Here is a 114,551-nt window from a genome sequence, read left to right on the forward strand (position 1 = left end):
ACGGCCAGCGGCCCGAGGCCGGAGGGGGTTCCGCCGAAGGTCAGGATGACGAAGACGAGCACGAAGGTGCCGATGATTTCGGTGACCAGGTTCCAGGGGGTGGAGCGGATGGCGGGACCGGTGGAGAAGACGCCGAGCTTGCTCGCGGCGGCTTCTTCGCTGTCGAAGTGCTGCTTGTAGGCCAGCCAGCAGACCACGGCACCGACGAAGGCACCGACCATTTCACCGGCGAAGTAGGTCAGCGTGGAAGCCACGTCCACGGGTACGTCGGGCGCGTACTCGGCCTTGCCGTTGACCAGCAGACCGAGGGTAACGGCAGGGTTCAGGTGTGCGCCGGATTTGGCGGCGACGAAGACACCCGCGAAGACAGCGATACCCCATCCCCAGGTGACCATGAGGAATCCGCCGCTGTTGCCTTTCGTTGCCCGCAGGGCCACGTTGGCAACGACGCCGCAGCCCAGCAGGGTCAGCATCGCTGTTCCGAACACTTCGGATAAGAAAACAATTCCAAGAGACATCTTTGACTCCTCTGTATTTTGTTGTTGGCCCTTCGCGGGTGAAGGGCCGTGAAGCCGGGGCGGGGTTTCCGCCCCGGCAGGCAGCCCGGCCTAGGCGACCAGGCTGTGCGTTTCCACCCTGTGCAGGCGTTCCAGGACCTCCTGCGCATGGCGTATTTCGGCGCTGCGGGCAGCGGCGTCCCAGTGCAGCGGGACGGCGAGGATTTCAGCGACTTCGTTCAACAGTTCGCCGGTAACCAGTCCGCGGAACGCCAGCGAGGTGCGGCGGATGAGGACATCCACTAGGTGGCCCACCTGTTCGTTGGCCGCCATGAACTCCAGTTCGCGGACGCTGAGCTCGCGGGTGGAGCGCAGCGGCCGGTCCTGTCCGGCGTCGAGGTACTTGATCACCGCTTCGGCGCGGGTGCCGTACCGGGTCAGGAGGCCGGCGGTGCGGTCGGCGTCCCTGCCCGCCCCCATGTGGGCTTTGATCCACTGCTGGATGCCGGCTTCGTCCGCGGGGAAGCCGGCGCCGCCGCCAATGGGCAGTTGGGCGGTGGATACCTTGCGGGCCTGTCCGGTTTCGGCCAGGACGTCGTTGGTGAGGTGTTCGGCCAGGGCGCGGAACGTGGTCCACTTGCCGCCCACCAGGCTGAGGACGACGGCGCCGCCGTCCCCGGGTGCCGGGCGCCGGCTTTCGATGCGGTAGTCGCGGGAAACGAAGCCGGGCTGGGTGGCGTCGTGCCGGGGCAGGGGCCGCACACCGGAGAAGGTGTAGACGATCTGGTCCCGGTTGACGGCGATGTTGGGGAAGACGTGGCCGACCAGGTCGAAGAAGTAGGCGATTTCCTCGTCGGTGCAGACGGCGTCCCTGGACATGTCGGCATCGACGTCGGTGGTGCCGACCAGCACGCGGTCCCCCATCGGGTAGATGAGGACAATCCGGCCGTCCGTGTGCTCGAAGAAGATCTCCCGGCCGCGGCAGGCAGCGAGCAGTTCCGGGTGGTCCAGGACGATGTGCGATCCCTTGGTGCCGCCCATGAACGACGACGCCGTGCCCATGGCCTCGTTGGTGAGGTCCACCCAGGCCCCCGTGGTGTTGACGATGACGTCGGCGGTGAAGTCGAACTCCTCGCCGGTCAGCTCATCGCGCAGGCGCACGGTTGCGCCCTTTCCGGTGCCCGGGTTGGGCCGGTTGTCCAGGGACTGCAGGGACACGTAGTTGCTGGCCCGTGCGGTGCTTCCCTGGCCGGCAGCGACCGCGCTGTTTGACCGGCCCGCCTTCTCCCCGTCCTGCAGGACGTCGAGGGTGAGGCGTTCGGGGTTGTGCACGGAGGCGTCAAAATAGGTGGCCGCGTATTTGACGTCGGGACGGAGATCGGGCAGCTCGGCCAGCGCACGGTCCCGGCCGCGGAACTGGTGGCGCGGAACCGTTCCGCCGTCGCGGGAGAAGGAATCGTAGAGGCTCAGTCCCAGTTTGATGAGGAAAGCGCCGCGCTCCTTGGGCTTGCCCTGCTGCTTGTGGGTCAGGAACCGCAGCGGCGCGGAGAGGATGCCGGAGAAGGTGCTGAAGATGGGGATGGTGGTTTGCAGCGGCTTGACGTAGTGCGGCGCGATCTTGAGCAGCCGGTTGCGTTCCACCACCGATTCGCGGACCAGGCGGAACTCGCCGTTTTCGAGGTAGCGGATGCCTCCGTGGATCATGTGCGAGGAGGCGCCGCTGGCTCCCTGGCAGTAGTCGCCGCGTTCCACCAGGGCAACATCGACACCCTGCAGCGCAAGGTCACGGAAGGTGCCGACGCCGTTGATGCCACCTCCCACCACCAGCACTTTCGCGTGCGGACGGAGCCGCAGGTGGTGGACGGAACTGCGCTCCGTACCTGGCCGGGGCGTGGTGGCTGATGGCTGGACAGTTGGATCCTTGGGTCCCAAAACGACTCCCTGGGGCTTGCGTGCATGGTCCGGCCGCACCGTGGGATGCGGGGCCGTTATCCACCATTGTTTGGAATAATGGAAAATGGAGTCAAGCACTATGCACAAACGTGCAGAACGGATCGATATTGGCTCCTTCACGGCACGCAGACGCCCTCCGCGCTGCACAAATGTATTACCTGCAGGACCTCACCATGGACGCCATCGCCCGCGAACTGCGGACGTCCCGGTCCACGGTTTCCCGGCTTCTCTCTGCCGCCAGGGAATCAGGCCTGGTGCAGGTCCAGATCCGCAATCCGTTGGACACAGGCCCTGAACTTGAGGGCATGATCCGATTCCGGTACGGCGTGGACGTCCATGTGGTCCCGGTGCTGGAAACACTGAACGAAGCAGAGACCCTGGACCGCGTGGCCATGCAGGCTGCCCGGACCATCGGGCCCCTGGTGGATTCGAATGCCATCATCGGGGTGGCCTGGGGCTCCACCCTGAGCGCCGTCAGCCGGCACCTCACCAGGAAGATCACCCATGACAGTGTGGTGGTGCAGCTGAACGGCGCCGGAAACATGCACACCACCGGCATTACGTATGCCAGTGACATCATGCGCCGGTTCGGCAGCGCCTACGGCGCCCGCGTGGAACAGTTTCCCGTGCCCGCGTTCTTCGACCACGCAGCCACCAAGACGGCCATGTGGAACGAACGGAGCGTGCAGCGCATCCTGGAACTCCAGGCGAAGATGAGCATCGCCATCTTCGGTGTGGGATCCGTCAATGCGGACTATCCCAGCCATGTCTACGCCGGCGGCTACCTGGACGAGGACGACCTCAACACGCTGGCGAACTCCGACGTGGTGGGCGATGTTGCCACCGTGTTCTTCCGCGGGGACGGCTCTTCCGACGGCATCACGCTGAACGAGCGCTCCACCGGGCCTGCACTGGCCCAGCTGCGGGAGGTGCGGCGGAGGATCTGTGTGGTGTCCGGCGTCTCCAAGATCAACGGGCTGCGCGGTGCGCTCGCCGCCAGCCTCGCCACCGACCTGATCCTGGATGAGGCCACCGCGCGCCGCCTGGTGGATTTCGAAGGCCTCGCCTCCCGCAATGGGTAGAGTCGGGGATATGAAGACCTCACCGCGGCTGAGCCTGAACAACGGCGTGCTGATCGACCAGCTTGGCTACGGGCTGTACAAGGTTCCGCCTTCCGACGCTGCCGGCCTGGTGCAGGCAGCAATCGCCGCCGGCTACCGGCACTTCGATACTGCAGCCATGTATGGGAATGAAACCGGCGTGGCCCGCGGCATCAGCGCGTACATCGGATCCGGCTCCTCGCCGGCGGCTGCCGGCGGCTCCGGCGAGTTCGCCCCGCCGCTGTCCCGGCAGGACATTTTTGTCACCACGAAGCTGTGGAACGACCACCACGGCTACGACGCCGCGCTGCGTGCCTTCGACGATTCCATGGTCAGCCTCGGCCTGGACTACGTGGACCTTTACCTGATCCATTGGCCCTGCCCGCGGAAGGGGCTCTTTCCCGAAACCTACCGTGCCCTCGAAACCCTCTACCGAGAAGGCCGGGTCCGCGCCATCGGCGTCAGCAACTTCCAGCCGGCCCACCTGGACCGGCTGCTGCAGACGGCCGAAGTAGTGCCCGCCGTCAACCAGGTTGAACTGCATCCGTGGCTGCAGCAGCACGAGCTCCAGCGGAAGCATACGGAACTGGGAATCCGCACCGAAGCGTGGAGCCCGCTGGGGCGCGGCCAGGTGCTGGCGGACCCGGTGGTCCAGGCGTGCGCTGCAGAACACCGGCGGACCCCTGCCCAGATCATCCTGCGCTGGCACATGCAGCTGGGCAATATTGCCATCCCCAAGGCCAGCACGGAGGCGCGGATCAGGGAGAACCTCGACGTCTTCGGTTTCGAGCTCTCTCCCCGCGACATGGAAGCCATGGCCGGGCTGGACCGTGGCCACCGCACCGGTTCGCACCCGGACAACGTCAACTAGGATTCCGGATGAAAACAACCAACGCCGGCTCCCCCGGCGCGCCCGCCTTTGTCAGCGCGGACCTGGCCGCCCGCAGCAGCGCGGCAACGCTTACCCTGGACGGCGGCACCGTGGCTTACTGGACGTATGAGCCGGTCCGGGCGACGCCTGACACCCGGACCATCCTCGTCATCCACGGCTTCCGCGGGGACCACCACGGCCTGCTGCGCGTGGCGGACCAGCTTCCCGAGATGCGGATCATCATGCCGGACCTGCCCGGCTTCGGCAGTTCGGCAGCGTTCGCTGCCGGCCCGCACTCGGTGGAGCGCTACGGGGCCTTCATCAGCGCGTTCATGCATGCCCTGGACCTCGGCCCGGACACCGTGCTGCTGGGGCACTCGTTCGGGTCCATCGTCGCCGCCCACTTTGTTGCCCGCCACCGGTCGGCCGTGCACCCGCTCGTCCTGGTCAATCCCATCGCCGCGCCCGCCCTCGAAGGGCCCAAGGGCCTGATGACGCGGCTGGCGGTCCTGTACTACCGCCTGGCCGCTCAGCTTCCGGACCGCGCCGGCCAGGCCTTGCTCCGCAACCCCCTGATTGTCCGGGTCATGAGCGAAACCATGGCCAAGACGAGGGACCGGGAACTGCGGGCCTTCATCCACGGCCAGCACCACGCTTACTTCAGTTCGTTCGCCGACAGGGACAGCCTGCTCGAATCGTTCACCGCTTCCGTCAGCCACCATGTCAGTGAAGTGGCGGGACAGTTGGACCTTCCCGTCCTGCTGGTCGCCGGCGAAAAGGACGAAATCGCCACCCTCGCCGACCAGCACAAGCTCGTGCGGCTCCTGCCGGACGGCGAACTCAAGGTGATTCCCGGCGCCGGGCACCTGATCCACTACGAGACGCCGGAACCTGCCGCCCGCCATATCCGCACCTTCCTGAAGGACCATCCCGCGTGAAGATCGTCATTGACGCCCGGTTCACCCGCACCGACCACCATGACGGGATCAGCCGCTACGGCGCGAGCCTCATTGCGGCGACGTCGAAAATCGCCGACGTCAGCATGCTGATCTCGGACAAGCGGCAACTTGCGCTCCTGCCGGACGTGCCCTACACGATGGTCAACAGCCCCCTGTCACCACTGGAGCTGCTGGTGGCGCGCAAGGTCAACGCCTTGGGGGCAGACGTGGTGGTGTGCCCCATGCAGACCATGGGGACCTGGGGCCGCAAGTACGGCCTCGTCCTGACCCTCCACGACCTGATCTACTACGAGCACCCGGAACCGCCAGGTTTCCTGCCAGCCCCGGTCCGCCTGCTGTGGCGGCTTTACCACAAGGCGTACTGGCCGCAGCGGCTGCTGCTCAACCGCGCCGACACGGTGGCCACCATCAGCCGCACCACCGAAGCCCTGATCGCCAAGTACCGGCTGACACGGCGGCCCGTCCGCATCATCGGAAACGCCCCGAAACCGGCGCAGGAACCGCGCCGGGCCGGGGACGGGGCTGACCCTTCCATCGTGTACATGGGTTCCTTCATGCCGTACAAGAACGTCGAGACCATGCTCGCCGGCATGGCTGACCTGCCCGGTTTCACCCTCCACCTGTTGAGCCGGATCACGCCGCAGCGCAGGGCCGAACTGGAGCGGCTGGTCCCCCAGGGTGCGTCAGTGGTGTTCCACAACGGGGTGACCGATGAGGAATACGATGCGCTCCTCCGCCGGGCCACGGCGCTGGTAAGCCTTTCCCGCGCCGAGGGATACGGCCTGCCCCTCGTCGAAGCCATGTCCGTGGGCACGCCGGTGGTGGCCAGCGACATTCCGATCTTCCGCGAGGTGGGCGGGGATGCCGCCACCTACGTGGATCCGGCGTCTCCCAGGGAGTTTTCCGAGGCCGTGTCCCGGCTCCAGGACCAAGACCGGTGGCAGGACACCTCCCGGCGTTCGGTTTCCCGGGCCGCGGAGTTCACCTGGGATGAGTCAGCACGCCAACTGGTGGAAGTGGCCCACGGAATCATGGCCCGCCGGGGACGCCGCTAGCCCCGGAGCCGGGAACCGCTGCGGACAGCCCTCCTAGAGGACGTCCACTCCGTCCAGGCGCAGCTGGAACGGTTCCACCAGGCGTTTGGCGGCAAGGGCCGCACGGGTGGCACGCAGGACGCGGACGACGGCGGCCGCCTGGCCGTAGGGGAAGAACAGCAGCGTGCGGACGTCCTCCCCTGCCCTGCCTGCCGCCGCGGGACCGGCCAGCAGCACCGGCGCCGGACCTGCTGCGCGCAGTTGGATTCCCGACGCGGCAAGTTCCGCCGTCACGGCGCCGGTGTAATGTTCGACGGCGGCGCGCGGCCCGGTGACGGATGCGATCCGGACAGCGGGCGGGAGCTGCAGTTCCGCACGGAGGGACAATTCGCGCCGGGCGTAGCCGGCAGGGTCCCAGCGCAACAACGCTCCGACGGCGGCGGTATCCGCCGCCGTGATGACGGCCATTCCCCCGTCCGACGCCGGACGCACGAGGGCGGCGGCGTTGAACCACCGCCGGACCGTATCTTCCCCGGCCCGGAGGCTCTCGCGGCGAAGGAGCGAATCACCGTCGAGGAGCAGCGCGGCAGCGTAGCCGCCGTCAGCCACCGGTTCCGCCCCCACGGTGGCCACCACCAGGGCTTTGCCGGTGCCCACCGCTGCCTTCACCTGGTCACCGGAGGACGTAATGACTGTCTTTCCCGGGAACGCCCTGCCCAGTTCCTCGGCGGTCCGCAACACTCCGGTGGCCCCTTTGCGCAGCCGGCGGCCGCCGCAGTGGGCGCACTGCCAGTCCTGCGACGGTGTGGAGCACCAGCGGCACTGCGGTATGGCACTGCCGGCCCCCACGGCCAGTGGTCCCTGGCACTTGGCGCAGCGGGCGGGCTCACGGCAGGTTTCGCATACCAGCGAGGGTGCATATCCGGCCCGGGCCACCTGGATCAGGACCGGTCCCCGTTCGAGTCCGTCTTTGGCGGCACGCCAGGCCGCACCGGGCAGGCGCGCGATCCCTGCCAGGGGATCGCGCGCCTGCTCGAAACTGTCGGCGGTATTGACCACCCGCGGGACGGTGCGCCTCACGACGTTCCGGTCAGTCTCCACCGGCTGCGCCCACCCCGCTTCCACGAGCCGCTGGGCTTCCGTGCTGCGGGTGTGCCCGGCCAGGAGGCAGGCGCAATCCTCCTGCCCGGCGCGAAGGAGGAGGACTTCGCGGGTGTGGGCGTACGGGGCGCGCTGGTCGATGTGGAGGTCGTCGCCGTCGTCCCAGCAGGCCACGAGTCCAAGGTTGCTGACGGGTGCGAAGGCCGCAGAGCGGGTGCCGATGGCAATCCGGGCGCTGCCGGCCAGGAGCCGCAGGAAGTTCCGGTACCTGGGAGTGGGGCCGTCGTCCGCGGTGAGCCTGGCCACCGCTTCTTCCGGCAGCAGCGCCAGCAGCGCCTGCTCCAACCGGTCAAGGTCGCGGTAGTCGGGGACCACCACCACCGCGCCCTTGCCGGAGGCGTAGGTGGCGGCGACGGCGGTGGCCAGCAGCTGCGGCCACCCGGATTCACCGTAGCCTTGGAGGGAATTGACCACGGCCCGGGGGTTTCCTCCCGCTGCAAGATGGCGGAGGAACGCCGGACCGTTGCGGTAGTCCTCCCACGGACCAGCCGCCGCCGGCTTCGCGGCCTCCGGCGGCGGGGAGGAACCGGACTTTGGTTCCGCGGCGTATTCCTTGTCGAGCCGGGCTACGCGCGGGGGTATGGCGAGGCGCAGGACGTCGCTGACGGTGCCGGCGTAGCGGGCGGCCACGGCGCTGGCCAGCCGGGACACGGCAGGAGTCAGGACCGGCACGGGCGAGACCGTTTTGGCCAGCGGGACCAGGGTGTGCCCGGCGTCCGACGATGCCATCCGCTCCAGCAGGAAACCATTGAGCTGCTGGCCGTTGAAGGAAACCTTGACCCGGACACCCGGCTGCGCGTCGCTGTCCATCCCTGCAGGTACGGCGTAGTCAAAGGGCCGGTCGAGGTGCGGCAGCGGTGACTCCACCAGGACCCGGGCCACGGGAAGGTGCGTGGCCAGTGCCGGGCCGGCCGGCGCCGCGGGTGCCGGGAATCCCTGAAGGAGCGAGGGCTGGACGGCGCCGTTCACATCGCCCGAAAGGCCCGGCTGCGACTGGACGGGGTTGTCAGCCATGGTGGCGGCTACCTCCGTTCAGTCTGCGGGTGGACAGGCCAAGCACACCACGGGGCACAGACATTCACGCTGTTCCCGGCGCGCCGGAACAGGCGGCGGTTGCCCGGCGGAACGTCCTAGGCGTTGAAGTAGGCCTTCAGGTCATCAACGCGGTCCAGGCGTTCCCAGGTGAAGTCAGGCTCGTCCCGGCCGAAGTGGCCATGGGCGGCCGTTTTCGCGTAGATGGGGCGCTTGAGGTCCAGCGCATCGATGATGGCGCGCGGCCGGAGGTCGAAGACCTCGGCAATGGCGGCACTGATCTGTGCCGGGTCAACGGTTTCCGTGCCGAAGGTCTCCACGTAGGTGCCGACCGGGCGGGCCTGGCCGATGGCGTAGGCAATCTGGATTTCGGCGCGCTTGGCGAGCCCGGCTGCGACGACGTTCTTGGCCACCCAGCGCATGGCGTAGGCGGCGGAACGGTCCACCTTGGAAGGGTCCTTGCCGGAGAAGGCGCCACCGCCGTGGCGGGCCATGCCGCCATAGGTGTCCACGATGATTTTGCGGCCGGTCAGGCCCGCGTCACCCACGGGACCGCCAATGACGAACTCGCCGGCAGGGTTGAGGATGTTCGCGGCGCGGGACACGTCCAGGTTGGCGGCTGCCAGCACCGGCTTGATGACCACGGAGGCGAGGTCGGCGCGGAGCTGCTCCAGGCTGGCGCCTTCAGCGTGCTGGCTGGAGATCACGACGGTTTCGACGGAGACCGGCCGGTCACGGTCGTAGCCCACGGTGACCTGGGTCTTGCCGTCGGGGCGCAGGTACGCCAGTTCGCCGGACTTGCGGACCTCCGTGAGGCGCTCCGACAGGCGGTGGGCGAGCCAGATCGGCGTCGGCATGTAGGACGGGGTTTCGTCGCTGGCGTAGCCGAACATGATGCCCTGGTCGCCGGCGCCCTGGAGGTCGTAATCGTCCTCCTGGCGGCCCTCGCGGGCCTCGAGGGAGTTGAAGACTCCCCCGGCGATGTCATTGGACTGCTGCCCGATGGACACGGACACGCCGCAGCGGGCGCCGTCAAAACCATTGGCGGAGGAGTCGTAGCCGATGCCCAGGATGGTTTCGCGGACGATCTGCGGAATTTCGACGTAGGCGTCGGTGGTGACTTCGCCGGCCACGTGCACCAGTCCGGTGGTGGCCATGGTTTCGACCGCTACGCGGGACTCGGGATCAGCGGCCAGCAGGGCATCCAGGATGGCGTCGCTGATCTGGTCGCAGATCTTGTCCGGGTGGCCTTCCGTGACGGACTCGGAGGTGAAGAGCCGGAGGGACGAGGGCGTGGCCCCGGAGGTCTGGTGGTGGTGCAGCGGTAAAGTCACTCAACTACCTTACTGGTTGGTTTCCGCCCGGCTGCCAGCAGGGGCCGGGAGATGTCACGGTGCTCAACGAACGTGGCGATAAACACGTCAGGCGCGCGGCAGGACGTGGTTCAGTTCGTAGCTAATCCGATTGATGATGGCCGCCGAGACGTCTGCCTTGCTTCCGGCTGCCTCTTGCGGTTCGGAGCCGGAGCGGGCAAGGATGACTACCGCATTGGTGTCCTGGCCGAAGACCTTATCGGTGCCGACGTGGTTGACCACCAGCAGGTCGCAGCCCTTGCGCCGGAGCTTCGCTTCGGCGTAGGCGAGGACGTCACCGTCGCTGTCGCCGGTTTCGGCGGCGAATCCCACAATGAGCTGGGAAGCCGGTCCTGCGTCGCCCGCGTTTCGGCGTTCCACCAGTTCGTGCAGGATGTCCGGGTTGCGGACCAGGGTGATGACGGGGTCGGCGGAGTCGTCGCGCTTCTTGATCTTGGTGTCCGAAACCTCCGCAGGGCGGAAATCGGCGACTGCAGCAGACATGATGACGACATCGGAGTCCGCGGCCGCAGCCAGGGCAGCCTCGCGCAGCTGCAGGGCGGTTTCGACGCGGACCACCTCCACGCCCGCCGGCGGGGGAACCTCCATGTGGGCAGCGAGCAGCCGCACGGTGGCGCCGGCGTCGCGGGCGGCCAGGGCGAGGGCGACGCCCTGCTTCCCGGACGAGCGGTTGCCGAGGAACCGGACGGGGTCCAGGGGTTCGCGGGTGCCGCCGGCGCTGATGGTGACCGTCCTGCCGGCCAGCGGCAACTGGTAGTCACCCTGCCCCTGGACCAGGGCCATGGCGGCGTCGTAGATGGCTTCCGGTTCGGGGAGCCGTCCGGGCCCGGAGTCTGCTCCCGTGAGCCGGCCGGATGCGGGCTCGAGCACCGCCGCTCCCCTGCTCCGGAGAGTTTCGACATTGGCCTGGGTGGCGGGGTGCTGCCACATTTCGGTGTGCATGGCCGGGGCGAAGAGGACCGGCCCGTGCGCCATCAGCAGCGTGTTGGTGAGGAGGTCACCGGCCTGGCCGGTGGCCGCTTTGGCCAGGAGGTCGGCCGTGGCAGGGGCGATGACCACCAGGTCGGCCTCGTGTCCGAGCCGGACGTGGTTGACCTGGTGGACGTCGTCGAAGACGCTGTTGCTGACCGGGTTTCCGGACAGCGCCTCCCAGGTGGCGGTCCCGACGAAGCGGGTGGCAGCCTCCGTGGGAATCACCGTGACGTGATGGCCGGCTTCAGTAAAAAGCCGGAGGAGCGATGCCACCTTGTAGGCGGCGATCCCTCCCCCGACTCCGAGGACTATGCGCACGTGACCTCCGTCAGCAGCACGTCATGCGGCAGATTACTCTGCTGCTTCGATGGGCGTGGAGACCAGCTTGCCTTCGTTGATCTCGCGCAGGGCGATGGACAGCGACTTCTCGTTCAGCTTGGTGTCTACCAGCGGGCCGACGTACTCGAAGAGTCCCTCGTGCAGCTGCGCGTAGTAGGCGTTGATCTGACGAGCACGCTTGGCACCGAAGATCACCAGGCCGTACTTGGAATCGGCAGCCTCAAGCAGCGAATCGATCGGCGGGTTGATGATGCCTTCAAGGTTCGTGGACACGAATTCTCCAAATTTCTAGCGGGCTGACGGTTCCTGCAGGTGTGCATGAGGGGTCAGCCCCATGAGTGAAACAAGCTCGTCCGCTGCCCGGCGGACGTCGTCATTGATGACGGTATGGTCGAACTCCGGTTCAGCAGCAAGTTCCAGTTTAGCGGTTTCCAGCCGGCGCTGCTGTTCCTCAGGGGTTTCGGTGCCGCGGCCCACCAGCCGGCGCACCATTTCGTCCCAGGTTGGCGGTGCCAGGAACACGAACTGCGCGTCCGGAACGGCGGCCTTGACCTGGCGCGCCCCCTGGAGGTCTATTTCGAGGAGCACGGACCGTCCCTCGGCGATGGCCTGGTTCACCGTGCTCTTCAGGGTGCCGTAGGTGTTCTGCCCGTGCACCACTGCCCACTCGAGGAGTTCCCCGTCGGCGATCAGCTGTTCGAACTCTTCTGTGGTTTTGAAGAAGTAGTGGACGCCGTCCACTTCCCCGGGGCGGGGGGCACGGGTGGTGGCTGAGACGGAAAGCCAGACCTCGGGATAGTTGTCGCGGATGTAGGTGGATACGGTGCCTTTGCCAACAGCCGTCGGACCTGCGAGGACTGTCAGTCCGGGTTTCTTGCTCACGTATTCCTTTGCCGGGGTTGGTATGGGGGTTCGGGCGTGCGCGGCCCGCTGGTGGGCAGCCCTAGTGTTCGTCTATAAAATCTACCAGCGCACGGCGCTGGTGGATTCCCAGGCCGCGCACCCGGCGTGAGGCGGCGATACCCAGTTGCTCCATGATGGCTGCGGCGCGGACCTTGCCGATGCCGGGCAGCGCTTCCAGGAGCTCGGAAACCCGCATCCTTGCCAAGGCATCATCCTTGGCTGCCGATTCGATGATGTCCGCCGCGGATCTCTTCCCTGTTTTGAGGCTTTCCTTGGCTTCCGCCCTGGCGGACCTCGCGGCCGCTGCCTTGTTCAGGGCCTCAGCCCGTTCAGTCGCTGACAACGGTCGCAGCACCATGACGCACACCCCCGGAATCGGCGGAAGTTATCCAAGGGCGGCCGCCCTTGGACCTTTCCTGAAACTACCCTCTGGTGCTGCGCGAATCAATGGATGGGGCGAAAGGGAAAACTATTATCCGCGCAGGCCCTCGAGGGTCCGCAGGGCAGCATCCCGCAAACGGACGGACTCCGGTCCGGCAGCGAGGATGTCGCGGCTGGACGTGCCCAGGACCAGCGGGTAGGCCGCGCCGAAGGTGGCCAACAGGTCCGCTCCCGTGGCGCCCTGGGCACCCAGGCCCGGGGCGAGGATGGGGCCGCGGACGGCAGCGAGGTCCAGCCCGAGGTCGTCCAGGGCGTTTCCGACGGTGGCTCCCACCACCAGGCCCACCGAGCCGAGGCTGCCCTCGTAGCGGTCATTCTCGGCAGCGGCGGCGGTGGTGATCCGCCGCGCCACGGAGTCCGAGCCTCCGGCGTGCTGTACGGAGGCGCCCTCGGGGTTGGAGGTGAGGGCCAGTACGAACACGCCGCGGCCGGTTTCCGCCGCCAGGTCCAGGGCAGGGCGCAGCGACTCAAATCCCAGGTACGGGCTGAGAGTTACCGAATCGGCGGCCAGGGGCGATCCGTCACGAAGCCATGCATCGGCATAGGCGGCCATGGTGGAGCCGATGTCGCCGCGTTTGGCGTCCGCGATGGTCAGGACCTTCTGGTCGCGGGCCTCGGCCAGGACCTCCTCGAGGACGGCCATGCCCGCCGAGCCGTGGCGCTCGTAAAGCGCCACCTGCGGCTTGACCGCGGCAGCGAGCTGGCTGACCGCCTCCAGCGCCGTCAGCGAAAACCGCCGGAGCCCTGCGGCGTCGTCGTCCAGTCCCCAGCCCTTCAGCAGCGCGGGGTGCGGGTCGATGCCCACGCACAGCGGGCCGCGGGCGGTCATGGCCGCCGCAAGCCGGGAGCCGAACGGCTCCCGGCGGGCGGTGGTTGCGTGATCAGGCATTCTGCAGGGCTGCCTTCTGCGATTCGCCCAGCGCGGCGGCGTGTTCCTGCAGGCTGGTGACCGACCATTCGTAGGTGCGCATGGCTTCTATGGCCTGGACCGCGGCGTTGAACTCCGCGACCGTGGTGATGCAGGGGATGCCGATCGATGTGGCGGCGGCGCGGAGTTCGTACCCGTCGCTGCGGGCTTCGCCGCCGGAGGGGGTGTTGAACACCATGTCGATGTCACCGGCAACCACGAGGTCGGCGATGGTGCCTTCGCCTTCGGCGCTGCTGCCCTCGGCAACCTTGCGGACGGGCGTGGCGGCGATGCCGTTGCGACGCAGGACGTCCGCCGTTCCGCCCGTGGAGACGATCTCGAAGCCGAGGTCCGAGAGCCGCTTGACGCCCATGATCACCGAGCGCTTGTCCCGGTTGGCCACGGAGACGAACACCTTGCCCTCGGTGGGCAGGGCGTTGTTGGCGCCGGCCTGGCTCTTGGCGAAGGCGGTGTCGAAGTGCTTGTCGATGCCCATGACCTCGCCGGTGGAGCGCATTTCCGGTCCGAGCAGCGAATCGACGACCTTGCCTTCGAGGGTGCGGAACCGGCTGAAGGGCAGCACGGCTTCCTTCACGGCAACCGGGGCGTCCAGCGGAAGGGTGGAGCCGTCACCAACCTCGGGCAGCATCTTGTAGGCGGTGCGGAGCTGGTTGATGGTGACGCCGGTACCGATCAGGGCGGCGGCCTTGGCCATCTGCACGCCGGTGGCCTTCGACACGAACGGCACGGTGCGGGAGGCCCGCGGGTTCGCTTCCAGGACGTACAGGACGTCCGAGGCCAGGGCGAACTGGATGTTGATCAGGCCGCGCACGCCGACGCCTTCAGCGATGGCGCGGGTTGCGGTCCGGACGCGTTCGACGACGTTGCTCCCCAGGGTGATCGGCGGCAGGACACAGGCGGAGTCGCCGGAGTGGATGCCGGCTTCCTCGATGTGCTCCATGATGCCGCCCAGGTACATGTCGGTGCCGTCAAAGAGGGCGTCGACGTCGATTTCCACGGCGTCCTCAAGGAACCGGTCGATCAGGACGGGGTGGTCCGGGGTGATCTCCGTGGCGTTGGCGATGTAGCGGGACAGGTTGGGCTCGTCGTAGACGATTTCCATGCCGCGGCCGCCCAGGACGTAGGACGGGCGGACCAGGACGGGGTAGCCGATTTCGTCCGCGATCTTCTTGGCGTCCTCGAAGGACACCGCGGTGCCGTTCTTCGGGGAGACCAGGCCGGCCTTGTCCAGCACGCGGGAGAACGCGCCGCGGTGCTCGGCGAGGTCGATCGCCTCCGGGGAGGTGCCGAGGATGGGCACCCCGGCGTCGGCCAGCTGCTGGGCGAGCTTCAGCGGGGTCTGGCCGCCAAGCTGCACGAACACGCCCATCACGCCGCCGGTGCGTTCCTCGGCCGCGATGACCTCCAGGACGTCCTCAAGCGTGAGCGGCTCGAAGTACAGGCGGGTGGAAATGTCGTAGTCGGTGGACACCGTTTCCGGGTTGCAGTTGACCATGACCGTCTCGTAGCCGGCTTTGCGCAAGGCCATCGAGGCGTGGACGCAGGAGTAGTCGAACTCGATGCCCTGGCCGATCCGGTTCGGGCCGGAACCGAGGATGAGGATGGAGGGCTTGGAGTGCAGCGCCACCTCGTCCTCCTCGTCGTACGCCGAGTAGTGGTACGGGGTGTAGGCGGCGAACTCCGCGGCGCAGGTGTCCACGGTCTTGTATACCGGCCGGATTCCGAGTGCCTGGCGGACACCGCGGACCACTGCCTCGGAGTTGTGCGTCAGGGCGCCGATCTGTTCGTCGGAGAAGCCGTGGCGCTTGGCGCGCTGCAGCATCTCCTTGGTGAGGGACCCGGCCTGGCGGATTTCGCGGGACACTTCGTTGAGGAGTTCCAGCTGGTCCAGGAACCAGGGGTCGATCTTGGTGGCGTCGAAGAGCTGCTCCACGGTGGCGCCGCCCAGCAGGGCCCGCTGGACCTGGTAGAGGCGGTCCGTGGTGGGGCGCTTGGCCTTCTCGATCAGCTCAGCGACCTCGTATTCGGGAACGGAGCTGAAGTCCAGCTGCGAGCCCTTCTGCTCGAGGGAGCGCAGGGCCTTCTGGAGCGCCTCGGTGAAGTTCCGGCCCATGGCCATGGCCTCGCCCACCGACTTCATGGTGGTGGTCAGGGTGTTGTCCGCTGCCGGGAACTTCTCGAAGGCGAACCGCGGCACCTTGACCACGACGTAGTCGAGGGTCGGCTCGAAGGAGGCGGGGGTCTTCTGGGTGATGTCGTTGGGGATTTCATCCAGGGTGTAGCCGAGCGAGAGCTTGGTGGCGATCTTGGCGATGGCGAAGCCGGTGGCCTTGGACGCCAGCGCCGAGGAGCGGGAAACACGCGGGTTCATCTCGATGACCACGACGCGGCCGGTCTTGGGGTCGATGGCGAACTGGATGTTGCAGCCGCCGGTGTCGACGCCGACTTCGCGGATCACGGCGATGGCCACGTCGCGCAGCTTCTGGTACTCACGGTCGGTCAGGGTCAGGGCCGGTGCGACGGTGATGGAGTCGCCGGTGTGCACGCCCACGGGGTCGAAGTTCTCGATGGAGCAGACGACAACCACGTTGTCGTTCTTGTCCCGCATCATTTCGAGCTCGTATTCCTTCCAGCCCAGGATGCTCTCTTCGAGCAGGACCTCGCTGGTGGGGCTGTACTGCAGGCCCTGGCCGACGATGCGGCGCAGGTCTTCCTCGTTGTAGGCCAGGCCGGAGCCCAGGCCGCCCATGGTGAAGGAGGGCCGGACCACCATGGGGTATCCGAGGTCGCCGGCGGCGGTGAGGGCCTCGTCCATGGTGTGGATGATGTGGCTGCGGGCGGATTCGGCGCCGCAGCGTTCCACCACGCCCTTGAACTTCTCGCGGTCCTCGCCCAGTTCGATGGCGGCAATGTTGGCGCCGATCAGTTCGACGTTGTACTTCTCGAGCACGCCGTTCTTGTCCAGCGCGATGGCAGTGTTCAGCGCGGTCTGGCCGCCCAGGGTGGGCAGCACGGCGTCGGGGCGTTCCTTGGCGATGATCTTCTCCACCACCTCGGGGGTGATGGGCTCAATGTACGTGGCGTCGGCGAACTCGGGGTCGGTCATGATGGTGGCCGGGTTGGAGTTCACGAGGATGACGCGCAGGCCTTCCTCCTTGAGGACGCGCAGCGCCTGGGTGCCGGAGTAGTCGAATTCGGCGGCCTGGCCGATGACGATCGGGCCGGAACCGATGACCAGGACGCTCTTCAGGTCAGTTCTCTTGGGCATTACTTCTTGTCCTCAGTCTTGGTGTCGGAGTTCTTCGGCGCGTCGGCGCCCTCAACGGGGTGTGCTGAGTCCACGGAATCCTTGGACTCGTTGGCGTTCTTCCCGTCCCGGGTGCCTTCCATCAGGTCGATGAAACGGTCGAACAGGTAGGCGGCATCGTGCGGGCCGGCCGCAGCTTCCGGGTGGTACTGGACGGAGAATGCCGGAATGTCGAGGCAGGCGAGGCCTTCCACGACGTCGTCGTTCAGGCTGACGTGGCTGACCTCGACGCGGCCGTACCGGGACTCCGGAGCCTGGGTGGCACCCTCAAGCGGGGCGTCCACGGCGAAGCCGTGGTTCTGGGAGGTGATCTCCACCTTGCCGGTGCGGCGGTCCATGACCGGCTGGTTGATGCCGCGGTGGCCGTAGCGGAGTTTGTAGGTGCCAAAGCCCAGGGCCCGGCCCAGGATCTGGTTGCCGAAGCAGATGCCGAAGTACGGCAGCTTTTCGTCCAGGACGGAGCGCAACAGCTTGACCTGGGTGTCGGCGGTGGCGGGGTCGCCGGGGCCGTTGGACATGAAGAAGCCGTCAGGGTTGACGGCTTTGACGTCCTCGAGGGTGGCAGTGGCCGGCAGCACGTGCACGCGAACGCCGCGTTCGGCGAACCGGACGGGGGTCATGGCTTTGATGCCGAGGTCGATCGCGGCGATGCTGAAGCGCGGTTCCCCGTCCCAGCCGTGGTCCTTGGGTTCCACCACGTAGGCTTCATCCACACTGACTTCCTCGGCGAGGCGGGAGCCTTCCATGGGGGCGCTGGCCAGGACGGCGTCGAGCAGTTCCTTGTCGGTTCCCCGGGCGGCGTCGCCGGAGAAGATGCCGGCGCGCATGGTCTTGTGTTCGCGCAGGTGCCGGGTGATGGCGCGGGTGTCCACGCCCTGGATACCCACGATGCCCTGTTCGGCCAGTTCCTCGTCAAGGGAGCGCTCGGAGCGCCAGTTGGAGGGCCGGCGGGCGGCGTCGCGGACGATGTAGCCGGCCACCCAGATGCGGCGGGATTCGGCGTCTTCGCTGTTGACGCCGGTGTTGCCGATATGCGGGGCGGTCTGGACCACGAGCTGGCGGGCGTAGGAGGGGTCCGTGATGGTCTCCTGGTAGCCGGTCATGCCGGTGGCGAAGACAGCCTCGCCGAGGGCTGTTCCCGTGGCGCCGTAGCTGGTGCCGCGGAAGATGCGTCCGTCTTCGAGGACAAGCGCGGCTGGCGCCGACTGAGCGGAGGTGGTTGCTGTCACTGTATTCGCTTTCACTGTCTTACTTTCCACTGGAGGCGTCAGCTGCCGGGGCTGATGAGATCAATTCCTGAAGGGCTGCCTGGAGGGTGTCCTTGTCCGCGGCGCGGCGGGTCCGGAATCCGGTGTCGAGCTCGTGCGCGCCGTGGTTCCAGGTCAGCACGAGCAGGCCGTCCTTTTCCACGAATTTTCCGGCCATCCCGCTCTCCTGCCGCACACCGGCCAGGGATGATGCGGGGATGTAGAGCGCCGGGGCACCGGACCGGTCGAACAGGACACCATGCGGATACACGGCCAGGGTGGCGTTGGTGCGGATGCCGAGGCTGTGCACCGCCACCCGGTCGAGCCAGTCGCCGCCGGTGGTGGTGGTGACGTACTGTCCCTCGGCGTGGGCGGCCGGGCTGCCTGTTTCCGCGGGCACCGCGGGGAGGGGCGCGACGTCGGACTGGCGCTTCAGGCGGTTGCGCCAGCCGAGCCACATCAGCACCAGGGCGACGGCGATGATCGCCGCGGTGATGACCGCTGACAGGAGTTTGGTGTCCATCAGGCGGCGCCTGCCGGCTGGGCCGCGGACGGGTGCGGGGTGTTGAGTTCTCCGTCGAGGACGGTGGGGTGACCCAGGTAGAACGTGGCCACGACCTTGCCGGGCAGTTCGCGGCCCTTGAACGGGGAGTTCCGGCCCATGGTGGCCATCCGGAAGGGATCAACGGTCCAGCGGGCAGCCGGGTCCACCAGGACGATGTTGGCGGGCTCGCCCGCCTCGAGGGGGCGGCCCTGGTCCGCCAACCGGCCGATCGCGGCCGGTGCGGCCGAGGTGACGCGGGCAAAGTCGGCCCAGGTCATCAGGCCGGTTTCGATCATGGTGTGCTGCACGACCGACAGTGCGGTTTCCAGGCCTGTCATGCCCATGGCCGCCTGTGCCCATTCGCATTCCTTGTGCTCGCTGGGATGCGGGGCGTGGTCCGTTCCCACCACGTCGATGGTGCCGTCGGCCAGCCCTGCGCGCAGGGCCTGTACGTCGGCGTCGGTGCGCAGCGGCGGGTTGACCTTGTAGACGGGGTCGTAGCTGCGGACGAGCTCGTCGGTGAGGAGGAGGTGGTGGGGCGTGACTTCAGCCGTGACGTTGATGCCGCGCTGCTTGGCCCAGCGGATGATCTCCACGGAGCCGGCGGTGGAGACGTGGCAGACGTGCAGGCGGGAGCCTACGTGCTGGGCGAGCAGGACGTCGCGGGCAATGATGCTTTCTTCGGCAACGGCGGGCCAGCCGGCCAGGCCGAGCACCGCGGACACTTCGCCTTCGTTCATCTGCGCTCCGGCGGTGAGGCGGGGTTCCTGCGCGTGCTGGGCCACGACGCCGTCGAACGCCTTGACGTACTCAAGGGCCCGGCGCATCAGCACGGGATCGTGGACGCAGATGCCGTCGTCGGAGAACATCCGGACGCGGGCGCGGGAGTCGGCCATGGCGCCCAGCTCGGCCAGCTGTTCCCCCGCCAGCCCCACGGTGACGGCGCCGACCGGGCGGACGTCCACCCATCCTGCGGCTTTGCCCAGGGAGTAGACCTGCTCCACGACGCCGGCGGTGTCCGCGACGGGGGTGCTGTTGGCCATGGCGTGGACGGCGGTGTAGCCGCCCAGTGCTGCTGCGCGGGTTCCGGTTTCCACGGTTTCGGCGTCCTCGCGGCCGGGTTCGCGGAGGTGGGTGTGGACGTCAACCATGCCGGGGAGGGCCACGAGGCCTGCGGCGTCGATGACTGTGGCGCCGTCGTCGGAAAGCCCGGCGCCCCTTTCGGCGATGATGCCGTCGCGGATCAGCAGGTCTGCCGGTTCACCGCCGAGGACCGCGGCGCCCCGGATCAGGTAGGTTCCGGTGCTTGGTGCCATCAGTTGGCCTCCTTGGTCGATGGTGTGGTTCCGGCCGTGGCCAGGACCGGAGTGGTGGCTGGTTCACGGGTGTCCCCAGAGAGCAGCAGGTACAGTGCCGCCATGCGGACGGATACGCCGTTGCGGACCTGTGCCAGGACGGTGGAGCGCGGCGAGTCCGCGGCGGCGGCGGAGATTTCCAGGCCGCGGTTCATGGGGCCCGGGTGCATGATGATGGTGTCCTTCATGCCGAGGCGGTCCAGGGTGCGGAGCCGGTTGTCGTCGAATCCCCAGCGGCGCGAGTATTCGCGGGTGCTCGGGAAGTAGGAGGCGTTCATGCGTTCGCCCTGGACGCGGAGCATCATCATCGCGTCGACCCCCTGGGCCAGCGTGTCGTCCAGGTTGTAGCTCACCGCGCAGGGCCACTTTTCGACGCCGACCGGGAGCAGCGTGGGCGGCGCCACGAGGGTGACTTCCGCGCCGAGGGTCCGGAGAAGCCACACGTTGGAGCGGGCCACGCGGGAGTGCAGCACGTCCCCTGCGATGGCCACCCGCATCCCTTTGAGGTTGGCGCCTTCGGATTCCGTGCCGGCCAGCTTTGCCCAGTGGCGTCGCATCGTGAACGCGTCGAGGAGGGCCTGGGTGGGGTGCTCATGCGTGCCGTCGCCTGCATTGATGACGCCAGCGTCGATCCAGTCGGTCGCGGCCAGCCGGTGCGGTGCGCCTGAGGCCCAGTGGCGGATGACGACGGCGTCCGCGCCCATGGCGGACAGCGTCTGGGCCGTGTCCTTGAGTGATTCGCCTTTGGAGACTGACGAGCCCTTGGCGGCGAAGTTGATGACGTCCGCGGAGAGCCGCTTGGCGGCTGCTTCAAAGGAGATCCTGGTCCGGGTGGAGTCCTCGAAGAAGAGGTTCACCACGGTGCGGCCGCGCAGGGCGGGAAGCTTCTTGACTTCGCGGTCCCCCACGGCGGACATTTCCTCGGCGGTGTCCAGGATCCGGATGGCGTTCGCGCGGCTGAGGTCCTGGGTGGAGAGCAGGTGCTTCACAGTCCACCTTCAATCACTACTTCGTTGACGGGGGTGCCGCCGGGGGCCGTGTCCGTTTCTTCGAGCCGGACGCGGACTTTCTCCGCCGAGGAGGTGGGAAGGTTCTTGCCGACGTGGTCCGCGCGGATGGGAAGCTCGCGGTGGCCCCGGTCGATCAGGACGGCAAGCCGGACGATGCGCGGCCGGCCCAGGTCCACCAGGGCGTCCAGGGCGGCGCGGATGGTACGGCCGGAATACAGGACGTCGTCGATGAGGACAACCACCTTGTTGTCGATTCCGGTACGGGGCAGCTTGGTGGGGTACGGCGGCCGGGTTCCCTGGCGCGAAAGGTCATCGCGGAACATGGTCACGTCCAGCTGGCCGACGATGGCGGCGGCGTCCACGGTGTTGTCCGCGGCTGCGATCTTCCTGGCGAGCCTCAGGGCCAGCGGATAACCCCGGCGCGGGATGCCCAGCAGGACAAGGTCCCGGGATCCCTTGTTCGCTTCGAGGATCTCATGGGCGATACGAGTCAGTGCCCGGTCGATGTCCGCCTGGTTGAGGACAACCCTGGCTGGAACCGGTGCGCTGGTGACAGAAGTCAACGTTCGTCTCCCCTTTCCCCGCCTCACAGGACGGAATTAAAAAAGGATCATGTGCGTTTCAAAATTACCACACGGCCCCGGCGCGGCCGTGCCGCGGCGACGCGTTGAAGGTCACATTGGGGCTCGGGCGCGGCCGGGTCCTTGGTGGCCGCGGCTCCGCGTCCTAGGCTTGCCGCTATGCCGCCCTATCCGCGCCACGCGCCGTCAGACCCGCCCCATGACCCCGCCGGCCCCTGGGGTCCCCGGGAGGGGCAGGCCAATCCGAGCTGGATGGGGCATGTGGACGCCCGGAACTACGTCCCGGCGCCAGGCCACCAGGGAAGGCCTGTCCGCGGGGTACTGCCGCCGCAGATGGCGGAATCTGCAGGCGCGCACCCGCGGTACCGTGGCGGCGCTGCGGCACTGACGGTGGCGGGCGGCGTGCTCGCGTTCCTCAGCCTGTTCCTTGTGGTCCCGTTCCTGCTGTCGAGCACAGGCACGGCTGGGTTCGTAGGCGGATTTGCGGCTTCCCTGATCCCCCTGTCGGTGGTGCTGCTGGCCGTCGCCATTATTGACAGGTGGGAGCCGGAGCCCAAGAGGCTTTTGCTGTTCGCCTTCACCTGGGGCGCGGCCGTGGCGGTCGCCGCCACCCTGCTGGTCCAGCCGTTGTTCGTCCTGACGTTCCAGTTTTCGGACCAGCCTGACCTGCAGACCTACATGGCCACGGTGCAGGCCCCCATCGTGGAAGAGTCGGCCAAGTCGCTGGGACTGCTGGTACTGCTGCTGGTGGCGCGGAAGCACTTCGACGGCCCGGTGGACGGAGTGGTCTTCGCGTTCACCATTGCCGGCGGCTTCGCCTTCACCGAGAACATCCTCTATTTTGGCCGCGCCATCGCGGATCCCTCCGGGGCAGGCGGCGAGTTCGCCCAGGTATTCTTCCTCCGCGGCGTGATGTCCCCGTTTGCCCATGCCATCTTCACCGGAACCACCGGCCTGATTATGGGTTTCGCGGCCCGCCGGTGGCACGCCGGAGCTTCCGTGGCGGCGTTCTTCGTGGGACTGCTCCCCGCCATGTTCCTGCACAACCGGTGGAACAGCATGGGCAGGGGCTTCCTGCTGGAATACATCGTGGTCCAGGTGCCTATCTTCTGCTTGGCGGTGGGCGGAATCGTGCTGCTGCGGGTGGCGGAAAAACGGCTCACCAGGCAGCGGCTCCTGGAGTATTCGGCGGCAGGCTGGTTCACCCCCGCGGAGGTCGAGCTCCTGGCGACCGCCGGCGGCAGGCGGACGGTCCTGGGCTGGGCCGCCGGTTACGGCCGGAAACAGCAGATGAAGGACTTCCTGAAGGCCGCCACGCACCTGGCCAACATCAGGCAGCGGATCCTCAGCGGCCGTGACGTCGAGCTCCACCAGGCCGAGGAAAGGCGCCAGCTCCAGCGGATCCTGGCGCTGCGGGCGGCGGTATCCGGCGCGGGCCAGCGGCAGCCCTGACCCGTGGTTAAATGACGAAGGCCGCACCCCGGCGGGGATGCGGCCTTCGGTGCTGCGGAGGCTAGGCCAGCAGCGAGGGCTTCAGCTGCTGCAGGCGGCCGAGGAGCCCGTTGATGAACTGCGGGGACTCGTCCGTGGACAGGGTCTTCGCCAGTGCCACGGCTTCGCTGACGGCGACGCCGTCGGGGACGTCGTCGTTGTAGAGCAGTTCCCAGGTGCCGATGCGCAGGATGACCCGGTCCACCGAGGGCATGCGCTCGAGGGTCCAGCCCTGCGAGTAGGTTTCCAGGAATTCGTCGATAACCGCCTGCCGGGACAGCACGCCCTCAACGATCTCCAGGGTGTACGGGTTGACGATCTGGTCGGTCTTCTCCCGGCGCGCGCGGAGCACATCGAAGGCTGAAACGGAACGCTGTTCCGCCTCGAAAAGAACATCCAGTGCCCTGCTGCGGGCTTTACCGCGTGCGCTCACTACTCAGAGACCCGGCCGAGGTAGCTGCCGTCACGGGTGTCGACCTTGACCTTGGTGTTGTTCTCGACGAACAGCGGAACCTGGATCTCGTAGCCGGTTTCCAGCGTGGCGGGCTTGGTGCCGGCGGAGGAACGGTCGCCCTGCAGGCCGGGCTCGGTGTAGGTGATTTCCAGGACAACGCTCGGCGGCAGCTCGATGTAGAGCGGGGTGCCTTCGTGGATGGCGATGTTGACCATCTGGTTTTCCAACATGAAGTTGGTGGCGTCGCCCACGGTGGCACCGGAGACCGTGATCTGGTCGTAGTCCGAGGTGTCCATGAACACGAAGTCGGCGCCATCCTGGTACAGGTACTGGTAGTCGCGGCGGTCCACGGTGGCGGTCTCGATCTTGAGTCCGGCGTTGAACGTCTTGTCCACAACCTTGCCGGACATCACGTTGCGCATCTTGGTGCGGACGAAGGCGCCGCCCTTGCCCGGCTTGACGTGCTGGAATTCGATGACGTTCCAGAGCTGGCCCTCAAGCTTCAGGACCGTTCCGTTCTTGATGTCGTTAGTGGTTGCCACTGGTTTCCTTAGGTTTCTCAGTCTGCTGCGAGGTCAGACGTTCTATGCCGGCCGGCCCGCCGCGTGGCGCGCCTGTCCGTTTTTGTCAAAAATCCGGGGAGCTGGAAAAAATTCAAGAACCATTCTACCGGCAATTGCGGGGCCGCTCCCCCGCCGGGGTTGTCCCGGGGCTCAGCAGGCCAGGTCCAGCACGTCCCGTGCCCGCTGCAGGGCTACCGTGGAGGAGTAGATCAGGGCCGCGTCCGCGGACTGCGCAACCCGCAGGTCCAGGGCCCGGGAGAACGACTCCACGGCAGCCGAGGTCTGGCCTGCCGTGTACTGGGTCTTGCCCAGGAACTGCAGCGCCAATGCCTCTTTGGGGGTCCCCTGGACCTCGTGCAGGAGCTGCCGGAACAGTTCCACGGCCCGGTCCAGCCGGTTGGAGACGCGGAGAACCTCGGCCTCGAACGCGCGCAGCCTGAACGACTCCGGGTCCTTGAACCGGGCTTCGGCCAGGAGTTCGGCGGCCTCGGCAGCGTGCCCTTCAACGAGGAGCACGAAAATGTGGTCTGCCGGGTCGGTGGAGGCTGCCAGCGCTTCGCGGCAGGCGTCCTCGTTGACGATCTGCGGCAGCAGCGTTTCCGGGTTGATGCGGATCCCCGGGAAGCCTGCCTCGGGCCAGTCGCTGGTTCCGGTCATGTCGCCCTGCATCAGGAAGCAATTTCCTGGTAGGCGGCGAACAGGAGCGACGTGTCCGGAACGTCCAGGATGCCCGGCCTTGCAATCCCGTCCAGCACCACGAACCGCAGCAGGTCACCGCGGGACTTCTTGTCCCGCCGCATGCCGTCCAGCAGCCCCTGCCAGCGGTCGCGCCGGTACGTGACCGGCAGCCCCAGTCCCTCGAGGATGCTCCGGTGCCTGTCGGCGTCGGCATCGCTGAGCCGCCCGACGCTCCTGGCGAGCTCGGCGGCGAACATCATGCCCACGGACACCGCGGCGCCGTGGCGCCAGGAGTAGCGTTCAACGAGTTCGATGGCGTGGCCGAGGGTGTGCCCGTAGTTGAGGATTTCCCGAAGGCCCGACTCCTTGAGGTCTTCGGAGACGACCTTCGCCTTGACGGCGATGGAGCGTTCAATAAGTTCGCGGAGTGTTTCGGAACGGGGGTCGGTGACCTCGGCGGGATCCTTCTCCACCAGGTCCAGGATGGCGGAGTCGGCGATGAATCCGCACTTGACTACTTCTGCCATGCCGGAAATGAGTTCGTTCTTCGGCAGGGTGTCCAGCGTGTCAAGGTCCGCCAGGACGGCTGCCGGCGGGTGGAAGGCACCCACCAGGTTCTTGCCTTCGGCGGTGTTGATGCCGGTCTTGCCGCCCACGGAGGCGTCCACCATGCCCAGCAGGCTGGTGGGCATGTGGACCACCTTGACGCCGCGCAGCCAGGTGGCGGCGACAAAGCCGGCGAGGTCGGTCACCGCGCCGCCGCCGACCGCGACGATCGCGTCGGAGCGGGTGAAGTCGTTCTGGCCGAGGACCTGCCAGCAGAAGGCGGCCACCTGGATGTGCTTGCCTTCTTCGGCGTCGGGGATTTCAGCCGTGACGGCGGTGAAGCCGGCGGACTCGAGTTCGTCACGGACGGTGTCGCCGGTGAGGCGGAGGGCGCGGGGATGGATGACCAGCACGCGCCTGACCCGCTCCCCCAGGATGTCCGGAAGGTTCCCCAGCAGGCCCCGCCCGACCACGACGTCGTAGTTGTTGGCGGCGTTCTCGCCGGAGACCTTGATCACTGTTGATGAGGTGTTCACTGTTCAACTTCCTGTTTGGCAGCTGCGTAACTCCGCAGTGCTGCTTCCAGCCGGCCGCCGAGCTCGGGTATGGAGCCGTGGCGGACGTCCAGGGTGATGTCTGCAAGCCGTTCGTAGACGGGCCTGCGGGTGGCGAACATTTCTGTCCAGCGTCCCATGGCGTCCCCTGCCAGCAGGGGGCGCCCGGAGTTGCGGGCAATGCGGGCGGCCACGGTGTCCGCGTCGCATTCGAGGTAGACGACCGTGCAGTCCCGGATCAGCTGCTGGGTGCCGGAGTCCAGCACTGCGCCGCCGCCCAGGGAGATGACCGTGGCGGTCCCTGCGGCGGCCTCGATGGCGGCTGCGACGGTCCGGGCCTCAATGTCCCGGAACACCCGCTCACCGCGGCCGGCAAAGATGTCCGCGATGGAACCGTGCCCGGCAACGATCACGGCATCGGTGTCCACGAACGGGGCGCCCAGCTGCTGGGCAAGCTGCTGCCCGATCGCGGATTTGCCCACGGCCATGGGACCGATCAGGACGATCGGCCGGTTGCCGACAGGTCCGGTGCTGCTGTGGAGGGGCACTACTGGCCGATCGTGTCCAGGGACGCCGGGATGCTGTCCAGGTAACCCTTGATGTTGCGGGCCGTCTCGGCCACGGAGTCTCCGCCGAACTTTTCGGCGACAGCCTCGGCGAGGACCAGCGCCACCATGGCCTCCGCGACCACGCCGGCGGCGGGGACGGCGCAGACGTCGGAGCGCTGGTGGTGGGCCTTGGCGGGCTCGCCGGTGCTGACGTCGATGGTCTTCAGGGCACGCGGAACCGTGGCGATGGGCTTCATCGCTGCACGGACGCGCAGCACGTCTCCGATGCTCATGCCGCCTTCGATGCCGCCGGCACGGTTGCTGGCGCGCACGATCTTGCCGGCTTCGTCACGGACGATCTCGTCGTGGGCTGCGGAGCCGCGCCGGGCGGCGGTCAGGAAACCGTCGCCCACTTCGACGCCCTTGATGGCCTGGATGCCCATCAGGGCCGCTGCGAGGCGGGAGTCGAGGCGGCGGTCCCAGTGGACGTAGCTTCCCAGCCCAGGCGGCAGGCCGTAGGCGAGGACCTCGACGACGCCGCCGAGGGTTTCACCTTCCTTGTGGGCGGCGTCAACCTCGGCCACCATGGCATCCGACGTTTCCCGGTCGAAGCAGCGCAGCGGGTCCGCGTCCAGTGCCAGCACGTCGGACGGGACCGGGAGCGGCCGGCCTTCCGGGACGGCAACGCTGGCGATGGACACGGTGTGGCTGACCAGCTCGATGCCCAGGTGCTTGAGGAACTGTGCGGCGACGGTTCCCATGGCAACGCGGGTGGCGGTTTCGCGGGCGCTGGCGCGTTCCAGCACGGGGCGGGCTTCGTCGAAGCCGTACTTCTGCATGCCGGTGAAGTCGGCATGGCCCGGACGCGGCCGGGTGAGCGGGGCGTTGCGGGCCTGGTCGGCCAGGAGTTCCTGGTCCACCGGGTCGGCGGACATGATCTGTTCCCACTTGGGCCATTCAGTGTTGGCCACCTGGACCGCAACGGGGCCGCCCTGGGTTACGCCGTGGCGGACACCGCCCAGGATGGTCACGACGTCCTGTTCGAACTTCATCCGGGCACCGCGGCCGTAGCCGAGCCGGCGGCGTGCCAGGGAGTCTGCGATGTGCCCGCTGGTGATCTCAACACCGGCGGGGACGCCCTCAATAATTCCCATCAGAGCCGGACCATGGGATTCACCGGCAGTCAACCAACGCAACATATATTCCATCCTGCCACGGAGGGCGGTTACAAAGCCCGTCGGGGAAGGCCGACTGAGGCGCACATCACATCTATGACGGCCGCGTCCACGTCATCTCCGCGGCCGGTGAAAAGCCGTACCTGCTCCACCGCCTGGTAGAGGAGCATCTCCAGCCCGGGGACCACGCGTCCGCCGCCGGAGTGCCACACGGAGGCGACCAGGCTGGGCCAGGGATCGTAGGCGACGTCCAGCAGGACACCCGGCGTCTCCGTCTTCAGTGCCGCGACCGCGGAGGCCAGGCCGTCGGCGGCGCGGGGCGGCAGCGTGGAGATGACGACGTCGGCCGCGGCGGTGGGCACGGCGGCGTCGGCCAGGGTCCGCACATCCAGGGCGACGCCGACGCTCGCGGCAGCGGCACGGACATCCGTGGTGCGGGCAGGGTCGCGGACAAAGAGCTGGACACTGCGGGTCCCCAGCTCGTGGAGCGCAGCGACAGCCGACGCTGCCGTTCCCCCGCCGCCAAGGATCACCGCTGACGGCGCGCTGCCTGCGCCGGCGTGCCGGAGGGCGTTGACGATTCCCGTGACGTCGGTGTTGGATCCGATGGCGCGGGCGCCCCCGGCAGCGTCCTCGAAGGACACAGTGTTGACCACGCCGAGGGTCCGGGCGATGCCGCGGACTTCGTCAACGTGTTCCAGCATGGCGGTCTTCAGCGGCATGGTCACCGAGAGGCCGCGCCAGCCCGGCTGGCGCCGGATCTGTCCCATCAGGCCCGGGAGCAGTTCTTCGGTCACGTCGATCGCCGTGTAGCTGATGTCCGCACCCAGCCGTTCGTAGGCGGCGAGGTGCAGCGCCGGTGACTTCGAATGGCTGATCGGGTGTCCCAGGACGGCTGCCCTGGGACTCACGTGCAACGGCCTGCGTTGGCCCGGCACCAGCTGTTGTACTCCTCGACGTACACGTTGTGTTCGGCAAGGGTGCGGGCGAACTTGGTTTCCTTGGTGTCCAGGTTGACCGTTACCCAGAACAGGTAGTCGTTGGTCTTGGGCCGGGCGGCAGCGTCGATGGCGGTTTTGCCGGGTGAGCCGATAGGCCCGGGCGGGAGGCCGGGGTTGGCGTAGGTGTTGTAGGGGTTCGACTTGTCCTGGCGCTGTTCGTCGGTGAAGTTGTAGCTCTTGGTGCCCAGGCCGTAGGTGACCGCCGAGTCGACCTGCAGGAAGCCGCCGGTCTGGTCGTTGGGCTTGAGCCTGTTGTAGATGGCCCCGGCCACGTCGCCGTACTCAGCCTGCCCGCCTTCGGCCTGCACGATGCTGGCGACGATCACGGACTCGTACTGCTTGCCGGGGTCGCTGATGCCCTGTGACTGGAGTTCCTTGACTGTCTCGTCCACCAGGGACTTCAGGATGTCCTTCCCCGAGGTGCCCAGGGGGAACCGGTACTCGCCCGGGAAGAGGTACCCTTCAAGGTTCTTTGCCTTGGCCGGCAGGCCGAACTGTGCAGGATCGTTGCTCAGCGCCTGGAGCTGCTGAATGGAAATGCCGGAACCCTGCGCAATGGCCTGGAGCGATTCGTTGATCCGAAGTCCCGCACTGAGTGCGAAGTAGATGACTTTGGTCTTGTCCTGTCCCAGGAGGACATCCACGGCGTCCTTGTTTTTCATCTCGGACTTGAAGGTGTAGTCACCGGGTGACAGCGTACCGCCGGAGGCGCTGAAGGCCTGGAGGAACGTGTCGGCGTTGGCAATGACGCCTTTGCTCTCAAGGTCGGTGGCCACCGAGCGGGTCCCCTCGCCGTTGTCCACTGTCACCTGGACTTCGCCGGCTCCGGGCCCGGGGAAATCGGACGGTTTGCCGTCTCCCAGGAGGGGTTTGAGGAACTGCGCGCCCACGGCCACGGCGGTGACGAATACGGCGAGGGTGAGGAAGAGGGCCAGCAGCCTGCGGCGGCACCTGACCTTCTTGGAGGGCCGGGCCACTACCTTGGTGGCCGACGAGCCGGCGATGAGGCTGTGCACGGCCGGTTCGCCATGGTGTGTCCCGTCGTCGTGGTAGCCGGCACTGTGCACATCGTCGGGGTGAGGTTCAGCGTGGTAGGCCTCATGGCCATGCCCCGCGTCATCGTGGTACTCGTGGCCGTCCGGGTACTGTGCCGGGTCCGCGTAGTGGGGGTCCCCGGCGTATTCGTGTACGGCCGGCGTCGCTGCGGCGGCTTCGTGGTGGTCCCGGTGGTCATCGGCGGCAAAAACCTCACCATGCCGGGCCACATGGTGCCCGGCCTCCGGGTGCTGACCGGCGGGACTCTCCACCGGGTGGTGTTCCTGAATGGACGGCGGCGCATCCGGCGCAGCAGGGACAGAATCGCCTCGGGCCTGCTCCGCATGGACCGGGACCGCGCCCGTTGCCGGTGCCGATGCGGGCGGCGCGGGAACGGCGGGCGGGACAGCCGGGGGCGGCGGAACATCAGCAGTGGAGCCGCCGGCGGTCGCGGCCGGGTGGCTGTGGCCCGGTTCCTGCAGCCCGTCCGTGCCCTGCGGGCCGGTGTCGCCGTAAGCCTGTTCGGTTTCGTAGGCCTGCTCGGGGACAGCGCCCTGCATGCCGGTGTCGAGGCTCTTTTCGCGCGCCCGCAGCTCCTTGCGGGTCAGCGGACGCCCCAGGGCGGGGTCCACCGGACCTGAAGTGTCGTCAATGTTGGCAGGGCTCACTGTTGCCTTCCATTATCTGAAGATCGGGCTGTGTCCCCCGGGGCGGCGCCGGCAGGTTCGTCCTTGGCGATGACCCCCAGGTCCACGGCAGGAGGCGGCGGCGTCACGCGTGAGCCGACGTCCGCTCCCCTGGCTTTCTGCATGTCGATGGCGTGCTGAAGGATACCCGCCGCCGCGACCTGATCAACTACTTTACGGTGGTTCCTGCTGCTCATGCCAGCTTCGTGGAGGTTGCGGTGCGCCGTCACGCTGCTGAGCCGCTCGTCGACGAGGTTGACGGGAACGTCCAGGCCGCGGGCGGCAAGCTCCGCTGCCAGGAGCAAAGCGTAGTCAGCGGCCATCCTTGCCGAGGCGTGTTCCTCGCCCTTCATCGTCCTGGGCAGGCCGACGATCACCTGCGCCGCCCCTAGCTCCTCCGCCAGTTTGGCGATGACCCGGACATCGGAATTTTTCTTCGCGTTCCGGTCGAGGGTTTTATAGGGCGTGGCCAGGATGGAGTCACGGTCGCAGATGGCAACCCCCACCCGGACGGTGCCGACGTCCACCCCTAGTTTGACGCCCTGGGGGTAGCCGCCGGCGTTCACAGGTCCGGCCATGTCAGGACTGGCGCCGTTCCACGGCATCGACAATCGCTGCAAGTGCCGCACCGACCTTGGCGGCGTCGGTTCCGCCGCCCTGGGCGACGTCGTCCTTGCCGCCGCCGCCGCCACCGAGGACTCCGGCGGCCAGGCGCACCAGGGCGCCTGCCTTGACGCCGGCGCCGCGGGCGGCCTCGTTGGTGGCAACCAGGACCAGCGGACGGTCGTTGGCGACTCCGGCGACCGCCACAGCGGCGGCCTCGGAGCCGAGCCGGTTCCGCAGGTCCAGGGCCAGGCCGCGGAGGTCGTCAGCGCCGCTGACCGTACCGGCGTCGTGCGCCAGCACCCGGACACCGGCGACATCCCGTGCGGTGTTCACCAGTTGCGCCGCGGCCGCTGCCAGCTGCTCCTTACGGAGGCGGTCCAGCTCCTTTTCGGTGGCCTTGAGCTTGGCGAGCGTCGCCGAGATCCTGTCGGCAAGTTGGCCTGAGGGGACCTTCAGCAGGTCGGTGAGTTCGGTCACGAGGGCGCGTTCGGCGGCGAGGTGCCGGAAGGCTTCCATGCCCACGAACGCCTCGACGCGCCGGTTCCCGGAGCCCACGGACTGCTCCCCCAGCAGTGAGAGGCTGCCGATCAGCGACGTGTTGGCAACGTGGGTGCCGCCGCACAGCTCACGCGACCAGGCACCGTCGATCTCCACCACGCGGACTTCGCTGCCATAGTTCTCGCCAAACAGTGCCATCGCACCCATGGCCTTGGCCTCGGCAAGGCCCATGATCTTCGTTTCCACGGCGTAGTTGTTCCGGATGGCGAGGTTGGATACTTCCTCGATCTCCGAGCGCGTGGCGGTGCTCAGCCCCTCGCCCCAGGCGAAGTCGAAGCGCAGGTAGCCTGCCTTGTTGAACGAACCGCGCTGGGTGGCTTCCGGCCCGAGGATCTGGTGGAGGGCGGCGTGCACGATGTGGGTGCCCGTGTGCGCCTGCTCGGCAGCGTGCCGGCGTTCACGGTCGACGGCGGCGCGCACCAGCGAATCCGCGCCGATCTCGCCTTCGCGGACGATCGCCTTGTGCACGCTGAGGCCCTTAAGCGGCCGCTGGACGTCCAAGACCTCCACGACGAAGCCGTCGCCGGTGATCAGGCCGGTGTCGGCGGCCTGGCCGCCGGCCTCGGCGTAGAACGGCGTTTCGGCGAGGACCAGTTCGATTTCGTCACCGGTGGCTGCCTGCTGGACCGGGCGGCCCCCGGTGAGCAGGCCGCGGACGCGGGATTCGCCGTCGAGCTCGGTGTAGCCGGTGAAGACCGTTTCGCCCTGCGCCAGGATCTCCTGGAACGCGCTGAGGTCGGCGTGGCCGCCCTTCTTGCCCTTGGCATCGGCCTGGGCGCGCTGGCGCTGTTCCTGCATGAGGCTGCGGAAGGCGGCCTCATCGACCTTCAGGCCGGCCTCTTCGGCCATTTCCAGGGTGAGGTCGATGGGGAAACCGTAGGTATCGTGCAGGGTAAAGGCGTCCTCGCCGGAGAGCGGCTTGTTGGCGGCCTTGGACTCACGGACCGCGTCCTCGAGCCGGGCGGTTCCGGACGCAATGGTGCGCAGGAAGGCCTTCTCCTCGGCGTACGCGATGCGGCTGATCCGGGCGAAGTCGGTTTCCACCACCGGGTAGACGCCCTTCATGGCGTCGCGCGAGGCCGGCAGCAGTTCCGGCAGGCAGGCCTGCTCGACGCCGAGCAGCCTCATGGACCGCACGGCACGGCGGATCAGGCGGCGCAGCACGTAGCCGCGGCCCTCGTTGGAGGGGGTGACGCCGTCGGAAATGAGCATGAGGGCGGAGCGGACATGGTCAGCCACCACGCGCATCCGGACGTCGTCGACGTGGTGCGGATCGTCCTCGGTCTCGGCGGAGGTGTACTCCTTGCCGGACATTTCGGCTGCCTTGTCGATAACGGGCCGGACCTGGTCGGTCTCGTACATGTTCTCGACGCCCTGCAGGATCATGGCCAGCCGCTCCATGCCGAGGCCGGTGTCGATGTTCTTCTTGGGAAGTTCGCCCACGATGTCGAACTCAACCTTGGAACGGACGTTCTCGATCTGGTACTGCATGAACACCAGGTTCCAGATTTCGATGTACCGGGTTTCGTCCGCCAGCGGACCGCCCTCGATGCCGTAGGCGGGGCCGCGGTCGTAGTAGATCTCGGAGCAGGGGCCGGCGGGGCCCGGCTGGCCCGTGGACCAGTAGTTGTCCGACTTGCCCATGCGCTGGATGCGCTCAGCGGGGACTCCGGTGTTCTTCAGCCACAGTTCCTCGGCTTCGTCATCCTCTTCGTAGACGGTGACCCAGAGGCGTTCGGGCGGAAGGCCGTAGCCGCCGTCGTCCACGGACGTGGTCAGCAGTTCCCATGCGAACTTGATGGCGTCTTCCTTGAAGTAGTCGCCGAAGGAGAAGTTGCCGCACATCTGGAAGAAGGTGCCGTGGCGGGCGGTCTTGCCGACTTCTTCGATGTCGCCGGTGCGGATGCACTTCTGCACGCTGGTGGCGCGGGAGTAGGGCGGCTCCTCCCGTGCGGTCAGATAGGGAATGAACGGCACCATGCCGGCCACCGTGAACAGCAGCGACGGATCGCTGGAGACCAGCGACGCGGAGGGAACCGCTGTGTGGCCCTTGCTGACAAAAAAGTCCACCCAGCGCTTGGTGATCTCCTGCGATTTCATGAGCTGTTTCTTACCCTTCTTGCTCCGCGCTTGGACCGCGCGGAAAGTTCGTTCAGGTGGCAGGGCCCGTCAGGGCCCCTGCCGGATTGGTGCGGCTGCCGGTTGCCCGGCTCCGGGGGTCAGCGGCGGGCCGCGTCCGCGGGATCGACGCCGAGGGCGGTCCGCAGGTCTGTTTCGCGTTCCCGCATGCCGGAGCGTACGGCGTCGGCGAAGTCGTAGACGCCGTCGGCCAGCCTGCCCACCGCCCGGTTGAGGCCTTCAGGGCCAAGGGTGGACTGGGCTTCGGTGACCTTGCGGAAGGCAATGACTCCGATGGCCACGCCGATTCCCATCCAGACAAGTCGTTTCATGGTGCTACTTTCGGAGCTTAGCGGCTGCGGCGGCCGGTGGCGGGCTTCTTGCGGTTGGACAGCGCACTGCGCACGCCGTAGCTGAACGCCGCGACCTTGATCAGCGGCGAACCGACGGTGGCCGCCACCAGGGACGACAGGGCCGAAAGGTTCGCCGAGGCATCCGAGACGTTGGACGAGATGCCGTCCACCTTCTTCAGCTGCTGGTTGGTGGTGGTCACGGTGGCCGTCACCTCATCCATCAGCGGCGTTGCGCCGTCGCTCAGTGACCGGATGGCAGTCCGCACCTCGTCAAACACCTTGCCCAGCTTCAGGATGGGCACGGCGAGCAGCAGCACCAGGAGCGCAAACACTCCGGCGGCGACCAGGCCGGCGATATCGCCACCAGTCATAGACGTTCATCTCCTTGAAATCCTGTGGTCCGGAACCGTTCTGCACGCATCGCGGACCGCGTTGCGCAGATGTCCCCCAAGTACCTTACATACAAAGAAGCCCGCGGCGCTTGCCACGGGCTTCTTTGGATACGCTGCTGGGATTTAGCGTGCGTAGAATTCGACGACGAGCTGCTCTTCGCAGGTCACCGGAACTTCGGAGCGCTTGGGACGGCGGACCAGGCGGGCCTGCAGTGCCTCGAGCTTGACGTCCAGGTAGGCCGGGACGGCGGGCAGCACGTCGCGGTGGGCGCCGGCTGCTGCAACCTGGAGCGGAACCATGGTTTCGCTGCGGCTGTGGACGTGGATGAGCTGGCCTTCGCCGACGCGGAACGACGGGCGGTCAACGCGGACGCCGTCAACCATGATGTGGCGGTGCACAACGAGCTGGCGGGCCTGGGCGATGGTGCGGGCGAAGCCGGCACGCAGCACCAGGGCGTCGAGGCGGGTTTCGAGCAGTTCGATGAGGTTCTCACCGGTCAGGCCCTTGGTGCGGCGGGCTTCCTCGAAGGCACGGGTCATCTGTGCTTCGCGGATGCCGTACTGGGCGCGCAGGCGCTGCTTTTCGCGCAGGCGGACCGCGTAGTCGGAGTCCTGCTTTTTGCGGGCACGGCCATGCTCACCGGGGCCGTACGGGCGGCGCTCCATGTACTTGGCGGCCTTGGGGGTCAGAGCGATGCCGAGGGACCGCGAGAGGCGGGCCTGACGGCGAGCACGAGTGTTGTTAGCCACTTGTGTCCTTCCAAATATCTGCGGTGTGTCAGTGTTACTGGCCTCCATGAGGGAGAGCATCGGCCAACCGCTGCCTTTTGCTACTGGGCGCAGGGCACAGTTCCATCAAACGAAAAATTCGGTGGATTGTGCGTCCGTGCCTTGCCAGACAAAGATCAATCCTAGCACGGCGGCTACTTGCCCCTGACAATCTTCCGGAGCCGCTCCAGCCTGGCGGCAATGTCCCGTTCGGCGCCGTTGCCGGTGGGCTGGTAGTAGTCGCGGCCCACGAGGTCGTCGGGCGGGTACTGCTGGGTGGCCACGCCGTGCGGTGCGTCGTGGGCGTATTTGTAGCCCAGCCCGTGGCCCAACTGCTTGGAACCGGGATAGTGCGAGTCCCTCAGGTGCGCGGGAATCCCGTTCCCCAAGCCTGCGCGGACGTCGGCAATGGCCTTGTTGATGCCCATGTAGGCGGCGTTCGATTTTGGCGCGGTGGCAAGGTGGACCACGGCCTCGGCGAGGACGATGCGGCCTTCCGGCATGCCTATCAGCTGCACTGCCTGGGCTGCGGCGACTGCGGTCTGCAGCGCCGTGGGGTCCGCCATCCCCACATCTTCCGCGGCCGAGATGACGATCCGGCGCGCCACGAACCGTGGGTCCTCCCCCGCTTCGAGCATCCGCGCGAGGTAGTGCAGCGCGGCGTCGACGTCGGAGCCCCGGATGGATTTGATGAAGGCGCTGGCGACGTCGTAGTGCTGGTCACCGGCCCGGTCGTAGCGGACGGCCGCCACGTCCAGGGCCCGTTCGGTGTGCCGCAGCCCGACCTTGACCGGGCCGGCCTCGGCGTCGTCGGCGTCGCCGAACGCAACCCCTGCCGCTGCTTCGAGTGCCGTGAGGGCACGGCGGGCGTCCCCGCCGGAAAGCCGGACCAGGTGCGCCAGGGCTTCGGGATCGAGTTCAGCTTTTCCATCGAGCCCCCGGGGATCTTCCACTGCCCGGGTCAGCAGGCCTTCGATGTCGGCATCGGTCAGGGGCTTGAGGGTGAGCAGCAGGGAACGCGAGAGCAGCGGCGACACCACGGAGAAGGACGGGTTTTCGGTGGTGGCGGCCACCAGGACCACCCAGCGGTTTTCCACGCCAGGGAGGAGGGCGTCCTGCTGGGCCTTGTTGAAGCGGTGGATTTCGTCCAGGAACAGCACCGTGGTGGTTTTGTACAGGTCGCGGGCGGTCAGCGCGTCGTCCATGACGCGGCGGACGTCCTTGACGCCGGCGGTGATGGCGGAAAGTTCGACGAACTTCCGGCCCGGGCCGCGGGCAATGACGTGGGCCAAGGTGGTCTTCCCGGTGCCGGGAGGCCCCCACAGGATCAGGGAACTGGGCCCGGCCGGGCCGGCGGCATCGGCCCCGGCCGCCAGTTGGCGCAACGGGGAGCCTTGCCCCAGCAGGTGCTGCTGGCCCACGACGTCGTCGAGGGTGCGCGGCCGCATGCGGACGGCCAGGGGGCTGCGGGGGGACGCGGACGCGGGAGCAGCGGCGGCGGCAGCGTCGTCGTCGTCATTGCCTGGCCCGTGCCCGAAGAGATCATCCACATAGATAGGCTACTTCCAGTCGCAGGGCATTCCCGCCGCGGCTGCCGCCGGCGAAGAGGGAGGACCCATGACCGCACCCGCGCGCGGGCCGGGACCATCGGTCAGGACGGCGTTCGTTCCCGGTTCCCGGTTGCCTGGCTGGGTTGCTCGCTTCGGCGCTGCCCACGGCGGGTTCACCGTGCGTGACGAGGACGACGGCGTGCGGCTTCTGGCGGGCGACGGCGGCAACGCGCTGCTCCAGGCGCCGTGGCCGCCGGACGGGCGGCCGGGACGGGGCGCTGACGTAGTGGACCGGTTGGCGTCGCTGGCCGCCCAGCCGCGCCGGCTGGGCCTGCTCCTGGTGCGGCGCGGCGGCTACGGAATCGGCATCGCCAGTGAAGGGGTCCTGCTGGCGTCAAAGACGGGAAGCCGCTACGTCCAGTCGCGCAGCGCGGCCGGCGGCCAGTCGCAGCAGCGGTTCGCACGGCGGCGTTCCAACCAGGCGGACGCCCTGGTGGAGGCGGTGGCGCAGCAGGCCGCCGAGGTGTTCCGTTCAGCCGCCTTCGAGTATGTGGTGCCCGGCGGCGACCGGGCCCTGGCGGAGCTGGTACTCCAGGACCCCGCGCTGCGTGATTACGCGCAGCTGCCGCGGCTCGCCTACCTCGACGTCGTGGAGCCCAAGGCGGCCGTGTTGAGGAAGGCCGCGGCTGATGCCTGCTCGGTGCGGGTCACTGTAACGGATGCGGCGGCTTAGCCTGCCGTCGTTGGTTGTCAGCAGCCGGTCAGTGCGCGGCGGGGGCGTTCCTGGCGGTAGACGTACCGGCCGGACTCGCGGAAACCGGAGTTTGCGTACAGCGCCTGCGCCCCGCTGTTGGCTGCGGTGACCAGCAGCCAGAAGCCGTGAACGCCGTGCTCCTTGCCGGCGTGGAGCAGGGCCTGCAGGATGGCGGCCGCGAGGCCCTGGCGGCGCGCGTCCGGAAGTGTGGCCATGCAGTAAAGGCCGCCCTGGCCACTGCCGTCCGGGAGGGCAAGGCGCCCGACGGCGGAGGCCCTGCCATCACGGTCCCGCACCAGGGCATACACGGAGGGACAGCCCTTGAGGATTGTTTCGGCGTTGGCCAGGGAGTCTTCCCCGCCACGGCCGTCCACCTCCCACCAGACCCGCAGCCACTCCCCTGACGGCTCCGTGGCAAGTTCCACCTCCGGCGTTCCCCCTGACTGCGGACGGACGTGCCGGGCGTTGCGGGTCATGACCAGGGTTTCGGACTGGCGCGTGAAGCCTTCTGCATCCAGCAGTTGGTGAAGCGCGGAGGCTGCGGGGGTGTCGAAGACCTGGAAGATAACCGGCAGGCGGCGGCTGCGGTACCAGGCCCTGGCATCCCTCAGCAGGCCCGGAAGATCGTCGCTGCCCGCTTCACCGCCGCCCGGTGCCGTGCGCGGCGAGATGGAGTTGGCCCGCTGGGTGACGCCCGCGGCCGCCCGCAGGGTCCAGCCGCCGGCATCATGGCGGTCCGGCGCCGGCCACGCTGCGTCCATGGCGGCTTCAAGGCCAAAGGGTGCGGGTTCGGCCGGGCTCGGTGTGGTCACGGCGTTGTTCCTTCCTTAACGGCAGGAGGTTCCCCGGGCGGACCGGGGAACCTCCAATGCGTGCTGCCGTTGACTACTGCTGGTCTTCGGGCTTCTTCACTTCCGGTTTTTTGGCCTCGGGCTTGAAGTCGACGCCCGCTTCCTTGCGCTGCTGCGGGGTGATCGGAGCCGGGGCGGCCGTCAGCGGGTCGAACCCGCCGCCGGACTTCGGGAAGGCGATGACGTCACGGATGGACTCAACGCCGGCCAGCAGCGAGACCACGCGGTCCCAGCCGAACGCAATGCCGCCGTGCGGCGGGGCGCCGTACTTGAAGCCCTCCAGCAGGAAGCCGAACTTGGTCTGGGCGTCTTCCTTGTCCAGGCCCATCAGCTCAAAGACGCGCTCCTGCACGTCGCGCTGGTGGATACGGATGGAACCGCCGCCGATTTCGTTGCCGTTGCAGACGATGTCGTAGGCGTAGGACAGCGCGGATTCAGGATCCTTGTCGAAGGTGTCCAGGAACTCCGGCTTGGGCGAAGTGAACGCGTGGTGCACGGCAGTCCACTGGCCTGCGCCGACAGCCACGTCACCGGAAGCGACGGCAGCAGCGGCAGGTTCGAACATGGGGGCATCCACCACCCAGCAGAAGGCCCAGTCGGTGGGGTCGATCAGGCCGGTGCGGTGGCCGATCTCGACGCGGGCGGCGCCCAGAAGTGCCCGGGAGGGGGTCTTCTCACCGGCGGCGAAGAAGATGCAGTCGCCCGGCTTGGCGCCCACGGCGTCGGCGAGTCCGGCACGCTCGGTATCGGTCAGGTTCTTGGCAACGGGTCCGGCGAGTTCGCCGTCTTCCTTGTACAGGACGTACGCCAGGCCCTTCGCGCCGCGCTGCTTGGCCCATTCCTGCCAGGCGTCCAGTGCCCGGCGTGCCTGCGAAGCTCCCCCGGGCATGACGACGGCGCCCACGTAGGGAGCCTTGAAGACACCGAAGTTGGTGTCCTTGAAGAATTCGGTGAGCTCGGTCAGTTCCTGGCCGAAGCGGAGGTCCGGCTTGTCCGAACCGTAGCGCGCCATGGCGTCCGCGTAGGTGATCCGCTGGATCGGGGTCGGGATGTCCACGCCGATCAGCTTCCAGACAGCCTTCACGATGTTCTCGCCCAGGCTGATGATGTCGTCCTGGTCCACGAAGCTGGCCTCGATGTCCAGCTGCGTGAACTCCGGCTGCCGGTCGGCACGGAAGTCCTCGTCGCGGTAGCAGCGGGCAATCTGGTAGTACTTTTCGAAGCCGCCCACCTGCAGCAGTTGCTTGAACAGCTGCGGGGACTGCGGCAGGGCGTACCAGGAACCCGGCGCCAGGCGGGCCGGAACCAGGAAGTCGCGGGCGCCTTCCGGCGTCGAACGCGTCAGCGTGGGGGTTTCGATCTCCACGAAGCCTTCGTCGTGGAGCAGTTCCCGGGCCACGCGGTTGGCTTCGGAACGCAGGCGGATGTTGCGGCTGGGGCCGGGGCGGCGAAGATCCAGGTAGCGGTGCTTCAGGCGCGCTTCCTCGCCCACTTCCACGTGCTCATCGATCTGGAAGGGCAGCGGGTCGGAGGTGTTGAGCACCTTGACGTCCTCGGCGATGACCTCGATTGCGCCGGACGCCAGGGCGGGGTTTTCGTTGCCTTCCGGGCGCTTGGACACGGTGCCGGTGACCTGGAGGACGTACTCGTTGCGGAGGCCGTGGAAGACTTCCTCCTCGCGGACAACAATCTGTGCCACGCCGGACGCGTCACGGAGGTCCACGAACGCCACACCACCGTGATCACGGCGGCGGCCTACCCAGCCGGCCAGGGTTACGGTTTGTCCAATGTGCTCGGAACGGAGGGCTCCGAGGTCATGCGTGCGCAGCACAGCACACCTTTCTAGAGAAAACAGGTGGAAAACTTCGACGATGCGGTCCCGGCTGGTCCGGGAGCGGTCCCGTCCGAGTTTACCCGGTGGACTGAAGCTTGGCGGAAACTCCCCGGCCGGGGTGTGCGCTGCTGCCGCCGGAGGGCCGGGGGCAGCAGCGTGCATCAGGCGTTGACGGCCCCTGCCACGGCATCCGCGGTGGCCACCTGCACGGCCAAGTCCCCGGCCGGCGGCATCCAGGTTTCGGGGGCTGCGACCACCTGTTCTCCGGACCGGATGTCCTTGACCTGGTGCGTGCCGTCGTCGTCCGTGAACCAGACGTAAGGGATGCCGCGGCGGTCAGCGAATTTGATCTGCTTACCAAATTTCTCGGCTTTGGCCGCCACCTCGGTGGGAATGCCCCGGCTGCGGAGCTGTGCTGCGACGTCCTGCGCGGCGCCCCAGCTGTCGTCATGCGTCAGGGCCACCAGCACCGCCGTCGGCACGGACCGGGATGCCTTGGCGAGATCCTGGCTGAGGATCCGGGACACAAGCCGCGTCACGCCAATGGACAGGCCGACACCGGGGAACTTGCGGTTGCCCTTCGATGCCAGGGCGTCGTAGCGGCCGCCGGAGCAGATGGAGCCGAGCTGCTCGTGGCCAACCAGCACCGTTTCCACCACTGTGCCCGTGTAGTAGTCCAGGCCGCGGGCGATGCTCAGGTCAGCCAGCACCTTGCCCGGCGCGCGCTGGACCGCCGCGTCAATGACCTGTTCCAGTTCGTTCAGGCCTTCCTCAAGGAGGTCGTTGCTGACGCCCAGTGCCCGCACCTGCGCCACGAAGGACGTATCCTCGGTGCGGATGCCTGCCAGCTGGAGGGCCTTCTGCGCCTGCTCATCCGTGGCGCCCAGCTCCGCCTTCAGCAGCTCCGCCACCTTGGCCGGGCCGATCTTTTCGAGCTTGTCGATGCTGCGCAGCACCCCTGCGGTGTCCTCAAGGCCGATGCCGCGGTAGAACCCTTCCGCGAGTTTCCGGTTGTTGATCCGGAGCCGGAAGTCCGGGATGGGAAGCGCGCTCAATGCCTCGGCGATGACCAGGGCGATTTCGACGTCGTAGCGGAACGGCAGCTCACCGTCACCCACGACGTCGATGTCTGCCTGGGTGAACTCGCGGGCACGGCCCTCCTGCGGGCGCTCACCGCGCCAGACCTTCTGGATCTGGTAGCGGCGGAACGGGAAGGACAGGTAGCCGGCGTTCTCCACCACGTAGCGGGCGAACGGCACGGTGAGGTCAAAGTGCAGCGCCAGCGCGTGGTGGTCGCCCTTGCCCTTGGCCTCGCCCTCATCCTCCTGCAGCCGGCTCAGCCCGTAGACTTCCTTGTCGATCTCGCCCTTGCGCAGCAGCTGCCCGACGGTTTCCACGGCGCGGGTCTCAATCGAAGCGAACCCGTGGAGTTCGAAAACGCGGCGCAATGTGTCCAGGACATGAAGCTCCACCAGCCGCTCCTCGGGAAGCCACTCGGGGAATCCGGACAGGGAGGCGGTGCGTGCCATGGAAGTTCTCCTCTTAATGTGCCGGACACCGCCCGCGTTCCGCCCGCCCCGGGGCGCCGTACGGCGGCAGTCCAGCCAGTCATGCATAAACTATGTGCGGCAGTCAGTTTATGCGTCATCGGTGTGCATCTCTAATGCGCCGGACCGGCACGGCCTGGCAGTCGGAGAACTGCGCCCGGACCGTAACGGACCTGGGACGCAGCCGGACGGTGCATCCGGTAGATGCAGCCTGAGAATGAGGAGGAACCTTGGCGGCCAGTTCACGCAGTGCCCGCGAAGCAAAACGGCATATCCAGCAGATGGAGGCCAAACGCGAGCTCAGGCGGGACCAGGAGAAGCGCCGCAAGCGCGACAACCTGATCGCCGCCGGCGCCGGAACCGCCGCCGTGGCGCTCGCCGTCGTCCTCCAACTGACGGCGTTCGCCGGCAACCCCACCGAGGATGAGTTCGCCGCTGCCGAGGCAGGCCTCACCAGCCCGTCCGCTTCCGCCACCCCTTCCGCACAGGCGACCAACGGCCCCAACATTCCCTCCGCCGACACCGCCGCGGGGAAGACCTTCACCGGGGAACTCGTCCTGAACGGCAAGCCCCTGGGCGTGGAACTGGACGGCACCGCCGCTCCCCAGGCGGCCGCCGTTTTCAAGTCGCTCAGCGACGAAGGCTTCTACAAGGGCAAGTCCTGCCACCGGCTCACCACCGCCGACGCGTTCGGCGTGCTCCAGTGCGGTTCAGCCAACGGCGACGGGCAGGGAAACCCCGACTACACCTGGGGGCCGCTGGAGAACACGCCGCAGGACAACAAGTACCCGGCCGGAACCATCGCCGTGGCGCGGACCGGCAACAACGCCTACGGCAACGGCACGCAGTTCTTCATCGTGTATAAGGACACCACCATCCCGGCGGACACCGCCGGCGGCTATACGGTGGTTGGCAAGGTGACCTCGGGACTGGACGTCGTGTCCGGCATTGCCGCGGCGGGCATCACCCCCGGCAGCAGCGACACAGACGGCGCGCCGGTTGAACCAGTCACGATAGACTCGTTTTCTCTGAAGTAGGAAGCCCGGCCACGGCGGCCGCGGTGCAGGACCTGAGCAGTTCCCTCCAAGCGAAAGACTTTTAGCGGTGACAGACAGTCAGAAATCCGACGAAACAGCAGCAGACCTGGCCCCCGTGGAGGCTCCCGCCGGCTCCGGCGCGGACGCCGCCGGTACGGCGGAAGTCATCCTGGGCACAGACGCTGCACCGGAAGCCCCCGCAGCGGACGCTGCCGCAGCACCGGCCGAATCACCTGCAGCTGATGAGCCGGCGGCCGGAGACGCCACCGCTGAGGAAGCAGCGGCGCCCGCCGGGGAAGCAGACGCTCCGGCTCCTGCACCCTCCCCTGCCCCGGGACCTCGGCCCTCCGCCCCGTCACCGGCGGCTTTCGCGTCGCGCCCCAAGCCCGCCGCCGCGGCTCCGGTCGCCGCCGTTGCCCCCGCCGCCCCCGCCACCTCCCCGGCTGAGGCAGCCAAATGGGGCCGCGTTGAAGGCGACGGCCACGTCTTCCTGACGATCGACGGCGGCGAGCACGCCGTCGGGCAGTACCCCGGCGTCAGCGACGACGAAGCGCTGGCCTACTTCGCGCGCAAGTACGACGACGTCGTGGCCCAGATCGTCCTCCTGGAACAGCGCGTGAGCTCCAAGGCTCCCAGCACGGACATGCAGAAGACGGTCACGCACCTGCGTGAACAGCTCGCCGAACGGAACATGGTGGGCGACCTTCGCGCCGCCGAAGCCCGGCTGGACAGCCTGTCCACCCAGATTGCCGAGCTGGAGAAGACCGAGAAGGCCGAGCACGACGCCGTCCGCGCCGCCGAACTCGCTGCCCGCGAAGCGATCGTTGCCGAAGCCGAACAGATTTCCGCGCAGGACCCGGCCCAGACGCAGTGGAAGACCTCCAGTGCCAGGATGAACGAACTGTTCGAGAACTGGAAGGCCGCACAGAAGAGCGGGGTCCGGCTGGGCCGCAGCAACGAGGACGCGCTCTGGAAGCGCTTCCGTGCTGCACGCACCGTATTCGACCGGCACCGCCGCGCCTATTTCTCCCAGCTGGACAGCAACAACTCCGCCGCGAAGGCAGCGAAGGAGAAGCTGATCGCCGAGGCCGAAGCCCTGTCCACGTCCACGGAATGGGGCTATGCCGCCGGCGAATACCGGCGCCTCATGGACCAGTGGAAGGCTTCGCCGCGTGCCAGCCGCAAGGATGACGACGCGCTCTGGGCGCGGTTCCGCGCCGCCCAGGACGTCTTCTTCACCAACCGCCAGGCAGCCAACGACGAAATCGACCAGGAGTACGCCGCCAACCTGACGGTCAAGGAAGCGCTCCTGGCCGAAGCCAACGCGATCCTTCCGGTGAAGGACCTCGGCGCCGCCAAGAAGGCGCTGCAGTCAGTCCGGGACCGCTGGGAAGAGGCGGGCAAGGTGCCGCGGGCGGACATGGGCCGGATCGAGGCAGGCCTGCGCAAGGTGGAGGACGCCGTCCGCCATGCCGAGGAAGAGCAGTGGCAGCGCTCCAACCCGGAGCGGAAGGCGCGGACCAGCAGCGCCCTGTCGCAGCTGGAAGCGGCCATCGCCGGCCTCCAGGACGACCTGGCCAAGGCTGAGCAGAGCGGGGACCAGCGGAAGATCAAGGCCGCCCGCGAGGCCCTTGAGGCGCGCCAGGCCTGGCTGGACCAGATCCAGCGCTCGGCCAGCGAACTGAGCTGACGCTGACGCCGACGCACAATACTGACGGGCAGGCCCGGTTCCGGTTATCCACATAACCGGGGTCGGGCCTGCCCGCGTTGTACGCTCCTTGGCAGGATGGGGGCATGGCCCCTTCCGCTTCCCCGCCGTCCGCGCCGGCTGCCGAGCCCGCCCCGCCCCCTCGCTTTCCGGAACTGTACGCCCCGGGTATGCCGTTCGCGGGTCCGGAACTCCAAGCGCTGGCCGCGGACGGCCTCCTGGCACGCTTCCATCAGCACGGCTACACCCTGCCCGGGGTGGCGGCGTCACCCCAGCTGCGCGCCCGTGCAGCGGCCGGCTTGGTGCCGCGTGCGGTACGGCAACGGGTGGTGGCGGGGAGGATGACCGCAGCCTGGATCTACGGCTGCGCCGCCGAACCGGACAGGCTCGCCCTCCTGGTGGATGCCAAACGCCGCGTTTCCAGCCTGCGGAACACGCGGGGCTGCACCCTTCACGAAGTACGGCTGGGCCCGTTCGACGTCCTGAGCATCGGCGGATTGATGGTGTCCAGTCCGTTGCGGACCGCGCTGGACATCGCCCTGCACGTGGAGGCCGAACGCGCCCTGCCGGCGCTGGAGGGCCTGCTGGCCCGGCCGCAGAACGACGTACGGCTGCGCCTCCTGGTGCTGGCCGTCGAGGCCAGCCCGAGGGTCCCCCACAAGCGGGCGGCGCTGGAGAAGCTGTCCTGCCTAGCTCCGGCGCTTATTCCCGGTGGTGCGGTAGACGTCGAAGACCCCGTCGATCCTGCGCACGGCGCTGAGGACGTGGCTGAGGTACTTGGGGTCGCCCATCTCGAAAGCAAACTTTGAAATCGCCACCCTGTCGGTGGAGGTGTGCACGCTGGCGGCCAGGATGTTCACGTGGTTCTCCGACAGGACCCGTGTCACATCGGACAGCAGCGACTTGCGGTCCAAGGCCTCCACCTGGATTTCCACCAGGAACACGCTGGACTGGGTGGGCGCCCAATCCACGTCGACGATCCTGTCCGGCTGGTCCTTGAGGTCGGAGATGTTGGTGCAGTCGGTACGGTGCACGGAGACTCCCGAGCCGCGGGTCACGAACCCGAGGATGGGATCCGGCGGCACGGGGGTGCAGCAGCGCGCCAGCTTGACCCATACGTCACCGACTCCGCGGACCACCACGCCCGAATCGGAGAAGCGGGCTTTGGTGACCTGGGTGGGGATGCTGACTTCGGTGATGTCGTCGTCGGCGCTTTCGCTGCCCCCAAGGCTTTCGACGAGCTTCTCCATCACGGACTGCGCGGAAGTGTGCCCGTCACCTACGCCTGCGTAGAGGCCGGAGATGTCGACGTATTTGAATTCCTCGGCGACCGCCGCCAAAGCCTCATGGGTCATCAGCCGCTGCAGCGGCAGGTTCTGCTTGCGCATGGCCCGGGTCAGGAGTTCCTTGCCGCGGTCAATGGCTTCTTCGCGGCGTTCCTTGCTGAACCATTGCCGGATCTTGTTGCGCGCCCTGGCACTCTTGACGAAGTGCTGCCAGTCCTGGCTGGGCCCGGCGCCCTCGGCCTTGGAGGTGAAGATCTCCACCCAGTCGCCGTGGTTCAGTTCGCTGTTGAGCGGCACCAGTTTGCCGTTGACGCGGGCGCCAATGGTCCGGTGCCCCACCTCGGTGTGGACAGCGTAGGCGAAGTCCACGGGGGTGGAACCGGCCGGCAGCGCCATGACCTCGCCCTTGGGGGTGAAGACAAACACTTCCCGGGCGTTGATTTCAAAGCGCAGCGAATCGAGGAACTCGCCGGGATCCGAGGTTTCCTGCTGCCAGTCCACCAGGGACCGCAGCCATCCCATGTCACCGTCGCGCGGGCTTCCCGGTCCGACGGCCGTCCGGTTGGGCTGGTCCTTGTACTTCCAGTGGGCGGCCACGCCGTACTCGGCGCGCCGGTGCATTTCGTGGGTGCGGATCTGGATTTCCACCGGCTTGCCGCCGGGGCCGATCACGGTGGTGTGCAGGGACTGGTACATGTTGAACTTGGGCATCGCGATGTAGTCCTTGAACCTGCCGGGCAGCGGGTTCCAGCGCGAATGCATGGTGCCGAGGGCGGCGTAGCAGTCCCGTACCGAGTCCACCAGGACACGGACCCCCATGAGGTCGTTGATGTCGTCGAAGTCCTTGTCGCGGACGATCATCTTTTGGTAAATCGAGTAGTAGTGCTTGGGACGGCCGGTGATGGTGGCCTTGATCTTCGCGGTGCGCAGGTCCTCGGTGATCTGGTCCCTGATGACGCTGAGGCTCTTCTCGCGTTCCGGCGTCCGGTCCCCCACCATGCGGACGATTTCCTCGTACACCTTGGGGTACAGCGCCGCGAAGGACAGGTCCTCCAGCTCCCACTTGATGGTGTTCATGCCCAGGCGGTGAGCCAGCGGAGCAAAGATTTCCAGGGTCTCGCGCGCTTTGCGTGCCGAGGATTCCGCGGAGACGAAACGCCAGGTGCGGGCATTGTGGAGCCGGTCCGCAAGCTTGATCATCAGCACCCGGATGTCCTTGGCCATGGCCACGACCATCTTGCGGACAGTTTCCGACTGGGCGGCTTCGCCGAAGCTGACTTTATCCAGCTTGGTCACGCCGTCCACCAGCATGGCAACCTCGGAACCGAAGTCGCGCCTCAGGTCATCCAGCGTGTACGGGGTGTCCTCGACGGTGTCGTGCAGGAGTGCCGCGGCCAGCGTGGTGCCGCTGAGGCCGAGCTCGGCCAGGATGGTCGCAACCGCCACGGGGTGGGTGATGTAGGGGTCACCGCTTTTGCGTTTCTGTCCGCGGTGGCTCCGTTCGGCGACGTCGAACGCCCGCTGGATGAGGTCGAAGTCCTCTTTGGGGTTGTTGGCCCGCACGGTCCGCAGCAGCGGTTCCAGGATCGGCGAGTAGGTGGCGGCGCCGCGGCCGGTGAGGCGGGCAAGCCGGGACCGGGTCCTCTCCCGGCGCCCCGGGAACGTGGCGCGGGTCCCGGAATTGTCGACTGGCACCAATGAACCGGGGCGTGCAGAAGCCGCAACCCCGGTCTGCACACCGGCGGTATTGTTCTCTCCCTGTGCCGTTGGCGCCGACGCCGAACGTTCTTCCAATGAAGTACCCCTCACCACCGTCTTAATTACTTCAGTCTATTCCTCAGCGCGCGGAGATTTATAACCGGGCGCTTAAACGCCCACGGGCCGGACGGCGTGTTCCACGCTGTCCGGCCCGTCCGGTCTGCATCCGGCCGGGAGGCCGCAGGCCGGGCCCTGCTCAGGCCTGGGCGGGCTCGGCCGGGAGGTTGCGTTCGGCAGCGGACGCGCGCCGCTGTTCCACCCGCCGTGCCTGGTTGACCAGGTCCGGCTCGCCCTGCCGCAGCCACGCGTACATCGGCGCTGCGATGAAGATCGTGGCGGCAGTACCGATGAGGATACCCACGAACAGCGCCAGCGAGAGGTCGCGAAGGGTACCTGCCCCCAGGAGGCCGGCACCGATGAACAGGATGGCGCCGACCGGGAGGATGGCAACCATCATGGTGTTGATGGAGCGGACCAGGGTCTGGTTGACGGCCAGGTTCACTTCCTCGCCGAAGGTGCGCCGGGTGGACGAGTTGATGTCCGCGGTGTTCTCGCGGATCTTGTCGAACACCACCACAGTGTCGTACAGCGAGTAGCTGAGCACCGTCAGGAATCCGATGATGGCTGACGGGGTCACCTCGAAGTCGCTGAGGGCGTACACCCCGGCGGTGATGAACATTGTCACAGCCATGCCGGCGATCGCCGACAGCGACATCTTCCACGTCCGGAAGTACAGCGCCATCAGCACAGCTGCCAGGAGGACGAACACCACCAGGCCGATCAGGGCCTGCTTGGTGACGTCGGCTCCCCAGGTGGGGCCAACGAACGTGGACGTGACCTCGTTCTCCGTCACTCCGTAGGCGGTGTGCAGGCCTTCCTTGATGCGCAGCGTCTCATCGTCGGTGAGCTTGTCCGTCTGGATCCGCATGGTGTTGCCCGCAACATTGGCCACGCGGGGAACGCTGCCGGGCACGACGTCGGTGACGGCGCTCTCGCCGACGGAGGCGTCGGTGGTCTTCACGTTGGAAACCGTGAATTCCGACCCGCCCCGGAATTCGATTCCCAGGTTGAAGCCGCCCTTCGCCACCGGGATGATGATCGACAGGGCGACCCCCACGATGGCGACCAGGAACCAGATTTTTTTGGCGCCGACGAAGTCGTAGGAGCGCTTTCCGGTGTAGAGCTCGTTTCCGAACTGTGCGAAGCCCGACATTACTTGTTCTCCTTCGCTGCGTTCTTTGACGAACCGGCCAGCTGTTCCTGCTTTTCGGCCAGCCGGCGTTCGGCGATGGTCATCCGGCGCTCGGCTTCCGCGGCGGCCCCTGCATTCTTGGCGCGGACGTTGGCGGGCCGGTCTTCGGGGGTGCGGATGCGGCCTGCTCCGCGGTACAGCGGGACAGCGCCGAGGCGCTTGGGGTCCAGCCCGGAGAACCGGTGGCCTTCACCGAAGAACCGTGTGCGGGCCAGCAGCTGCAGGGTCGGGTGCGTGAACATGAACACGACGATGAGGTCGGCGATCGCGGTCAGGCCGAGGGTGAAGGCGAAGCCACGGACGTTGCCCACGGCGACGAAGTAGAGCACCAGGGCCGCCAGCAGGTTGACCGCCTTCGAGGCCAGGACGGTGCGCTTGGCCCGCTTCCAGCCGTTTTCGACGGCGGAGACCAGGCCGCGGCCTTCCCGGAGCTCATCGCGGATTCGTTCGAAGTAGACAATGAACGAGTCCGCTGTCTGGCCGATGGCCACGATGATGCCGGCCACGCCTGCAAGGGACAGTCGGTAGTTCTCTGTCCACCCGAGGATGGCAATGGCAAGGTACGTCAGGATGCCGGCCACCACCAGTGAGGCGATGGTGACGAAGCCCAGGGCCCGGTACTGGAACAGGGAATAGACCACCACCAGGAGCAGCCCGATGATGCCGGCCAGCAGGCCCATGCGGAGCTGCTCGCCGCCGAGCGTAGCGGAGATCTGCTGCTCGCTCTGGATATCGAAGCTGATGGGGAGGGCGCCGAAGCGGAGCTGGTCGGACAGCGCCTTGGCCGTCTGCTCGGTGAAGCCGCCGGTGATCTGCGGCCGGCCGTCGGTGATCACGGCCAGTGAACGCGGAGCCGAAATGACCTGGTCGTCAAGGACGATGGCGAATTGCGCCTTGGGGTCGCTGCCTGATTCCCCGCCGGCGGCGACATAGAACTGGTTCAGGCGTTCGGTGACTTCCTTGAACTTGGCGGTGCCTTCGTCGTTGAACTGGATGTTGACGGCCCACTCGTTGGTGACCGCACCCTGCGCACCCTGTTGGAGCTGGAAGGAGGACGTCACGATGTTGCTGCCCTTCACCTCCACGGGCCCCAGGATGTACTTGATGGCCGGGTTGGTGTCGGTGGCCGGCTCGCAGGTGACCAGGGGTTTGGCAGGATCCGAACGCTCGGCCTTTTCCGCTGACGCGTTGTCGCAGTCCAGGGCTTCGAACTCGCGGTAGATTTCGGGCGTGATCCAGTTGGTGTCGCTGCTGTTGGCGGGTTCCGCCGTCGGCTTGGGCAACTGGTCCTCCGGAGTCCGGGACTCCTCGGGGACGGCAGCACCGGCGCCGTTGAGCAGGACCGGACGGAAGTTCATGTCAGCAGAGGCCTGGATGAGGTCGCGGGTCTCGGAGGACGGCGTGCCTGGAAGGCTGACCACGACGTTGCGTCCCGACTGGGTGCTGATTTCGGCTTCCGCCACACCGGAACCGTCAACGCGCTGCCGGATGATGGCAACAGCCTGGTTGAGCTGCTCTTCATTGATGTCGGAACCGCCCTCGACCTTCGGCGCCAGGATCATCTGGGTGCCGCCTTCGAGGTCGAGTGCCAGCTTGGGCGACCAGCTTGCCTTCCCGGCGGCGGTGCCGCCAGCCAGGACGGCGGTCAACGCGGCGATGATTACAGCCAGCCAGACCAGGACCCTGAGGCCGGGTTTCTTGGGGCCAGTTCGTGCCATTGTCGATCTTTCTCTTATTCACGGAGGAACCGCCGGTGCGAGCGTGCACCGGCGGTTGTCCGCAGCGGTAGAGGGATGGTGCTGTCAGCGGGGACTAGCTGTCCTTCTTGCCCTCGCCGTTGAGGCGCTTCAGGGTTTCATCGGGGGTCTCTGCCGGAGTGGCGGGAGTTTCCGCGGCGGTGGCGGTGCTGCCGGTTTCCGTTGCGGTCAGGGAGGAGGCGTCGTCCGGGACGGCCGGTGCTGCGGGTTCAGGCGCAACGGCGGGTTCGACGATCTTGGTCACGGCCTGCCGGTGGACGGTGGCCAGGTTGCCCGGAGAGAGTTCCAGGGTGACCTTGTTCTCGGCCTCATCCATGTCCACGATCCGGCCGAACAGGCCGAAGCTGGTCATGACCTCGACGCCCGGGCCGAACTTCGACTGGAGCTCCGCCTGCTGCTGCTGCGTCTTCTTGTTGCGGCGGAACATCATGAAGATGAACACGCCGAGCATGACGAACAGGAGAATTGACATTGGATCCAAGGGGAATTCCGTCCTTTGTGGTACCTGGCTGGTTTTCCGGCACCGCCGGGCTTCGTCTATGCCGGGCGGAACAGTCATGGAAGCCAATCCCCTGACGGAGTTCCCGCACCGGCAGCGCAGCCGGCAGGCCACGCGCACAACAAAGACCCGAACGTGCCGAGCGTCATACCAGTCTAAGGGGAAAAGCTGAAGGGAGCCTGTTATTGGCTCTCCGGGGCCCGGTCCCCCGGTGCCTCCGCACCCGTTTCGGGGTCGAAAAGGTCCAGCTGTTCCTGGGCGAACACGTTGGCGGGAACGGCATAGCCGAGGTGCGTCCACGCGGGCGCCATGGCGATGCGGCCCCGAGGGGTCCGGCCCAGGAGCCCCTCGCGGACCAGGAACGGCTCCGCCACCGTTTCCACGGTCTCGGTTTCCTCGCCCACGGCGATGGCCAGGGTGGAAAGCCCCACCGGCCCGCCGCCGAACTTGGTGATCAACGCCTCAAGGACGGAGCGGTCCAGCCGGTCGAGGCCCTTCTTGTCCACCTCGTACATGTCCAGCGCCGCCGACGCCGACCGGGCGTCGATCTGTTCCACGCCGTGAACCAGCGCCCAGTCACGCACCCGGCGCAGCAGCCGGTTGGCGATGCGGGGGGTGCCGCGGGAGCGCCCGGCGATCTCGGCGAAGCCGGCGGAGTTTACCTTCAGGTCCAGCAGTCCCGCGGAGCGGCGGAGGACCAGCTCGAGTTCAGGGACTGAATAGAACTCCAGGTGGCCGGTGAAACCGAACCGGTCGCGCAGCGGTCCCGGCAGCAGGCCGGCGCGAGTGGTGGCACCCACCAGGGTGAACGGAGGCAACTCCAGGGGGATGGCGGTGGCGCCGGCCCCTTTGCCCACCACAATGTCCACGCGGAAGTCTTCCATGGCCATGTAGAGCATTTCCTCGGCGGGCCGGGACATGCGGTGAATCTCGTCGAGGAAAAGGACCTCGCCCTCCGACAGCGAGGACAGGATCGCGGCGAGGTCGCCGGCGTGCTGGATGGCGGGGCCGCTGCTGAGCCGGAGCGGGGCGTTCATTTCCGCGGCGACAATCATGGCCAGGGTGGTCTTGCCGAGGCCGGGAGGTCCGGAGAACAGCACATGGTCGGCGGTGCGTCCGCGCATCCGGGAGGCCTGCAGTACCAGCGAGAGCTGCTTGCGCACGCGGTGCTGTCCTACGAAGTCATCCAGGTTCTTGGGCCGGAGCGCGGCCTCGATGGCCCGTTCTTCCGGTTCCTCCCCTGCAGCTACCAGTGAGGGTTCAGCCACGGGTGCCTACGCGGTTGCCGGCCCGGGCGCCGTCCTGGCCCAGCCAGCGGAGCGTGGTCCGGAGGATTTCGGGCACGTTGCCGCGGAACGAGACCTCGGGTTCGTCCGCCAGGGCCTTGTCGATGCTTGCCGTGGCGTCCTTTTCAGACCAGCCGAGGCTGGTCATGGCAGCCACAACCTGCGGCTTCCAGGCGGCTTCCGCCGGGGTGGACGCGGCGGCAGCGGCCGTTCCCTGCGGGACCAGCTTGCCGGCCAGCTCCAGTACTATCCGGCCGGCCACCTTGGGGCCGATCCCGGGAACCTTCGTGAAGGTTTTGCTGTCCCCGGTGTGCGCGGCGACGCGGATGGCCTCGGGCTCGTGGACCGCCAGCACGGCAAGGGCGAGGCGCGGCCCGACCCCGCTCACGCTCAGCAGGACCTCGAAAACCTCGCGTTCGTCGTCATCCGCGAACCCGAAGAGCGTCAGAGAGTCTTCGCGGACGATCAGTGAGGTGAAGACCTTGCCTTCTTCGCCGACGTGGAGCCGGCTGAGGGTCTGCGGCGTGGCGTAGACACTCATGCCCGCACCGTTGAGGTCGATGACGGCCGTGGACAGGCCAACGTGCGCTACGGTTCCGCGGAGGAAACTGATCAAGGCCTGGCTCCTGCTGTACCGCCGGCGGCATCAGGGACGATGACCAGCCGGCTATCCGAACATATCTACGAATACCCTAGCAAGATGCCCGGACATTCAACGCGCGCGGCGCGCCTTCGCCTCCGCTTCCGCCCACGCCCTTTGCGCCGGCGTCAGCGACGAACTTCCGGGGCCGGTGGTGGCCACCGACGCGCCGCTGCCTGCACGCCACGCATGGGTGATGGCCAGCGCCAGTGCGTCCGCGGCGTCGGCAGGGCGCGGCGGGGCGTCAAGCCGGAGGATCTTGGTGACCAGCTTGGTCACCGCTTCCTTGTTGGAGGAACCGCTGCCGGTGACCGCCGCCTTGACCTCCGACGGCGTGTGCAGGGCCACCGGGATGCCCCGGCGCGCCGCGGCGGCGATGACGACGCCGGACGCCTGTGCCACGCCCATCACGGTACTCACATTCAGTTGCGAGAAGACGCGTTCGACGGCGAGCACCTGCGGCTCCCAGCGGTCCAGCCATTCGTCGATGGCTGCGGCGATGACCAGCAGCCGCTGGTCCAGGGTTTCCTCCGGGGATGTTCCCACTACCCCCACCGCGACCATGGTGGCCCGGCGGTTGCGTTCGACGTCCACCACGCCGATGCCGCAGCGGGTCAACCCGGGGTCGACGCCCAGGACCCGCAGCGTCACGGAGCAGCGGCGGCAGGCCGCGGGGCGTCCTGCCGGGACTGTCGGGGCTTAACTGGCAAGGCCGGTGGTCACTCGGATTCGAGGGCGGCCTGGACCTCGTCGCTGAAGTCGGCGTTGCTGTAGACGTTCTGGACGTCGTCGAGGTCCTCGAGGGCGTCTGCCAGCTTCATGAACTTCCGGGCGCCGTCGACGTCCAGGTCCACCTGCATGGACGGCACGAACTCCACCTCGTCGGTGTCGTAGTCAATGCCCGCTTCCTTGAGCGCCTCACGGATGGCCGGCAGGTCGCCGGGTTCTGAGTGGATCTCGAAGGCCTCGCCGTTGTCCTTGACTTCCTCTGCCCCGGCATCCAGGACGGCCATGAGGACGTCGTCTTCGGTCAGGCCGTTCTTGGGCAGGTTGACCACGCCCTTGCGGGTGAACAGGTAGCTGACGGATCCGGGGTCGGCGATGGTGCCGCCGTTGCGGGAGATGGCGAGGCGGACCTCGGACGCGGCACGGTTCTTGTTGTCGGTCAGGCACTCGATCAGGAGGGCCGAGCCCTGCGGGCCGCGGGCCTCGTACATGATCTCGGTGTAGTCCACCACTTCACCGGTGAGGCCGGCGCCGCGCTTGATGGCGCGGTCAATGTTGTCATTGGGAACCGAGGTCTTCTTGGCCTTGGTCACGGCCAGTTCCAGGCCGGGGTTTCCGGCCATGTCCGGACCGCCCATGCGGGCAGCGACTTCGATGTTCTTGATCAGCTTGGCGAAGGACTTTGCACGCCTTGCGTCAATGACGGCTTTCTTGTGCTTGGTAGTAGCCCATTTGGAGTGGCCTGACATGCTTACGCTTCTCCTCTGATCATGCGGATAAAAAGTTCATGTACGCGTTTTTCCCCGGTCACTTCCGGATGGAAGGAGGTGGCCAGCAGCGGGCCGGAACGCACAGCCACAATTCTAGCCGTCCCGGGCAGGGCGGCGGCGTGGGACGCATGTTCCGGGTCTGCGGGCTCCACCTGCGCCAGGACCTCCACGGAGGGGCCGACGCGTTCAACCCAGGGGCCGCGGATGAAGACGGCGTGGACCGGGGCGACACCTGATTCGGTGGCACTGAAATCCAGGCCCTTGAAGTCCAGGTCCGTTTCGAAGGAGTCGCGCTGGCGTCCGAAGGCGTTGCGGCGGACGGTCATGTCCAGCCCGCCGAATGTCTGCTGCGGGGCACCGGCCAGGTCCGTGGCGGGGTCGGCGATGTCCGAGGCGAGCAGGATCATGCCGGCGCAGGAGCCGTAGACCGGCAGGCCCTCCGCGATGCGCCCGCGCAGCGGTCCGGCCAACTCGAATGCGCGTGCCAGCTTGTCGATCGCAGTGGACTCGCCGCCGGGGATGATCAGGCCGTCCAGCCCGTCGAGTTCCTGTGGCCGGCGGACGCTGACGGCCTGGGCCCCTGTTTCCGCCGCTGCGCGCAGGTGCTCGCGGAAGTCGCCCTGAAGTGCCAGGACGCCGATCCGCAGGCCTGAACCCAGGCGTGCAGAAGCCTCGGAAAGGGTGTTTGTCATTCAACCAGCATACGGTCCCGGGGCCAGCAGTCCGTCCGGCGCCCGGCAACGCCCGGGGGTTGCATGCCGCGGCTGGGATATATTCGAACCATGTCCTTCTTCAGTGTTTCGCTCGGCAAGCTGGTGCGCCGGGTGTCCCGGCTTCGGGGCGGCGGGTCCGCTTTGCCGGGGCTTGTGGTTGAGAAAATCGACCCCGGCTTCATGCGGCGGACACTCACCACGCTCCCCCATGGCGTTGCGGTGGTCAGTGGCACCAACGGCAAGACCACCACCACCAAGATGGTCGTGGAACTGCTGGAAAGCCAGGGGCTGAAAGTGTTCACCAACCGCACCGGGAGCAACTTCACCCGGGGCGTCGCTGCCGCCCTGCTTGGCGAGGTGGACTGGCGCGGCCGGCTCGATGCCGACGTCGCCGTCCTGGAACTCGACGAGGCCCACGCCGTGCATTTCGTCAACAGCGTTCCGCCCCGGTACTGCCTGCTGCTGAACGTCCTCAGGGACCAGCTGGACCGTTTCGGCGAGATCGACAAGACCGCCCAGCTCCTCCAGCACATCGCCGCCAAGACCACCGGAACGGTAGTCCTGAACCGCGAGGATCCGAGGGTGGCCCGGATTGCCGACACCTTGACGGGCCAGGACGTGCGCTACTTTGGCCTGGACGATTCCCTCCTCGGCACGTTCCCGAATGACGATGACATGCGGGCCGCTCCCGGCAGCCCCGCGCCGGCGGGCCTGTCCGAAAAGCCGGCGGCCGACGTCGTGCTCCGCACAGTGGGCGCGGACAGCGCCGAGTTTGAGTACGACGGCGGCCGTGTCACCACCGGGATGAAGCTCCGCGGCGTCTACAACATCTTTAACGCGGCAGCGGCATTGACGCTGGCGCGGAGCATCTGCGGCGGCGCTGCGGCGGACACGGACCACGAAACGCTGCTGCAGGCGTTGTCACAGGTGGCGCCCGCCTTTGGCCGAGGTGAAAGCCTCACCGTGGAGGACCAGCCGCTGGACCTGGTGCTGGTCAAGAACCCCAGCGGGTTCCGCCTGGGCCTGAAGTCCTTCCCCGCCGGCGGCTACGCCACCATGATCGCCATCAATGACAACTACGCCGACGGCCGCGACATGTCCTGGCTGTGGGACGTGGAGTTCGAGTCGCTCCGCGACGGCGGCGTCGACCGGGTTACCGGTTCCCGGGCCTATGACATGGCACTGCGGCTGCAGTACGACGAGGTCGCCGTCGGAGCCGTGGAACCGGACATTGCCGCGGCCCTTGCCGCGTTCATCCGGGAGGGGCAGGGGCGGCCCAAGCGCATCTTCTGCACCTACACGGCCATGCTCGCCATCCGCCGCGAACTGTCCAAGATCACCACAGTGGAGGTTGTGTCGTGAGCCCCGAAACACCAGTCCCCGCCGCCGCTCCCCACGGGGACAACAAGGGGGTGCTGCGGGTGGTGCAGCTGTACCCGCGGGACATGAACATCTACGGGGACTGGGGCAACGCGCTTGTCCTGCAGCAGCGCATCCGCTGGCACGGGTACACGCCCGAACTGCTGGAATACAACGTCGGTGACCCGTTCCCGGACGGGGTGGACATCATCGTTGGCGGCGGCGGCCAGGACAGCGGGCAGCTGGTCATCCAGGACGACCTGCAGGCCAGGGCCGGAACGTTGAAGGACCTCGCCGAAGCCGACACACCCATGCTCGTGATCTGCGGCCTGTACCAGCTGTTCGGCCGGTTCTTCAAGACGCGGACCGGCTCGGTGATTCCAGGCATCGGCATCCTGGACGTGGAAACGCACGGCACCGACGAACGCCTGATCGGCAACGTCAAGGTGGCAACCCCGGAGTTCGGTGAGGTGCTGGGTTACGAGAACCACAGCGGCCAGACCACGCTGGGCAGTGGTGTCCGGCCGCTCGGAACAGTCGCCAAGGGAACCGGCAACAACAGCAGCGACGGTCATGAAGGCGCCCGCTACCGCAACATCGTGGCCAGCTACCTCCACGGCTCGCTGCTGCCCAAGAACCCCGCCATCGCCGATTTCCTCATCAGCAAGGCAGCAGAACGGAAGTTCGGCTCCTTCGAACCCGGGACCCCGGATGACCGGTTTGTGGGACCCGCCAGGGAGCACGCTGCGCGCCGTCCCCGCTGACGGCGGCAAGGCCCGGCGCCGGCTTATTTTTCGAGCGTGATGAGCAGCTCATGGGCACCGGCAGCGGCGGCGCCCATGGACTCGAGCACGGTCACGGTCCGCAGGCGTGAGGCGGCGTCAGCTTCCGGCCCGGCGCACTGGCCTTGCGGGGAGTCGGCCGCTACCGAACACCAGCGGTAAGGATCCGTGACCATCACCGTGGGCGCCCAGGCCAGGTCTGTGACGGACCAGGATCCGGCGGCGTCCTGCCCGAACTGGACACGCAGAAGAAGCCCCTCGCCATTGAGTACCGACCGGGCAGACACCTCCGCGATCCCGTTGCCCAGCCCGTAGGCGATCCAGGTGCCGTGGTGGTTCTCCAAAGGCAGCACTGACCGGCTGCCATGGCCGTAGACAAGGGTGAACTGGCCGCTGTCCGCCAGCGCGTGCGCCACCTCCTTTTGCCGGGCATTAGGGACGGCGGAGAATTCGTCTCCTGCGTGCATGGCGCCGATGACCACGTCTGCCCCCAGTTCGCGGGCCTTGCGGGCCTTGGCCACCATGGCGGCCGGATCCAGCATGTCCACCTGCCACGGATACTCCGTCGCCCGCCCGTTGAGTCTGTCCGTTCCGGCGATGACGGCCACCTTCGCCGCCGCTGCCTGCAGGATGAGGATTTCACCGGACTCCCTGGCAGTCCGGTAGGAGCCGGTGTGCTGCACGCCGGCGGCGTCCAGGGCGTCCAGGGTCCGGAGCAGCCCGTCCGAGGCCCGGTCCGCTGAGTGCCGGCCGGCCGTGGTGCATGCTTCGTAGCCGATGTCCTTGGCGGCGGCGATAATCTGCGGCGGCAGGTTGTAGGACGGACGGGCGGCAAAAGGGCCGTCCGGCAGGCCCACGGGGGCGTCCAGGTGGCAGACGGCGAGGTCGCTCCCGTCCAGGTACCGGCGCTGCCCTTCCAGGCCCGGCACAAGATCCGTGCCCGAATGTCCGGCAGCCGCCGCATCCTTCCCGGCCTGCTCCCAGAGCGCACGGTCCACGGCCATGTCGCCGGTGAGCACGACTGATGTGCACCGCAACACAGGGCACCGCGGGCCCGTCCCCGGCGTCGGAACAGGCGTTGGACCCGGCGTGGCTGCCGGGCTGGCCGGGGAGCCTGCGGGTGCCCGGGCGTCCGACGGCGGTGGCGGACCTTCCGGAGAAGCGGCGCCTTCCACGGTGGCCGCCGGGGCGGATCCGTCCTGGGCGGCAAGCACGCCGCAGCCGGTCAGCGCGACGCCAAGCAGGGAGAGCCCGGCAAGGACGCGGGTCCCTTGCCACAGTCCCTGACGCATGTTGAAGCGCCCGGGCGCCTTCCCGGTTCTTGTCCCCATAGGGAAGAGTGTAAGAAGGCTGACCAGCAGGAACACGCATTTGCGCGCGTTGAGAAGCGTGCCCCCATATGAAAGGTTGTGTTCATGACGAACCCCCTGCTCGCCGCCAGTCCACTCCCCTACGGTCTTCCGCCTTTCGCGGAAATTGAGGCGGCCCATTACGCCGAGGCCTTGGAAGCCGGCCTCGCGGAGCACCGTGCCGAGATTGCCGCCATCACCGGTAACCCCGAACCGGCCACCCTGGACAATACGGCCGTGGCGATGGAGCGGTCCGGGCAGCTGCTGGGACGGGCGGCGGCGTCCTTCTTCACGCTTGCGTCCGCGGACTCCTCCGACGACATCAAGGACCTTGAGACCCGGTATTCCCCGTTGCTTTCCGCGCATCAGGACGACATCTTCCTGGACCGGGCCCTGTACAGCCGGTTCCTCGCCATCGACACCAGCGCCTGCAACCCGGAGTCCGCCAGGCTGGTGGAGGACTACCTCAAGGAGTTCAGGCAGTCCGGCATCCAGCTTGGGGAGCAGCAACAGGAACGGCTGCGGACACTGAATGCCGAGCTGTCCCGGTTGGGCACGGAATTCGGCCAGCGCGTCAAGGAGGGCATGAAGTCCGCGGCGCTGCTGCTGGACAACGCCGCGGAACTGGCGGGCCTTCCGGCAGACGAGGTCTCGGCGGCCGCCGCGGCAGCCCGTGCGACCGGGCACGACGGCAAATACCTGCTGACCCTGATCCAGCCCGGCAACCAGCCTGCCCTGGCGTCGCTCGAAAACCGGACCGTCCGCCGTCGGCTGTTCGAGGCCTCGGTGGCACGGGGCAGTGACGGAGGCAGCCTCGACGTCCTGGACCTGGCCCGGGAGATGGCCGGGCTTCGGGCGGAGAAGGCCCGGCTGCTGGGTTTCGCCAACTACGCCGAACTTGTGGCCGACCGCCAGACGGCGCCGGACTTCGAGGCAGTGCAGAGCATGCTCAGCCGGATGGCACCGGCGGCGGTCCGCAACGCCGACGCCGAGGCGGCCGCCCTTGCCGAGGTTGCCGGGCACCCCTTGGAGGCGTGGGACTGGGCGTACTACGCGGCAAGGGTCCGGAAGGAAAAGTACGACGTCGACGAGCAGGCACTCCGCCCGTATTTCGAACTGGACCGGGTCCTCCGGGACGGGGTGTTCCACGCTGCCACCTCGCTGTATGGAATCACCTTCCACGAACGGGATGACCTCGCCGGCTATCACCCTGATGTCAGGGTCTGGGAGGTGCGTGACGCGGACGGCAGCGGACTGGGGCTGTTCCTCGGCGACTACTACAGCAGGGAGTCCAAGCGCGGCGGGGCCTGGATGAACTCGCTCGTGGACCAGTCAGGGCTGCTGGGCGACAGGCCGGTGGTCATCAACAACCTGAACATCTCCAAGCCGCCGGCGGGCGAGCCGACGCTCCTGACCCTGGATGAGGTCCGGACCGCCTTCCACGAGTTCGGCCATGCCCTCCACGGCCTGTTCTCCAACGTCACGTATCCCCGGTTCTCCGGGACCTCCGTGCCCCGGGACTTTGTGGAGTACCCGTCGCAAGTCAACGAAATGTGGATCATGTGGCCCGAGGTCCTGGCCAACTATGCCCGGCACTCCGTCAGTGGGGAACCGTTGGCACAGGACGTCGTCGACCGCCTGAATGAATCCCGGTTGTGGGGTGAAGGTTTCGCCACCACCGAATACCTGGGCGCGGCCTTGCTGGACCTGGCGTGGCACACGCTCGAGCCCGGGGAGGTGCCGGAGGATGGACTGGAATTCGAAGCCAAGGCGCTGGCCGCCGCCGGGATAGCGCATCCACTGATTCCGCCGCGGTACCGGACCGGCTACTTCCAGCACATTTTTGCCGGGGCGGGCTACGCGGCCGGGTACTACTCCTACATCTGGAGCGAGGTCCTGGACGCCGAGACGGTGGATTGGTTCACGGAAAGCGGCGGACTGACCCGCGAAAACGGTGACCGCTTCCGGCAGGAGCTCCTGTCCCGCGGCAACAGCCGCGACCCCCTGGAGTCGTTCCGGATCCTGAGGGGCCGGGACGCCAAACTGGAGCCGCTGCTCAAGCGCCGCGGCCTCGACTAACGCCGTCCCCTCCCCCAACTAGGTAGCAGTAAGTGTCGTTTTGGAGCCCCAAAACGACACTTACTGCTACCTACTTGGGTTAAAAGAACGACGCCGGTCCCCCACCGAAAGAGGTGAGGAACCGGCGTCGTACTTTACAAACGGAACCGAAGCGCAAGGCGGTGCGGTCCGGCAGCGTGCGTAAAAGGGGCCCCGGCCCAGCCACGCACCCATATGGCGGCAGCGGGAGCCGGGGAATAGCACGCAGAGGATCGCGCCGTCCGGCGCGTCACAGAGGGCGGAGGTTACCAGCCGCGCTCAGCCAGGCGGTGCGGCTGGGGGATCTCGTCGACGTTGATGCCCACCATGGCTTCGCCCAGGCCGCGGGAGGCCTTGGCGATGACGTCGGGGTCGTCGTAGAAGGTGGTGGCCTTCACGACGGCGGCCGCGCGCTGGGCGGGGTTGCCGGACTTGAAGATGCCGGAGCCGACGAACACGCCGTCGGCGCCGAGCTGCATCATCATCGCGGCGTCAGCCGGGGTGGCGATGCCGCCGGCGGTGAACAGCACCACCGGGAGCTTGCCGTTGGCGGCAACTTCCTTGACCAGTTCGTACGGGGCCTGCAGTTCCTTGGCGGCCACGTAGAGCTCGTCCTCGGGCAGGGAGGAGAGCTTGGCGATCTCGGCGCGGATCTTGCGCATGTGGCCGGTGGCGTTGGAAACGTCGCCGGTGCCGGCCTCGCCCTTGGACCGGATCATCGCCGCGCCCTCGTTGATGCGGCGCAGGGCCTCACCGAGGTTGGTGGCGCCACAGACGAAGGGAACCGTGAAGTTCCACTTGTCGATGTGGTTGATATAGTCGGCCGGGGTGAGGACCTCGGACTCGTCAATGTAGTCCACGCCGAGGGACTGCAGGACCTGGGCTTCGACGAAGTGGCCGATGCGGGCCTTGGCCATCACGGGGATGGACACGGCATCGATGATCTGGTCAATCATGTCCGGATCGGACATGCGGGACACGCCGCCCTGGGCGCGGATATCGGCCGGAACACGCTCCAGCGCCATGACTGCCACGGCACCGGCATCTTCGGCGATGCGGGCCTGCTCGACGTTGACGACGTCCATGATGACGCCGCCCTTGAGCATCTCGGCCATGCCACGCTTCACACGGCTGCTGCCCGTGACGCTGTTCGCGGAGGAACCGGCCTCGTTGCTTACATCAGGTGTAGACACAAAAACCCCTATGGGTAGACAGATGATCTTCGCCGGGCATGCGGCGGCAACTGCCGGGGGTGCACGCACGGGTTGCCGGGTCGCTTGACCGGGCACTTATATACTAGTCCCCCGGTGACCGCCGGGCTTAATTGCGTTAATCCGCGGGAAATGGTTGTGCCAGCGCCTGACGCCGGACTGATGCCACCCGCTGGACCACTGTAATGAGGCTCGCCAGGGCAAGCAGCACGAGCGTGGCCAGGAGCACCAGGGGCGGCAGGCCGAGACCGGTCAGGCCGGTCACCACCAGCACCGATACCAGCCGTTCGGCCCGCTCCGCGATGCCGACGTTGGCGGTGAAGCCGAGGGATTCGGCTTTGGCCCGCGCGTAGGACACCACCATGCCCAGCACCAGGCACACCATGGCGGCCGCAGCAATGGGAGTGCTGCCTCCGCCGGTGAAGAACCACACCGCGAGGCCGGCGAACAGGGCACCATCGGCGATCCGGTCCAGGGTGGAGTCCAGGAAGTTGCCCCAGCGGCTCTTGACGTCCTGCATCCTGGCCATGATGCCGTCCAGGACGTCGGAGAAGATGAACGCGGTGATGAACACCGTTCCCCAGAACAGCTGGCCCATCGGGTAGAAGACCAGGGCGCCGGCGGCCACGCCGAGGGTGCCGGCGATGGTGACAGCGTCCGGCGAGACGCCCATGCGCAGCAGCCAGCGGGCCAGTGGGGTGAACAGTGCGGTGAAGAAGCCGCGGGCGTGCCTATTCAGCATCCGACTCCCCGGGCCATGCCTCGGCCACCATCTGGCGGACTTCGTCGAGGGTCTGTGTGATGGCCTTGGTCTGGGCGATGATGGGGAAGAAATTCCCGTCGCCGCCCCAGCGCGGAACGATGTGCTGGTGGAGGTGGGCGGCGATGCCGGCGCCGCCCACCACGCCCTGGTTCATGCCCAGGTTGAACCCGCCGGGGTTGGAGACCTTGCGCAGGACCCGCATCGCCGTCTGGGACAGGTCGGCGAACTCTGCCGTTTCCTCCAGCGTCAGGTCCGTGTAGTCGGGGATGTGCCGGTAGGGACATACCAGGAGATGCCCGGGGTTGTATGGGAAGAGATTCAGCACCACGTAGCAGGTCTTGCCGCGGTAGACGATGAGGGCGTCCTCATCGGTGCGGCCGGGACCCAGGCAGAACGGACAGTCGTTCTGGTTTTTGAACTGGTGCTGTCCCCCCTTGATGTAGGCCATCCGGTGCGGAGTCCACAGGCGCTGGAAGGCGTCCGGAACACCGGCGAGGGCAAAGTCGTCGGTTACGCCGGGATCACCTGGATACCCGGAGCCTGTGTTCTCCTGCACGGGGATGTCCGTTCGTTAGCTGGTCCGGTTGCGTACGGCCTCGGTGATCCGCTTGACCGCCTCGGACACCGGCACGCCGTTGTCCTGGCTTCCGTCACGGAACCGGAAGGATACGGCGCCTGCCTCGGCGTCGTCGCCGCCCGCGATCAGCACGAACGGGATCTTGTCCTTGCTGGCGGTGCGGATCTTCTTGGGGAACCTGTCCGAGGAGGTGTCCACCTCGGCGCGGATACCGGCGGCCTTGAGCTGGTCGACGACGTCGAACATGTACTCGTTGAAGGTCTCCGCCACCGGGATGCCCACCACCTGTACCGGGGAGAGCCAGGCCGGGAAGGCACCGGCGTAGTGCTCGGTGAGGACACCCATGAACCGCTCCACTGAGCCGAAGAGTGCACGGTGGATCATGACCGGGCGCTGGCGGCTGCCATCGGCGGCCTGGAACTCCAGTTCGAAGCGTTCGGGCAGGTTGAAGTCCAGCTGGATGGTGGACATCTGCCAGGTGCGGCCCAGCGCGTCCTTGGCCTGGACGGAGATCTTGGGACCGTAGAAAGCCGCTCCGCCCGGATCCGGAACCAGTTCCAGGCCGGACTCCTGGGCCACTTCGGCGAGGGTGCGGGTGGCTTCCTCCCAGGTGGCGTCGTCGCCCACGTACTTCTCGGGGTCCTTGGTGGACAGTTCCAGGTAGAAGTCGTTGAGCCCGTAGTCCTTGAGGAGGTCCAGGACGAAGGTCAGGGTCTTGGTGAGCTCGTCCTTCATCTGCTCGCGGGTGCAGTAGATGTGGGCGTCGTCCTGTGTCATGCCGCGGACACGGGTCAGCCCGTGGACCACGCCCGACTTTTCGTAGCGGTAGACGGAGCCAAACTCGAAGAGCCGCAGCGGCAGTTCGCGGTAGGAGCGGCCGCGGGACCGGAAGATGAGGTTGTGCATGGGGCAGTTCATCGGCTTCAGGTAGTAGTCCTGGCCGGGCTTGCGCACAGTGCCGTCCTCGTTGAGTTCGGCGTCCACGTGCATGGCCGGGAACATGCCGTCCTTGTACCAGTCCAGGTGGCCGGAGACCTCGTACAGGTGGCCCTTGGTGATGTGTGGTGTGTAAACGAACTCATAGCCGGCCTCAACGTGGCGCTGGCGCGAGTAGTCCTCCATCTCCTTGCGGATGATGCCGCCCTTGGGGTGGAAGACCGGCAGGCCTGACCCGAGTTCATCCGGGAAGGAGAACAGGTCCAGCTCGGAACCCAGCTTGCGGTGGTCGCGGCGTTCGGCCTCGGCGATCCGCTCCTGGTAGGCCTTGAGGTCGTCCTTGGTGGGCCAGGCGGTGCCGTAGATCCGCTGCAGCTGCTGGTTCTTCTGGTTTCCCAGCCAGTAGGCGGACGAGGAGCGGGTCAGTGCGAAGGCGTTGGAGATGAGCTTGGTGTTGGGCAGGTGCGGGCCGCGGCAGAGATCACACCAGACGGTGGTCCCTTCCTTGCGTTCCACGTTGTCGTAGATGGTGATGTCGCCGGCACCGACCTCGACGTTCACGCCCTCGCCGGCCTCGGCGGCGTCGTTTTTCTTGCCCAGCAGCTCAAGCTTGTAGGGCTCGTCCTTCATGGCCTCGCGGGCTTCGTCGTCGGTGACGACACGGCGGACGAACTTCTGGTTCTGGTTGATGATCTTCTGCATCATCTTCTCGAGGGTCTTGAGGTCCTCGGGGGTGAAGGGTTCGGCGACGTCGAAGTCGAAGTAGAACCCGTCGGTGATGTAGGGGCCGATGCCCAGCTTGGCGTCGGGGCGCAGCTGCTGGACAGCCTGGGCCATGACGTGGGCGGTGGAGTGCCGCAGGACGTTGAGGCCGTCCGGTGATTCGATGGTGACGCCTTCAACGTCGGCGCCGTCGGGCAGCTCCTGGTCAAGGTCCTTCAGTTCGCCGTTGACGCGGGCCACGACGACGTCGCGGCGCTCAAAAAAGAGTTCCGCACCGGTTGTCCCGGTAGTCACCTTTGTCTCTTCGCCATCGACGACGAGGGTGATCTGCTGGGCATCTGACACGGGTGTCTCCTATTCAAAGTTGAGGCTTCATAGCTTGCGGCATACGGGGACCACAGCCAGCCATCGTCAATGCTATCGGTTCGGGAGAGGGCCGACCAACGCGGGACACGGTTGTCCCGGGGCCCGGCTCAGCCGTTGAAACCAGTGATGGCCAGGCTCCTGGTGATGCCGTCCAGGGGATGCGCGGCCTGGGGAACAGGGGCATCCGACGGCGGAACCGGCAGGGTTTCGGTGCGGGCAAGGTCCCAGGCCATGCTGGCGCTCAGGCTGATCCCGCGGGGACCGGTCCTGCGGGTGGTCCCCCGGATCAGCAGCAGCCGGGTTCCGAACAGCAGGGGCCCCGCATTTTCCTGCGCCTCATGGAAGAACACTGAATCGATGCAGCCTGTGCCGTCGTCGATGCTGATGAACACAACACGCCTGCCGCCGCGCATGGGTGGGGTCTGGGTGGCCACCCGTACCCCGGCCACCAGGACTTCGGTGCCGTTGCGCAGGCCCAGCAGTTTGTCTGCTGTGGTGACTCCCAGCCGCTCAAGGAGGGGCCGGTGACTGTCCATCAGGTGGGTACTGACGTCCACAGCCATCAGGTCCAGCTCTGCACGGACATTTTCCACGACACTGGGTTCCGGCAGGCCGGGCTTGACGTTGCGCAGTTCCACATCGCCCAGGGGAAGTGCCATCTGGCCTTCAAGGATTCCACTGCTTTTCCTGGCCCCTGTTGACTGGAGGGTTTGCAGATGGTGCACCAGGTCCGCCCGGTTGGCGGAGCCACCGGCATCCTTGTGGAGGGCATCGAAAGCACCCAGCTGGGCCAGCCGCTTAATGCTGGGTTTGCTGACCCTGGCACGGGAGCGGAGGTCAGCCAGGGAGTCGAAGGGTTGCCCGGCAACGATCCTTTTCAGTTCTGTTGCCGACAGTCCGTAGATGCCCTTCAGGCTCAACCTGATGCCAAGCTTTCCGGCATCCGCCCCGGAACTGATCCGTTCAACCCGGTATTCGTCCTTGCTCCGGTTGATGTCCAGCGGCAGGATCGGGATGCCGAGGCGTCTGGCTTCGGCAACCAGCAGGCGCTTGGGATACATTCCGGGATCGTGTTCCCAAAGGCCTGCCAGGAATGCTTCCGGATGGTGGGTCTTCAACCAGGCTGACTGGTAGGTGGGGACGGCGAAGGCGGCACCGTGGGCTTTGCAGAAGCCGAAGCTGCCGAAGGCCTTCAACGTTCCCCAGACTTTATCCACCACCTCAGGGGTGTAGCCCTTGGCGCGGGCAGCCTTGCGGAAGAAAACCTCCACGGCGTTTTCGCGTGCTTCGTTGCCCAATGCCCTGCGGAACTCGTCGGCCTGCGCCAGGCCGCAGCCCGTCATCACGTCGAAGGTCTTCAGGATCTGTTCGTGGAACACGGTGACGCCATGGGTTTCGGCGAGGACGGGTTTCAGGTCCGGGTGGGGGTAGACCTCCGGGGCGAAGCCATGCCGGTGTTCCAGGAAGGGCCTGACCATGTCCGATTTCATCGGGCCGGGGCGGAACAGCGAAATGTCGATGATGAGGTCGTTGAATTCCCTGGGCGCCATCTTGCCGATCAGTTCCCGCTGGCCGGGCGATTCGATCTGGAAACACCCCAGGGTGTGGGTGCTCCTGATCAGCTCAAAGGTTGCCTCGTCATCCAGGGGGACAGCGTTGAGGTCTATGTGGCCGTTGTCGGCAATATAGTCCGGGCCCGTCCCCTGCGGGCCGGGACCGTGGTTGCCGGCGGCCACAACTTCCTTTTTGGAGGGATGCAGCCGGATAACTTCACGGACGGCGAAGGCCATGGCACTTTGCATCCTGACACCCAGGACATCGAGTTTGAGCATGCCCATGGGATCCATGTCGTGTTTGTCGAACTGGCTCATGGGCAGCCCCAGGCCACTGGGCTGGACGGGTGTACGGTCCAGCAGGGTGGCGTCGCCGAGGATGACCCCGCAGGGATGCATGGAGATATGCCGGGGCAGCCGGTCCAGGCGTTCGGTCAGGTCGACCAGCAGGTCCAACTGCTGGTTGCCGTCCATTTCCCGCTGTTCCACCCGCCCTGCGAAGTCCCTCAGCTCCGGTTTTTCCTGCAGCGCTTCCCGGAATTTGCCCGCGGAGAACCGCCACAGCTGTTTCGCGATCTCCCCTACTTCCCCGCCGTCCATGCCCAGGGCCAGGCCGGCATCACGGACCGCTCCCCTGGCCCGGTATCCGTTCTGCATGCTCATCAGCGTGACCCGCTCAGCGCCGAAGCGGTCAAAGATCTTCCGGTAGACGTTGTGGCGTTCGGCGCTCTCGACGTCGATATCAATGTCAGGAAGGGTGGCCCTGTCCTGTGACAGGAAACGTTCGAAGATCAGGTCGTGCTGCAGCGGATTCACATGGCTGACGTCGAGCAGGTAGTTGACCAGGCTTGAGGCACCGGAACCACGCGCCGCAGCCCGGACCCCCATGTCCTGGATCATCCTGGAGACCTCCGCCACCGTCAGGAAATAGGAGGAGAAGTTCAGCTCGTGGATGATGCGGAGTTCGTGCTCCAGCCTTGCCCGCAACGAGTGTTCCCGGGCACCGGAAATTCCCGGGAAACGGCGGGTGATCCCTGCGCTGCACCGTTGGACCAGCTCCGCATACGGGTCCTGGTTGATTCCAATGACCGATGCTTCGGGAACAACAGGCTGCTTCCAGCCCATGTCCGCCACCGGATCGATCCGGCAGGCATCGGCGAGCGCCTCGGTTTGGGACAGCAACTGGGTGAGGTCTGCTTTCCCGTACCCCGCAGCTGAAATGATTTCCCGGGCCAGCCGGTGCATCTGGTCGGAACTTTTCAGCCATCCCTGGCCGGTGGGTTGCAGAAGGGGTTCAGCGGCGAGTTCCGGCAGGGATTTCAACGTCCGTGCCGAATCGAGGACATCAGCGGTGGGGGCGCCGTCAGCTGCGCAGTACCGGACAGCGTTGGTGAGGACTGCAGGAACCCGGTGTTCCTCCGCGAGCCGGAGCATCCTGACTGCATGGGCAGTGCTGAGCGGGGTTCCCGGGGCGCTGAGCTGGGAGACGATCTCCGTTACCAGCGTCCCGGCGGGCATGGCATCGAGCCACTCCTTGAACAGGGTGCGTGGCCGAAGGTAGCGACGCCCTCCCATGGCCCGGCCGACATCCGAGTCGGGGCCGATCAGTACCATCAGGACCGGCTTGAGGGTGGTGGGGTCGAGGGTCCGTGAAGCGAGTTCAGCGCGGGTGACGGCAACGGGGACCGTTCCCCCCGCCTTGCCGGAGGTCCTGGCGTGCGCGTCGGAAATCAGCCGGCACAGGGCACGGTAGCCGGCACCGTTGTTGTGCCCCTTGGCGAGCACCACCACCCGGCCGGATACCTGGGTGCGGTGGTCGCCGTCGTCGTCCAGTACTGCAAGGTCAACGCCCACAATGGGGTCAATCCCCGCGGCCATGCAGGCCTTGAGGTGCTTGATGGTGCCGTACAGGCCGTCCCGGTCCGTGCAGGCGAGCGCCGTGGCGCCGTCGCCTGCAGCGGATTGCGCCAGTTCATCGGGCCAGGAGACGCCGTAGTGGGCGCTGAATGCGGTGGAAACGTGCAGGTGTGTGAAGGTCATGCTGTAGTGGGATGGAGGGCGTCGTGGATGCGCAGGAGCCGCCACCGGCCGCTGCGGATATGCCGTGTGAGGTCCAGGGTCAGGGGCTCAGGGAAAGGCGGTTCTTGGCCGGAGGTGTTGGCGGGAAGAACCTGGATACGCCAGATTTCGTGGTCTACTACTCCCGGCCCGCTTCCCAGCGGCGCCCTGCTCTCTTCCGCCCACCATTGCCGGCGTTCATACCAGCGGAGTGGTTCGGCGCAGACGGCATAGGTCGTTCCGTTCCACTGCAGGGATTGCGGCTGGCCGTCGGGGGCACAGGAAACGTCAACGGATTGGCTGAACAGACCCATGGCGCCTCTCCCTCCCTATTTCCCCAGCGGTGTAACGGATGACAGCATTCGAACATGTATTCGAATACCTTCAGTCTACGCCCACCCGAAGGTGTCCGGAAGTCGGGCAGAATCCGTTGCCTGCCTCCACGCCCGGGGTACTATTTCCCGCATCTGAGGTGCAGCCGACGATTGGTCCTGACCGGACTATTCATCAGCGCGCCTCTGCCTTGAGATCCGCGCTTGCTGCGCGTCAGTGTCCATTGGCAACAACAGATCCGAGGCAAAACAATGTTTCGAAAAATAGCCATCCCGGGAAGCATCGTTCTGGCGTCAATGGCATTGCTCGGGAGCCCCGCCACCGCCGCCCCGCCAGTTCAACTGTCCGGGGCCATCTTCACCACGGACAGCAGCGGGAATCCCGTCAATCTCAACATCTACGATTCACAACAGGCCGTCTACCTCAACGGCGGCCCGGGCATCAACGCCCCTGCCGATGCCGCAGGGCTGCCGGCGGGCACCTACTCCTTCCAGGTGACCGACCCGTCGGGCAAGACCCTGCTTTCCACCGATCCCGTGTCCTGCCGCCAGTTCACCGTCGATGCGAGCGGCGTCATTAACAGCGTGGATGCCTCCGGGTCCTGCAAACATGCCACTGGGACCAGCACCGAGGATGGCGGCATGACCGTCCAACTCTTTCCCTACACCGACACCCTAAACGACGGCGGGGTCTACAAGTGTGGGTCTCCCCCACGAACCTGCTTGACTGCAGCGCCCCAGGCAACAAGAACTGCTTCGTTCCCAGGTACAGCAAGACGGACAACTTCAAGGTCAGGAATCCGCTGATCGTTGAGATCGACGTCCGGTTCTGGAAGAACGGGACTGCAATGGACGGATACGCTGCGCTGTGGACCGACACGAACGGGGCTACCAATATCAAGTATTCGGAGTACAACCCCGCAGTCTTGGCCTTCCACGAGGCACACTTTGAAGCAGTGGAGGCCGGAACCCACGGCATCCGCGTGGACAGCCAGCCGGGATGCACCATCACTTCCGTGCAGCCGCCGTCGGGCAAGGCGGTCAACGCCAACCGCGGCTGGGCCAGCATCAGCGTTGCGGTGGCAGCCCACACCGAGGGCGACCACACCTGTTTGTGGACCATGGCCTGCAACTGACAGGCGCCGGGAACCGGGAGCCGGGGCCCTGGATTCCGGGCGCCCCGGCTCACCTCGGCGTTACTGTCCCGCCACCGCATCCGGGGGTGGACTGACAGTTCGGCAGGGAGCAGGATTGAGCCATGGAAACCCAAGACGCACTCCTCAAGCAGGCAAGCATCAAGGCCCAGGACTCCACCCTTGTAGCCACGTTCGACATTGACGGCAGCATTCCCGGCTCCGGCGCCTACGTCGTGGGACTGATGGGAGCCACCCAGGACTTTTCGTCGCAGCGGCGGCTGTGCATAGAGTTCATGAACGGGGAGGCCATAGCCTTCTACTCGTTCAACCGCGAACAGGGCGTGGAGGAGGACTATGACCTCTCCGGCGTATCCCACTCGGGGAATTCAATCACGGTCCAGTTCCCGGTGGACGCCATCAACGGACTGGGCGCAGGGCACACCATGTCCGCCTTCAGCGAGGCGGACGGCCGGGAGTTCCAGCACGGTGTCCCCGTGGAGGAAAACCTTTAGCAGCTGGGCGGTCGCCGCTCAGCTGTTGTCTTTGTGGACGCGCATTTCCAGTTCGATGAACCCGGAAATCATGGCCCGGTAGGTCGACTCGACGATGTCCGGGTCAATGTCCTTGGCCACGGCTGCGGACCGGACATGCTCGATGATCTTCTCCACCCGGTCGGGGGCGCGTACTTCAGCGTCGTCGCCCTTCAGGGTTCCGGCGATTTTGATCAGGCGTTCACGGCGCGCAATCAGGGTGACAATCTGCTCGTCCACCTCGTCGACGGCAACGCGGACCGCGGCGAGCTGTTCCTTGTCGGCCTGGGCATCCCGGTCATTTCCTTGAATTGTTGCCATCTTCTGACAGTATCGAAGCATGCAACCCAGAGTCGACTTCATCTCGCTAGGTGTCCGCAGTGTTGAGGCGTCACGCGCCTTTTATGTCGACGGCCTGGGCTGGCCGGTGCACCGCGAGGTCCCCGGCGAAGTGGTCTTCATCCAGGCCAACCACGGGCTGATCCTCTCGCTGTGGGATGCCGGACAGATGCAGGCCGAGGCCGGGGTGGACGCCCCCGGGACCGTTCCGTGCATCACGCTGAGCCATAACGTCGGCGGCACCGATGACGTGGACAGGGTGCTGGCCGAGGCAGCAGCAGCCGGAGCCACCATCACCGGCGAACCTGTCACGCAGCCCTGGGGCGGCTACACGGGATACTTCGCCGATCCTGACGGCTTCCGCTGGGAAGTCGCCTACAACCCCACCTGGGCTGTGGCCGACGACGGCGCGGTCACCGTCTGATCCCGCGGCGCCTTTCCCGCGGCTGCTAGAACAGGGCCTCCACGGGCCTGATGAGGTCCGGTCCGTTATTGCGGACATTCCCCACATCCTTGCCCACCGAATCGACATGCCAGTCTGCCGCCACATCCTTGACGCCTGACCGCACCAGGTCCACGAGGGCCGCGGCGTCGTCCGCCTGCGGATCCAGCCACGCCTGCATGGTCTCCCGGTCCATGGGCAGCGGAACACGGTCGTGCAGTTCCGTCAGCTTCCCGAACACGGTCGATTCGGATCCCGGCGGAGGGGTGTCCGTCGTCAGGATGGACGTGGAGAGCAGCCATTGGCCCGGCTCCCCGGCGGGGACGGAAGGGTCGCGCCACCACTCGTACAGCCCGGCGAACGCCAAACCGCGGCCTTCGCCGGGGTGGACGTAGTAGGGCTGCTTGGACTTGCCGGGACCTTGCTTCCATTCGTAGTAGCCGTCCGCCGGAACCGCGCAACGCCGGGACTTCACGGCCTTGCGGAACGCCGGCTTCTCCAGCACCGATTCGCTGCGGGCGTTGATCATCCTCGATCCGATGCCGGGATCCTTGGCCCAGGACGGAACCAGGCCCCACCGGGCCACGTGGAGCTGGCGGACCTGCCGGGCCTCCGGGCCGTCGTCCACCAGCCGTTCAAGGACAATGGGCACGGCGTCAGTGGGCGCAACATTCCACGACGGCGGAACGCTCACCTCTTCCTCCAGCTCGGCGTCGAATTCCGCCAGGAGGTCCCCCACAGCCCGTGCCATCACGTAACGTCCACACATGGCTCCAGCATGCCACCGGCGCCACACAGTGTCATGCAGGCGGCCCCGGCGGCGCCCGGCAGCAGGGAATACGGGCAGCCGCGTTACCGTTGTGCGGAACGAACCCTTCACCCCCAACAGAGGAGACCCCTGTGGATTTCACCCCCGAGTCAGGCACCATCACCATGTTTTCCACCACCTGGTGCGGCTACTGCAACAGGCTGAAGAAGCAGCTGGATGCGCAGGGCATCGGCTACACGGAGATCAACATCGAGGAAGTGGACGGTACCGCTGAGCTGGTGGAGCAGATCAACGGGGGCAACCGCACTGTCCCCACGGTCCTCTTCCCGGACGGCACGTCCGCGACGAACCCGTCCGCCGCCGAGGTCAGGACCCGGCTGGCAGCCTAGGAGCTGTGGTGCCTGCGGCGCAGAACCGCCGCAGGCACTGGGCCGTCATCCCGCCGGGTCAGGCTTCCAGGCTGCTGAAAGGCGCCGGGACGAGGACGGCATGGCCGGAGTACGTGTCCAGCAGGGCTTCCGTCACTGCGTCCACGGTAAGGCCCGGAACCAGGTCGTCGGCCGCCCCGGCCGTGGCGGGATCCCAGTCCAGTTCCAGCGCGGCGTAGCAGTCGGTGAGGACTTTGCGGATCGGCGCGGAATCCTCCACTACGATGACGGAGCTGAACAGCCACGCGCCGGCCACCACGCGCTGGGCGGTGCCCACCAGTTTGATCCGCGGCCCCGCCGTCTCCGGGGTGCCGTGGACGCTGTACTCCCCGGGGCAGTACTCCCCCGGGATCTCGCCTACTGCCGCGTGGACACCCACCCGCCGTAGTGCGTCAGCGAACAGTTCCCCAAAATGGCCGAACCGGGTTTTCGAGCCCGCGATCGCGTCCGCGTCCGGTTCCACATGGTCCACGATCAGCGTGCCCTCGTGGTAGGCGGCCGCGCGTCCGCCGGCACGGCGGACCAGCGGCTCGAAACCGTTGGCGCGGCATGCCAGCTCCGCTGCCTGGAAGCCGGGCAGCCTGGTGTCCCGCTGCCCGAACGCCACGGTCGGCGCCGGCCTGTACAAGCGCAGGGTGGGTCCGATGCTTCCGCTCCGTGCCCGGGCCAGCAGCTCGAGCCCGAACTCAAGGTCCCTGGCTGCGCCAAGGGACTGCTCCTGCCGGACAACGGCCAGCGTGCCGTCCACCGGGTCCTGCCGGGCGGCCGCGCCCGGTGTCATCGCGCTCATTGATCAGTTCCCCGTTCTCGCTCCGGCAGGGCGGCGCCGCACCGATTGACTGCGGACTTACCCGTTTCCCGCCGCCGGCGCCCGTCGCGCCCACCCTAGGGTACGCCGTCGTCGGCGGTCCTCCGCACCGGCGCGGCGCCCGCCGGCTAGTGTCCGCGGCGCCCCGCCCACAACGCATGGAGCAGGGGTGCCGCCGAGGCGGCCATCAGCACCGTGCCGACCACGGCATCGCTGGAGCGGACCAGCGCCCCCGCCACCAGGAGGGCCGCGAACACCACCGCCGACGCCGTACGCCGGGCCGCGCGGTCGAGCCGGGCCGCCTGGCGCTCCAGCCGGGGATTGGCAACGGCCAGGTTGCCGTCGCCGATGGCGGCCAGCAGGCCGTCCACCTGGCCTGGCAGCCGCAGCACCAGGCCGGCGGCGTCGGTGAGCCGCCGGACGACGTCCTGGACCGCGTTTCCGCCTTCTTCCCGGAGCAGGCGGGCCGCGTACGGTTCCACCGAATCCCACAGGTTGAAGCGCGGGTCCAGCGAGCTGCAGACGCCTGAGGTCAGCGACATGGCCCGGATGATCAGCAGGAAGTTTTCCGGCAGCTGGAAGGGCAGGGACCGGACCACCTCGCCGAATTCCTCCGCAAAGTCGCGGAACTCACGTGGATCCACCTCCCGGAGTTCGGCAAACCCCATGCCCCCGAACCTTGCGAAGAGCTGGGTCATGGCGCGTTCCAGTTCCACGGTGTCCGCCGCCGGAACCAGCACTCCCAGCTCGCGGATGGCGGCAACCAGCCCCTTGCCGTCGCGGGCCGCGGCAGCAATCAGCAGCCGGCGCAGGCCCGCGCGGGTGGACGCCGTGACCTCGCCCATCATGCCGAAGTCGATGAATGTCAGCTTCCAGGGGTGGCCGCCGGCGACGGACGTGGCCGGCGTGACGAAGATGTTGCCGGGGTGCGGGTCAGCGTGGAAGTAGCCGTTGGTGAACAGTTGGTCGAACATGACCGAGGCGAACACCGGCGCCACGTCCGCGGGGTCGATGCCGGCGGCGCGCAGGGCTGCAGCATCGGTGATCTTGATGGCCGTGACGTCCTCAAGGGTCAGCACCCGGCGGGTGCACCGCTCCCATACGGGCCGGGGCGCCTGGACCCGGGGATCGCGGGCAAAGTCCTCCGCGAACCGTTCGGCGGCGGCGGCCTCGTGCAGGTAGTCGATTTCCTCCCGGCTGGTCTGGGCGAATTCCTCGACCAGGGCCGGCATGTCCGCCCTGTCGGACACGAGCCGGAAGTGGCTGAGCCATCCGCCGACTTTGCGCAGCGCGGCGATGTCGACGGCGACAATCGCCTCGATGCCCGGACGCTGGACCTTGACCACCACGTCCTTCAAGCCGGCTACATCGGCATCGGCGGGAAGCAGCCGTGCCCGGTGGGCCTGCCCCAGCGAAGCGGCAGCCACGGGTGCCTGCTGGAACGAGGCGAAGACCGTCTCCAGGGGAAAGCCCAGATCCGATTCGGCCAGCTCCCGTACGGCCGGAAACGCGACGGGCGGCACCTCGTCCTGGAGGCCTTGGAGTTCCTCGGTGATTTCCGGGGGCAGCACGTCCAGCCGGGAGGAGAGGAACTGGCCCACTTTGATCATCAGCCCGCCCAGTTCCAGGGCAAGGGCGTGGAACCTCCGCGCGAAGGCTGTCATCCTGGCGGAGCGTGTCCGTCCTGCCAGCCGGGCCAGCCCGATCCGCGGGAGGAACAGCTCGTACCACCAGGTGACGGCAAGGTTTGCGGCCGCGAAGCGCAGGATGCGCCGGTAGCGGGCCCGGGTGTGCCGGTCACCGGCAGCCGGATGCGCACCGGCCCGGCGGTCAGCTGGCACGCGGGTCAGTCCTGGGCGAGGATGCCGTACATCCGGCGGCGGGCCTCGTCAAGCACGGCCACTGCCTGCTTCACCTGCTCGGGCGTGCCGGTCCGCCCCACCTGGGCGGCGGCCTGGGCCAGTTCGACCCCCGCCTTGGGAAGGGAGCCCGACCCTGTGCCGGGCTGTTGCCCGGCAGTGCCCCACGGATTCGACGCGGCGTTGCCGTCAGCCTCCTCGCGGCCGGCCTGGGTCAATGAGTAGATTTTCCGGCCGTTCGCTTCCTCGGCCCTAATCACGCCTTCGTCGGCGAGCAGCTGCAGGGTGGGATACACCGAACCGGCGCTGGGCTTCCAGCTGCCGCCGCTGCGTTCTTCGATTTCCCGGATGATCTGGTACCCGTGCATGGGCCGCTCGGCGAGCAGGGCCAAGACGGCGGCCCGGACCTCGCCCTTGCCGGCCCGGGTGCCTTCCTGTTTTTCGAAGCGGGACCGGAAGTCCTCGATGGCCTGCCAGAGGCCTTCCATGTTGTTGCTGCCAAAGCCATGGTTCGGGTAGCTGCCACGCATGATGACCGTCTCCTCGGAATCGCGAACGATACACAACGACATAGTCAACGATACAGCCGGCAGCTGCCCGTAACCATGGACCGGGACTCAGGTTTGGCGCAGGGTCAGGATTTGCTCGGCCCTGCCGAACGGGCCCTGCAGGTCATGCAGGACCGTCGAGGTCAGGCCGATGCCGTCCCTGCCGAACGACACGGCGTTGTCCAGGCCCAGCCATTCCCCTGCAGGCCGGCGGTACATGTGGATCTGCAGGTCAAGGTTGGGGAAGGCGTAGCTGTTCGGGCCCGGGGGAACTCTCGCCGCAATGCCGTTGGCGGTGTCCACCAGCCCCATCAGCCGGGCAAGGTCGCCGCTGTCCTCCTGGTCGGTCAGCGGATGCGCGGTACGGAGCCATACCTTCCCGGCGCCCGGCCGGTGCCCCTCGGCCACCCGCATTTCCAGGGAGCGGATGAACCCGCCGGGCCAGACGGCCGCCCCGTCATAGGGCTTGCAGTCGTCAGGCCCGGGGATGGGTGCATCCTCGATGGCCGCCACCGCCGAGGTGTCACTCGTGGCCATCCTCCAGGCCGTGGCCCGGATGGCGGTCCGTCCGTTGGCCACCAGCACGGCCTGCAGGAGTTCGATGGTCCTGCCCGGGCGCAGGATGGTGGTTTCGATGTGGAAGTCGCCGCCGGGAATCAGCCCGAGGATTTCATAGCTCAGCCTGGCCATCCGCATGCCGGTCCGCGGCTGGTGCCGCTCCAAAACGTCGGCCAGCAGCCCCGACGCGGGAGCCATGTGCTGTTCATGCGCGTTCCAGGCGCCCTGGGCGTGGATGGTGGAGCGAAAACGCCCGCCGCCCAGCACCTCGTAGTAGGCGTTGCCTTGGCCCAGTTCGGGAAGCTCGTCAGTCAACGGTGGCCTTTCGGTGAATTCCAGTGAATCGTCATTAACCCTATCCCCACGCCGGGGCGGCAAGCCGCCAGCGGGTCGCTGCGAAATGTTTGAGCGGGCGGCCCTGGCGCGGACTACACTCAGGAACTGGTCCTGTCAGCAACCCTCGGAAGAGGTGTTCCATGCGCGTCATCAGCTACAACCTCCGCAAGCACAGGGCGAGCGGCGAACTGCTCGCCCTGGCCCGCAACCATGACATCGACGCGCTGTGCCTCCAGGAGGTGGATGCGGCGGACCTGCCCGAAACCCTGGGCCCGCTGCACCTTGCCGACGCCACCAAGGGGAACCGCCTGGGGCTGGCCATTTACTACCGGACCAGCCGGTTCACGGCCCTGGACACCCAGTCCTTCGCCCTGCAGAAATCGATGCATGACCGGGTGCTGGCGCCTGCGCACGAGCGGCTCATCGGAACCCGCGTGATGGACAACGAAACCCAGCATGAGCTGGTGATCGGTTCCTTCCACGCCGCCCCGCTCACCGCGTCCAATTCGCTGCGGCGCAAGCAGATCCACGCCGCCCATGCCGAGCTGCTCAGCATGGGCCAGGGACTGATGACACTGATGGTGGGCGATTTCAACTACCCGTTCTTCACCAAGAACCTGCACCTGCACATGAAGAAGTCCGGCTATGCCCTGTCCCTGAGCAACCGGCGGACCTACACCCGCTACAAGGTCTTCAAGGGCCATTTCGACTTTGCCACGTCACTGGGCCTGGACATCGCCAGCGTGGAAACCTTGCCGCGGGGGAAGTCGGACCATCTCCCCATCCTGGTCCACGCCGAATACGGCCGGGACTACTAGGCCAGCCGTTCCCGGAGGGCCGGCCAGGCGGCCGCGAATCCCGGATGCAGTTCCATGCCGTCCACCTCGGCCACGGGAACCCACAGCAGTTCGATGCTTTCGGGGTCGCTGATGACCGGCTCAAAGGGTTCCAGGACCCGGACGGCCACGGTGGTGTAGGACCAGTATCCAAGGTCCAGGACGGACGTAAACAGTACCTCGACGCTGTCCTGGGGAACGGCAGCTTCCTCGTGGGCTTCACGAAGCGCCCCGGTCACGGCGTCCTCCCCCTCATGAAGCGCGCCTCCGGGAAGCCCCCAGGTTCCGCCGTTGTGGCTCCAGACGGCACGGTGCTGGAGCAGCACACCCCTGGCGGGATCCCAGGCGAGCACGCCGGCGGCCCCAAATCTGCCCCAAAAGCGCCCGCGGTCCCCCTCAACCCAGGCATCCCCGGGATTGCGCGGCCCCGTGCGGACGGGCGGGGTGGATGATGAGGCGACGGATGCGTGGTCCATCACTCCAGTCTGACAGGTCGGCCCGGGAAGGTCCGGCACGCGACGCGTCCGGTCCCGTGCCGCCCCGGCAGCCCGGGACGGTGGTGCCGGGGGCCCGCCGCCCCGTCAGCCGGCGTTGCCGCGGTCGACGGCGAAATCGCCGCCGGGATACATGACCGTTTCGTGGCCATCGTCGAAACGGACCACGTACGGTGGAGCCCCGCCTTCACCGCGCACTTCCAGGATCACCCCATGCCGGTCCGTGGCCCCCACAGTCCTTCCGTGCACAATGATGCGGTCGCCCTGCGCTGCCTCCATGGCACTCACCTCCCAGCCCCAGATTACGACTCCGCCCGGGGCCCCAACAGGTCCCCATGGCAGTATTTCTCCCATGCCCCTGAACATCCTCCTGCTCGCCGATACCCATGTTCCCCGGCGCGCCCGGGCCTTGCCCGGGCAGGTGTGGGCCGCCGTCGAACGCGCCGATGTGGTGTTCCACGCGGGAGACTGGGTGGACGAAGCGCTGCTGGACGCCTTCGAGCAGCGCCCGCAGCAGCTGGTAGGGGTTTATGGCAACAATGACGGGCCGGCCCTGCGCGCCCGGCTTCCCGAGTCGGCCGCCGTGGCGCTGGACGGTGTCCGGTTTGCCATGATCCACGAAACCGGTCCGGCGAAGGGCCGCGAACAGCGCTGCGAGGCACTGTTCCCTGACGCGGACGTCCTGGTCTTCGGGCACAGTCACATCCCGTGGGACACCACGACGCCAGGCGGCCTGCGGTTGCTGAACCCCGGCTCCCCCACCGACCGGCGGCGTCAGCCCGCCTGCACGTTCATGACTTTGACCGTGGACAACGGAACAGTGCGCGGTGTCCAGCTGGTGGAAGTGCACCGCTGACAACACCGCCGGGTTGGCAGTTCACGCGCTCTTGCATAGGCTGTAAATGTAAGCATGCTTAGCATTGCGTCGAGCCCATCAGCAGGAGGAACCCATGACTGACCAGTACACCTTCCGCAACCCGGTGACCGCCTACGAACACATCTCTCCGCCGGAACAGCACCAGCCCGAGCCTGGCCTGGATGCCGCCCTGACCCCCAAGGCCGATCTCGGCGAGGACACCTACCGCGGCACTGGCCGGCTGGATGGCCGCAGGGCGGTTGTCACCGGCGCGGACTCAGGCATTGGAGCGGCAACAGCCATCGCGTTTGCCCGGGAGGGGGCAGACGTCGTGCTGTCCTACTTGCCGGAGGAAGAAGAGGATGCGGCGCGCATTGCCGGAATCATCGAGGCCGCCGGGCGCAAGGCAGTCAAGGTGCCGGGCGACCTCAAGGACCCTGCCTCCTGCCGTGAGGTGGTGGACACCGCTGTGGCTGTGCTGGGCGGCATCGACATCCTGGTCAACAATGCCGGCAAGCAGGTGGCGCAGAAGGATATCGCGGACATCACCGACGAGCAGTTCGACCACACGCTCAAGACGAACGTCTACGCGATGTTCTGGCTGACGAAGGCGGCGTTGCCGCACATGCCGGCCGGCTCGGCCATCATCAACACGACGTCCATCCAGGCCTACAACCCCTCCCCGACCCTGGTGGATTACGCCACCACGAAGGCGAGCATCAACAACTTCACAAAAGGCCTGGCACAGCAGCTCGCGCCCCGGGGCATCAGGGTCAATGCGGTGGCGCCGGGTCCGATCTGGACACCGCTGCAGGTGAGCAGCGGCCAGCCCAAGGAGGAGCTGCCCGAATTCGGCCAGTCCACTCCCCTGGGACGCGCAGGCCAGCCCGCCGAGCTGGCACCTGCCTACGTGTTCCTTGCCTCAGCCGAGTCAAGCTACGTGGTGGGCGAGACGCTGAACGTCAACGGCGGAAGCCCCACACCGTAGCTCCTAGTCCTGGTCCTGTTCGGCCAGCAGGGCATCCGTGGCTTCATCCGGCTGCCCGTCAAAGAATTGGGCGAGGACGGTTTTGAAGACCGTTTCGCCGGGCGCGGCGCGGAGGAAGAGCGTCATGGACGACCGCAGCTTGCGGGCGTCGATGCCGCCCAGGATGTCTTCGGCGCTGCGCCCGGCGTGCTGGACCAAAGCCTGGGCGCATTCGAGCAGGCGCGGTCCGAGGACGTCGTGCTCCAGGTAGGCCCTGGCTTCGGCCAGCGAGCCGAGCGCGTAGGTCCGGGCCGCGGCGCTGTGACCCAGCCCTGCGACCTGGGGGAACACGAACCACATCCAGTGGCTGGACTTCCGTCCCAGCTGGAGTTCAGCCAGCGCCTGCCCGTAGGTGCCGCCGGCCTCCTGGGCGGTGATGAAGCGTTCCAGGTTATAGGGATCTGCCATGGTCATTCTCCTTTCGAAGGGGCGGCGCCCCGTGCTTCCTGCGGGTTAGTTCCAGCGGCCTCAGGCCCGGCGGCTCCGGCGAGCCGGGCGGCGGCTTCGCGCAGGTGCCGGTCGGGGTCGGCTGCCCAGCGCGCCAGGACGGTTCCGGCACGCTGCCGGTTGCGGCTGTCCAGGCGCGCCATGAGCGGCTGGAGCACGTCGGCGATGAGCGGGCCGGAAAGTTCCGGGGTCTGCGCAGAGCGCAGGAACCCTTCGATCCTGGTCAGGTCCGAGTGGCGCAGCATTCCGGAACGCGACTGCAGGAGCACCACGGCGGCCAGCCGGCGCTCGTAGACGGGCTGCGATCCGGGTCCTGGCCGGCCCCACAGCGCCGAGGCCAGCATCACGACGGCATCGTGGTCGAGGTCCTTGAACTTGCGGAGGGCGTCGCGGACGGTGCCGCGCACCGCCCCGACGGAGGAACCGTAGGAGGCGAGGGCACCGCCCAGCCGGCTGCCGACGTCGTCCGCCCGATACCAGGACCCTTCGTTCTGCAGCGTCCTGTCAATGAATTCCACGGCCGCGGCGAGGGTTCCGGGACCGGACGTCATGCGCGGCGTCCGGCGGCGGCATGGGTGATGCAGTAGGGCGTCCACGGCCTGGCCTCGAGCCGGCCCTCAGCGATGGGTTCCCCGCAAACAGCGCAGGTGCCGTAGGTTCCGGCAGCGATCCGGTCCAATGCGGCTTCCACATCGCGCAGGCCGGCCGAACTCTGGTTAAGCAGGGCCGACGCCTGGGACAGTTCGAAGGCTATGGTGGCGCCCTCGGGGTCGTGCTCGTCGTCCACGTTGGCGCCCTGCCGGGCTGAGTTCGCAGCGGCGATGTCTGCCCGCAATGCCGGCAGCAGCGCGAGTTTGCGTTGCCGTTCTTCTTCCAGCATCTGCCTGAACCGCTCGTAGTCAGCCATGAGGAAAGCCTAGCCCGGTATCAGTGCCGGTTGTTGTCCCCGCCGTGGCGCCAGGCCGGGCTGTTCGGGACCGCCCCGGCTCCCCGGCAAGGCCTAGACTGTGCCCATGGCCAGGGGCGGTAGCTTGTCACAGGGTGCGCAACGCTGCAGCACCCCGGCCGGCGGTGACACCGCCCCCGGTGGAATCCGGGCTTCCCGCCGGCTGCGGCCCTGGTTGCCGGTTGCTGCCCTGATTGGCTTGGCTGCCTGCTCGCCGCCGGCGGACGGTCTCCCCGGCCCGCCACCCAGCCCGCCCGCTCCGGCCTCGGTCGAAGTAAACCAGTCCCGGGACCAGTACGGCCAGCGGGCCATCCTCCTGGTGGTCACCAACCTCACGGACGGCTCCATGGCAGTGGACAGGGTCACTGTACGTTCGGTCCTGTACGCGGGCGGCATCGTCGGAGTACCGAGGGACGGCGTGCTGGACCTGCCGCCCCACCAACCCAAGAGCATCCCCGCGCTGTTGCCCGGCCCGGACTGCGCCGCAACGCCCGCCAAGGCACCCGCGCCGGACGCCCTTATATCCTTTTCGGTGGAAGGGCAGCAGCCTGCCGGACGGGAAATTCCTGCCACCGACCCGTTCTCCGTGTTGCCGCGTACCAGTGCCGAACTCTGCCTGGCCGTAGATGTTGCGGCGGCAGCGGACATCGTTCTGGAGCAGGGACTTGAGCCCTCCGCGGACGGACGCACCGCCGTCGTCCGCCTGGTGCTGACTCCGGCGCAGGGCATGGCCGCGGACCGGCCGGGCAGGCCGCTGCTGACCGTACACAGCGTGGGCGGCACTCCCCTGTTGGCGGAGGATCCGGCAAAACCCTGGCCGCGCGACGTCACCGTTCACGCCGGCGGGCCTGCCGTCACCCTGCCCTTGACGGTGCGGCCGGCACGCTGTGATCCTCACGCCGTGGCGGAGGACAAAGTGGGCACGCTGCTGCCGCTCACCGTCACCGCCGGCGCACACAGCGGCGTCCTCAAGGTCTCCGCAGACGCACAACTTCGCGCGGAGCTTTATGACTTTGTTACGTCCGCTTGCCGCCAGCCCTAAGACAACCGCGTCCTCCCGCCCAGATCAGGGAAACGGCGGATAGTCCATGCTCTTGCTTAATCGAGAGGGCCGCCTCGCATGTTATCCAAATGTGACAATTGGGCGGGGCGCGGGTTATGGTCGTACACGTGTCCCTCCCAAGCGGGACATTCCCCTCAGCTTGCCGAGCCCTGCCGCTGAAACGGGATTCAATCGCTTTCCAACTGGCAGGGACGGGGGAACCAAGTTTCCACGGCTTCGATGAAGCCTTGGGGTTAAGTCGATAGCGCCTTCCGTCCCTGACGACGCGCGCTACCGGCCGGGCATCTCCAGCCCGAACCCGACAGCTCACCCCGCAGGCATGGGAGAGGCGATCAACTGTGTCAAAAAATTTCACCACCGCCCGTCACCGCGCGACTCCGGCTGGCTCCATCGCGCTCCAGGGCTTGGCCGTGACAGCCAAGGCCCAGGCCCGGACCCTCGGTCGCCCGGCGCTGGCGGTAGCCGCAGCATCCGGCATTGCCTTCGGCGTCGGAGCCCCGGCGCATGCAGGCGTGACCGGCCCGGACACCACCGAAACCACTAACGTCCAGGCCTACTCCGCGCCGGCAGCCCCGGCCGCTGCCGCACCCGCGGCAGCCACAGCCACCGTCCACACCGTGGTCTCAGGCGACACCTTGGGTGCGATCGCTTCCGCCTACGGCGTGACCCTGAACGACCTGCTGGCCGCCAACGGCCTGGATATCTCCGCGATCATCTACCCTGGCGACCAGATCTCCATCCCGGGTGCCGGTTACGCAGCACCGGCCGCTCCGGCCGCCGCGCCTGCCCCCGCTCCGGTGCAGGCCGCCAGCGCCGCCGCTCCGGCGAACACCGGCATGAACCTGGCCTACGCCTCCGCCACCCCGGCGGCCACCGGCACCGGGACCGGCGCCGCCATCCTGGCGAACGCCTACGGCCAGGTGGGTGTCACCCAGGACTGCACCGCCATGGTTGAAAAGGCACTGCGCGCCGTGGGCAAGTCCGTTGGCGACCTCGCCCCGGCCCAGTTCTACCAGTACGGCACCGTGGTGGGCTCCCCCGCCCCCGGTGACCTGGTGATCTCCGCCGGCCACGTCGGCGTCTACGCCGGTGACGGCCAGATGGTCAGCGGCGGTGTCAACGGCAGCCAGACCGAGGTCCACTCCGTCAGCTGGGTGGGTGCCGCGTCGTACGTGCGCGTGGCCTAGCCTGACGCACCTTGCTGAAAGGGGGCGGCAGCCGGATAACTCCGGCTGCCGCCCCCTTTGCCGTATCAGGACAAGGTCCGCCTGCTGCGGCTAGGTTCCGCAGAACGTCACATAGTTTCCGAAGTCCCCGGGCGCTTCCTCGGCGTACCGCTCCAGGCCGGGGCGTTCATCGAACGGTGACTGCACGGCGGCAAGAAGTGCCCACAGCGGCTCCAGGTCACCGGCCGTGGCGGCGGCCAGCGCCTCCTCCACCAAATGGTTGCGCGGAATATACACGGGGTTGACCCGGTCCATCAGGCCCGCGTCCGGTTCCACCGCCAGCCACTGTTCCGCCCAGGCGTCGAACACCGCCAGGTCCATCACCATGCCCCGGACCGGCCGCAGGTCGCCCCGCGCGGCCTTGGCCAAATTCCGGAAGAACAGGGTGTAGTCGACTGGCCCGTCCCGGAGGATGGCCACCACACCGTCCACGAGGTCCGTGACTGCCTCGGCACCTGAACCGGAGCCGGCGGTTTCCAGCCCGATCTTGGCCGCCATGCCACCGAACCAGGCCCCGCTGTACTGGCCGCGGAACGCGCCAAGCGCCTCCACTGCCACCGGGACCGCCGCCTCCTGGTCCTCGTTGATCAGGGGGAGCATGGCCTCCGCGAGCCGGGCCAGGTTCCATTCGGCCATGACGGGCTGGTTGGCGTAGGAGTACCGGCCGCCGACGTCGATGGAGCTGTACACGGCGGATGGATTGAAGGCGTCGAGGAAGGCGCAGGGGCCGTAGTCGATCGTCTCCCCGGAAATGGTCATGTTGTCCGTGTTCATGACGCCGTGGACGAAGCCAACCAGCATCCACTGCGCCACGAGCGATGCCTGGGCAGTGACGACGGCCTGGTAGAGCGCAAGGTAAGGGTTTTCCGCCGCGGCGGCCTCGGGGTAGTGCCGGCTGATGGCGTGGTCGGCCAGCCGGCGCAGCAGCGCCGTGTTCTCCGTGGCCCGGGCGTACTGGAAGCTGCCGACACGCAGGTGGCTGGCCGCCACCCTGGCCAGGACGGCGCCGGGGAGCATGCTTTCCCGGCGCACCTGCCGGCCGGTGGACACTACTGCCAGGGACCGGGTGGTGGGGATGCCCAGCGCGTGCATCGCCTCGCTGACGATGTACTCGCGCAGCATGGGGCCGACGACGGCGCGGCCGTCGCCTGCGCGGGCGAAAGGCGTGCGGCCCGAGCCCTTCAGGTGCAGGTCCCGCACGCGTCCGCGGGCATCCTCGACTTCGCCCAGCAACAGTGCCCGGCCGTCGCCGAGCAGCGGCGAATAACCGCCGAACTGGTGCCCGGCGTACGCCTGGGCCACCGGCATGGCGCCCTCGGGAACATGGTTGCCGAGCAGCAGCCGGACGCCTTCGCCGGACCGCAGGTACGTCGGATCGAATCCGAGGTCCAGTGCGAGGGGCTCATTGAGGACCAGCAGCTCCGGCTCCGGCGCCTCTTCGGCCTGCCACGGCACGGCAAGTTCGTTGAGTTCGCCGGCGAAGCGGCTGCCGAGGGCAATGGTTGATGGTGCAGCTTCGGTCATGGTTCAAGCCTATCCGTGTGCATGGCCCGGTACCTGGTTGTTCCTGCCACCCTGCCTGCGCTGCGGAAGCCGGATGCGCTGCAGGTCGGCGGCGGCGGTCACACCCGCGCCACCGGAACGGGCCAGGGCCTGCCGGGCGAGGACCGGGACGTCGTCGCCGTAGCGGGCGGAAAAGTGGGTGAGCACCAGCTCGCGGGCGCCCGCGGTGGCGGCAAGCGCCCCTGCCTGCCCGGCGGTGAGGTGCCTGTACTCGCGGGCCAGGCCGGCGTCCTCATCGCTGAACGTCGACTCCGCGACCAGGAGGTCGGCACCCTCGGCCAGTTCCTCGGCCCCCTCACAGGGAGCCGTGTCCATCACGAAGGCAAACCGTTGCCCGGGCCGGGGGATGCTGACGTCCGCCAGCCTGACCCCGGCCAGCGTTCCTTCGCGCTGCAGCCGCCCAACGTCCGGGCCGGCGATGCCCGCGGCGGACAGCCGTTCCGGCAGCAGAGTCCGGCCGTCCGGCTCGGCCAGCAGGTAACCGTAGGTTTCAATCCGGTGCTTCAAGGGGCGCACGTGGAGGCCCTCGGCGACTTCCCCCGGGCCGCCGTGGGGGTGGAGCCGCAGGTCCAGGCCGGGCGTGCTGACGGAGACCAGCGCCCGCACCACATCTTCGCCCGCCGCCGGGTAGTGGAGATGGACCGGGCGGGTGACGCCGTCCAGCACCATCCTGGACAAGACGCCCGGCAGCCCGTAACAGTGGTCGCCGTGGACGTGGGTCAGGCAGATCCTGGTGATGCGCGCCGCCGGGACGCCGGCATGGATCATCTGCCGCTGCGTCCCCTCACCGGGGTCGAAGAGCACCCCTTCACCGTCCCAGCGCAGCAGGTAGCCGTTGTGGTTGCGGGTCCGGGTGGGCACCTGCGATGCGGTGCCCAGGACCACCAGCTCACGCACCGCTGGCGCCGGAGGACGCCGGGACGAGCCCCTTGGCGTAAGCCGCCTGCCCCACGTGCTGGAGGCAGTCCGCCAGCGTGCTGACCAGGCGGACTCCCAGGGTAACGGGCGGATTCCACTGGGTGTCCACGGTGCGGTCGAGATCCTGGCTGGTGACATCCTCCAGGACAGCCAATGTCTGCCGGTGGACGGCGCCGTAGTAGTCCGCCAGCAGGGCCGCGGTGGTGCGGACAGAATCGACCTGCTCGGAGGAGTGGCCGTACCCGGTATCCCGCGCGGTGAGCGGCAGCCCGAAGCGCTCCACGAAGCCGCCGGACGTCCACACCTGCTCCCGGCCAGCCGCCGCCGCCACCTGGGCGTCCTCCACCCGGGCCAAGTGCCAGAGGAGCCAGGCGATGTGGTTTCCCGTGCCGCCGGGACGGTAGTGCAGAGCAGCGTCGTCAAGGCCCTGCAGGGTTTCCGTGACTGCCCCGTCGATGCGCATAAAGCTGTCTTTGAGGAGTTCACTGGTTTTCATCTGCCCACCCTTCCGACCCGGCCGGGAAGCTGTTGTCCTAGCGTTCGAGGTCGTCCGGCTCGAACTCGCTGAGCGGGGAGCCGCCAAAATTTTCGGCGTCGTCACTGGCGTCCGCTTCCCCGCCGGTGGGTTCCTCGCCGAAATCCACGTCGGCGGCTGCCTGGCCCAGGGTGGGCGCGTCCGGCGGGACCTGCTCGTCGCCGGCCTCATACCTCGCCTGGGCAGTTTCATCCCGCAACGCCTGGTCACTCAGGAAGTCCTCTTCCTCGCCGGAAACCGCTTCGTCCTGGAGCAGCGGATCCTCCTGCCAACGGTCCGGATTCTCCTCGGCGGCGCCCGGGTAGCTGTCCGGTTCGCCCTTGACGGGGTCAAGTTCCGCCGAGGCGGCACTGCCGGGCGTTTCATCGAGGAGCACATCGTTGTCTTCGACGACCTCAAGGCCCTCTTCGGGCAGGTTCTGCTCAGTCATGATGATCCTTTCGTGGAGCCAGCCTGCGCTGGGGACGATGCCTGACAATGCAATAGTAAGCATACTGACCACCATGGTGCTGGGAAACCCGGACGGTGACTTTCGGCCCTACAGCGCATACCTGGTTGCGGCCACCCTTAGAGGCAAGGAGGCGCGCGGACGCCGCGACGCTCCGGCGGGCGGCCCCTTCCGGCTCCTGTCCCCTGTCCGCACCACCGAAAGGCCAGGAATCCGGCCATGACATCACGCAAACCTATCGCCGTCGCCACCGATGACTCGCCGCAGAGCCAGGCGGCTGTGCTGTGGGCAGCCCGCCGGGCCGAAAAGGCGGGACTTCCGCTGGTGCTGCTCCACGTGGTGGATGACCGGTGGGTGGCCGAACCCTACCCATGGTTCGGCGTCCTGGAAGAGGCCGGCGACCAGCTGCTCAAGACGGCGGCCGGGCGTATCCGGGGCGCGACGCCGGTGCCCGTCACCACAAGGCTGCTGACCGGAAGTGTTGGGGGTTCCCTGGCCAAATACTCGCGCAAGGCCTCCATGCTGGTGATCGGCTCCGGTTCCGGACACCTGGGCGGCACGCTTGCCGACCGGGCACTGCAGGTTGCGGCGTCCGCGAAAGTGCCCGTGGCCGTCGTCGGAACGCAGGACCTTGCGGGCCGCTCCGGCGTGGTGGTGGGGATCGACGGCTCCGCCGAGTCGACTCAGGCGGTGGCTTACGCGGCAGCGGAGGCCGACAGGGAAGGCGACGAGCTGACCGTGGTGTACGCCATCAGGATGCCGGACCCGCTCACGGACGCCGGGCTGGCTCCGGCAAGCCTGTCCGACTTGATCTCCGAGGAGGAACGGGTGGTCCTTTCCGAGGCCGTTGCCGGCCTGGAGGAAGACTACCCCGACCTTAAGGTGCGGCGGGTACTGGAGACAGAGCTGGACCCGGTGGACGCCTTGGTGCAGGCAGCCGGCCGGGCGAGGATGCTCGTTGTGGGAAGCCGCGGCCGGGGAGGGTTCAAGCGGCTGATGCTCGGGTCCACGGCCCACGGGGTGCTCAAGCACCTGCCCTGCCCCACCATCATCACCCGCATCCAGTCCGGCAAGAACCTGGCCTGACCAAGGGCCCGGTACGGCGTGGCCCATGCCAACGCCGTGCCCCCTCTGTCCGACCTACCACGTCCAGGCGGCAACACGATGAGAAAAACTGCAGCGGTCATCATGCTCATCCTGGGGATTGTCCTGTCCCTGGCGGGCCTGGCCGCCCTGGCCGGCGGCGCCGTGGCCATGGCAGTGGGGACGGCCCAGGGCGACGGCTTTTTCACCACCGGGACGGCCCGGCTCTCCGTGCCGTCCCACGCGTTGACGTCCCCGCGGCTGGATGCCATCGGTGAAGGCGCCCCGCCGCAGTTGCCCTTCGATGTGGGAACCATGCGGCTCAGGGCAGCGTCAGTGGACCCCGGCAAGGAGATCTTCATCGGCATCGCGCCCAGCGCCGACGTGGACAAGTACCTGTCCGGCGTCTACCACTCGGAACTGCTCGACGTCGAGATGCAGCCTTTCCGGGCGGAGTACCGTGACATTCCCGGCGCTTCCGCGCCCGCACTGCCGGCCCGGCAAACGTTCTGGGCTGCGTCCGCCTCAGGTCCGGGCCAGCAGGAGCTCACCTGGGACCTGGCAGCCGGAAGCTGGTCCATCGTCCTGCTGAACGCCGACGCCAGCCAGGGCGTGTCCGCCACCCTGCAGGCCGGGGCACGGTCCGGGCTGATCAGGCCGGCAGCCACCGGCCTGCTGGTGGGCGGCGCCCTTGCCCTGGTGGTGGGCGTCCCGCTGCTGATCTTCGGGGCCATGGGGCTGGGACGCCACGCCCGGACTCCCGCCGGCCCGGGCGTACCAGGCGGGCCGGGAATGCCGTCCGGCGGCTACGCTGCAGTTCCGGGATACCCGCCGCCCGGGAACTCCGCAGCCGCACAAAGCGGCCCGTCACCGGCACCTGGTTACCCGGCGGGCATGCCGCGGCCCCGCGAGGACAACGCCGGCGCCATGGAACGGGCACCCTATCCCGCCCGGCTCACCGGTGAGCTGGATCCCGGATTGTCGCGAGGGCTGTGGCTGGTCAAGTGGTTCCTGGCCATTCCGCATGTCATCCTGCTGATCTTCCTCTGGTTCGCTTTCGTGGTGGCCACCATCGTTGCGGGGTTCGCCATCCTCTTCACCGGCCGGTATCCGCGGGCGCTTTTCGATTTCAATGTTGGAGTGATGCGCTGGAACTGGCGGGTGGCGTTCTACGCATACGCCGCCGCCGGCACCGACCGCTATCCGCCGTTCACCCTGGCGCGTACCGGGTATCCGGCTGATTTCGAGGTGGACTACCCGGAGCGGCTGTCCCGCGGGCTGGTGCTGGTCAAGTGGTGGCTGCTGGCCATCCCCCACCTGCTGATAGTTGCCGCCCTCGCCGGAACCGCCTGGACCTGGCGGGCCGAAACCACAGACCTGGGCACCACCTATGAGCGCACCACCGGCATTTCACTGCTGGGCATCCTGGTCCTGGTGGCCTTGGTGGCCCTGCTGTTCACCGGCCGCTACCTGCGCCCGCTGTTCGACCTGGTCCTGGGCATCAACCGCTGGATCTACCGGGTGATGGCCTACACCGCCCTGATGCGCGACGAATATCCGCCCTTCCGGCTGGACCAGGGTCCGCATGATGCACCGCCGCCGGCGTAGCCTGTCCAGCAGGAGGCACCTTCGCCCGGGCCCGGCAGCACCCCCGGCCCCTGATTGGCACGGAAACAAGCACCAGCACCGCGTGCCCGGACGGGTAGGGGACGCAACACCGAAGGAGATGACATGGGTTCAGCCGGAGCACCGTTTCAGCGGATCATTGTGGGGGTGGACGGCTCGCAGGCCTCCGTGGAAGCCCTCCGGCAGGCCCAGAGGCTTGCCGTCCCGCTGGGAGCGAAGGTCCTGGCCAATGCCTACTGGGACTACCCCCAGGTCTACTCGGGCTACCTGATGATGGGCATCGAAGGGTTCGAGGAGCGCGCCGGCGAGATCCTCGAGGAGACGGTCAGGACCGCCTATGGCGACGAAACGCCGTCGAACGTTGTTGCCGCCCTCGTCCGGGGGCACCCCCGCGACGCGTTGATCGAGGCCAGCCGCGACGCCGACCTGGTGGTGGTGGGCCGTCGCGGACACGGCGGATTCGGCGGCCTTCTCCTGGGGTCGGTCAGTTCCGCCCTGGTGGCCCACGCCCACTGCCCGGTGCTGGTGGTGCACACACCGGAATCGCCTCCTGAACCAGCCTGACGGAAGTGGGCACCGGCCTCCGGCGTCCCTTTGGCAGGGCCTTGCCGGTCCGCGCGTCAGCAGCGGAAAGTCCGACGGCGGTCAGGCACCACCGCCGGCCTGCTCTTCACCGGAGTGCACCACCAGGACGGGGCAGTGGGCATGGCTGACGCACGCCATGCCCACGGACCCCGGCACAAAACTGCCGTGACCGCGCCGGCCAACGATGAGGAGCGAGGCGTCCCGGCTGGCCTTGACGAGCTGGGTGGCGGGAGCGCCGCGCAGGAGCCGTCCCCGGACCCGGGCCGGCTTCTCCTGCCCGAAGGCTGTGGCGAGGGCCTGCTCCAACTGCTGCCTTGCCGCGTACTCGAACCCGTCAATGCCCACTGCCAGGTACAGCCCGTACCCGGCGGGGACATCCCAGCAGGTCCACGCCTCCACGGCCGCTCCCAGCGGTTCCGCCAGGGACAGGGCGGTCCTCAGCGCCGCCACGGAGGCTTCCGAGCCGTCAACACCCACGATGATCCGGGGCTCGGTTCCATCAACTGCCACGGCGGGCTCCATTTCCTCGCGAAGGTACGGCTGTTCCCAAGCCTGGCGGCCTGGCAGGCTGGCCGGCCAGTGCCATTGGTCATCGAAGCGCGGATGGGTCACCGGAGGGAGTTTCCGACTTTGGTCCCTTACATCCAGGAGCCCGGCCAGCAAGAATGGTATTGGCCCTGGGCTGCAGGGTTCCCGCGCAGCGGTGCGGCCGCAGGGATGGTCCTTATGAAAATGGGAGCGTAGCGTGCAAAGGCTTGAATCAGGCTCGGGGGAAACCACACATCCGCAGGAACCGCTGCGTGTCTTCATCCTCGATGACCACGAACTGGTCCGCCAGGGGCTCAAGGACCTCCTGGAGGGCGAGGGCTTCACCGTGGTCGGCGAGAGCGGCTCCGCAGCCGAGGCCACCCGCAGGATTCCGGCGCTGAGGCCGGACATCTCCATCCTGGACGGGCGGCTGCCCGACGGTACCGGCATTGAAGTCTGCCGGGACGTCCGCTCCCTCGACCCCAGCCTGAACTGCCTCATCCTGACCAGCTACGACGACGAACAGGCCCTCCGCGGCGCCGTCCTGGCGGGTGCCTCAGGCTATGTCCTCAAGCAAATCAGGAGTGATGACCTCCTCACCGGAATCCGCAAGGCCGCGGCCGGGCAATCACTCTTTGATTCCGGAGTCAGGGAACGCATTGTCTCCGGCCTGGCCAATACCGCAACGGATCCACGGATGGAAGGACTCAGCGCCCAGGAGAAGAAGGTCCTGGCCCTGGTGGGGCGCGGCCTCACCAACCGCCAGATCGGTGAAGAGCTGTTCCTGGCGGAGAAGACGGTCAAGAACTACGTCTCGTCCATCCTGGCGAAACTGGGTTTTGAACGCCGCACGCAGGCGGCCGTCTTCGTCACCAGGAGCGGTCAGGGCACCCAGTGACCGGTCCGGGCATGGTCACCCCAGCCCCACGCTCCAGCTGATCCTGGTCCCCTTGCCGGGCGCACTGTCAATAGTGCAGGTGCCGCCCAGCAAGCCGGCCCGGTGCCGCATGTTGGCCAGCCCGCTGGTCCGGACGGGGTGCTCGAAGCCCCGGCCGTTGTCCGTGACCACCAGTTCCACACTGTCCGCTGCCGCGCTCACCGAGACCCGGATATCGTCCGCGCCGGAGTGGCGTGCGGCGTTGCTCAGGCCTTCGGACAGGACCGAGAGCAGGTGGCCGGCGACCTCCTCCGGGACAACCTCGTCCAAAGGGCCGCTGAAGGACGCATGCGGCGTCACCGCATAGCCACGGGACGTCTCCTCCACCACCTTCAGGACGCGCACGGTCAGGGGTTCGGGGTTGCCGCCGGTGCGCAGCGAGTAAATGGTGTCCCGCAGCTTCCGGATGGTGTCGTCCAGTTCGGCGGTGACGGCTGCGATGCGCTCGTGGGCCACGGGGTCGGGGGTGTAGCGGCGGAGGCTCTGGATGCTCAGGCCGGCAGCGAACAGCCGCTGGATCACGAGGTCGTGCAGGTCGCGGGCAATCCGTTCCCGGTCCGTGAACAGGAGGTTCTGTTCACGCAGCGCGTGGACGCGGGCCAGGTCAAGGGCCAGCCCGATCCTGCTGCCGAACAGCGAACTGGATTCCACTTCGGCCTGGCTGAAGGGGCCGGTCCCGGAGGGACGGGCCAACAGCAGCACGCCGTTCTCGCTGCCGCTTTGGCCCAGGGAACATACCAGCACGGCTCCGAGCTTTTCCGCCACGCCGTCGTCGAAAACCTGTTGCGGGTCCCGGACCATCACCGACTTCCCGGTGCCGAGAACCTCGCCCACCACGCCCGAGGGCCTGAGTTCCTGGCCGGCCTGCAGCCCTTGGACGCCCAGCGACGACCGGCAGCGCAGGGCGCCGTCACCCGAGGGAACGGCAATCACCGCGAGGGCGGACTCTGAGACCCGCAGGGCCGTTTCCGCCACGAGGTCCAGGTTCTCCGCATCGCCGGGCCGGGGCGTGACAATCAGCCGGCTGCTCAGCTCCATGCCGGCCTCCAGCCACTGCTGGCGGCGCCTGCTGTCGTCGAAGTGGCGGGCGTTCTGGATGGCCACGCCTGCGGCGGCGGCAAGGGCCACGGCAAGGTCCTCATCCTCCGGGGTGAAGTCCTGGCCGCCGCTCTTTTCGGTCAGGTAAAGGTTGCCGAAAACTTCGTTGCGCACCCGGACGGGCACGCCCAGGAACGTCTTCATGGGCGGGTGGTTGGGCGGGAAGCCCGAGGCGATGGGATGCTGGCCCAGGTCGTGGAGCCGCAGGGGGCGCGGCTCCCGGATGAGCAGGCCCAGGACTCCATGGCCAGTGGGCAAATCCCCAATGGACCGGATGCCGTCCTTGTCGATCCCCACCGTGATGAAATGGCTGAGGCTCCGGTCCTCCCCGATGACACCGAGCGCCCCGTACCGTGCCCCGACCAGGTCGCAGGCGGAACGCACCAAACGGTCCAGGACCGTTTCCAGGCTGAGGTCCTGGGCCAGGGCCACGACGGCGGAGAGCAAGCCGTTCATCCGGTCCTGCGTCTGCAGCAGTTCATCGGCCCGGGAAACGAAGTCCCGCAGGAGGTCCTCGGCCCGCTCCCTCATCGGCGAGCGCCACGGCTCAGTACTCACGTCCGACCTCCTGTTGAAACGGCCTGCGTCGTTGCAGGCCACCAGCAGTGCTCCAGCACCCGGGCGGTGGTTCCCGGAGGCATCGCAGGCGCCCGGGCACGCAAACGATGGCTTGGCACCATCCTAGGAGACGCCGCCGGGCGGCGGAATGGCCGGGAGCGGCCGAATCCGGCACAGGGACCTTGTTCCCTGTTGCGTCCGGACCGGCCGCCCTAAGCTACGGCCATGGAGAACGGCGCAACAGCAGCAGAAACGGAAATCCTGGACGTCCACGACTGCTGGAAACACCTGCAGTCCGTGTCCGTGTGCAGGATCGCTTTTCCGCACGGGGGCACGGTGGAGATCATTCCGGTCAACTTTGCGGCCAGTAACGGGACGGTGCTCATCCGTACCGGCGACGGGACCACCCTGGATTCGCTGGCCGACGGGCAGGCGGTCTCGCTGGAGGCCGACGGGCTGAACCAGTACGGCACCATCGCCTGGAGCGTAGTGGTCAAGGGCCGGGCCGTGGCGGCGGACGGGCCCGGGGACTACGAGGACGCCAACGGCGCCGGACTCTCGCCATGGCAGCCGGGTTCCAAGAACAGGCTCATCCGGGTGACTCCGGACGAGGTCAGCGGCAGGCGCTTCGTCATCGCTCCCCCGGGCCGGAAGGCAGAGCAGGAGCCCGCCGGCCAGGCCTGATGCCGCACAGCCGCCAGCAGCACGAACTGCCCCGCCCGGGCACCCCGCAGGAAAGGTCACCCCATGGATACCACCAAGCCCATCGCCGTCGGCATCACCGACTCGGAGGCGTCGCAGGCCGCGCTGGCCTGGGCCGCAGCCCGCGCCCGCCGGCTCAAGCTGCCGCTGGTGCTGCTGTCCGTCCTGGACGACCACTGGATGGCGGGCGAGGCGCTGGAGGCCCTTCCGTACATTGATGTGCTGCGCACCTCCGGGGAGGACCTGCTCAAATCGTCCGCCGAACGCATCCGCAGCCAGGAGCCGGGGCTGCAGGTATCGCATGAGCAGCTGGAGGGCAGCATCGGGGCTTCGCTGGGGCGGTATTCGGAGAAGGCTTCCATGCTGGTCCTGGGCAGCAGCGGGCAGTCCCGCGGCGCCATGACCGACAGGGCGCTGCAGGCAGCTGCCGTTGCGGAATCCCCAGTGGCGGTGGTGGGCCCGGGGGCATACGGCGGCAAGGGCATCGTGGTGGGTGTGGACGGTTCGGAACAGGCCACGCAGGCCGTGGCGTTCGCCGCTGCCGAAGCGGACGCCCTGGGCGAGGAACTGACGGTCCTGTACGCCTTCACCGGACCCAACCGGTGGATCAAGGCCGGACTCCCGTCGGGCAGCTTCGCCCGGCATGTTGTCGAGGAGGAGCAGGTGGTCCTGTCCGAGACCGTGGCCGGGCTGCGCCAGGACTACCCCGGCCTGGTGGTGCACGACCTGCTCGAAACCGTCCTGGAGCCCGCCGCTGCGCTGATCCGGGCCGGCACCGGAGCACGGCTGCTGGTGCTGGGAAGCCGGGGGCGGGGAAGCTTCAGCAGGCTCCTGCTGGGTTCCACTGCACACGCCGTCCTGACCGAGCCGCCATGCCCCACCGTCATCACCAGGCTGAAGAAGCGGGCCTGACGTCCGCCGAGGTCGCGGAACGGACGGCCAGGGGCGAGACCAACAGCGTCCCGGACGCCACCAGCCGCAGCGTGTGGGAGATTGTCCGGGCCAACGTCCTCACCCTGTTCAACGGAATAGTCGGCGGGAGCTTCGTCCTGCTGTTCATCCTTGGCCAATGGCGGGACGCGCTGTTCGGTTTCTCCGCCCTGGGCAATGCCCTGATCGGAATCATCCAGGAATACCGGGCCAAGAAATCCCTGGACCGCTTGGCCATCCTGCACGCCGTGGACGCCAGGGTGGTGCGCGACGGCGCGCCTGGCAGGGTCCCTGCGGCGGAACTGGTCCCGGACGACGTCGTCCTGCTCAACCCCGGCGACCAGGTCACCGCTGACCTGCGCATCCTTGACGGTGCGGTGGACGCGGACGAGTCGCTGCTGACGGGCGAATCGGAGCCGGTGCCCAAAGCCGCGGGGGCGGAGCTGCTGTCCGGGTCGCTGATCATGGCCGGAACGGGGCGTGCAGTGGTGGTCCGCGTGGGTGCCGGCACTTTCGCCGCACGCCTGGCCGCGGAGGCCAAGCGCTTTTCCCTCGTGACCTCGGAGATCCGCGCGGGCCTGGACAAGGTCCTGCGGGTCATCACCTGGCTGCTGCTCCCGACGGCGGCACTCGTCACGTTCGCGCAGGTACAGGATGCCGGCGGCTGGGACCAGGCCTACAGCTCCGGCCGCTGGATCCCTGCGGTGGTGGGCGTGGTGGCGAGCCTGATCTCCATGATTCCCCTGGGCCTGGTGCTGCTGACCAGCGTCGCGTTCGCGGTGGGCGGCCTGCGGCTGTCCCGGCACATGGTCCTGGTCCAGGAACTGGCAGCCGTGGAGGTCCTGGCCCGGGTGGACGTCCTCTGCCTGGACAAGACCGGGACGCTTTCCACCGGCACCATCACTTTCGATGCCGTCCACAGCGCAGGCGGCCCGCCCCCCGCGGGATGGCGGGCCGCCCTGGAAAACTTCGGGTCCCGGCCCGAAGCCAGCACCACGGCCGCTGCGATCGGCGCAGCGTTCCCCTGCACCGCTCCCCTCCCCGCGGTATCGGCCATACCCTTCGACTCGGCCCGGAAATGGAGTTCGGTGACCTTCGCCCAGGGATCAGCGGCAAGCGGTACGTGGGTGCTGGGGGCACCCGACGCGGTCCTCGGCGGCGCCCCGCGCTGCGCCGGGGCCCATGAACGCGCCGCAGCGCTGGCCGGGACCGGGCTCCGGACCCTGGCGCTGGCCCACGTCCCCGGCAGCCTTGCGCCGGCTGCCGGGGAAGGAACCCTGCCCGCCACCCTTGAACCGGTCGTGCTGCTGACCTTCCGCGAAGAGCTCCGCCGGGATGCGGGGCCTACGCTCGACTACTTCCGGGAGCAGGGCGTCACCCTGAAGATCATTTCCGGGGACGATCCGCGGACCGTTGGCGTGCTGGCCCGGTCCCTGGGCCTGCCGGGTGCCTTCGACGCCCGAAACCTGCCATCGGACCCCGCCCGGCTGGAGCAGGCCATGGAGGAGAACGACGTCTTCGGCAGCGTCACCCCGGCCCGGAAACGCGACATGGTGCAGGCACTGCAACGGCGGGGCCACACGGTGGCGATGACCGGCGACGGCGTCAATGACGTGCTTGCCCTCAAGGAGGCCGACCTGGGCATCGCCATGGACACCGCCTCACCGGCCACCAAGGCCGTGGCCCGGATGGTCCTCCTGGACGGCCGCTTCGACCGGCTCCCCGCCGTTGTCGCCGAAGGCCGGAGGGCCATCAGCAACATTGAACGCGTGTCCATGGTGTTCCTCAGCAAAACGGTCTACATCACGGCCATCTCGCTGGGCTTCGCCCTGGTCCTGTGGCCTTTCCCGTTCCTGCCCCGGCAGCTGTCCATCGTGGACGGGCTGACCATCGGGCTGCCCGGGTTCTTCCTGGCCCTGCAGCCCGGCGGCCCGCGGTACACACCGGGTTTCCTGGGACGCTCGCTGTCCTTTTCCCTGCCCGCCGGCCAGTGCACGGCGCTGTGCGTCTTCGGCGTGGGCGGCTACGCGCGGGCCACAGGCCTGGCAGGGACGGACGCCGCCCAATCCGCCACCGTGATCACCCTGGCCCTGACCGCTTCATGGATCCTCGCCACGGTGTCCCGTCCCCTCACCCGCCCCAAGGCGTTGATCCTTGCCGGAATGTATGCCGGGCTGGTCCTGATGTTCACGGTGCCGCCCGCCACGTCCTTCCTCCGCCTCGAATGGCCGCCGCCGGACCTGCTGGCGGTAGCGGTGGCGGCATCCCTGGCCGCGAGCGCTGCCGTCACTGCGCTGGCCCGCCTCCAGCGTCTTCACCGGCCGGAACATGACCCGCGAAAGAACCGCGGGCGCCGGTGACCTTCGGCTCTGGCGGCGTTCCGGGGCCCGGTGCAAGTGTTGATCCATCCGGCGGAAGGAGGCGGTGGTGCGCGCATGGTGGGTTGGCCAACCGGGTCCTGCCGCAGGCGGGCCCCTGGTCCTGGGCAGCAGGGACGATCCCCGGCCGGGTCCGCACGAGGTCCTGGTGGACGTCAGTGTGTGCGGCATATGCCGTACCGACCTGCACCTGGCTGAAGGCGACCTCGCACCCCGGCGTCCCGCCGTAGTGCCCGGACACGAGGCCGTGGGCGTGGTGGCGGCCTGCGGCACAGACGCCACCCGGTTCGCGCCGGGCGACCGGGTAGGGGTGGCGTGGCTCGGCGGCGTGTGCGGTACCTGCCCCTACTGCCTCCGCGGCGACGAGAACCTTTGCACGGCGCCCGTCTTCACCGGCTGGGACAAGGACGGCGGCTACGCCGGGAAGCTGACCGTCCTGGAAGACTTTGCCTATGCCATCCCGGACGTGTTTTCCGACGAACAGGCGGCACCGCTCCTGTGCTCCGGGATCATCGGGTACCGCGCCCTGAAACGGGCGACCCTGCCCGCGGGAGGCCGGCTGGGCATCTACGGGTTCGGCAGTTCCGCCCATCTGACCGCCAGGATGGCAATGCACCTGGGTGCCTCCGTATACGTGATGACCCGCTCCGCGGAAGCCCGGGACCTGGCCCGCGGCATGGGGGCTGCGTTCGTGGGCGGGGCGGGGGACGCTCCGCCCGTGCCGCTCGATTCGGCCATCCTGTTTGCCCCCGCAGGCGGCCTGGTTCCCGTTGCCCTGGCGGCGCTGGACCGCGGCGGGACGCTGGCCATAGCCGGCATCCACCTCAGCGACATTCCGGCCTTGAACTACCAGAGCCATCTGTTCCATGAACGGCAGGTGCGCAGTGTCACGGCGAACACCCGCGGGGACGGCGAAGAGTTCTTCTCCCTCGCTGAACGGATTCCCCTCTCGCCCAGCGTCACCGTTTATCCGTTCGACGCTGCGGACAGGGCACTTGCCGACCTTGCAGCGGACAGGATCACCGGGTCCGCCGTGCTCCGCGTCCGCCCCTGACCCCTGCACTGGACCACCCGCCCGGGCGGCCGGGACCTTGGACTCTGGAGGTGGTCACGCGTGGAGCGGATGGTGTTAACGCCGGATAGGCCGGAGACGCCGGCCCGGAAAGACCAGGAGGAACAATGACCGAACTGATGAAATGGTTTGACTCCCGGCGCTCGCCGATGGACCTGATCGAGAGGCTCTTCGAAGGCGACGCCGGCTCATCCGCCATCCGCGTGGAGGAACTGGTGGACGGCAACACCCTGGTGGTGCGTGCCGAACTGCCGGGCATCGACCCCGACAAGGACGTAGACGTCTCGGTGGCCGACGGCGTCCTGACCATCAAGGCCGAACGGCAGGAGAAGTCGGAACACAAGGACAAGGACGGCTACCGCTCCGAGTTCAGGTACGGGTCCTTCGTGCGCCGGCTGCCGTTGCCCGGCGGCGTCCAGCAGAATGACGTCACCGCGTCCTACAAGGACGGGCTGCTGGAAGTCCGCGCTCCGCTTCCGGCGCATACGCAGGAGCCGGCGGCGGCCAAGGTACCGGTCACCAGGGGCTGACACGCAGGTCCGGCGGTGGAGGCCGGCGGCCCGGCAGGCCCTGCCCGGATCATCCGAACAGGGCCGCCGCTTCCCGGTACCTGTGCTCCGGGACCACTTTCAGGGTTCCCACGGCCTCCTCCAGTCCCACCGGGACGATGTCCGTTCCCCTGAGGGCCACCATGGTGCCCCAGTTTCCGTCCGCCGCGGCCTCGACGGCGGCGATGCCCAGCCGGGTGGCCAGCACACGGTCGTACGCCGTCGGCTCTCCCCCGCGCTGGATGTGCCCGAGGACCGTGGCTCGTGTCTCGATGCCTGTCATGGCCTGGAGCTTCGCTTCCAGCAGCAGGCCGATGCCGCCCAGCCGCGGCCTGCCGAAGGTGTCCAGTCCGCGGGGCGAGTAGGGTGCCTCCTGGCCCACGGCAGCGAAGGCCTCAGCCACCACCACCAGTGGCGCCCGTCCCCGGTCCCGGGCCGACACCACCCACATGGCCACCTGGTCGAAGGTCACCGGGTGCTCGGGGATGAGGATGGCATGTGCACCGGCGGCCATTCCTGCGTGCAGGGCGATCCATCCCGCATTGCGGCCCATGACCTCCGCCACCATGCACCGGTGGTGTGATTCCCCGGTGGTCCGCAGCCTGTCGATGGCCTCGGTGGCGGTCTGGACGGCCGAATCGAAGCCGAACGTGTAGTCCGTGGCGCCGAGGTCGTTGTCGATGGTCTTCGGGACGCCAACGACCTAAAGGCCGTGGCCGCACAACTCCCGGGCAGCGGCAAGGGTCCCCTCACCGCCGATGGCGATCAGGCCGTCCAGGCCGTTCCGGCTGAAGCTCTCCCTGACCGCCGCCACGCCGCCGTCCCGCAGCGGGTTGGTCCGGGACGTTCCCAGGATTGTCCCGCCCAGCCGGGAAATGCCGCGGACGCTGCGCCGCGGCAGCGGGACGACGTCCTGCTCGAGGACTCCCCGCCAGCCGTCCCGGAAACCGACGAAGCCGTAGCCGTGCACGATGTCTCCGCCCAGGACCGCGCCCCGGATCACCGCGTTGACGCCCGGGCAGTCGCCGCCGCTGGTCAGGATTCCCAGGCGCTTCATGACGCGGCCGGTTCCGCAGGGTCAGCCAGCCGGAACGTCACCGTCTGGCCCGCGGCCAGTACGCTGTCCCTGCCGCTGACCCGGACATTGATGGGCCCGGCGTCCCCCGGGGCCGAGGTCACGCGAAGGTGCCCGCCCTTGAGGCGGATATTCAGGTGGTGTCCGCGGTACCGGATCCTGAAGGCCACGCTGCGGAGTCCCGTGGGCAGGTTGGGGGCGAAGGCGATGGTGTCACCGCTGAGCCGCAGCCCGGCAAAGCTGCGCTGGATGACGTCGACCGTCCCCGCCATGGCGCCCAGGTGGATCCCGGCCCTGGTGGTGCCGTGCTGCGTGTCGTCGAGGTCGGCGTCGAGCGCTTCACGGAAGCTGTCCCACGCCCGGTCTGCGTCGAGCGCGGCGAGGACGGAGGCGTGGGCGACCCGGCTGAGCGTGGAGCCGTGCGCCGTGCGGCCCAGGTAGTACTCGATGGTCCGGTCCAGCTGGCCGGCCGTGAACTTATACCCGAGCTCCGCCAGCAGGCCCGTGAGTCCCTCCTGGCCGAGGAGGTAGGGCAGCATCAGCACGTCCGCCTGTTTGGCGAGCTTGTACCGGTTGGTGGTGTCCCCCTCGGACTCGAGGATCAGGTCCAGCCGTTCAATGCTGTCGTACGTTTCGCGGTAGCGGTCCCAGTCGAGGTCTTCGAGGTCCTCATAACCGGCGAACTGGCTGATGACGCCGTCGGCATGGAACGGGACGAAGAACGCCCTGCCCACCTGCAGCCAGGCGGCCGGCTCGCCCTCGCTGATGCCCAGGCGTTCCACCAGGTCCGCGCGTTCCTGCCCCTGGAACGTTGCCACGACGTCCGCGGCGCGCAGGCAGGCCCAGGCGGCCATGACGTTGGTGTAGGCGTTGTCGTCCAGCCCCGGTTCCGGCTTCCCGGGATAGCCGGTGTGGTACTCGTCCGGGCCCACTACGCCGGTGAGGTGGTAGCGGCCGCTGTCCTGGCTGAAGCGGGCGCGCGAGGCGAAGAACCGGGCCACGTCGATCACCAGTTCGGCACCCCGGCGGAGCAGCCACGGCCTGTCGTTGGTGGCCTGGTAGTACTGCCAGGCGTTGAATGCCACCGCCAGGCCGGAGTGCAGCTGCAGGTGCGAGTGGTCCGGCACCCACCGGCCCGAACGGTCGTTGTACAGCCACGTGGGGGTCTCTTCGGTGCCGTCGCTGCCGCTCTGCCAGGGGAACATGGCCCCTGAACAGCCTGTCAGCGATGCCGCCTGCCGGGCCGCCGGAAGCCGCCGCCACCGGTAGTCGATCAGGGAGCGCGCCACGTCCGGGGTGCGCAGCGTCACCAGCGGCAGCACGAACAGTTCATCCCAGAAGACGTGGCCGCGGTACCCCTCCCCGTGGAGTCCGCGGGCCGTGACGCCCGCGTCCAGCTCGGCCGTGTGGCGCGTCAGGGTCTGCAGGACATGGAAGATGTGCAGGTTCAGGACCAGCTGCACCTGGCCAGGCGCGTCCAGGTCCACCAGGTAGGGGGCCAGCTCCCGGCGCCACGCCTTCAGGTGGGCCTCGAGCAGGGCGCCGGTGTCCCCGCCGCAGCGTTCCAGGACGGCACGCGCGGCTGAGGCCGGAGAGGAGATGGCGCGGTCACGGGACGTCACCACCGCGATGGCCTTGCTGATGGCGGCCGGGATACCGTCGGTGAGCAGGACGTGGTGGAGGCGGAAGTGGAAGGCGCCGTCGTTTCCCGGCGTGCCGGGACCGGCGTCACCGCCCGCGCACGTCCGGAAGGCCGCCGCGATGCGGACCAGGCTTTGCGTCGTTTCGGCCTCGACGACCGAGACGGCGTTGAGGCCCTCCGCCACCGCGCCGGTACCGCTGCCGGCCGGTTGCGGTGCACGGTCCAGCTGCGGTGTACGGTCCACCAGGTGGATGCCCGGGCCGGCTTCGGGGCCGCCGATGTTGGCGTTCCGGACCCCGGTATCCACGCCGCTGCGCACGTCCAGGCCGCCGCTCCATCCCAGCGGCGTCACATGGGTTTCCAGGACCAGCAGGTGCGGCTCCGCCATGGAGGCAAAGCGGGTCTGCACCACTTCCAGGCGCCGGCCGCCGGCTGCTTCGAGCATCAGCCACCGTTCCAGGACCGCCCGGCGCAGATCCAGGGTCCTGCGCTCGCGCAGCACCTCCATGCCGCCGTCGGACCACCAGGAGCCGCCCTCCAGCCGCAGGTCCAGGGGCAGGCAGTTTGGTGCGTTGACCAGGTGTTCCTCCACCACCGTGTGTCCGGCCGCTTCGGCTGCCGCCCGGTTGTAGACGCCGGCCAGGTACATCCCGGCGTAGCTGGCGGCGCTGCCGCCTTCCGGGGCTGCTCCCCGCACCGCGAGGTAGCCGTTGCCCAGGGTGGTGAGCGCTTCGCGGTGCCCTTCGTGGCCGGCGTCGTACCCTTCGTAGACAAGGTGCCAGGGGTCGCCGAGCACCAGCCCCAGGTCCAGTTCGCCGACGTCGTTAAGCACCGCACCGGCCCCGGCCGCCTCCAGGCCGCGGCGGGTGCCGTTGCGGTCGATGCCCACCACCAGACCGAAGCCGCCCCGGCGCGCGGCCTGGACGCCGGCCACCGAGTCCTCGATGACCACCGCGTGGGACGGGGAAACCCCCAGCCGGAATGCCGCGGCCAGAAAGACATCCGGGGACGGCTTCCCCCGCAGCCCGAGGTTCCTCGCCGCGGTACCGTCCAGGATGACGTTGAACAGGCCCGTGATTCCCGCGGCGTCCAGGACGAACGAGGCGTTGCGGCTGGAGGTGACCACTCCGGTGGGAACACCGGCGTCGGCCAGCCGGCGCAGGAGGTGCATGGTGCCGGGATAGCTTTGCACCCCTTCCCGGCGGAGGCGCTCCAGGAACAGCCGGTTCTTGAGCGCCCCCATGCCGCACGCGGTCCAGTCCCCGGGCCCGTCCCGGTCCGTTCCCCGGTCAACCTTCACTCCCCTGGCCGCCAGGAACCTCAGCACCCCTTCCTCCCGGGGCAGGCCGTCGATGTAGGCCCGGTAATCGGCCTTGGACATCGGCGCACGGTCGGCATCCGCCGGCACCCGCGGATCCTCGAAGATCTGCCCGAAGGCCTCCTTCCACGCGGCCTGGTGGACGAGCGCCGTGTTGGTGACCACGCCGTCGAGGTCGAAAATGACGGCGTCGAACGGCGGCCGTGCAGCTGCTGCGGTGGGAGAGCCGGTCATGGGACAGTGCTATCAGGCGGGCATCCGGCGCTGACAGTGCCGTTAGGCCTGTGCGGCGGACCGCTGCTCGGCGTCCGCGATGACCGGGAGCGCCTTCAGGTAGGTGTCCGGGTTCAACGAAATGGAATCAATGCCCCGGCTGACCAGGAACCCGGCCAGTTCCGGATGGTTGCTGGGCCCCTGGCCGCAGATGCCGATCTTGATGCCGGCCGCGTGGGCCTTGGTGATGGCCTCGGCGATCATGGCGCTGACGGCCGGGTCCCGCTCGTCAAACAATCCGGCCAGCTGCCCCGAATCCCGGTCCACGCCCAGGACCAGCTGGGTGAGGTCGTTGGAGCCGATGGAGAACCCGTCAAAACGCCGGGCGAACTGGTCCGCCAGGACCACGTTGGAGGGGATTTCGCACATCATGTACAGCTTCAGGCCGGCCTCGCCGCGCACCAGCCCGTGCCCGGCCATCGCCTCGATGACGCGGTCGGCCTCCCCCACGGTGCGGCAGAAGGGAACCATCACGACGACGTTGGCGAAGCCGATCTGTTCCCGCACCTTCTTCAGCGCCCGGCATTCCAGGGCGAACCCCTCACGGTATTCCTCGCTGTAGTACCGGGACGCGCCCCGGAACCCGAGCATGGGGTTTTCCTCGGGACGTTCGAACGCGCCGCCGCCCACCAGGTGGCTGTACTCGTTGCTCTTGAAATCGCTGAGCCGCACGATCACGGGTTTGGGGTGGAAGGGTGCGGCGATCTTGGCGATGCCCGTGGCCAGAACGTCAACGAAGTATTCCCTGGGATCGGGGTAGCCGGCGGTCAGGCTGCGGATCAGGGCGGTTTCCCCGGGATCGGTGACCCGCTCGGGATGCACCAGGGCCATGGGGTGGACCCGGATGAGGTTGCTGATGATGAATTCCATCCGGGCCAGTCCCACCCCCGCGGCGGGCAGCCGCCACCATTTGAAGGCCGCCGCGGGACTTCCGATATTGATCATCACGTCCGTCCGGGTGGCAGGCAGTTCCTCCATGTCCACCTCGTCCACGGAGTATTCCAGCAGCCCCCCGTAGACCCTTCCCTCCTCCCCCTCGGCGCAGGACAGCGTGACGGGGGCGCCGTGGGCCAGGCTCCCGGTGGCGTTGCCGGTTCCGACGACGGCGGGCACGCCCAGCTCCCGGCTGACGATGGCCGCGTGGCTGGTGGGGCCGCCGTGGTCGGTGACGATGCCAGTGGCGCGTTTCATGACCGGCACCCAGTCCGGATCCGTCATCCGGGTGACCAGCACGGAGCCGTCCACGAACGACTCGATGTCCTTGGCGTCCCGGATGACGCATGCCGGTCCGGAAGCGATCCCGTCCCCCACGGCCGCGCCCACGGCGAGGACCGGTCCGCGCCCCTCCAACCGGTAGGTGCGGAAGACGGTGCTGCTGCGGCGTGCCTGGACGGTCTCCGGCCTGGCCTGCACCATGAACAGTTCGCCGGTGCCGCCGTCCTTGGCCCATTCCATGTCCATGGGGCGGCCGTAGTGGTCTTCCACCGCCGCCGCCCACCGCGCCAGCTGGACCACTTCCGCGTCGGACAGCACCAGCGCGGCCTGTTCCTCCCGGGTGGTGTCCACTATGCGCGTCAGCGCGCTGCCGCCCTGGCTGTAGACCATCTTGCGTTCCTTGGCACCGGTTTCCCGGGCGATGACGGGCGTGAACCGTTCGTCCCGCAGCAGCGGCTTGAACACCTGGTACTTGTCCGGGTTGATGGTTCCCTGCACCACTGTTTCACCGAGCCCCCACGCGGCACTGATCAGGACCGCGTCCGGGAAGCCGGATTCGGTGTCGATCGAGAACATCACCCCGGAGGCGCCGATGTCCGACCTGACCATCCGCTGGATGCCGACGGACAGGGCCACATCAAGGTGTCCGTATCCCTTCATTTCCCGGTAGCTGATGGCGCGGTCGGTGAACAGCGAGGCGTAGCAGCGGCGGCAGGCTTCCAGCACGGCGCGCTCGCCGGAGACGTTCAGGAAGGTCTCCTGCTGGCCGGCGAAGGAGGCATCCGGCAGGTCCTCCGCGGTGGCACTGCTGCGGACGGCCACGGAAACCTGCGGCTGGCCGGACCTCCCGGAGAGCAGTCTGTAGTGCTCCCGGACCAGGGCGTCGATGTCCGCGGGAAACTCCGCTCCGAGGAACAGCTCCCGGATGGCCGCACCGGCCTGCCGCAGGGTGGCGCCGCCGCCCCGGTACCGGTCTATCTGCTCCCGGACGCGTGGTTCCAGGCCATTGTGTGCCAGGAAGGCGCGGTAGGCGTCCGCGGTGGTGGCGAATCCTTCGGGCACCCGCACCCCGGCGGAACCCAGCGCCTGGCTCAGCTCACCCAGGGACGCGTTCTTGCCGCCCACGGAGGCGATGTCCCCGATCCCGGTGTCGTTGAACCACTTGATGCGGGCGTCGGTCATGGCGGCGGAGGAGGGAGCGTTCATGCCTTGATTCTGGGCTGGCGCCACTGCCCGGGGCAGGGTCTTTGGACCCCGGTCACGGCCGGGTCCAGCGCGCCCTGATGGCCTTGTGCGCCCAGTCGGCGGCCAGCACGGCGGGGATTGCGGCCGCGGCGGCGAGCAGGCCGGCCGGCGGAGGCGGCGCCTGGCCCAGCAGTGCGGCCACGGCAGGCAGCAGCAGGCACGCCGCCAGCACAACGAGCTCGGCGAGGACCGCCCACAGGAGCAGTCGGTTGCTGGTCCAGCCCAGCCGCCACGGGGGCTGCGTGGCGCTCCGGCAGGCGAAGGCGTTGGCCAGCTGCCCAAGGACCACTGCCGTGAAGGCCGTGCCGGAGGCCGCCAGCAGGAGTTCATGCCCGGGGGCATCACCGCGGGTCCAGCCGCCGGCGAAGAGGACAGCGGAGAACGCAGCCATTTCGATGAAGGCTTCAACGGGTCCCAGCACGCAAAAAACCCGCACCATTAGCCTGCGGTCCATCAGGTGCCTGCGGTCCGGAGGCCGGGTGAGGACCCGCTTGCCTGGCGCTTCGGCGCCCAGGGCCAGGGCCGGCAGCAGGTCGGTTCCGATGTCCAGGGCCAGGATCTGCAGGACGCCCAGCGCCAGCGGGAACTGGCCGCCGGAGAGGGCCCAGACGACGAACGGCGTCAGCTCGGCCACGTTGTCCGTCAGGTGGTAGGTGAGGAACCGATGGATGTTGGCGTAGGTTGCCCTGCCTTGTTCGATCGCGGCCACGATCGTCGCGAAGTGGTCGTCGAGCAGCACCAGGTCGGCCGCCTCGCGCGCCACGTCGGTCCCGCCGCGTCCCATGGCCACGCCGATGTCCGCTTCCCGCAGGGCCGGCCCGTCGTTCACTCCATCCCCGGTCATGGCCACCACGTGCCCCCGGGCCTGCAGGGCCCTGGCAACCCGCAGCTTCTGCTCCGGGGACACCCTGCTGACCACCATCCCGTCCCGGTCCAGGAGCGCGCCCAGCATCTGGTCGTCCTCCGGCAGGCCTGCCCCTTCCACCACCTGCGCCCCTGGACCGGCCAGCCCGATTTCGCGGGCAATGGCCGCCGCGGTGGCCGGATGGTCGCCGGTGATCATGGCCAGTTTGAGTCCTGCCTGCCGGGCGGTCCTGATGACCTCGTCCACGCCCGGCCGCGGCGGATCGTGCAGCCCGATCAGCCCGAGCAGTTCGAGGCCGCGTTCCAGGTCCCCAGCCGGCGCCTGGTCCCAGGCGTCCGCTCCGTCCGGGGCGCGGCCGCCGAGGCTCCGGCGCGCCACGGCGATGACCCGCAGCCCCTGCGAGGCCATGTCCTGGACCTGGCCGGCGGTTCCGGCGGGAAGGCCGGCACACAGCGGAAGGACGGCCTCAGGTGCGCCCTTGCAGAACAGGTCCCGGCCCACCAGCGCCGATTCCCGTCGTCGTACCGGGTCGAAGGCGAGGCGCCGCCATGGCGCCGGGGTTGCGCCGACGTCCCCGGCAAGGCGACGGGCGAGCGCATCGATGGCGGCCTCCATCGGGTCGCCGGCGGCCTGCCATTGCCCGTTGCGGAACACCGCCCGGCCCTGGGACGCGGCGCGCGCTGCGAGCGCGGCGGCTGCTGCGGCGTCGCGTCCTGTTCCCTGCACCTGGGCGTCCGGGGCGTAGCCGTCCCCCATGATCCGCACGGTCCCGGCGGGTGTGCAGACCTCGACGGCGTTCATGCGGTTCTGCGTCAGCGTCCCGGTCTTGTCGGTGCAGATGAAGGTGGTGGAGCCGAGCGTTTCGACGGCCTCCAGGTTGCGGACCAGCGCGTTCCGTGCGGCCATCCGCTGGGCGCCCATCGCCAGCGACAACGTCACGGTGGGAAGGAGGCCTTCCGGGACCAGCGCCACCGCAACCCCGATGGCGAACAGGAACGAGTCCCGCCACGGGATCCCCGCCAGGAGGGAGACGAGGAAGAACAGCGTCGCGATGCCGAGGGCAACCAGCGCCACCACCCGCACGATACGCCGCAGTTCCAGGGCCAGCGGCGTGGGTGGCGGGACAGCGCCGCTGGTGAGGGCAGCAATCCCGGCCAGCCGCGTCCCTGCTCCGGTGGCAGTGACGGTGGCTTCGGCGTCGCCGTTGACCAGGAAGGTGCCGCCCCAGGCGGCGTCGCCGGCGGCTTTGGGCACCGGGACGCTCTCCCCGGTCAGCATGGACTCGTCCACGGCGCAGGCTGTGGCCGTGTCCAGGACCACGTCGGCCGGTATCCGGTCCCCGGCCGTCAGCAGGATGGCGTCCCGGACCACCAGGTCGCCGGCATGGACTGTGGTGACCTGCCCGTCCCGCCTGACCCGGACGTCCGCCGGGAGCAGGCCGCGGAGCTTGGCGGCGGCATGTTGGGCGCGCTCCTGCTGGATGTGGGCGAAGACCCCGTTGACGATGACGACGACGATGATGGCCACGGCGAGCTGCGGCATGTCCGCGACGAACGCCAGGGCGGCCGCCACCCACAGCATCAGGGCGAAGAAGTGGGTCAGTTCACCCCACAGCTTGCGCCACTGCGGGACGGGCTTCCCCACAGGGAGGACGTTGGGTCCGGCCTGTTGCAGCAGTTCCGCCGCACGCTCGGTGGTCAGGCCTGCCGCGGCCATCACACAGTGTCCGGCTCCTGCCCCACCAGCACTACGGGGCAGGCCGAGCGCGCGGCGCAGGCTTTGCTGACCGACCCCATGGAAGTGCCAAGGAAGCCACCCTCACCGTGCCTGCCCACCACGAGCAGCTGCGCGCGTTTGCTCTCCTCCACCAGGACCTTTCCCGGCGCCCCGAACTTCACGGTGACGTCGACGGCGGCGGGGCGGCTTCCGGAGAAGGCCCGGCCCAGTGCGTCCTCCACTGCCTGCCGGGCGGTTTCCTCGAGCCGGGCCGTCAGCGGGTGTTCACCGCCTTCAAGGTGCGCCACCACCAGGTAATCGGGCATGCCGATGCAGGTGATGACCTCCAGCCGGGCATCGAGCCGCGCGGCGAGGGTGCCGGCGCAGCGCAGGGCTGCAGAGGAATACTCGGAGCCGTCCACCCCCACGATCACTGGCCTTGAAGCTGTGTCTGCGTTCATACCCTCTACCTTCGCCAGCGGCCCGGCACCCGGTAAGGGCCAAAGGTCATGCGCCCGCGGCGGGCCGGACGGCGGCTCCGCGCAGGGCCCTCAGGCCGTTGAGGATCGTGGCCAGGTCAACGAGTTCCTGCAGGAGGGCGCCGGTCACGGCGGGGATGTAGCCGGTCATGGCAACGGCCATCAGTCCGATGCTGAGGCCGATGCCGGTCCAGATGCTGACGAGGGCCACGGACATGGTGCGTTTCCCGATGGCGACGGCGAGCGCCACCTTGGACAGGTCGTCCAGCATCACCACAACGTCGGCGGATTCGCTGGCGGCCGTGGCCCCCTTGGCCCCCATGGCGACGCCGACGTCCGCCGCGGCCAGGACCGGCGCGTCGTTAACGCCGTCGCCCACCATGAGGACTGGCCGTTCGCGGACGGCGGCCACTGTCCGCACTTTGTCTTCGGGCAGGCAGTCCGCCTGGACCCGTGAGATGCCTGCCTCCCGGGCTATGTGCGCGGCCGTGCCGCCGGCGTCGCCGGTCAGCAGCATGGTGTGGCGGACGCCCAGCCTCTGCAGCTCCTCCAGCGTGGCCACGGCGTTGCCCCGCAGCGGGTCCCGCATGACCAGCGCGCCGGCGTAGACACCGTTGACCGCCACGTGGACGGCGAGCTGGCCGCTGTGCAGGGGGGGTTCGCGGAACCCTTCAGCGGCGCGGACCAGCCCCGCTTTGCCGACCACCACCCTGTGGCCCCCGCACACCGCTTCCACGCCGTGGGTTGCGTGTTCGGTGGCTTCGGTCACGGGCAGGAGGTCCAGGCGATGCGCGGCCGCGGCCTCGATGACGGAGGCGGCAAGGACGTGTGAGGAATACTGTTCCGCCGATGCTGCGAGCTGCAGGATGCGGGATGCCTCCAGGGCCCCGCCGGAGCTGTCCGCTTCCCGGTCCGGCAGCTCCACGCGTTCCAGCACCGGCCGGCCGGAGGTCAGCGTCCCGGTCTTGTCAAAAACCGCGGTCCGGGTTTTGGCCAGCTGCTCGAGGGTCCGGGTGTTCTTGATGATGATGCCGCGGTGGGCCGCCTGGCTGGTCCCGGCCAGGAAGGCCACAGGCGCGGCGATGAGGAGCGGGCAGGGTGTGGCGACCACCAGCACCTGGGCGAAGCGGACCGGGTCGGCTGAGAGGATCCAGGCGACGGCGGCCATGGCGACGGCGAGCGCGGTGAACGGCACGGCGTACCGGTCGGCGAGCCGCACCACGGGCGCGCGGCTGGATGACGCTTCCTCCACCAGGGCGATGATCCGGCTGTACTGTGAATCAGCGGCAGTGGCGGTTGCCCGCAGCCTGATGGCTGCCTCGCCGTTCACTGATCCGCTGAGGAGCACGTCCCCGCCGACCCGTTCCACCGGCAGGCTCTCACCGGTCAGGGACGATTCGTCCAGCGTGGCTGTTTCGGACAGCAGTTCACCGTCCACGGGCACCAGCTCGGAGGGGCGGACCACTAGGATGTCGCCGGGAACCACGTCGCCGATGGGGATCTCTTCCAGCTCCGGGCCGCCGGCTTCCAGATGGGCGAAGCGGGGGGCCCTGTCCAACAGGGATTTGAGTTCCCGGGCGGCGCGGCCCTGCGCGAACGTCTCCAGCGCTTCACCTCCCGCGAGCATCAGGATCACCACGAGGGCGGCGAGGTATTCGCCGACGGCCACCGTACTGGCGATGGCCATCAGGGCCAGGATGTCGATCCCCCAGCGGCCTTGCCGGAGGGTCCGGACCATTGCCGCAGCCCGGAGGAGCCCCACGGCGCCGGCGTAGGCGGAGGCACCCCAGCGTGCGGGTTGGTCAAGGCCGGCCGCGAGCAGCCCCAGGGTTGCCGCGAGCACCAGGACCGTCAGTGCCACCAGGGGATACTGGCGGAGCGCTGCGGCGAGCCGTCCAGGCCCGCCGTTCCCGTCCGCCGGCGGGCCGGAGGTTTCAGGTCCGGTGGAGGATCCGGCCGGTGCCGCCGGCTGGCGCTTAGGCAAGGCCCGCCCGCGTGGCGCCACCCACGTGGTTCCACCAGGTCAGCGGGGACGCGACGGGGAACCGCCTGCCGGTCACCGACCTGGGAATGATGCGGACAAAGTGGTCCTTGAGTCCGGCTTCCCAGGGGAACAACGTGAGTCCCGCTCCACGCATGAGGTCGGGTGAGGGGTCCAGTTCCACCGCATGCCCCTTGACCTCGACGCTCCAGGCCGTCAGCGGTTCGCCTCCGGTGCCGTCCGCTTCGAGCGCGACGGCGGCGTCCCCCGTGGCGGCGTGCAGCTTGGTTCCGTCTCCGGTCCGGAAAACCAGGGACCCGTTGTCCACCTTGTAGTTGACCGGGAAGATTTCCGGGTTTCCATCCACCACGACGGCCAGGTGGCCCACTGTCACGGTGCGGAGGAGGTCCCAGCAGTCATCGGCTCCCAGCTTTTCCATATCGTGCCCGGTTGAACTGTTGCTCATACAGCAGAACGTAGCGTTTCAGGCGCGGCAAGGACAGGGCATTTTGTCCCGGACCATGCTGCGGCGCCCCGGGAGCCTGCTACGGTCTTTGGGCCCTTCCAGCATCCGGCCCAGCGCCCTAGGCTCTGGGCATGACCAACAAGAACATGGTGCCGGAAGCCGAGGTACTGGACACCGATGAGTGCTGGCAACTGCTGGGGAACACCAGCGTTGGCCGGCTCGCCGTCGTCGTCGACGGCGTCCCGGATGTCTTTCCCGTGAGCTTCGCACCGGACGGGGGCGGGTTGTTGTTCCGCACAGCCTCCGGAACGAAACTCCAGGCCATTGAGGCCAACCCGCGGGTTGCCTTGGAGGCGGACAGCGTCAGCGCCGAGTTCGGGCTGGCCTGGAGCGTGGTGGTCAAGGGCAAGGCCGTCCTGGAGAACGGGGAGGGGCAGGCCCTGAACCAGACGCGCCGCGGCCTGTTCCCCTGGCAGGGAGTGGGGCAGGACCATCTTGTCCGCATCGTCCCGGACACTGTGACGGGCAGGAAGTTCACCGTCACGGCGTCCGGAACGTGGCGGACGCCCCTGGATGAGGCCACCAGGGCAGGCTTCGAATAACCGCTGTTGACCAGGGTCCGGTCCCGCCGGACGTCGGGCGCTTCTTTGCGGACTCCCCCGCGGGCCTTGACGTCTACCGGGCGGCCGAACGCATCGCATCGTCGTTCGGCCCCATGGAAGTGCGGGTCGGCAAGAGCCAGGTTTCCTTCCGGCGCCGCCGCGGTTTTGCCTACCTGTGGCGCCCGGGCGCCTACGTGAAGTCCACGGTTCCCGTGGTCCTGTCGGTGGCGTTGCCCGCCGAAGACCCATCCCCGCGATTCAAGCAGGTGGCCCATCCTTCCCCCGCCATCTGGATGCACCATCTGGAGATCACGGACAGCAGCCAGGTGGACGGCGAGGTGGCCGGATGGCTGCGGCGGGCCTGGGACCATGCCGGCTGACCCGGCCGGATAACCCGGCCGTGCCCAGGCGCGCGGGTTTGCCCGAGCCGTGGCAGGGAAGGGACCGATGGCCCTGTCCCACCCTGGCGACCTCCCCGAAGCTGGTGCCATGAACGATTCCACCACGCGGCCCGGCCGCGCACCGCAGCGGATCCACCTCACGGAGCAGCCGGTGGCTGTGGTCCGCGGGCGCGTGCCCATGGCCTCCCTGCCGGACTTTCTTGGCCGTGCCTTCGGCACAGTCATGGCGGCAGTCCGGCGGCAGGGTGCGGGACCGTCAGGCCCACCTTTCGCCCGGTACTTCGGGATGCCCGGGGAGTCGGTGGACGTTGAGGCCGGCTTTCCCGTCGAAGGATCCTTCACGGCAGCGGACGGCGTGCTCAGCGGTTCCCTGCCGGAATCCGACGGGGTGGAGGCCCTCCATGTGGGCCCCTATGACACCCTCGGGCAGACCTACGACGCGATCCGGCAGTTCATGGGCGCAGAAGGCCTGGTACCTGCCGGGAACATGTGGGAGTACTACCTCAGCGACCCGGACAAGGAACCGGACCCGGCGGCCTGGCAGACCCGTGTGGTCTGGCCGGTCAACGCGGACCCTTCCCGGTAGGGGCGGCCGGGCCGTCGCCGCCGGCAGGCCGCAGGGGGCTGTCCCCGTGGGTCTCCGCCCCGCGCAGCAACATCCGCAGTTCCTCCAGGAGCTCCAACTGCCGGGTGTTGACCGCCATCAGCCGCTCTATCTCAGCCTTCGACTCGACGTCCGTTTCATAGTCGTGGCGTGCCATGGCCGCGGCGATCGCGTCCTGGCGTTTGGCCGCGATCAGGAGGATGGCGCCCTGCAGGCCGGCCAGCATGGACAGGAACAGGTTCAACAGGATGTACGGATAGGGATCCCACGCCGCGACGGCAAGCACGTAGGTGTTGACGGCGGCCCAGGCCGCCATGAACAGGATGAAGATTCCCACGAACGTCCAGCTGCCCATGCCGTTGCGCAGGACGTCGGCCGCCCGCTCTCCACGGCTCAGCCCTTCCTTGTGCCGCACATGCCAGGTTGTCTTGTGCTCGCTCATGAGGCAAGGGTAGTGCCCGGCACGGATGTGCAAACCGGTCAGAAACCCGATGAACTGCCGGAGCCGGAAAAGCTGCCGCCGCTGCTTCCATATCCCGTGGTGCTTCCGTCGCCTCCCCGGGCGGAGCTGACGCTGCTGACACCGGCGTTGAGGCCGGAGTTGAACGTGGCCACGGTGAAGAAATGGTATGACGGGTACACCGTCCCGAGGATGCTTGGCTCGTAGGTGCGCCCGCGTCCGCCCAGCCCGTCCTGGGCAGCTTCCATGTCCTTGCGCATCAGCGCGGCTTCACGGTCGTTCTTCGCATAGCCGGCAATGACCGTTTCGGCATGGTTTTCCAGGAGCACTGCCAGGCGGCCACGGGCATCATTCAAACGGTCCAGGGCCGTCTCCGGCGTGGTCCGGCCCACGGCGAGTTCCGCCGTCCACCGTTCGATGTCGCGCAGGCTGTGGTCGCGGAAGGACCGCAGCGCGGCCGCAGTGGCCGAGTCCCCTTGGCCGTGGCGTTTTGCGAGGAGCTGTTCAAGGCCGGAAAGATCGCTGCGGAACGGTGCCAGTTGCCGGTCCCAGGCAGCCTGCCAGCTGTCCGAGCGGTTCAGCAGGGCATTGGTGTCGGCAATGACATCATCCAGGGCATCGAGTTCAGCGGCGGCGTCGGCGTAGTCTTTGGCCAGCTTCAGGTTCCGGCGGCGGCCCAGGTCCCGGCCGCTCAGGGCGTGCACCTGTCCGGCCAGTCCGGAGGTGTTGGTGTACCGGTTCTGGAACGTCCGGTGCTTTTCCAGCACCCGGGCGCCGTACCGGGAGGACTCCGGGATGGTGCGCGCATTGAGTTCCGTGACGTCCAGGTCCATGCTGACGCTCGC

At 67.9% G+C, this 114,551-nt stretch carries 107 protein-coding genes, 1 pseudogene and 1 riboswitch (2 of these 109 cut by a window edge); of the genes and pseudogenes, 34 read left to right on the forward strand and 74 right to left on the reverse strand.

The window, feature by feature from the left end:
• Positions 1-518, reverse strand: the 5' portion of a protein-coding gene (locus AS031_RS06975) for an MIP/aquaporin family protein (protein WP_058267395.1). The gene continues 232 nt to the left of window position 1, outside the view; only the first 518 of its 750 coding nucleotides appear in the window; it begins with the start codon at positions 516-518; its stop codon lies off the left edge, out of view.
• 90 nt (positions 519-608) lie between these two features.
• Positions 609-2,429 carry a glycerol-3-phosphate dehydrogenase/oxidase gene (locus AS031_RS06980; RefSeq protein ID WP_058267396.1) on the reverse strand — a complete coding sequence of 607 codons (1,821 nt, stop codon included), beginning with the start codon at positions 2,427-2,429 and terminating at the stop codon, positions 609-611.
• Between the two features lie 128 nt (positions 2,430-2,557).
• Between AS031_RS06980 and AS031_RS06985 the strand changes: the two genes are divergently transcribed.
• The 4 genes from AS031_RS06985 to AS031_RS07000 are packed head-to-tail and all read left to right on the forward strand — an operon-like array spanning position 2,558 to position 6,435.
• Positions 2,558-3,532, forward strand: coding sequence for a sugar-binding transcriptional regulator (locus AS031_RS06985; protein ID WP_058267397.1), 975 nt, complete (start codon positions 2,558-2,560; stop codon positions 3,530-3,532).
• Positions 3,533-3,542: 10 nt separating this feature from the next.
• Positions 3,543-4,421 (forward strand): aldo/keto reductase, encoded by an 879-nt coding sequence (locus AS031_RS06990; protein ID WP_058267398.1) that lies wholly within the window; start codon positions 3,543-3,545, stop codon positions 4,419-4,421.
• Between the two features lie 8 nt (positions 4,422-4,429).
• Positions 4,430-5,359, forward strand: coding sequence for an alpha/beta fold hydrolase (locus tag AS031_RS06995; RefSeq protein ID WP_058267399.1), 930 nt, complete (start codon positions 4,430-4,432; stop codon positions 5,357-5,359).
• Positions 5,356-6,435, forward strand: coding sequence for a glycosyltransferase family 4 protein (locus tag AS031_RS07000; RefSeq protein ID WP_058267400.1), 1,080 nt, complete (start codon positions 5,356-5,358; stop codon positions 6,433-6,435). The genes AS031_RS06995 and AS031_RS07000 overlap by 4 nt, the downstream gene beginning before the upstream one ends.
• 33 nt (positions 6,436-6,468) lie before the next feature.
• Here the strand turns inward: AS031_RS07000 and AS031_RS07005 are convergent, their stop codons facing one another.
• The 13 genes from AS031_RS07005 to pyrR all read right to left on the reverse strand — a co-directional run bounded on the left by AS031_RS07005 (position 6,469) and on the right by pyrR (position 21,589).
• Positions 6,469-8,589 (reverse strand): primosomal protein N', encoded by a 2,121-nt coding sequence (locus tag AS031_RS07005; RefSeq protein ID WP_058267401.1) that lies wholly within the window; start codon positions 8,587-8,589, stop codon positions 6,469-6,471.
• A gap of 116 nt (positions 8,590-8,705) precedes the next feature.
• Positions 8,706-9,941, reverse strand: a complete 1,236-nt coding sequence (gene metK / locus AS031_RS07010; protein ID WP_058267402.1) for a methionine adenosyltransferase — start codon at positions 9,939-9,941, stop codon at positions 8,706-8,708.
• Between the two features lie 87 nt (positions 9,942-10,028).
• Entirely contained in the window at positions 10,029-11,270 is a 1,242-nt protein-coding gene (coaBC, locus tag AS031_RS07015; protein ID WP_058267403.1) for a bifunctional phosphopantothenoylcysteine decarboxylase/phosphopantothenate--cysteine ligase CoaBC, read from the reverse strand.
• 33 nt (positions 11,271-11,303) lie between these two features.
• Positions 11,304-11,564, reverse strand: coding sequence for a DNA-directed RNA polymerase subunit omega (rpoZ, locus tag AS031_RS07020; RefSeq protein ID WP_003800778.1), 261 nt, complete (start codon positions 11,562-11,564; stop codon positions 11,304-11,306).
• Between the two features lie 15 nt (positions 11,565-11,579).
• Positions 11,580-12,173 carry a guanylate kinase gene (gmk, locus tag AS031_RS07025; protein ID WP_058267404.1) on the reverse strand — a complete coding sequence of 198 codons (594 nt, stop codon included), beginning with the start codon at positions 12,171-12,173 and terminating at the stop codon, positions 11,580-11,582.
• A gap of 61 nt (positions 12,174-12,234) precedes the next feature.
• On the reverse strand, positions 12,235-12,552 hold the full coding sequence (gene mihF, locus AS031_RS07030) for an integration host factor, actinobacterial type (RefSeq protein WP_176716516.1): 318 nt from the start codon (positions 12,550-12,552) through the stop codon (positions 12,235-12,237).
• 114 nt (positions 12,553-12,666) lie between these two features.
• A complete protein-coding gene (pyrF, locus tag AS031_RS07035) occupies positions 12,667-13,524 on the reverse strand; it encodes an orotidine-5'-phosphate decarboxylase (RefSeq protein ID WP_058267406.1) in 858 nt (285 codons plus the stop codon).
• The gene (gene carB, locus AS031_RS07040) at positions 13,517-16,831 is read right to left on the reverse strand and encodes a carbamoyl-phosphate synthase large subunit (protein WP_058267407.1); all 3,315 of its coding nucleotides are present in this window, start codon (positions 16,829-16,831) and stop codon (positions 13,517-13,519) included. The genes pyrF and carB overlap by 8 nt, the downstream gene beginning before the upstream one ends.
• On the reverse strand, positions 16,831-18,099 hold the full coding sequence (gene carA, locus AS031_RS07045) for a glutamine-hydrolyzing carbamoyl-phosphate synthase small subunit (protein ID WP_176716517.1): 1,269 nt from the start codon (positions 18,097-18,099) through the stop codon (positions 16,831-16,833). Before carA ends, carB begins: the two co-directional genes overlap by 1 nt.
• Positions 18,100-18,118: 19 nt before the next feature.
• Positions 18,119-18,640, reverse strand: coding sequence for a PH-like domain-containing protein (locus AS031_RS07050; protein ID WP_058267409.1), 522 nt, complete (start codon positions 18,638-18,640; stop codon positions 18,119-18,121).
• On the reverse strand, positions 18,640-19,977 hold the full coding sequence (locus AS031_RS07055; protein WP_058267410.1) for a dihydroorotase: 1,338 nt from the start codon (positions 19,975-19,977) through the stop codon (positions 18,640-18,642). Before AS031_RS07055 ends, AS031_RS07050 begins: the two co-directional genes overlap by 1 nt.
• Entirely contained in the window at positions 19,977-21,005 is a 1,029-nt protein-coding gene (locus AS031_RS07060) for an aspartate carbamoyltransferase catalytic subunit (protein WP_058267411.1), read from the reverse strand. Before AS031_RS07060 ends, AS031_RS07055 begins: the two co-directional genes overlap by 1 nt.
• Positions 21,002-21,589, reverse strand: coding sequence for a bifunctional pyr operon transcriptional regulator/uracil phosphoribosyltransferase PyrR (pyrR, locus tag AS031_RS07065; protein ID WP_058267412.1), 588 nt, complete (start codon positions 21,587-21,589; stop codon positions 21,002-21,004). The genes AS031_RS07060 and pyrR overlap by 4 nt, the downstream gene beginning before the upstream one ends.
• Positions 21,590-21,766: 177 nt before the next feature.
• On the opposite strand from pyrR, the gene AS031_RS07070 reads away from it, so the two are divergent.
• Positions 21,767-23,059, forward strand: a complete 1,293-nt coding sequence (locus AS031_RS07070; RefSeq protein WP_058267413.1) for a PrsW family intramembrane metalloprotease — start codon at positions 21,767-21,769, stop codon at positions 23,057-23,059.
• A gap of 61 nt (positions 23,060-23,120) precedes the next feature.
• Here AS031_RS07070 and nusB read toward each other — a convergent pair whose 3' ends face one another.
• From nusB to AS031_RS07140, 14 genes are all read right to left on the reverse strand, one after another.
• A complete protein-coding gene (gene nusB, locus AS031_RS07075) occupies positions 23,121-23,531 on the reverse strand; it encodes a transcription antitermination factor NusB (RefSeq protein ID WP_058267414.1) in 411 nt (136 codons plus the stop codon).
• On the reverse strand, positions 23,531-24,094 hold the full coding sequence (gene efp, locus AS031_RS07080) for an elongation factor P (protein ID WP_058267415.1): 564 nt from the start codon (positions 24,092-24,094) through the stop codon (positions 23,531-23,533). The genes nusB and efp overlap by 1 nt, the downstream gene beginning before the upstream one ends.
• 171 nt (positions 24,095-24,265) lie before the next feature.
• A complete protein-coding gene (locus AS031_RS07085; RefSeq protein ID WP_058267416.1) occupies positions 24,266-24,784 on the reverse strand; it encodes a tetratricopeptide repeat protein in 519 nt (172 codons plus the stop codon).
• Positions 24,784-25,875: a 3-dehydroquinate synthase gene (gene aroB / locus AS031_RS07090; protein WP_058267417.1), complete on the reverse strand. Its 1,092-nt coding sequence runs from the start codon at positions 25,873-25,875 to the stop codon at positions 24,784-24,786. The genes AS031_RS07085 and aroB overlap by 1 nt, the downstream gene beginning before the upstream one ends.
• Complete coding sequence (locus tag AS031_RS07095; protein WP_058267621.1) at positions 25,872-26,381, reverse strand: shikimate kinase; 510 nt, start codon at positions 26,379-26,381, stop codon at positions 25,872-25,874. Before AS031_RS07095 ends, aroB begins: the two co-directional genes overlap by 4 nt.
• Positions 26,382-26,440: 59 nt before the next feature.
• A complete protein-coding gene (gene aroC, locus AS031_RS07100; protein WP_058267418.1) occupies positions 26,441-27,640 on the reverse strand; it encodes a chorismate synthase in 1,200 nt (399 codons plus the stop codon).
• Between the two features lie 26 nt (positions 27,641-27,666).
• The gene (locus tag AS031_RS07105; protein ID WP_058267622.1) at positions 27,667-28,527 is read right to left on the reverse strand and encodes a shikimate dehydrogenase; all 861 of its coding nucleotides are present in this window, start codon (positions 28,525-28,527) and stop codon (positions 27,667-27,669) included.
• On the reverse strand, positions 28,524-30,320 hold the full coding sequence (gene mltG / locus AS031_RS07110; protein ID WP_058267419.1) for an endolytic transglycosylase MltG: 1,797 nt from the start codon (positions 30,318-30,320) through the stop codon (positions 28,524-28,526). The genes AS031_RS07105 and mltG overlap by 4 nt, the downstream gene beginning before the upstream one ends.
• Positions 30,317-30,916, reverse strand: coding sequence for a Holliday junction resolvase RuvX (gene ruvX, locus AS031_RS07115; protein WP_058267420.1), 600 nt, complete (start codon positions 30,914-30,916; stop codon positions 30,317-30,319). Before ruvX ends, mltG begins: the two co-directional genes overlap by 4 nt.
• Before the next feature lies 1 nt (position 30,917).
• Positions 30,918-33,602, reverse strand: coding sequence for an alanine--tRNA ligase (gene alaS, locus AS031_RS07120; protein WP_058267421.1), 2,685 nt, complete (start codon positions 33,600-33,602; stop codon positions 30,918-30,920).
• 119 nt (positions 33,603-33,721) lie between these two features.
• Complete coding sequence (locus AS031_RS07125) at positions 33,722-33,952, reverse strand: DUF6167 family protein (RefSeq protein ID WP_228379578.1); 231 nt, start codon at positions 33,950-33,952, stop codon at positions 33,722-33,724.
• Positions 33,953-33,969: 17 nt separating this feature from the next.
• On the reverse strand, positions 33,970-34,344 hold the full coding sequence (locus AS031_RS07130; protein WP_058267423.1) for a DUF948 domain-containing protein: 375 nt from the start codon (positions 34,342-34,344) through the stop codon (positions 33,970-33,972).
• A gap of 144 nt (positions 34,345-34,488) precedes the next feature.
• Positions 34,489-35,115 carry a 30S ribosomal protein S4 gene (gene rpsD / locus AS031_RS07135; protein ID WP_058267424.1) on the reverse strand — a complete coding sequence of 209 codons (627 nt, stop codon included), beginning with the start codon at positions 35,113-35,115 and terminating at the stop codon, positions 34,489-34,491.
• A 173-nt stretch (positions 35,116-35,288) separates the two neighbouring features.
• The gene (locus AS031_RS07140) at positions 35,289-36,683 is read right to left on the reverse strand and encodes a replication-associated recombination protein A (protein WP_058267425.1); all 1,395 of its coding nucleotides are present in this window, start codon (positions 36,681-36,683) and stop codon (positions 35,289-35,291) included.
• A 67-nt stretch (positions 36,684-36,750) separates the two neighbouring features.
• On the opposite strand from AS031_RS07140, the gene AS031_RS07145 reads away from it, so the two are divergent.
• Positions 36,751-37,416: an acVLRF1 family peptidyl-tRNA hydrolase gene (locus tag AS031_RS07145; RefSeq protein ID WP_058267426.1), complete on the forward strand. Its 666-nt coding sequence runs from the start codon at positions 36,751-36,753 to the stop codon at positions 37,414-37,416.
• 17 nt (positions 37,417-37,433) lie between these two features.
• Here the strand turns inward: AS031_RS07145 and AS031_RS07150 are convergent, their stop codons facing one another.
• The 3 genes from AS031_RS07150 to hisS form a co-directional block, all read right to left on the reverse strand.
• The gene (locus AS031_RS07150) at positions 37,434-38,198 is read right to left on the reverse strand and encodes a GNAT family N-acetyltransferase (RefSeq protein WP_058267623.1); all 765 of its coding nucleotides are present in this window, start codon (positions 38,196-38,198) and stop codon (positions 37,434-37,436) included.
• Between the two features lie 124 nt (positions 38,199-38,322).
• The gene (gene aspS, locus AS031_RS07155; protein ID WP_141688773.1) at positions 38,323-40,119 is read right to left on the reverse strand and encodes an aspartate--tRNA ligase; all 1,797 of its coding nucleotides are present in this window, start codon (positions 40,117-40,119) and stop codon (positions 38,323-38,325) included.
• A 164-nt stretch (positions 40,120-40,283) separates the two neighbouring features.
• Complete coding sequence (gene hisS, locus AS031_RS07160; protein ID WP_058267427.1) at positions 40,284-41,651, reverse strand: histidine--tRNA ligase; 1,368 nt, start codon at positions 41,649-41,651, stop codon at positions 40,284-40,286.
• Positions 41,652-41,899: 248 nt separating this feature from the next.
• Between hisS and AS031_RS07165 the strand changes: the two genes are divergently transcribed.
• The 3 genes from AS031_RS07165 (at position 41,900) to AS031_RS19445 (ending at position 45,223) form a co-directional block, all read left to right on the forward strand.
• Positions 41,900-42,706 (forward strand): peptidylprolyl isomerase, encoded by an 807-nt coding sequence (locus tag AS031_RS07165; RefSeq protein WP_058267428.1) that lies wholly within the window; start codon positions 41,900-41,902, stop codon positions 42,704-42,706.
• Between the two features lie 67 nt (positions 42,707-42,773).
• Complete coding sequence (locus AS031_RS07170) at positions 42,774-44,396, forward strand: DUF349 domain-containing protein (protein WP_058267429.1); 1,623 nt, start codon at positions 42,774-42,776, stop codon at positions 44,394-44,396.
• Between the two features lie 104 nt (positions 44,397-44,500).
• Positions 44,501-45,223, forward strand: a complete 723-nt coding sequence (locus AS031_RS19445) for a type IV toxin-antitoxin system AbiEi family antitoxin (RefSeq protein WP_228379579.1) — start codon at positions 44,501-44,503, stop codon at positions 45,221-45,223.
• On the opposite strand, the gene AS031_RS07175 is transcribed toward AS031_RS19445, so the two are convergent.
• The 9 genes from AS031_RS07175 to pdxT form a co-directional block, all read right to left on the reverse strand.
• Positions 45,104-47,494 (reverse strand): RelA/SpoT family protein, encoded by a 2,391-nt coding sequence (locus AS031_RS07175; RefSeq protein WP_058267430.1) that lies wholly within the window; start codon positions 47,492-47,494, stop codon positions 45,104-45,106. The two genes, AS031_RS19445 and AS031_RS07175, sit on opposite strands and share 120 nt — an antisense overlap.
• Before the next feature lie 160 nt (positions 47,495-47,654).
• Positions 47,655-48,671, reverse strand: coding sequence for a protein translocase subunit SecF (gene secF, locus AS031_RS07180; protein ID WP_058267431.1), 1,017 nt, complete (start codon positions 48,669-48,671; stop codon positions 47,655-47,657).
• Positions 48,671-50,428 carry a protein translocase subunit SecD gene (gene secD, locus AS031_RS07185; RefSeq protein WP_058267432.1) on the reverse strand — a complete coding sequence of 586 codons (1,758 nt, stop codon included), beginning with the start codon at positions 50,426-50,428 and terminating at the stop codon, positions 48,671-48,673. Before secD ends, secF begins: the two co-directional genes overlap by 1 nt.
• 94 nt (positions 50,429-50,522) lie before the next feature.
• A complete protein-coding gene (gene yajC, locus AS031_RS07190) occupies positions 50,523-50,939 on the reverse strand; it encodes a preprotein translocase subunit YajC (RefSeq protein ID WP_058267433.1) in 417 nt (138 codons plus the stop codon).
• Positions 50,940-51,148: 209 nt separating this feature from the next.
• Complete coding sequence (gene ruvB / locus AS031_RS07195) at positions 51,149-52,234, reverse strand: Holliday junction branch migration DNA helicase RuvB (protein WP_058267434.1); 1,086 nt, start codon at positions 52,232-52,234, stop codon at positions 51,149-51,151.
• On the reverse strand, positions 52,227-52,868 hold the full coding sequence (gene ruvA / locus AS031_RS07200) for a Holliday junction branch migration protein RuvA (protein WP_058267435.1): 642 nt from the start codon (positions 52,866-52,868) through the stop codon (positions 52,227-52,229). The genes ruvB and ruvA overlap by 8 nt, the downstream gene beginning before the upstream one ends.
• 96 nt (positions 52,869-52,964) lie before the next feature.
• Positions 52,965-53,543 carry a crossover junction endodeoxyribonuclease RuvC gene (gene ruvC, locus AS031_RS07205; RefSeq protein ID WP_058267436.1) on the reverse strand — a complete coding sequence of 193 codons (579 nt, stop codon included), beginning with the start codon at positions 53,541-53,543 and terminating at the stop codon, positions 52,965-52,967.
• 68 nt (positions 53,544-53,611) lie between these two features.
• On the reverse strand, positions 53,612-54,367 hold the full coding sequence (locus AS031_RS07210) for a YebC/PmpR family DNA-binding transcriptional regulator (protein ID WP_058267437.1): 756 nt from the start codon (positions 54,365-54,367) through the stop codon (positions 53,612-53,614).
• Between the two features lie 2 nt (positions 54,368-54,369).
• Positions 54,370-55,080, reverse strand: a complete 711-nt coding sequence (pdxT, locus tag AS031_RS07215; protein ID WP_058267438.1) for a pyridoxal 5'-phosphate synthase glutaminase subunit PdxT — start codon at positions 55,078-55,080, stop codon at positions 54,370-54,372.
• Positions 55,081-55,170: 90 nt separating this feature from the next.
• Between pdxT and AS031_RS07220 the strand changes: the two genes are divergently transcribed.
• Both AS031_RS07220 and AS031_RS07225 read left to right on the forward strand, forming a co-directional pair.
• Complete coding sequence (locus AS031_RS07220) at positions 55,171-56,463, forward strand: Mur ligase family protein (RefSeq protein WP_176716518.1); 1,293 nt, start codon at positions 55,171-55,173, stop codon at positions 56,461-56,463.
• Positions 56,460-57,224 carry a type 1 glutamine amidotransferase gene (locus AS031_RS07225; RefSeq protein ID WP_058267440.1) on the forward strand — a complete coding sequence of 255 codons (765 nt, stop codon included), beginning with the start codon at positions 56,460-56,462 and terminating at the stop codon, positions 57,222-57,224. The genes AS031_RS07220 and AS031_RS07225 overlap by 4 nt, the downstream gene beginning before the upstream one ends.
• A gap of 23 nt (positions 57,225-57,247) precedes the next feature.
• On the opposite strand, the gene AS031_RS07230 is transcribed toward AS031_RS07225, so the two are convergent.
• Complete coding sequence (locus tag AS031_RS07230) at positions 57,248-58,573, reverse strand: CapA family protein (protein WP_082641969.1); 1,326 nt, start codon at positions 58,571-58,573, stop codon at positions 57,248-57,250.
• 84 nt (positions 58,574-58,657) lie between these two features.
• Between AS031_RS07230 and AS031_RS07235 the strand changes: the two genes are divergently transcribed.
• Complete coding sequence (locus AS031_RS07235; protein ID WP_058267625.1) at positions 58,658-60,670, forward strand: M3 family metallopeptidase; 2,013 nt, start codon at positions 58,658-58,660, stop codon at positions 60,668-60,670.
• Positions 60,671-60,954: 284 nt separating this feature from the next.
• Here AS031_RS07235 and pdxS read toward each other — a convergent pair whose 3' ends face one another.
• The 6 genes from pdxS to AS031_RS19450 all read right to left on the reverse strand — a co-directional run bounded on the left by pdxS (position 60,955) and on the right by AS031_RS19450 (position 69,189).
• Complete coding sequence (pdxS, locus tag AS031_RS07240; protein ID WP_058267442.1) at positions 60,955-61,881, reverse strand: pyridoxal 5'-phosphate synthase lyase subunit PdxS; 927 nt, start codon at positions 61,879-61,881, stop codon at positions 60,955-60,957.
• A gap of 136 nt (positions 61,882-62,017) precedes the next feature.
• Positions 62,018-62,641, reverse strand: a complete 624-nt coding sequence (gene pgsA / locus AS031_RS07245) for a phosphatidylinositol phosphate synthase (protein ID WP_058267443.1) — start codon at positions 62,639-62,641, stop codon at positions 62,018-62,020.
• Entirely contained in the window at positions 62,631-63,218 is a 588-nt protein-coding gene (locus tag AS031_RS07250; RefSeq protein ID WP_058267444.1) for an HIT family protein, read from the reverse strand. The genes pgsA and AS031_RS07250 overlap by 11 nt, the downstream gene beginning before the upstream one ends.
• Positions 63,219-63,233: 15 nt before the next feature.
• Positions 63,234-65,243 carry a threonine--tRNA ligase gene (gene thrS, locus AS031_RS07255; protein WP_058267445.1) on the reverse strand — a complete coding sequence of 670 codons (2,010 nt, stop codon included), beginning with the start codon at positions 65,241-65,243 and terminating at the stop codon, positions 63,234-63,236.
• A gap of 128 nt (positions 65,244-65,371) precedes the next feature.
• Positions 65,372-68,857, reverse strand: coding sequence for a DNA polymerase III subunit alpha (locus AS031_RS07260; RefSeq protein WP_058267446.1), 3,486 nt, complete (start codon positions 68,855-68,857; stop codon positions 65,372-65,374).
• A complete protein-coding gene (locus AS031_RS19450; protein WP_074446929.1) occupies positions 68,854-69,189 on the reverse strand; it encodes a DUF6504 family protein in 336 nt (111 codons plus the stop codon). Before AS031_RS19450 ends, AS031_RS07260 begins: the two co-directional genes overlap by 4 nt.
• A 222-nt stretch (positions 69,190-69,411) precedes the next feature.
• Here AS031_RS19450 and AS031_RS20135 point away from each other — a divergent pair, with 222 nt between their 5' ends.
• The 3 genes from AS031_RS20135 (at position 69,412) to AS031_RS07270 (ending at position 70,855) form a co-directional block, all read left to right on the forward strand.
• Positions 69,412-70,014: a hypothetical protein gene (locus tag AS031_RS20135; RefSeq protein WP_218918348.1), complete on the forward strand. Its 603-nt coding sequence runs from the start codon at positions 69,412-69,414 to the stop codon at positions 70,012-70,014.
• Between the two features lie 41 nt (positions 70,015-70,055).
• The gene (locus AS031_RS20140; protein ID WP_218918349.1) at positions 70,056-70,343 is read left to right on the forward strand and encodes a hypothetical protein; all 288 of its coding nucleotides are present in this window, start codon (positions 70,056-70,058) and stop codon (positions 70,341-70,343) included.
• Between the two features lie 122 nt (positions 70,344-70,465).
• Positions 70,466-70,855 (forward strand): hypothetical protein, encoded by a 390-nt coding sequence (locus AS031_RS07270; protein ID WP_058267448.1) that lies wholly within the window; start codon positions 70,466-70,468, stop codon positions 70,853-70,855.
• Positions 70,856-70,873: 18 nt separating this feature from the next.
• On the opposite strand, the gene AS031_RS07275 is transcribed toward AS031_RS07270, so the two are convergent.
• Entirely contained in the window at positions 70,874-71,194 is a 321-nt protein-coding gene (locus tag AS031_RS07275; protein ID WP_058267449.1) for a chorismate mutase, read from the reverse strand.
• A gap of 19 nt (positions 71,195-71,213) precedes the next feature.
• Between AS031_RS07275 and AS031_RS07280 the strand changes: the two genes are divergently transcribed.
• A complete protein-coding gene (locus tag AS031_RS07280; protein ID WP_058267450.1) occupies positions 71,214-71,636 on the forward strand; it encodes a VOC family protein in 423 nt (140 codons plus the stop codon).
• Positions 71,637-71,661: 25 nt separating this feature from the next.
• Here the strand turns inward: AS031_RS07280 and AS031_RS07285 are convergent, their stop codons facing one another.
• Entirely contained in the window at positions 71,662-72,423 is a 762-nt protein-coding gene (locus AS031_RS07285) for an SOS response-associated peptidase (RefSeq protein ID WP_074446930.1), read from the reverse strand.
• 131 nt (positions 72,424-72,554) lie between these two features.
• Between AS031_RS07285 and AS031_RS07290 the strand changes: the two genes are divergently transcribed.
• On the forward strand, positions 72,555-72,812 hold the full coding sequence (locus AS031_RS07290) for a mycoredoxin (protein WP_058267452.1): 258 nt from the start codon (positions 72,555-72,557) through the stop codon (positions 72,810-72,812).
• A gap of 58 nt (positions 72,813-72,870) precedes the next feature.
• On the opposite strand, the gene AS031_RS07295 is transcribed toward AS031_RS07290, so the two are convergent.
• The 4 genes from AS031_RS07295 to AS031_RS07310 form a co-directional block, all read right to left on the reverse strand.
• Entirely contained in the window at positions 72,871-73,641 is a 771-nt protein-coding gene (locus tag AS031_RS07295; protein ID WP_228379581.1) for a lipoate--protein ligase family protein, read from the reverse strand.
• A gap of 146 nt (positions 73,642-73,787) precedes the next feature.
• Positions 73,788-75,509 (reverse strand): ABC1 kinase family protein, encoded by a 1,722-nt coding sequence (locus AS031_RS07300; protein ID WP_371325975.1) that lies wholly within the window; start codon positions 75,507-75,509, stop codon positions 73,788-73,790.
• Positions 75,506-76,048, reverse strand: coding sequence for a PadR family transcriptional regulator (locus tag AS031_RS07305; protein ID WP_058267455.1), 543 nt, complete (start codon positions 76,046-76,048; stop codon positions 75,506-75,508). The genes AS031_RS07300 and AS031_RS07305 overlap by 4 nt, the downstream gene beginning before the upstream one ends.
• 87 nt (positions 76,049-76,135) lie before the next feature.
• Positions 76,136-76,939, reverse strand: coding sequence for a thioesterase family protein (locus AS031_RS07310; RefSeq protein ID WP_058267456.1), 804 nt, complete (start codon positions 76,937-76,939; stop codon positions 76,136-76,138).
• Positions 76,940-77,100: 161 nt separating this feature from the next.
• Between AS031_RS07310 and AS031_RS07315 the strand changes: the two genes are divergently transcribed.
• Complete coding sequence (locus AS031_RS07315; protein ID WP_058267457.1) at positions 77,101-77,778, forward strand: endonuclease/exonuclease/phosphatase family protein; 678 nt, start codon at positions 77,101-77,103, stop codon at positions 77,776-77,778.
• Here the strand turns inward: AS031_RS07315 and AS031_RS07320 are convergent.
• Together AS031_RS07320 and AS031_RS07325 are read right to left on the reverse strand one after the other, a co-directional pair.
• On the reverse strand, positions 77,775-78,272 hold the full coding sequence (locus AS031_RS07320) for an NUDIX domain-containing protein (RefSeq protein ID WP_058267458.1): 498 nt from the start codon (positions 78,270-78,272) through the stop codon (positions 77,775-77,777). The two genes, AS031_RS07315 and AS031_RS07320, sit on opposite strands and share 4 nt — an antisense overlap.
• A gap of 105 nt (positions 78,273-78,377) precedes the next feature.
• Entirely contained in the window at positions 78,378-78,569 is a 192-nt protein-coding gene (locus AS031_RS07325; RefSeq protein WP_058267459.1) for a DUF1918 domain-containing protein, read from the reverse strand.
• Positions 78,570-78,642: 73 nt separating this feature from the next.
• Between AS031_RS07325 and AS031_RS07330 the strand changes: the two genes are divergently transcribed.
• Entirely contained in the window at positions 78,643-79,146 is a 504-nt protein-coding gene (locus tag AS031_RS07330; protein ID WP_141688774.1) for a metallophosphoesterase family protein, read from the forward strand.
• Positions 79,147-79,240: 94 nt separating this feature from the next.
• A complete protein-coding gene (locus AS031_RS07335; protein WP_058267460.1) occupies positions 79,241-80,134 on the forward strand; it encodes a glucose 1-dehydrogenase in 894 nt (297 codons plus the stop codon).
• Positions 80,135-80,137: 3 nt separating this feature from the next.
• On the opposite strand, the gene AS031_RS07340 is transcribed toward AS031_RS07335, so the two are convergent.
• From AS031_RS07340 to AS031_RS07350, 3 genes are read right to left on the reverse strand one after another with little or no spacing between them, the layout of a single operon-like run.
• Positions 80,138-80,581 carry a DUF1810 domain-containing protein gene (locus AS031_RS07340; RefSeq protein WP_058267461.1) on the reverse strand — a complete coding sequence of 148 codons (444 nt, stop codon included), beginning with the start codon at positions 80,579-80,581 and terminating at the stop codon, positions 80,138-80,140.
• Between the two features lie 2 nt (positions 80,582-80,583).
• Complete coding sequence (locus AS031_RS07345; RefSeq protein ID WP_058267462.1) at positions 80,584-81,171, reverse strand: DNA alkylation repair protein; 588 nt, start codon at positions 81,169-81,171, stop codon at positions 80,584-80,586.
• Positions 81,168-81,527 (reverse strand): TraR/DksA family transcriptional regulator, encoded by a 360-nt coding sequence (locus AS031_RS07350; protein ID WP_058267463.1) that lies wholly within the window; start codon positions 81,525-81,527, stop codon positions 81,168-81,170. The genes AS031_RS07345 and AS031_RS07350 overlap by 4 nt, the downstream gene beginning before the upstream one ends.
• Before the next feature lie 106 nt (positions 81,528-81,633).
• Here AS031_RS07350 and AS031_RS07355 point away from each other — a divergent pair, with 106 nt between their 5' ends.
• Positions 81,634-82,608, forward strand: coding sequence for a hypothetical protein (locus AS031_RS07355; RefSeq protein WP_228379582.1), 975 nt, complete (start codon positions 81,634-81,636; stop codon positions 82,606-82,608).
• A gap of 183 nt (positions 82,609-82,791) precedes the next feature.
• A riboswitch (cyclic di-AMP (ydaO/yuaA leader) is annotated at positions 82,792-82,964 on the forward strand.
• 3 nt (positions 82,965-82,967) lie between these two features.
• Complete coding sequence (locus AS031_RS07360; RefSeq protein WP_058267465.1) at positions 82,968-83,816, forward strand: C40 family peptidase; 849 nt, start codon at positions 82,968-82,970, stop codon at positions 83,814-83,816.
• A gap of 90 nt (positions 83,817-83,906) precedes the next feature.
• On the opposite strand, the gene AS031_RS07365 is transcribed toward AS031_RS07360, so the two are convergent.
• The 4 genes from AS031_RS07365 to AS031_RS07380 are packed head-to-tail and all read right to left on the reverse strand — an operon-like array spanning position 83,907 to position 87,301.
• Positions 83,907-85,379 carry a protein adenylyltransferase SelO gene (locus AS031_RS07365; RefSeq protein WP_058267466.1) on the reverse strand — a complete coding sequence of 491 codons (1,473 nt, stop codon included), beginning with the start codon at positions 85,377-85,379 and terminating at the stop codon, positions 83,907-83,909.
• Positions 85,380-85,388: 9 nt separating this feature from the next.
• Complete coding sequence (locus AS031_RS07370) at positions 85,389-86,315, reverse strand: ribonuclease Z (RefSeq protein ID WP_058267467.1); 927 nt, start codon at positions 86,313-86,315, stop codon at positions 85,389-85,391.
• Positions 86,308-86,832: a mycothiol transferase gene (locus AS031_RS07375; RefSeq protein ID WP_058267468.1), complete on the reverse strand. Its 525-nt coding sequence runs from the start codon at positions 86,830-86,832 to the stop codon at positions 86,308-86,310. The genes AS031_RS07370 and AS031_RS07375 overlap by 8 nt, the downstream gene beginning before the upstream one ends.
• A 37-nt stretch (positions 86,833-86,869) precedes the next feature.
• Entirely contained in the window at positions 86,870-87,301 is a 432-nt protein-coding gene (locus AS031_RS07380; RefSeq protein WP_058267469.1) for a hypothetical protein, read from the reverse strand.
• A 237-nt stretch (positions 87,302-87,538) separates the two neighbouring features.
• On the opposite strand from AS031_RS07380, the gene AS031_RS07385 reads away from it, so the two are divergent.
• From AS031_RS07385 to AS031_RS07395, 3 genes are all read left to right on the forward strand, one after another.
• Positions 87,539-88,405 (forward strand): universal stress protein, encoded by an 867-nt coding sequence (locus AS031_RS07385; RefSeq protein ID WP_058267470.1) that lies wholly within the window; start codon positions 87,539-87,541, stop codon positions 88,403-88,405.
• A 78-nt stretch (positions 88,406-88,483) separates the two neighbouring features.
• Positions 88,484-90,010: a DUF4389 domain-containing protein gene (locus tag AS031_RS07390; protein WP_058267471.1), complete on the forward strand. Its 1,527-nt coding sequence runs from the start codon at positions 88,484-88,486 to the stop codon at positions 90,008-90,010.
• Positions 90,011-90,133: 123 nt separating this feature from the next.
• Positions 90,134-90,592: a universal stress protein gene (locus tag AS031_RS07395; protein ID WP_058267472.1), complete on the forward strand. Its 459-nt coding sequence runs from the start codon at positions 90,134-90,136 to the stop codon at positions 90,590-90,592.
• An 81-nt stretch (positions 90,593-90,673) separates the two neighbouring features.
• On the opposite strand, the gene AS031_RS07400 is transcribed toward AS031_RS07395, so the two are convergent.
• Positions 90,674-91,135, reverse strand: a complete 462-nt coding sequence (locus AS031_RS07400) for a universal stress protein (protein WP_058267627.1) — start codon at positions 91,133-91,135, stop codon at positions 90,674-90,676.
• 223 nt (positions 91,136-91,358) lie between these two features.
• On the opposite strand from AS031_RS07400, the gene AS031_RS07405 reads away from it, so the two are divergent.
• On the forward strand, positions 91,359-92,039 hold the full coding sequence (locus AS031_RS07405; RefSeq protein WP_058267473.1) for a response regulator: 681 nt from the start codon (positions 91,359-91,361) through the stop codon (positions 92,037-92,039).
• Between the two features lie 15 nt (positions 92,040-92,054).
• Here the strand turns inward: AS031_RS07405 and AS031_RS07410 are convergent, their stop codons facing one another.
• Positions 92,055-93,707, reverse strand: coding sequence for a sensor histidine kinase (locus tag AS031_RS07410; RefSeq protein ID WP_058267474.1), 1,653 nt, complete (start codon positions 93,705-93,707; stop codon positions 92,055-92,057).
• A gap of 252 nt (positions 93,708-93,959) precedes the next feature.
• Here AS031_RS07410 and AS031_RS07415 point away from each other — a divergent pair, with 252 nt between their 5' ends.
• The 5 genes from AS031_RS07415 (at position 93,960) to AS031_RS07435 (ending at position 99,346) form a co-directional block, all read left to right on the forward strand.
• Positions 93,960-94,418, forward strand: a complete 459-nt coding sequence (locus tag AS031_RS07415) for a pyridoxamine 5'-phosphate oxidase family protein (protein WP_058267475.1) — start codon at positions 93,960-93,962, stop codon at positions 94,416-94,418.
• Between the two features lie 63 nt (positions 94,419-94,481).
• Complete coding sequence (locus AS031_RS07420; RefSeq protein ID WP_058267476.1) at positions 94,482-95,348, forward strand: universal stress protein; 867 nt, start codon at positions 94,482-94,484, stop codon at positions 95,346-95,348.
• A complete protein-coding gene (locus AS031_RS07425) occupies positions 95,309-97,726 on the forward strand; it encodes an HAD-IC family P-type ATPase (RefSeq protein ID WP_058267477.1) in 2,418 nt (805 codons plus the stop codon). Before AS031_RS07420 ends, AS031_RS07425 begins: the two co-directional genes overlap by 40 nt.
• A gap of 67 nt (positions 97,727-97,793) precedes the next feature.
• Entirely contained in the window at positions 97,794-98,798 is a 1,005-nt protein-coding gene (locus tag AS031_RS07430; RefSeq protein WP_058267478.1) for a zinc-dependent alcohol dehydrogenase family protein, read from the forward strand.
• 125 nt (positions 98,799-98,923) lie between these two features.
• Positions 98,924-99,346 (forward strand): Hsp20/alpha crystallin family protein, encoded by a 423-nt coding sequence (locus tag AS031_RS07435; RefSeq protein ID WP_058267479.1) that lies wholly within the window; start codon positions 98,924-98,926, stop codon positions 99,344-99,346.
• Between the two features lie 49 nt (positions 99,347-99,395).
• On the opposite strand, the pseudogene AS031_RS07440 reads toward AS031_RS07435, so the two are convergent.
• The 7 genes and pseudogenes from AS031_RS07440 to AS031_RS07470 form a co-directional block, all read right to left on the reverse strand.
• A pseudogene (locus AS031_RS07440) lies at positions 99,396-100,421 on the reverse strand (ATP-dependent 6-phosphofructokinase).
• Complete coding sequence (locus tag AS031_RS07445) at positions 100,418-103,633, reverse strand: HAD-IA family hydrolase (protein ID WP_058267480.1); 3,216 nt, start codon at positions 103,631-103,633, stop codon at positions 100,418-100,420. The pseudogene AS031_RS07440 and the gene AS031_RS07445 overlap by 4 nt, the downstream one beginning before the upstream one ends.
• A 42-nt stretch (positions 103,634-103,675) precedes the next feature.
• Positions 103,676-106,093, reverse strand: coding sequence for a phosphoenolpyruvate synthase (gene ppsA, locus AS031_RS07450; protein WP_074446931.1), 2,418 nt, complete (start codon positions 106,091-106,093; stop codon positions 103,676-103,678).
• A 52-nt stretch (positions 106,094-106,145) separates the two neighbouring features.
• Complete coding sequence (locus AS031_RS07455) at positions 106,146-108,713, reverse strand: cation-translocating P-type ATPase (protein ID WP_058267481.1); 2,568 nt, start codon at positions 108,711-108,713, stop codon at positions 106,146-106,148.
• Complete coding sequence (locus tag AS031_RS07460) at positions 108,713-109,174, reverse strand: universal stress protein (protein ID WP_058267482.1); 462 nt, start codon at positions 109,172-109,174, stop codon at positions 108,713-108,715. The genes AS031_RS07455 and AS031_RS07460 overlap by 1 nt, the downstream gene beginning before the upstream one ends.
• Before the next feature lie 46 nt (positions 109,175-109,220).
• The gene (locus AS031_RS07465) at positions 109,221-111,197 is read right to left on the reverse strand and encodes a heavy metal translocating P-type ATPase (protein WP_058267483.1); all 1,977 of its coding nucleotides are present in this window, start codon (positions 111,195-111,197) and stop codon (positions 109,221-109,223) included.
• Positions 111,169-111,639, reverse strand: a complete 471-nt coding sequence (locus AS031_RS07470) for a pyridoxamine 5'-phosphate oxidase family protein (protein ID WP_058267484.1) — start codon at positions 111,637-111,639, stop codon at positions 111,169-111,171. The genes AS031_RS07465 and AS031_RS07470 overlap by 29 nt, the downstream gene beginning before the upstream one ends.
• 131 nt (positions 111,640-111,770) lie before the next feature.
• On the opposite strand from AS031_RS07470, the gene AS031_RS07475 reads away from it, so the two are divergent.
• From AS031_RS07475 to AS031_RS07485, 3 genes are all read left to right on the forward strand, one after another.
• Entirely contained in the window at positions 111,771-112,241 is a 471-nt protein-coding gene (locus AS031_RS07475; protein WP_058267485.1) for a pyridoxamine 5'-phosphate oxidase family protein, read from the forward strand.
• Entirely contained in the window at positions 112,238-112,621 is a 384-nt protein-coding gene (locus AS031_RS07480) for a DUF5655 domain-containing protein (RefSeq protein WP_058267486.1), read from the forward strand. Before AS031_RS07475 ends, AS031_RS07480 begins: the two co-directional genes overlap by 4 nt.
• A gap of 109 nt (positions 112,622-112,730) precedes the next feature.
• Positions 112,731-113,228 carry a GyrI-like domain-containing protein gene (locus tag AS031_RS07485; RefSeq protein ID WP_058267629.1) on the forward strand — a complete coding sequence of 166 codons (498 nt, stop codon included), beginning with the start codon at positions 112,731-112,733 and terminating at the stop codon, positions 113,226-113,228.
• Here the strand turns inward: AS031_RS07485 and AS031_RS07490 are convergent.
• Both AS031_RS07490 and AS031_RS07495 read right to left on the reverse strand, forming a co-directional pair.
• The gene (locus AS031_RS07490; protein ID WP_058267487.1) at positions 113,206-113,688 is read right to left on the reverse strand and encodes a DUF1003 domain-containing protein; all 483 of its coding nucleotides are present in this window, start codon (positions 113,686-113,688) and stop codon (positions 113,206-113,208) included. The two genes, AS031_RS07485 and AS031_RS07490, sit on opposite strands and share 23 nt — an antisense overlap.
• 38 nt (positions 113,689-113,726) lie before the next feature.
• On the reverse strand, positions 113,727-114,551 hold the 3' portion of the coding sequence (locus AS031_RS07495; protein ID WP_058267488.1) for a DUF5129 domain-containing protein. Its footprint extends 660 nt past the window's final position; only the last 825 of its 1,485 coding nucleotides appear in the window; the start codon falls outside the window, past its right edge; the stop codon is at positions 113,727-113,729.

Origin of the sequence: Pseudarthrobacter enclensis (assembly GCF_001457025.1) — a bacterium.
Classification (GTDB): Bacteria; Actinomycetota; Actinomycetes; order Actinomycetales; family Micrococcaceae; genus Arthrobacter; species Arthrobacter enclensis.

Coding starts and splice junctions, on each gene's coding strand:
- AS031_RS06990 (WP_058267398.1), top strand. CDS start 3,543: ATGAAGACCTCACCGCGGCTGAGCCTGAACAACGGCGTGCTGATCGAC.
- AS031_RS06995 (WP_058267399.1), top strand. CDS start 4,430: ATGAAAACAACCAACGCCGGCTCCCCCGGCGCGCCCGCCTTTGTCAGC.
- AS031_RS07005 (WP_058267401.1), bottom strand. CDS start 8,589: ATGGCTGACAACCCCGTCCAGTCGCAGCCGGGCCTTTCGGGCGATGTG.
- mihF (WP_176716516.1), bottom strand. CDS start 12,552: ATGGTGCTGCGACCGTTGTCAGCGACTGAACGGGCTGAGGCCCTGAAC.
- pyrF (WP_058267406.1), bottom strand. CDS start 13,524: ATGCCTGATCACGCAACCACCGCCCGCCGGGAGCCGTTCGGCTCCCGG.
- carB (WP_058267407.1), bottom strand. CDS start 16,831: ATGCCCAAGAGAACTGACCTGAAGAGCGTCCTGGTCATCGGTTCCGGC.
- AS031_RS07050 (WP_058267409.1), bottom strand. CDS start 18,640: ATGGACACCAAACTCCTGTCAGCGGTCATCACCGCGGCGATCATCGCC.
- AS031_RS07055 (WP_058267410.1), bottom strand. CDS start 19,977: ATGGCACCAAGCACCGGAACCTACCTGATCCGGGGCGCCGCGGTCCTC.
- AS031_RS07070 (WP_058267413.1), top strand. CDS start 21,767: ATGCCGCCCTATCCGCGCCACGCGCCGTCAGACCCGCCCCATGACCCC.
- AS031_RS07085 (WP_058267416.1), bottom strand. CDS start 24,784: ATGCAGGGCGACATGACCGGAACCAGCGACTGGCCCGAGGCAGGCTTC.
- AS031_RS07095 (WP_058267621.1), bottom strand. CDS start 26,381: ATGGCCGTGGGCAAATCCGCGATCGGGCAGCAGCTTGCCCAGCAGCTG.
- aroC (WP_058267418.1), bottom strand. CDS start 27,640: ATGTTGCGTTGGTTGACTGCCGGTGAATCCCATGGTCCGGCTCTGATG.
- ruvX (WP_058267420.1), bottom strand. CDS start 30,916: ATGGCCGGACCTGTGAACGCCGGCGGCTACCCCCAGGGCGTCAAACTA.
- alaS (WP_058267421.1), bottom strand. CDS start 33,602: ATGAAATCGCAGGAGATCACCAAGCGCTGGGTGGACTTTTTTGTCAGC.
- AS031_RS07125 (WP_228379578.1), bottom strand. CDS start 33,952: ATGAAACGACTTGTCTGGATGGGAATCGGCGTGGCCATCGGAGTCATT.
- AS031_RS07130 (WP_058267423.1), bottom strand. CDS start 34,344: ATGACTGGTGGCGATATCGCCGGCCTGGTCGCCGCCGGAGTGTTTGCG.
- AS031_RS07145 (WP_058267426.1), top strand. CDS start 36,751: ATGACCGCACCCGCGCGCGGGCCGGGACCATCGGTCAGGACGGCGTTC.
- AS031_RS07150 (WP_058267623.1), bottom strand. CDS start 38,198: ATGGACGCAGCGTGGCCGGCGCCGGACCGCCATGATGCCGGCGGCTGG.
- hisS (WP_058267427.1), bottom strand. CDS start 41,651: ATGGCACGCACCGCCTCCCTGTCCGGATTCCCCGAGTGGCTTCCCGAG.
- AS031_RS19445 (WP_228379579.1), top strand. CDS start 44,501: ATGGCCCCTTCCGCTTCCCCGCCGTCCGCGCCGGCTGCCGAGCCCGCC.
- secF (WP_058267431.1), bottom strand. CDS start 48,671: ATGTCGGGCTTCGCACAGTTCGGAAACGAGCTCTACACCGGAAAGCGC.
- secD (WP_058267432.1), bottom strand. CDS start 50,428: ATGGCACGAACTGGCCCCAAGAAACCCGGCCTCAGGGTCCTGGTCTGG.
- yajC (WP_058267433.1), bottom strand. CDS start 50,939: ATGTCAATTCTCCTGTTCGTCATGCTCGGCGTGTTCATCTTCATGATG.
- AS031_RS07210 (WP_058267437.1), bottom strand. CDS start 54,367: ATGTCAGGCCACTCCAAATGGGCTACTACCAAGCACAAGAAAGCCGTC.
- pdxT (WP_058267438.1), bottom strand. CDS start 55,080: ATGACAAACACCCTTTCCGAGGCTTCTGCACGCCTGGGTTCAGGCCTG.
- AS031_RS07220 (WP_176716518.1), top strand. CDS start 55,171: ATGTCCTTCTTCAGTGTTTCGCTCGGCAAGCTGGTGCGCCGGGTGTCC.
- AS031_RS07230 (WP_082641969.1), bottom strand. CDS start 58,573: ATGGGGACAAGAACCGGGAAGGCGCCCGGGCGCTTCAACATGCGTCAG.
- AS031_RS07235 (WP_058267625.1), top strand. CDS start 58,658: ATGACGAACCCCCTGCTCGCCGCCAGTCCACTCCCCTACGGTCTTCCG.
- pgsA (WP_058267443.1), bottom strand. CDS start 62,641: ATGCTGAATAGGCACGCCCGCGGCTTCTTCACCGCACTGTTCACCCCA.
- AS031_RS07260 (WP_058267446.1), bottom strand. CDS start 68,857: ATGACCTTCACACACCTGCACGTTTCCACCGCATTCAGCGCCCACTAC.
- AS031_RS19450 (WP_074446929.1), bottom strand. CDS start 69,189: ATGGGTCTGTTCAGCCAATCCGTTGACGTTTCCTGTGCCCCCGACGGC.
- AS031_RS20140 (WP_218918349.1), top strand. CDS start 70,056: ATGGACGGATACGCTGCGCTGTGGACCGACACGAACGGGGCTACCAAT.
- AS031_RS07270 (WP_058267448.1), top strand. CDS start 70,466: ATGGAAACCCAAGACGCACTCCTCAAGCAGGCAAGCATCAAGGCCCAG.
- AS031_RS07275 (WP_058267449.1), bottom strand. CDS start 71,194: ATGGCAACAATTCAAGGAAATGACCGGGATGCCCAGGCCGACAAGGAA.
- AS031_RS07280 (WP_058267450.1), top strand. CDS start 71,214: ATGCAACCCAGAGTCGACTTCATCTCGCTAGGTGTCCGCAGTGTTGAG.
- AS031_RS07285 (WP_074446930.1), bottom strand. CDS start 72,423: ATGTGTGGACGTTACGTGATGGCACGGGCTGTGGGGGACCTCCTGGCG.
- AS031_RS07295 (WP_228379581.1), bottom strand. CDS start 73,641: ATGAGCGCGATGACACCGGGCGCGGCCGCCCGGCAGGACCCGGTGGAC.
- AS031_RS07305 (WP_058267455.1), bottom strand. CDS start 76,048: ATGCGTGGCAGCTACCCGAACCATGGCTTTGGCAGCAACAACATGGAA.
- AS031_RS07315 (WP_058267457.1), top strand. CDS start 77,101: ATGCGCGTCATCAGCTACAACCTCCGCAAGCACAGGGCGAGCGGCGAA.
- AS031_RS07320 (WP_058267458.1), bottom strand. CDS start 78,272: ATGGACCACGCATCCGTCGCCTCATCATCCACCCCGCCCGTCCGCACG.
- AS031_RS07325 (WP_058267459.1), bottom strand. CDS start 78,569: ATGGAGGCAGCGCAGGGCGACCGCATCATTGTGCACGGAAGGACTGTG.
- AS031_RS07330 (WP_141688774.1), top strand. CDS start 78,643: ATGCCCCTGAACATCCTCCTGCTCGCCGATACCCATGTTCCCCGGCGC.
- AS031_RS07335 (WP_058267460.1), top strand. CDS start 79,241: ATGACTGACCAGTACACCTTCCGCAACCCGGTGACCGCCTACGAACAC.
- AS031_RS07340 (WP_058267461.1), bottom strand. CDS start 80,581: ATGGCAGATCCCTATAACCTGGAACGCTTCATCACCGCCCAGGAGGCC.
- AS031_RS07345 (WP_058267462.1), bottom strand. CDS start 81,171: ATGACGTCCGGTCCCGGAACCCTCGCCGCGGCCGTGGAATTCATTGAC.
- AS031_RS07350 (WP_058267463.1), bottom strand. CDS start 81,527: ATGGCTGACTACGAGCGGTTCAGGCAGATGCTGGAAGAAGAACGGCAA.
- AS031_RS07355 (WP_228379582.1), top strand. CDS start 81,634: ATGGCCAGGGGCGGTAGCTTGTCACAGGGTGCGCAACGCTGCAGCACC.
- AS031_RS07365 (WP_058267466.1), bottom strand. CDS start 85,379: ATGACCGAAGCTGCACCATCAACCATTGCCCTCGGCAGCCGCTTCGCC.
- AS031_RS07375 (WP_058267468.1), bottom strand. CDS start 86,832: ATGAAAACCAGTGAACTCCTCAAAGACAGCTTTATGCGCATCGACGGG.
- AS031_RS07380 (WP_058267469.1), bottom strand. CDS start 87,301: ATGACTGAGCAGAACCTGCCCGAAGAGGGCCTTGAGGTCGTCGAAGAC.
- AS031_RS07385 (WP_058267470.1), top strand. CDS start 87,539: ATGACATCACGCAAACCTATCGCCGTCGCCACCGATGACTCGCCGCAG.
- AS031_RS07390 (WP_058267471.1), top strand. CDS start 88,484: ATGAGAAAAACTGCAGCGGTCATCATGCTCATCCTGGGGATTGTCCTG.
- AS031_RS07395 (WP_058267472.1), top strand. CDS start 90,134: ATGGGTTCAGCCGGAGCACCGTTTCAGCGGATCATTGTGGGGGTGGAC.
- AS031_RS07400 (WP_058267627.1), bottom strand. CDS start 91,135: ATGGAGCCCGCCGTGGCAGTTGATGGAACCGAGCCCCGGATCATCGTG.
- AS031_RS07410 (WP_058267474.1), bottom strand. CDS start 93,707: ATGAGGGAGCGGGCCGAGGACCTCCTGCGGGACTTCGTTTCCCGGGCC.
- AS031_RS07415 (WP_058267475.1), top strand. CDS start 93,960: ATGGAGAACGGCGCAACAGCAGCAGAAACGGAAATCCTGGACGTCCAC.
- AS031_RS07420 (WP_058267476.1), top strand. CDS start 94,482: ATGGATACCACCAAGCCCATCGCCGTCGGCATCACCGACTCGGAGGCG.
- AS031_RS07425 (WP_058267477.1), top strand. CDS start 95,309: ATGCCCCACCGTCATCACCAGGCTGAAGAAGCGGGCCTGACGTCCGCC.
- AS031_RS07435 (WP_058267479.1), top strand. CDS start 98,924: ATGACCGAACTGATGAAATGGTTTGACTCCCGGCGCTCGCCGATGGAC.
- AS031_RS07445 (WP_058267480.1), bottom strand. CDS start 103,633: ATGACCGGCTCTCCCACCGCAGCAGCTGCACGGCCGCCGTTCGACGCC.
- ppsA (WP_074446931.1), bottom strand. CDS start 106,093: ATGAACGCTCCCTCCTCCGCCGCCATGACCGACGCCCGCATCAAGTGG.
- AS031_RS07455 (WP_058267481.1), bottom strand. CDS start 108,713: ATGGCCGCGGCAGGCCTGACCACCGAGCGTGCGGCGGAACTGCTGCAA.
- AS031_RS07460 (WP_058267482.1), bottom strand. CDS start 109,174: ATGAACGCAGACACAGCTTCAAGGCCAGTGATCGTGGGGGTGGACGGC.
- AS031_RS07470 (WP_058267484.1), bottom strand. CDS start 111,639: ATGAGCAACAGTTCAACCGGGCACGATATGGAAAAGCTGGGAGCCGAT.
- AS031_RS07475 (WP_058267485.1), top strand. CDS start 111,771: ATGACCAACAAGAACATGGTGCCGGAAGCCGAGGTACTGGACACCGAT.
- AS031_RS07485 (WP_058267629.1), top strand. CDS start 112,731: ATGAACGATTCCACCACGCGGCCCGGCCGCGCACCGCAGCGGATCCAC.
- AS031_RS07490 (WP_058267487.1), bottom strand. CDS start 113,688: ATGAGCGAGCACAAGACAACCTGGCATGTGCGGCACAAGGAAGGGCTG.